Annotated in this window: 95 protein-coding genes and 3 pseudogenes (2 of these 98 cut by a window edge); 68 read left to right on the top strand and 30 right to left on the bottom strand. The window is 39.4% G+C overall.

Annotated elements, in window-relative coordinates; translation table 11 throughout:
• A protein-coding gene (locus FLM47_RS16300) for a DUF885 family protein (protein ID WP_178956964.1) crosses the window boundary here: on the bottom strand, positions 1-1529 show its 5' portion. The gene continues 199 nt to the left of window position 1, outside the view; the window shows 1529 of its 1728 coding nt (coding positions 1-1529); the start codon lies at positions 1527-1529; its stop codon lies beyond the left edge, outside the window.
• Positions 1530-1965: 436 nt separating this feature from the next.
• On the opposite strand from FLM47_RS16300, the pseudogene FLM47_RS16295 reads away from it, so the two are divergent.
• The 3 genes and pseudogenes from FLM47_RS16295 (at position 1966) to FLM47_RS16285 (ending at position 4080) form a co-directional block, all read left to right on the top strand.
• Positions 1966-2477 (top strand): annotated as a pseudogene (locus FLM47_RS16295) (zf-TFIIB domain-containing protein).
• 99 nt (positions 2478-2576) lie between these two features.
• The gene (locus FLM47_RS16290) at positions 2577-3335 is read left to right on the top strand and encodes a hypothetical protein (protein WP_178956963.1); all 759 of its coding nucleotides are present in this window, start codon (positions 2577-2579) and stop codon (positions 3333-3335) included.
• Complete coding sequence (locus tag FLM47_RS16285; RefSeq protein WP_178956962.1) at positions 3322-4080, top strand: hypothetical protein; 759 nt, start codon at positions 3322-3324, stop codon at positions 4078-4080. The genes FLM47_RS16290 and FLM47_RS16285 overlap by 14 nt, the downstream gene beginning before the upstream one ends.
• A gap of 326 nt (positions 4081-4406) precedes the next feature.
• Here FLM47_RS16285 and der read toward each other — a convergent pair whose 3' ends face one another.
• The 9 genes and pseudogenes from der to ndk form a co-directional block, all read right to left on the bottom strand.
• A complete protein-coding gene (gene der / locus FLM47_RS16280; protein WP_010389444.1) occupies positions 4407-5876 on the bottom strand; it encodes a ribosome biogenesis GTPase Der in 1470 nt (489 codons plus the stop codon).
• A 93-nt stretch (positions 5877-5969) separates the two neighbouring features.
• Positions 5970-7148, bottom strand: a complete 1179-nt coding sequence (gene bamB, locus FLM47_RS16275; RefSeq protein WP_178956961.1) for an outer membrane protein assembly factor BamB — start codon at positions 7146-7148, stop codon at positions 5970-5972.
• A gap of 10 nt (positions 7149-7158) precedes the next feature.
• Positions 7159-7779: a tetratricopeptide repeat protein gene (locus FLM47_RS16270; RefSeq protein ID WP_138605797.1), complete on the bottom strand. Its 621-nt coding sequence runs from the start codon at positions 7777-7779 to the stop codon at positions 7159-7161.
• 44 nt (positions 7780-7823) lie between these two features.
• The gene (gene hisS / locus FLM47_RS16265; RefSeq protein WP_178956960.1) at positions 7824-9104 is read right to left on the bottom strand and encodes a histidine--tRNA ligase; all 1281 of its coding nucleotides are present in this window, start codon (positions 9102-9104) and stop codon (positions 7824-7826) included.
• A 187-nt stretch (positions 9105-9291) separates the two neighbouring features.
• Positions 9292-10410 carry a flavodoxin-dependent (E)-4-hydroxy-3-methylbut-2-enyl-diphosphate synthase gene (ispG, locus tag FLM47_RS16260; protein ID WP_008111348.1) on the bottom strand — a complete coding sequence of 373 codons (1119 nt, stop codon included), beginning with the start codon at positions 10408-10410 and terminating at the stop codon, positions 9292-9294.
• A gap of 5 nt (positions 10411-10415) precedes the next feature.
• Entirely contained in the window at positions 10416-11297 is an 882-nt protein-coding gene (locus FLM47_RS16255) for a RodZ domain-containing protein (RefSeq protein ID WP_178956959.1), read from the bottom strand.
• A gap of 372 nt (positions 11298-11669) precedes the next feature.
• Positions 11670-12569: pseudogene (pilW, locus tag FLM47_RS16250) on the bottom strand (type IV pilus biogenesis/stability protein PilW); the annotation flags it as partial.
• A 113-nt stretch (positions 12570-12682) separates the two neighbouring features.
• Positions 12683-13813 carry a bifunctional tRNA (adenosine(37)-C2)-methyltransferase TrmG/ribosomal RNA large subunit methyltransferase RlmN gene (locus FLM47_RS16245; RefSeq protein WP_010389431.1) on the bottom strand — a complete coding sequence of 377 codons (1131 nt, stop codon included), beginning with the start codon at positions 13811-13813 and terminating at the stop codon, positions 12683-12685.
• A gap of 183 nt (positions 13814-13996) precedes the next feature.
• Positions 13997-14428 (bottom strand): nucleoside-diphosphate kinase, encoded by a 432-nt coding sequence (gene ndk / locus FLM47_RS16240; protein WP_008111339.1) that lies wholly within the window; start codon positions 14426-14428, stop codon positions 13997-13999.
• 271 nt (positions 14429-14699) lie between these two features.
• Between ndk and FLM47_RS16235 the strand changes: the two genes are divergently transcribed.
• The 7 genes from FLM47_RS16235 to FLM47_RS16205 all read left to right on the top strand — a co-directional run bounded on the left by FLM47_RS16235 (position 14700) and on the right by FLM47_RS16205 (position 23891).
• Entirely contained in the window at positions 14700-16025 is a 1326-nt protein-coding gene (locus FLM47_RS16235; RefSeq protein ID WP_178956957.1) for a PAS domain-containing methyl-accepting chemotaxis protein, read from the top strand.
• Between the two features lie 154 nt (positions 16026-16179).
• Entirely contained in the window at positions 16180-17568 is a 1389-nt protein-coding gene (yegQ, locus tag FLM47_RS16230) for a tRNA 5-hydroxyuridine modification protein YegQ (RefSeq protein WP_178956956.1), read from the top strand.
• Between the two features lie 14 nt (positions 17569-17582).
• Entirely contained in the window at positions 17583-17828 is a 246-nt protein-coding gene (locus FLM47_RS16225) for a YfhL family 4Fe-4S dicluster ferredoxin (RefSeq protein ID WP_178956955.1), read from the top strand.
• 281 nt (positions 17829-18109) lie between these two features.
• A complete protein-coding gene (locus FLM47_RS16220; protein ID WP_178956954.1) occupies positions 18110-18829 on the top strand; it encodes a Sir2 family NAD-dependent protein deacetylase in 720 nt (239 codons plus the stop codon).
• Positions 18830-18983: 154 nt separating this feature from the next.
• Positions 18984-19799: a TlpA disulfide reductase family protein gene (locus tag FLM47_RS16215; protein WP_178956953.1), complete on the top strand. Its 816-nt coding sequence runs from the start codon at positions 18984-18986 to the stop codon at positions 19797-19799.
• A 254-nt stretch (positions 19800-20053) separates the two neighbouring features.
• The gene (locus tag FLM47_RS16210) at positions 20054-22981 is read left to right on the top strand and encodes a TonB-dependent receptor (RefSeq protein WP_178956952.1); all 2928 of its coding nucleotides are present in this window, start codon (positions 20054-20056) and stop codon (positions 22979-22981) included.
• Positions 22982-23093: 112 nt separating this feature from the next.
• Positions 23094-23891, top strand: coding sequence for a response regulator (locus tag FLM47_RS16205; RefSeq protein WP_138605817.1), 798 nt, complete (start codon positions 23094-23096; stop codon positions 23889-23891).
• Between the two features lie 37 nt (positions 23892-23928).
• On the opposite strand, the gene FLM47_RS16200 is transcribed toward FLM47_RS16205, so the two are convergent.
• From FLM47_RS16200 to FLM47_RS16185, 4 genes are all read right to left on the bottom strand, one after another.
• Positions 23929-26016, bottom strand: coding sequence for a bifunctional diguanylate cyclase/phosphodiesterase (locus FLM47_RS16200; RefSeq protein WP_178956951.1), 2088 nt, complete (start codon positions 26014-26016; stop codon positions 23929-23931).
• A 183-nt stretch (positions 26017-26199) separates the two neighbouring features.
• The gene (locus tag FLM47_RS16195) at positions 26200-26880 is read right to left on the bottom strand and encodes an SDR family oxidoreductase (RefSeq protein ID WP_138605821.1); all 681 of its coding nucleotides are present in this window, start codon (positions 26878-26880) and stop codon (positions 26200-26202) included.
• A 261-nt stretch (positions 26881-27141) separates the two neighbouring features.
• Complete coding sequence (astB, locus tag FLM47_RS16190; protein ID WP_178956950.1) at positions 27142-28488, bottom strand: N-succinylarginine dihydrolase; 1347 nt, start codon at positions 28486-28488, stop codon at positions 27142-27144.
• A 349-nt stretch (positions 28489-28837) separates the two neighbouring features.
• Positions 28838-29326, bottom strand: coding sequence for a MarR family winged helix-turn-helix transcriptional regulator (locus FLM47_RS16185; protein ID WP_008468659.1), 489 nt, complete (start codon positions 29324-29326; stop codon positions 28838-28840).
• Positions 29327-29456: 130 nt separating this feature from the next.
• Between FLM47_RS16185 and FLM47_RS16180 the strand changes: the two genes are divergently transcribed.
• Positions 29457-29885, top strand: coding sequence for an organic hydroperoxide resistance protein (locus tag FLM47_RS16180; protein ID WP_138605824.1), 429 nt, complete (start codon positions 29457-29459; stop codon positions 29883-29885).
• 835 nt (positions 29886-30720) lie between these two features.
• A complete protein-coding gene (locus tag FLM47_RS16175) occupies positions 30721-32838 on the top strand; it encodes a methyl-accepting chemotaxis protein (RefSeq protein WP_138605826.1) in 2118 nt (705 codons plus the stop codon).
• Between the two features lie 65 nt (positions 32839-32903).
• Here the strand turns inward: FLM47_RS16175 and FLM47_RS16170 are convergent, their stop codons facing one another.
• Positions 32904-33491: a TetR/AcrR family transcriptional regulator gene (locus FLM47_RS16170; RefSeq protein ID WP_178956949.1), complete on the bottom strand. Its 588-nt coding sequence runs from the start codon at positions 33489-33491 to the stop codon at positions 32904-32906.
• A 112-nt stretch (positions 33492-33603) separates the two neighbouring features.
• On the opposite strand from FLM47_RS16170, the gene FLM47_RS16165 reads away from it, so the two are divergent.
• Entirely contained in the window at positions 33604-34146 is a 543-nt protein-coding gene (locus FLM47_RS16165; protein ID WP_138764933.1) for a carboxymuconolactone decarboxylase family protein, read from the top strand.
• Between the two features lie 59 nt (positions 34147-34205).
• On the opposite strand, the gene FLM47_RS16160 is transcribed toward FLM47_RS16165, so the two are convergent.
• Complete coding sequence (locus FLM47_RS16160; RefSeq protein WP_178956948.1) at positions 34206-34736, bottom strand: hypothetical protein; 531 nt, start codon at positions 34734-34736, stop codon at positions 34206-34208.
• A gap of 48 nt (positions 34737-34784) precedes the next feature.
• On the opposite strand from FLM47_RS16160, the gene FLM47_RS16155 reads away from it, so the two are divergent.
• Positions 34785-35144 (top strand): DUF1294 domain-containing protein, encoded by a 360-nt coding sequence (locus FLM47_RS16155; RefSeq protein ID WP_138764932.1) that lies wholly within the window; start codon positions 34785-34787, stop codon positions 35142-35144.
• Between the two features lie 47 nt (positions 35145-35191).
• Here the strand turns inward: FLM47_RS16155 and FLM47_RS16150 are convergent, their stop codons facing one another.
• Both FLM47_RS16150 and FLM47_RS16145 read right to left on the bottom strand, forming a co-directional pair.
• On the bottom strand, positions 35192-35536 hold the full coding sequence (locus FLM47_RS16150) for a PEGA domain-containing protein (RefSeq protein WP_178956947.1): 345 nt from the start codon (positions 35534-35536) through the stop codon (positions 35192-35194).
• Positions 35537-35714: 178 nt separating this feature from the next.
• Positions 35715-37688, bottom strand: coding sequence for a serine/threonine-protein kinase (locus FLM47_RS16145; RefSeq protein ID WP_138605837.1), 1974 nt, complete (start codon positions 37686-37688; stop codon positions 35715-35717).
• Between the two features lie 393 nt (positions 37689-38081).
• Between FLM47_RS16145 and tagH the strand changes: the two genes are divergently transcribed.
• From tagH to FLM47_RS15955, 38 genes and pseudogenes are all read left to right on the top strand, one after another.
• A complete protein-coding gene (gene tagH / locus FLM47_RS16140) occupies positions 38082-39350 on the top strand; it encodes a type VI secretion system-associated FHA domain protein TagH (protein WP_178956946.1) in 1269 nt (422 codons plus the stop codon).
• Between the two features lie 15 nt (positions 39351-39365).
• Entirely contained in the window at positions 39366-39830 is a 465-nt protein-coding gene (gene tssJ, locus FLM47_RS16135) for a type VI secretion system lipoprotein TssJ (protein WP_138605841.1), read from the top strand.
• 15 nt (positions 39831-39845) lie between these two features.
• Entirely contained in the window at positions 39846-41174 is a 1329-nt protein-coding gene (gene tssK, locus FLM47_RS16130; RefSeq protein ID WP_138605843.1) for a type VI secretion system baseplate subunit TssK, read from the top strand.
• A gap of 22 nt (positions 41175-41196) precedes the next feature.
• On the top strand, positions 41197-42477 hold the full coding sequence (gene tssL, locus FLM47_RS16125; RefSeq protein WP_178956945.1) for a type VI secretion system protein TssL, long form: 1281 nt from the start codon (positions 41197-41199) through the stop codon (positions 42475-42477).
• A 10-nt stretch (positions 42478-42487) separates the two neighbouring features.
• On the top strand, positions 42488-45997 hold the full coding sequence (gene tssM, locus FLM47_RS16120; protein WP_138605847.1) for a type VI secretion system membrane subunit TssM: 3510 nt from the start codon (positions 42488-42490) through the stop codon (positions 45995-45997).
• Entirely contained in the window at positions 45979-46707 is a 729-nt protein-coding gene (gene tagF, locus FLM47_RS16115) for a type VI secretion system-associated protein TagF (RefSeq protein ID WP_138605849.1), read from the top strand. Before tssM ends, tagF begins: the two co-directional genes overlap by 19 nt.
• Positions 46700-47497 (top strand): PP2C family serine/threonine-protein phosphatase, encoded by a 798-nt coding sequence (locus FLM47_RS16110; RefSeq protein ID WP_138605851.1) that lies wholly within the window; start codon positions 46700-46702, stop codon positions 47495-47497. Before tagF ends, FLM47_RS16110 begins: the two co-directional genes overlap by 8 nt.
• Positions 47498-47699: 202 nt before the next feature.
• Entirely contained in the window at positions 47700-48815 is a 1116-nt protein-coding gene (tssA, locus tag FLM47_RS16105; protein WP_138605853.1) for a type VI secretion system protein TssA, read from the top strand.
• A 15-nt stretch (positions 48816-48830) separates the two neighbouring features.
• Complete coding sequence (gene tssB / locus FLM47_RS16100; RefSeq protein WP_010389380.1) at positions 48831-49334, top strand: type VI secretion system contractile sheath small subunit; 504 nt, start codon at positions 48831-48833, stop codon at positions 49332-49334.
• Entirely contained in the window at positions 49331-50821 is a 1491-nt protein-coding gene (tssC, locus tag FLM47_RS16095) for a type VI secretion system contractile sheath large subunit (RefSeq protein ID WP_010389377.1), read from the top strand. The genes tssB and tssC (FLM47_RS16095) overlap by 4 nt, the downstream gene beginning before the upstream one ends.
• Before the next feature lie 37 nt (positions 50822-50858).
• A complete protein-coding gene (gene tssC, locus FLM47_RS16090) occupies positions 50859-52385 on the top strand; it encodes a type VI secretion system contractile sheath large subunit (RefSeq protein WP_131692235.1) in 1527 nt (508 codons plus the stop codon).
• A 2-nt stretch (positions 52386-52387) separates the two neighbouring features.
• A complete protein-coding gene (locus FLM47_RS16085) occupies positions 52388-53167 on the top strand; it encodes a type VI secretion system accessory protein TagJ (protein ID WP_054201391.1) in 780 nt (259 codons plus the stop codon).
• Between the two features lie 15 nt (positions 53168-53182).
• Positions 53183-53668: a type VI secretion system baseplate subunit TssE gene (gene tssE / locus FLM47_RS16080; RefSeq protein WP_010389371.1), complete on the top strand. Its 486-nt coding sequence runs from the start codon at positions 53183-53185 to the stop codon at positions 53666-53668.
• The gene (gene tssF / locus FLM47_RS16075) at positions 53665-55491 is read left to right on the top strand and encodes a type VI secretion system baseplate subunit TssF (protein ID WP_054201390.1); all 1827 of its coding nucleotides are present in this window, start codon (positions 53665-53667) and stop codon (positions 55489-55491) included. The genes tssE and tssF overlap by 4 nt, the downstream gene beginning before the upstream one ends.
• Positions 55488-56477, top strand: coding sequence for a type VI secretion system baseplate subunit TssG (gene tssG / locus FLM47_RS16070; protein ID WP_178956944.1), 990 nt, complete (start codon positions 55488-55490; stop codon positions 56475-56477). The genes tssF and tssG overlap by 4 nt, the downstream gene beginning before the upstream one ends.
• A gap of 22 nt (positions 56478-56499) precedes the next feature.
• On the top strand, positions 56500-59118 hold the full coding sequence (gene tssH, locus FLM47_RS16065) for a type VI secretion system ATPase TssH (protein ID WP_178956943.1): 2619 nt from the start codon (positions 56500-56502) through the stop codon (positions 59116-59118).
• Between the two features lie 220 nt (positions 59119-59338).
• Complete coding sequence (locus FLM47_RS16060; protein ID WP_138605861.1) at positions 59339-59818, top strand: type VI secretion system tube protein Hcp; 480 nt, start codon at positions 59339-59341, stop codon at positions 59816-59818.
• Between the two features lie 74 nt (positions 59819-59892).
• Positions 59893-61746, top strand: a complete 1854-nt coding sequence (tssI, locus tag FLM47_RS16055; RefSeq protein ID WP_075170036.1) for a type VI secretion system tip protein TssI/VgrG — start codon at positions 59893-59895, stop codon at positions 61744-61746.
• Positions 61746-62105 carry a hypothetical protein gene (locus FLM47_RS16050; protein WP_054201386.1) on the top strand — a complete coding sequence of 120 codons (360 nt, stop codon included), beginning with the start codon at positions 61746-61748 and terminating at the stop codon, positions 62103-62105. Before tssI ends, FLM47_RS16050 begins: the two co-directional genes overlap by 1 nt.
• A 38-nt stretch (positions 62106-62143) precedes the next feature.
• Positions 62144-62434 (top strand): PAAR domain-containing protein, encoded by a 291-nt coding sequence (locus FLM47_RS16045; protein WP_010389361.1) that lies wholly within the window; start codon positions 62144-62146, stop codon positions 62432-62434.
• A gap of 2 nt (positions 62435-62436) precedes the next feature.
• Positions 62437-63462, top strand: a complete 1026-nt coding sequence (locus tag FLM47_RS16040; RefSeq protein ID WP_178956942.1) for a hypothetical protein — start codon at positions 62437-62439, stop codon at positions 63460-63462.
• Positions 63459-64304 carry a hypothetical protein gene (locus FLM47_RS18795; RefSeq protein WP_218648509.1) on the top strand — a complete coding sequence of 282 codons (846 nt, stop codon included), beginning with the start codon at positions 63459-63461 and terminating at the stop codon, positions 64302-64304. The genes FLM47_RS16040 and FLM47_RS18795 overlap by 4 nt, the downstream gene beginning before the upstream one ends.
• Positions 64304-68803, top strand: coding sequence for an RHS repeat-associated core domain-containing protein (locus tag FLM47_RS16025; protein ID WP_256729752.1), 4500 nt, complete (start codon positions 64304-64306; stop codon positions 68801-68803). The genes FLM47_RS18795 and FLM47_RS16025 overlap by 1 nt, the downstream gene beginning before the upstream one ends.
• A complete protein-coding gene (locus FLM47_RS16020; RefSeq protein WP_178956939.1) occupies positions 68796-69320 on the top strand; it encodes an SMI1/KNR4 family protein in 525 nt (174 codons plus the stop codon). Before FLM47_RS16025 ends, FLM47_RS16020 begins: the two co-directional genes overlap by 8 nt.
• Positions 69321-69359: 39 nt before the next feature.
• Positions 69360-69851 carry a DUF6795 domain-containing protein gene (locus tag FLM47_RS16015; RefSeq protein WP_178956938.1) on the top strand — a complete coding sequence of 164 codons (492 nt, stop codon included), beginning with the start codon at positions 69360-69362 and terminating at the stop codon, positions 69849-69851.
• Between the two features lie 17 nt (positions 69852-69868).
• Positions 69869-71041, top strand: coding sequence for a lipase family protein (locus FLM47_RS16010; RefSeq protein ID WP_024602677.1), 1173 nt, complete (start codon positions 69869-69871; stop codon positions 71039-71041).
• A 173-nt stretch (positions 71042-71214) separates the two neighbouring features.
• The gene (locus tag FLM47_RS16005) at positions 71215-71973 is read left to right on the top strand and encodes a ChaN family lipoprotein (RefSeq protein ID WP_024602678.1); all 759 of its coding nucleotides are present in this window, start codon (positions 71215-71217) and stop codon (positions 71971-71973) included.
• Between the two features lie 4 nt (positions 71974-71977).
• Positions 71978-72571, top strand: coding sequence for a hypothetical protein (locus tag FLM47_RS16000; RefSeq protein WP_024602679.1), 594 nt, complete (start codon positions 71978-71980; stop codon positions 72569-72571).
• A gap of 88 nt (positions 72572-72659) precedes the next feature.
• Positions 72660-72779 (top strand): annotated as a pseudogene (locus tag FLM47_RS18975) (Mobile element protein); the annotation flags it as partial.
• A 90-nt stretch (positions 72780-72869) separates the two neighbouring features.
• Positions 72870-73181, top strand: a complete 312-nt coding sequence (locus FLM47_RS15995) for a hypothetical protein (protein ID WP_075170028.1) — start codon at positions 72870-72872, stop codon at positions 73179-73181.
• Positions 73174-73653: a hypothetical protein gene (locus tag FLM47_RS15990; protein ID WP_054201379.1), complete on the top strand. Its 480-nt coding sequence runs from the start codon at positions 73174-73176 to the stop codon at positions 73651-73653. The genes FLM47_RS15995 and FLM47_RS15990 overlap by 8 nt, the downstream gene beginning before the upstream one ends.
• A gap of 264 nt (positions 73654-73917) precedes the next feature.
• The gene (locus FLM47_RS15985) at positions 73918-74682 is read left to right on the top strand and encodes a ChaN family lipoprotein (protein WP_138621733.1); all 765 of its coding nucleotides are present in this window, start codon (positions 73918-73920) and stop codon (positions 74680-74682) included.
• Between the two features lie 2 nt (positions 74683-74684).
• Positions 74685-75269, top strand: a complete 585-nt coding sequence (locus FLM47_RS15980; RefSeq protein ID WP_081374100.1) for a hypothetical protein — start codon at positions 74685-74687, stop codon at positions 75267-75269.
• Between the two features lie 102 nt (positions 75270-75371).
• Positions 75372-75638 (top strand): hypothetical protein, encoded by a 267-nt coding sequence (locus FLM47_RS15975; protein WP_178956937.1) that lies wholly within the window; start codon positions 75372-75374, stop codon positions 75636-75638.
• Positions 75639-75698: 60 nt separating this feature from the next.
• The gene (locus tag FLM47_RS15970; protein WP_036955101.1) at positions 75699-76484 is read left to right on the top strand and encodes a hypothetical protein; all 786 of its coding nucleotides are present in this window, start codon (positions 75699-75701) and stop codon (positions 76482-76484) included.
• Between the two features lie 174 nt (positions 76485-76658).
• Entirely contained in the window at positions 76659-77168 is a 510-nt protein-coding gene (locus FLM47_RS15965) for a DUF6795 domain-containing protein (protein ID WP_178957428.1), read from the top strand.
• A gap of 37 nt (positions 77169-77205) precedes the next feature.
• A complete protein-coding gene (locus tag FLM47_RS15960; protein WP_306295544.1) occupies positions 77206-77703 on the top strand; it encodes a DUF6795 domain-containing protein in 498 nt (165 codons plus the stop codon).
• Between the two features lie 27 nt (positions 77704-77730).
• Positions 77731-78897 carry a lipase family protein gene (locus tag FLM47_RS15955; RefSeq protein ID WP_178956936.1) on the top strand — a complete coding sequence of 389 codons (1167 nt, stop codon included), beginning with the start codon at positions 77731-77733 and terminating at the stop codon, positions 78895-78897.
• A 13-nt stretch (positions 78898-78910) separates the two neighbouring features.
• On the opposite strand, the gene soxR is transcribed toward FLM47_RS15955, so the two are convergent.
• A complete protein-coding gene (gene soxR / locus FLM47_RS15950) occupies positions 78911-79369 on the bottom strand; it encodes a redox-sensitive transcriptional activator SoxR (RefSeq protein WP_178957426.1) in 459 nt (152 codons plus the stop codon).
• 98 nt (positions 79370-79467) lie between these two features.
• On the opposite strand from soxR, the gene FLM47_RS15945 reads away from it, so the two are divergent.
• Genes FLM47_RS15945 through FLM47_RS15935 form a run of 3 tightly spaced genes read left to right on the top strand, consistent with a single transcriptional unit; the run spans position 79468 to position 81121 of the window.
• Positions 79468-79932: a flavodoxin family protein gene (locus FLM47_RS15945; RefSeq protein ID WP_010389334.1), complete on the top strand. Its 465-nt coding sequence runs from the start codon at positions 79468-79470 to the stop codon at positions 79930-79932.
• Positions 79933-79979: 47 nt separating this feature from the next.
• Entirely contained in the window at positions 79980-80504 is a 525-nt protein-coding gene (locus FLM47_RS15940) for a DsrE family protein (RefSeq protein ID WP_178956935.1), read from the top strand.
• Entirely contained in the window at positions 80504-81121 is a 618-nt protein-coding gene (locus FLM47_RS15935) for a GDSL-type esterase/lipase family protein (RefSeq protein ID WP_178956934.1), read from the top strand. Before FLM47_RS15940 ends, FLM47_RS15935 begins: the two co-directional genes overlap by 1 nt.
• A 35-nt stretch (positions 81122-81156) precedes the next feature.
• On the opposite strand, the gene FLM47_RS15930 is transcribed toward FLM47_RS15935, so the two are convergent.
• Complete coding sequence (locus FLM47_RS15930) at positions 81157-83406, bottom strand: TonB-dependent receptor (protein ID WP_178956933.1); 2250 nt, start codon at positions 83404-83406, stop codon at positions 81157-81159.
• 280 nt (positions 83407-83686) lie between these two features.
• On the opposite strand from FLM47_RS15930, the gene FLM47_RS15925 reads away from it, so the two are divergent.
• The 4 genes from FLM47_RS15925 (at position 83687) to FLM47_RS15910 (ending at position 88421) form a co-directional block, all read left to right on the top strand.
• Positions 83687-84694, top strand: a complete 1008-nt coding sequence (locus FLM47_RS15925; protein ID WP_138594317.1) for a LacI family DNA-binding transcriptional regulator — start codon at positions 83687-83689, stop codon at positions 84692-84694.
• Positions 84695-84863: 169 nt separating this feature from the next.
• Complete coding sequence (locus tag FLM47_RS15920) at positions 84864-86102, top strand: sugar MFS transporter (protein WP_178956932.1); 1239 nt, start codon at positions 84864-84866, stop codon at positions 86100-86102.
• A 15-nt stretch (positions 86103-86117) separates the two neighbouring features.
• Positions 86118-87620 (top strand): alpha,alpha-trehalase TreF, encoded by a 1503-nt coding sequence (gene treF / locus FLM47_RS15915; RefSeq protein ID WP_178956931.1) that lies wholly within the window; start codon positions 86118-86120, stop codon positions 87618-87620.
• 111 nt (positions 87621-87731) lie between these two features.
• A complete protein-coding gene (locus FLM47_RS15910; protein ID WP_178956930.1) occupies positions 87732-88421 on the top strand; it encodes a LuxR C-terminal-related transcriptional regulator in 690 nt (229 codons plus the stop codon).
• A 32-nt stretch (positions 88422-88453) separates the two neighbouring features.
• On the opposite strand, the gene FLM47_RS15905 is transcribed toward FLM47_RS15910, so the two are convergent.
• The 4 genes from FLM47_RS15905 to FLM47_RS15890 are packed head-to-tail and all read right to left on the bottom strand — an operon-like array spanning position 88454 to position 91584.
• Positions 88454-89227: a CsgG/HfaB family protein gene (locus tag FLM47_RS15905; RefSeq protein WP_138764900.1), complete on the bottom strand. Its 774-nt coding sequence runs from the start codon at positions 89225-89227 to the stop codon at positions 88454-88456.
• Entirely contained in the window at positions 89227-89649 is a 423-nt protein-coding gene (locus FLM47_RS15900; RefSeq protein WP_138605903.1) for a curli assembly protein CsgF, read from the bottom strand. The genes FLM47_RS15905 and FLM47_RS15900 overlap by 1 nt, the downstream gene beginning before the upstream one ends.
• Positions 89643-90035 carry a curli production assembly/transport protein CsgE gene (locus tag FLM47_RS15895; RefSeq protein WP_178956929.1) on the bottom strand — a complete coding sequence of 131 codons (393 nt, stop codon included), beginning with the start codon at positions 90033-90035 and terminating at the stop codon, positions 89643-89645. Before FLM47_RS15895 ends, FLM47_RS15900 begins: the two co-directional genes overlap by 7 nt.
• A gap of 40 nt (positions 90036-90075) precedes the next feature.
• Positions 90076-91584, bottom strand: coding sequence for a curlin (locus FLM47_RS15890; protein WP_178956928.1), 1509 nt, complete (start codon positions 91582-91584; stop codon positions 90076-90078).
• A gap of 569 nt (positions 91585-92153) precedes the next feature.
• Here FLM47_RS15890 and FLM47_RS15885 point away from each other — a divergent pair.
• The 4 genes from FLM47_RS15885 to FLM47_RS15870 all read left to right on the top strand — a co-directional run bounded on the left by FLM47_RS15885 (position 92154) and on the right by FLM47_RS15870 (position 102463).
• A complete protein-coding gene (locus tag FLM47_RS15885) occupies positions 92154-94658 on the top strand; it encodes a S8 family serine peptidase (protein WP_178956927.1) in 2505 nt (834 codons plus the stop codon).
• Between the two features lie 264 nt (positions 94659-94922).
• Positions 94923-98096, top strand: a complete 3174-nt coding sequence (locus tag FLM47_RS15880; RefSeq protein ID WP_178956926.1) for a glycosyl hydrolase family 18 protein — start codon at positions 94923-94925, stop codon at positions 98094-98096.
• A 66-nt stretch (positions 98097-98162) separates the two neighbouring features.
• Positions 98163-99767, top strand: coding sequence for a lytic polysaccharide monooxygenase (locus tag FLM47_RS15875; RefSeq protein ID WP_178956925.1), 1605 nt, complete (start codon positions 98163-98165; stop codon positions 99765-99767).
• A gap of 65 nt (positions 99768-99832) precedes the next feature.
• On the top strand, positions 99833-102463 hold the full coding sequence (locus FLM47_RS15870; protein WP_178956924.1) for a glycosyl hydrolase family 18 protein: 2631 nt from the start codon (positions 99833-99835) through the stop codon (positions 102461-102463).
• A gap of 91 nt (positions 102464-102554) precedes the next feature.
• Here FLM47_RS15870 and FLM47_RS15865 read toward each other — a convergent pair whose 3' ends face one another.
• Complete coding sequence (locus tag FLM47_RS15865) at positions 102555-103037, bottom strand: putative 4-hydroxy-4-methyl-2-oxoglutarate aldolase (protein WP_178956923.1); 483 nt, start codon at positions 103035-103037, stop codon at positions 102555-102557.
• Positions 103038-103386: 349 nt separating this feature from the next.
• On the opposite strand from FLM47_RS15865, the gene FLM47_RS15860 reads away from it, so the two are divergent.
• A complete protein-coding gene (locus FLM47_RS15860) occupies positions 103387-104850 on the top strand; it encodes a carbon starvation protein A (protein WP_178956922.1) in 1464 nt (487 codons plus the stop codon).
• 62 nt (positions 104851-104912) lie between these two features.
• Here FLM47_RS15860 and FLM47_RS15855 read toward each other — a convergent pair whose 3' ends face one another.
• A complete protein-coding gene (locus FLM47_RS15855; protein WP_054201362.1) occupies positions 104913-105431 on the bottom strand; it encodes a TetR/AcrR family transcriptional regulator in 519 nt (172 codons plus the stop codon).
• Positions 105432-105871: 440 nt separating this feature from the next.
• On the opposite strand from FLM47_RS15855, the gene FLM47_RS15850 reads away from it, so the two are divergent.
• The 3 genes from FLM47_RS15850 (at position 105872) to FLM47_RS15840 (ending at position 107711) form a co-directional block, all read left to right on the top strand.
• Entirely contained in the window at positions 105872-106498 is a 627-nt protein-coding gene (locus FLM47_RS15850; protein ID WP_178956921.1) for a glutathione S-transferase family protein, read from the top strand.
• 16 nt (positions 106499-106514) lie between these two features.
• Positions 106515-107210 (top strand): cupin domain-containing protein, encoded by a 696-nt coding sequence (locus FLM47_RS15845; RefSeq protein ID WP_178956920.1) that lies wholly within the window; start codon positions 106515-106517, stop codon positions 107208-107210.
• A gap of 105 nt (positions 107211-107315) precedes the next feature.
• The gene (locus FLM47_RS15840) at positions 107316-107711 is read left to right on the top strand and encodes an STAS/SEC14 domain-containing protein (RefSeq protein ID WP_178956919.1); all 396 of its coding nucleotides are present in this window, start codon (positions 107316-107318) and stop codon (positions 107709-107711) included.
• A 41-nt stretch (positions 107712-107752) separates the two neighbouring features.
• Here FLM47_RS15840 and FLM47_RS15835 read toward each other — a convergent pair whose 3' ends face one another.
• From FLM47_RS15835 to FLM47_RS15825, 3 genes are all read right to left on the bottom strand, one after another.
• The gene (locus FLM47_RS15835) at positions 107753-108703 is read right to left on the bottom strand and encodes a carbohydrate kinase (protein WP_178956918.1); all 951 of its coding nucleotides are present in this window, start codon (positions 108701-108703) and stop codon (positions 107753-107755) included.
• Positions 108704-108819: 116 nt separating this feature from the next.
• The gene (locus FLM47_RS15830; RefSeq protein WP_178956917.1) at positions 108820-111213 is read right to left on the bottom strand and encodes a TonB-dependent receptor; all 2394 of its coding nucleotides are present in this window, start codon (positions 111211-111213) and stop codon (positions 108820-108822) included.
• Between the two features lie 166 nt (positions 111214-111379).
• Positions 111380-112609 carry a sugar MFS transporter gene (locus FLM47_RS15825; protein ID WP_138569896.1) on the bottom strand — a complete coding sequence of 410 codons (1230 nt, stop codon included), beginning with the start codon at positions 112607-112609 and terminating at the stop codon, positions 111380-111382.
• 172 nt (positions 112610-112781) lie between these two features.
• Between FLM47_RS15825 and gtfA the strand changes: the two genes are divergently transcribed.
• A complete protein-coding gene (gene gtfA, locus FLM47_RS15820) occupies positions 112782-114254 on the top strand; it encodes a sucrose phosphorylase (protein ID WP_178956916.1) in 1473 nt (490 codons plus the stop codon).
• A gap of 74 nt (positions 114255-114328) precedes the next feature.
• Here the strand turns inward: gtfA and FLM47_RS15815 are convergent, their stop codons facing one another.
• Positions 114329-115343, bottom strand: partial view of a LacI family DNA-binding transcriptional regulator gene (locus FLM47_RS15815; protein ID WP_178956915.1) — the 3' portion only. The gene runs 17 nt beyond the window's last position; the window shows 1015 of its 1032 coding nt (coding positions 18-1032); the start codon falls outside the window, past its right edge — the gene reads right to left on this strand; the stop codon is at positions 114329-114331.

Below are 115343 nucleotides of genomic sequence, written 5' to 3'. Positions count from 1 at the left end.
GAAATATAGCGGTCTATTTGATCTTCCACGGCGCTTTGTGGCAAGGCGGTATGATCAGCCAAATAATCAATCGCCTTTTGGCGGCTCCAGCCAAAGGCATGAATGCCGGTATCAACCACTAAGCGCACTGCGCGCCACATTTCGTAGCCTAAACGACCAAAGTCACTGTATGGACTTTGGTAAAAGCCCGCTTCTTTACCTAAACGCTCTGTATAAAGTGCCCAGCCCTCGCCAAATGCTGAGTGACTCAGTGTGCGTCTAAATTCAGGAACGTCTAACTCCATTGCAATGGCGTTTTGTAAATGATGCCCAGGAATAGCTTCGTGCAGGCTAAGTGCTTCTAAATTATATAAAGGCTGCAATTTAGGTGTTGAGGCTAAAAAGTAAGTGCCAGGTGAGCGGTTATCTGGCGGTGGCATATAAAACGCACCACGACTCGCTGAGCCTTTTATAGTAAAGGTGTTACGCGGTAAATGGCCAAAGTAAGTGGGGAGTTTGCCATACATTTTTTGCGTTATAAAAGCGGTTTTTTCTAATAAATCTTGGGCGTCTTTTGCGTAAAATTGCTCATCGGTTGCTAAAAATTTTAAAAAGTCGCTGTAGCTGCCTTCAAAACCAACGTTATCAATAATGGCTTGCATTTGTGCTTTAATGCGCGCCACTTCTTTTAGACCAAGTTCATGAATTTGTTTAGGTGTAGCGTTAGTGGTGGTGTAGTAATTAACCGTGTACTTGTAATAATCAAGGCCACCTTTAATACTTGCAATACCCGGCTGCGATCTACAGTGCGGCATATATTCGTTTTCAAAAAAGTCGTAAAAGTGCTCGTAAGCAGGCACAACTTTTGAGGCAATTATTGTTTTAGCTTTATTTTGGTAAGTTTCTTTTTGCGCTGCGTTAAATGTATTAGGGATGCGGGTAAATGGCTCATATAAGGCGCTATTCTCAGGTTGTTTAACTATATGAGCGTTAATGCTTTGGCCATAATTTTTAAACGTTTCGCAGTAATGTGTAAAACCGGTTTGAATGCCTTGTTTCATTAAATTAATGTTTTGCTGATTAAAACGAGGGTAGTCACTAAGGCTAACTAAAAATGCATCGTAATCCTCGGCAGTTAAAAAGGCCATGTTAGCTGGCGCTTCTGCAAAGTAAGTATGCCAGCCACTTAAAAAATTAACCGGAAAATACTTATCTTGATAAAGGTAGCTTTGCTGCTCTGTTTCTCGCTCATATTTAAATAAGCGGTAGTTCATTAGCTGCTCGCTATTGAGTGTTTTTGGGTCAATGCTGGCTAAGCTTTTTAATACGCTGTTGTTATAAGCTTGGCGCTTAGCAATGGCTTGCTCACTCCAATTTGGCAATGTGCCGTTTGGTTTCCAACCGTCTGGATCGGTTCTAAAAAATATTTTTTCTGCTTTGGCGTTTTGCCAATGGTTATCAATAATGGTTGTTAAGTCGCTGTTACTGTCGGCTAAGCTTGGCAGCGAGGTGGCTGCTAAGGCAATAGCTAAGATTGTTTTTTTTAGCATGTTGAATTTCACTTTTTAAAATTTTAATTATTACTTATGCGCGCTGATCTTATGATAATAACAAGTTCACTCAATTAATGCGTTGGTTTTTAACAACAGCCTAGCTTATTGTTTTACTGGTGTTTAAAATGAAAAAAGCAAAACATACTTTAGTAGCCATGTTTAATATCGCAATTTCGCTAATCGAACAGGTGAATAGCCAACACCCATATATTTATTGAGCATTTCATGCTTAGCCTTGCAGGTTCAAAACCTGATTATGATGAAGAAAAATGGATTGGGATTATTCGCCACACGTGACAAAAAATGTCAGATAATACACATGAGTTTGTATTGGCAGGTCATACTACATTGCTACCACCATTAATTGGCCTGATACACAAAGCATTAGAATAACTATTTAACTTTACGTATTAAAATAAAAAGGATTTTGAAAATGTTGTGCCCTCGCACGAATACACCATTGGAGTCTATATTAGTTGACGGTATCACTGTTTATACATCGTCGTTAGGAGGCGTTTTTTTCGATAACAGCCAAATTTTTAAATTTAGCTCGCCAGAGTTAAAACATGGTCAGGTTTTACTTAAGTATTTAAGTATTTAAGTAATTATGCCGAAGGTGAGAGTGAAGTCGCAATGCGAGTGAATTGCCCTAAATGCCCAAGCATAGTGATGATGCGCAGGTATTTTTCACCGCTAAAAGCAGTTGAAATAGATGAATGCCCAAGCTGTGCGGGAATATGGCTTGATAGTGGCGAATTAAGCAAAATACATGAAAACCATTTAACACCCAAAGAACGAAAACTGCTAGCCCACGAAATGGCCACCAATCATGGGTTTATAACTATTAAAACGCCAAAATCGAAATATTATCCTAAAGCGCCTAAAAACCTTCAAGGCACCACAGTTGAACGGCTGGTGCAATTGGCAGTACTCAACTTTGAGTAATAAATTAGTCTCGTTCGCTACGTTAATTTTTAATTCGCAAGTGTTGCCAATTAAAGTATGACTTGCAAGAACAAATTTTAAAACCAAGGAAGGCTGAATATGAAGGATTATAAGCGTAAAACCGCACTGCAATTTTACTGTGTGCTACTGGCGTGTGTTTTGACAACAAGTTGCACTACGGTATTCGATAAAGCGCATGGTTATCGTGGGCCCATTGTTGTGACGATTGAAACAGAAGATGGCTCAGTGCCAGAGTATCCTTTTTTGATAGAGTCCGTGTATACAGAGTCATGTGGTCATAGTAGTTGTGGCATAGACTCAGGTTATAGATACTTTAAAACTGCCTATGCTAATAAGCCAATTACCTTCCCACGGGATCGTGTGGATTTATTACAACCCAATGCCTATGCAACAATTCTTTTTAAGGTTACCCATCCTAATTATCATTACAATGTATTTACGCGAGGCTTTGCGCCCACCGATGCTGATGATCCCATACATATCACGTTTACCGTTAAGCCGTTTGCTGAACAAATGAATAAAGTAGCTGGGTGGGCCGAGCAAGGCAAAGTGATGATGCAGAACGCGGCACCAGATAGTAATGAGCATTTCAATGGAAAAATGCAGCTTTGGCAAGAGCGCTTTAATTTAGGAAAGACGATTAAAAGGCACATTACGGTGATCAAAACTATGTACTTACCCCATTTTTCAAAACGTATGCAACAACGGGTGATTGAAAAGTATCAACCGATTTTTCGAGCCTGGTACTACGGCGTACCTGAAACGGATTGTTGGGATATGGTTGACTGTAGAAAGCAAATTTTAAAACCAAGGAAGGCTGAGTATGAAGGACTATAAGCGTAAAACTGCACTGCAATTTTACTGTGTGCTACTGGCGTGTGTTTTGACAACAAGTTGCACTACGGTATTCGATAAAGCGCATGGTTATCGTGGGCCCATTGTTGTGACGATTGAAACAGAGGATGGCTCAGTGCCAGAATTCCCTTTTTTGATAAAGTCGGCCTATTCAGAGTCGTGTGGTCATAGTAGTTGTGGTATTGACTTTGGTTATAAATATTTTAAAACGGCCTATGCTAATGAGCCAATTACCTTCCCACGGGAGCGTTTGGATTTATTACAGCCCAACGCCTATGCATCGATTGAGTTTACTGTTACTCATCCTAATTATCACCACCGCGGATTTCCGCGAGGCTTTGCGCCCACCGATGCTGATGACCCTATTCATGTCACGTTTACCGTTAAGCCGTTTACTGAACAAATGGAAAAAGTAGCTGGCTGGGCGACTGGCCCTAAGCAAGACATGCAAAACTTTACACCTGATAGCAGGGAATATAAAAAAGCAGACATTCGGTATCGCCAAGCGCGTTTTAATTTAGGAGATATGATTAAAAGGCACATTACGGTGATCAAAACTTTTTACTTACCTCATTTCTCACAAAGTATGCAGCAACGGGTGATTGAAAAGTATCAACCGATTTTTAGAGCCTGGTATTACGGCGTACCTGAAACGGATTGTTGGAGTATGGTTAAATGTAGAAAGCAAATTTTAAAACCAAGGGAAGCTGAATATGAAGGATTATAAGCGTACTTGTCTGTAATAATACTTAATTAATTTACTGGATAAAATCAGATGCTAACCGCATTAAGAGTTTTTATCTGCGACGGTATGGATGCAGGAGCAAATGCCGAGAAAAATTAAATAACCTGAACTGTGGATAATAAACCTATCTCAACCAAAGTTCAGCTTAAATAAGAAAATCGTGCCATGTTATCGAGATGGTTTTATTACCTCAAAATAGCTCACGTAATTAAGCGAATTAGCGTAATTAACATGACTTAATTTTGAATCATAAAAAAATGGCGTACTATAAAGTACGCCATTTTATGAAACTGACTCAATTAAAGCTGTTATGATTTATTGCGGTTTTCTTTACTAAACGCGCGAATTTTACGTTTTTGCGACAGGGTTACTTTATTAGTACGCCCTGCAAATGGGTTATCGCCTTCTCTAAATTCAATTTTGATTGGCGTACCCATAATTTTAAGTGCTTTACGGTAGTAGTTCATTAAGTAGCGTTTGTAGCTATCAGGTAGGTCATGTACTTGGTTACCATGAATAACAATACGTGGCGGGTTGTAGCCCCCAGCATGCGCATACTTAAGCTTAACACGACGTCCACGAACAAGTGGCGGCTGGTGGTCGGCCTGTGCCATGTCCATAATACGACGTAGCATAGCAGTACTAATTCGCTTAGTTGCCGACTCATATGCTTCGTCAACTGATTCAAATAAATGGCCAACACCGGTACCATGCAGAGCAGAGATAAAGTGTAGGCGGGCAAAATCAATAAAGCCTAAACGACGATCAAGCTCAGTCTTAATACGGTCTTTAACGTAGTTATCTAGGCCATCCCACTTGTTCACGGCAATAACCAATGAGCGTCCTGAGTTAAGGGCAAAACCTAACAGGCTTAAGTCTTGATCAGAGATACCATCGCGGGCATCAACCACTAGTAACACGACGTTACAATCTTCGATTGCTTGTAATGTTTTAATGACTGAGAATTTCTCAACCACGTCACTTACTTTTTTACGTTTACGCACACCGGCGGTATCGATAAGAATATATTCTTTGTCGTTACGGGTCATCGGAATGTAAATTGAGTCACGGGTTGTACCTGGCATATCGTATACAATAACCCGGTCTTCACCTAGTATGCGGTTAGTAAGGGTTGACTTACCAACATTTGGACGACCAATAATTGCCAGCTTTACCGGCTTATCGGCAAACGCTTGGTGATCGGTGTCATCTTCTTCACCTTCTTGATATAAGTCGATAAGTTCTTCATCGTCATCGGCTACATCTTCATCAAGAGCAGCAAGTTCAGCAATAACAGGCTGAAGAGTTTGCTCAAGCAGTAAAGTAATACCACGGCCATGTGCGGCAGCGATATGATGAACTTCACCAAGTGAAAGTTGATAAAACTCAGCACAGTTTGAGTCGGCATCAATGCCGTCTGTTTTATTGGCAACAACAAAACATTTCTTCTCTTGCTTACGTAAGTGATTAGCAATAGCTTGATCAGCCACTGTCATACCTACGCGAGCATCAACTAAAAATAAAACAATATCCGCTTCTTCAATGGCTAGTAATGACTGATCAGCCATTTCGGTTTCGATACCTTCTTCTGAGCCATCAATACCGCCCGTATCTACCACGATAAATTCAAAGCCATCGTAATTTGCTTGGCCATATTTTCTATCACGCGTTAAGCCAGGAAAGTCGGCAACGAGTGCATCACGAGTACGTGTTAAACGGTTAAATAATGTGGATTTGCCCACATTGGGTCGCCCTACAAGAGCGATCACGGGAAGCATAAACTACCTCTTTAAAAAACAACAAAAGGCTTCGCAGTGCGAAGCCTTACAAAAAATAATTAACTATTAGTGCCTTACACTAATAGTAGACAGTTAGTTCGGTATTTTTACCGCGCTAACTTCACCATCGCGGGTGTATAAAATCAATTTATCGTCAGCGACAACAGGCTCAACAAAAAAACCTGATCTGTCAAAGTCTTCACGAGATACTAGCTCGCCAGTGTCTTTATTTAACCAATGCAAATTGCCTTCTTGGTCACCTAACGCTAAATAATTACCGGCAACCGCTGGGCCTGTTAAGTACCAGCCACGTAGAGCGGGTTGGCTCCAACGTTCAATGCCCGAATCTTTATCAAGTGCATAAACAACGCCGTTACTATCAACAACGTAAATTGTTTGCAAATCCATGCTAATTTCACGGTAGCTGCTGTATTCACGTTTCCATACAACATTACCTGAACGAATATCTACTGCTGATAAGTTACCATTGTAAGCAATAGCATAAGCAAATGGACCGCTAATGATTGGCTGCGTGTCTACATCAACTAAACGTTCAAACTCTGATGCGCCTTTTGGCACTGCAATTTCTGCACTCCATGCCGAGTAGCCACTCTCAGAAATTAAAACACTTAACTTACCAGTTTCTAAGCCTAGTAACACACCACCGTTAGCCACAGTAGGTGAGCTTTGACCGCGTAAAGTTAGCGGTGGCACTTCTTGCTCAAAGCTCCAGCGTTCTTCACCAGTATCTGGGTGAAGCGCAAGTAACTTACCTGAGGCTAAATTGACAAAGATTAAGCCATCGCCTGCAGCGGGTTTAGAGAGTGATTCGCCAGGTACTTTTTTACGCCAAACTTCTTTACCAGTCTCACGGTCAAGTGCAATTACATAACCATGTTCAGAGCCTAAATAGATTTTACCATAAGCTTGTAATATTCCGCCTGATAATTTTGCACTATCGTTATCGCTCCAAGGCCAAAACGATAAATCTTGGCGAACGTCGGTTTCCCATTGGGTATCGCCATTGGCAAGTGATAAGGCTTCTACTTGGCCTTCACGGCTAGCAACATACACTGTCTCTTTATAAACAGCAGGTGATAGGCGTGAAAAGTAATGCTCTACACCGTTACCAATAGATTCTTGCCATACCACATCAGTTTCAAACTGATTGGCTATTTCTGGAAGCACCAGTTCTTCTTCGTCATCACTTGAAGAACACCCCATTAGGGTTGCCATACATAGGGCAAGCGTTGCTGTTGTTATTTTTCTCATGCCTAAAACCTTATGCCGCTGGGCTAGTTACTGCTAGGTCATCTAACTTAATTTGTAAAAGAGGATTACTCGTTAATCCGCCGGCATCAACAGCAGCTTGGTAGGCTACGCGTGCTTGTTCTTTATTGCCTTGCTGAGTGTAAATGTCACCTTTTAATTCAGCCACATTTGCGTTAAATGCTTCAGGAAGAGGAGCATTTAACGTACTTAATGCATCATCGTATTGCTGCTGAGCAATTTGCACACGCGCTAAACGTGTTGTTGCAATGGCTTTAAGCTCTGCGTTATCAACGTTAGTTACGATCCAGCTTAACTTTTCATTTGCTACATCTAAGTTTTGGGCATCTACTGCTTCTTTTGCAGCAACAAATGCCGCTAGAGTTGCGTACTGAGTGTCTTTGTTTTCAGTGATAAATGCATCAGCAGATGCTAATACGCTGTCGCTTTCAACAAGCTTAGTGTATGCATCAGATGCTTGCTCTGCAGTCGTTATTTGATTTTGGTTGTATGCTTTCCAGCCATATAAACCACCTAAACCAACAATAACGCCTAACGCTAGTGAAAGGCCGTTTTCACGAAAAAAGCGTTTAATTGCTTCTGCTTGTTGTTCTTCTGTTGAATAAATTTCCATGCTTACCTCTGTTAAAGCGCTTCACTACTTACGCTTTATATAATTTAGCTATTAATTAGTTCTGCAAGTAACGTTTTAGCTTGTTCTAGTTCTAGTGTGACTTGTTCCTTACGCTCACGTAAGTATTTAATAGTCACAACGCCTTGCTCTAATTCATCTTCACCGATAATAATTGCGACGAGCGCATCGCTTTTATCAGCACGTTTGAGTTGTTTTTTAAAGTTACCAGCGCCAGCGTGCACCATAACCCGTAATCCAGGTACATCACGACGTAAGGTAGATGCAATTATAGGCGCTTGAATACTGGCTTTGTCGCCCATAGCTGCTAAATATACATCAGCACTACGGCGTATGTCACCTACACATTCAAGTGCTTGAAGTAGTAAAACCAAGCGCTCTAAACCCATCGCGAAACCTACCGCAGGGGTTGATTTACCGCCTAATTGCTCTACTAAGCCATCATAACGACCACCAGCACATACAGTACCTTGTGCACCTAAGCTGTCGGTTACCCATTCAAATACAGTGCGGTTGTAATAATCTAAGCCACGTACCAGCTTTTCATTAACCGTGTATTTGACGCCTGCGGCATCTAATCGTTCACATAAATTTTCAAAATGTTCTTTTGATTCAGCATCTAAATGTTCAGATAGCTTTGGTGCATCGACTAAGATTGCCTGAATATCTGGATTTTTAGTATCCAAAACGCGCAGTGGGTTAGAGTACATACGACGCTTAGAATCTTCATCTAGTACATCGGTATGTTGTTCTAAAAAGGCGATTAAGGCATCGCGGTACTCTGCACGTGCTTCGTTTGAACCTAATGAATTAAGTTCTAAACGCACATGGTCAGTAATGCCAAATGCTTCCCAAAGTTGCGCCGTGAGTAAAATAACTTCGGCGTCAATATCGGCGCTGGCAATACCAAAAGTCTCTAAACCAAACTGATGAAATTGACGGTAGCGACCTTTTTGTGGGCGTTCATGGCGAAACATAGGGCCCATGTACCAAAGGCGTTGTTCTTGATTGTATAACAGGCCATTTTCGTTACCTGCACGGACACACACTGCAGTCCCTTCTGGGCGCAGAGTTAAATTGTCGCCGTTACGATCGGCAAAGGTGTACATTTCTTTTTCTACTATATCGGTTACTTCACCAATAGAGCGTTTAAATAGGTCGGTTGATTCTACAATTGGAAAACGAATTTCTTGATAACCAAACGATGATACGGTCTCGCGTAAAATGTGTTCTACTTTCTGCCAAACTTGCGTATCGCCTGGCAGGCAATCGTTCATACCGCGAACTGCCTGAATTTGTTTTGCCACTGATAAATCCTAAATCTGTTTATGTGCAGCTCTGGGCTGCAACCACGTAAAACTAAAAAATCGACCCTGCATTATAACCCTAACTATAAGGTAATTGCGAGCGCAGCGGGGCGTACGTAATTTATACTACGTTGTGAATGCTGCGACTAAAAAAGGTCATTTGAATACATAGTGTTGTAACAACACATCACTCTACGATTTTTATGTCAATTGGAGTTTGCTGTTGCTTCTGTTCAATGAAATCGCGTACATAGCCTTCAAGTTGATCAACAATATTATTGTTATCAATACGGGCTTTTTGGCGTTCGCCATTAATGTATAAACCTGAGCGACGGTTTGCGCCGGCAAGGCCAATATCACTCACTAATGCTTCGCCTGGTCCGTTAACCACACAGCCAATGACTGACACTGAAACTGGCTCAATAATATCTTCTAAGCGCTCTTCAAGTTGATTCATGGTGCTTACTACATCAAACTCTTGGCGCGAACAGCTAGGGCAAGCAATAAAATTAATGCCGCGAGAGCGAATACGCAATGATTTTAATATATCAAAGCCTACTTTTATTTCTTGAACTGGGTCTGCCGCTAGTGATACACGCAGCGTGTCACCAATACCTTCAGCTAATAACATGCCTAAACCGACGGCCGATTTAACTGAGCCAGAGCGCATGCCGCCTGCTTCAGTAATGCCTAAATGCAGTGGCTGGTCGATTTCTTTTGCAAGTAGACGATACGCGCCAACCGCTAAAAATACGTCTGATGCTTTCACTGAAATTTTAAATTGGTCAAAGTCTAAGCGACGTAATATATCTACATGACGCATAGCAGATTCAAGTAGAGCTTCAGGTGTTGGCTCGCCGTATTTTTCTTGTAGGTCGCGCTCAAGTGAGCCGCCATTTACGCCAATACGAATTGGAATGTTATGCTCACGGGCCGAATCAACAACGGCTCTAATACGTTCTTCACTGCCAATGTTTCCTGGGTTAATACGTAAACAATCAACACCATACTTTGCTACTTTTAATGCAATGCGGTAGTCAAAGTGAATATCAGCAACCAGCGGTATCGATACCTGCTCTTTAATGCTTTTAAATGCTTCAGCTGCATCCATGGTAGGAACAGATACACGTACTATGTCAGCACCGGCATCTTGAATCGCTTGAATTTGAGCTACAGTGGCATCAATGTCCATTGTGTCTGTGTTGGTCATTGACTGCACAGCAATTGGTGCACCATCACCAATTGGAACATTACCCACATTAATGCGGGTGGATTTTCTGCGTTTGATAGGAGATTCTGAAAACATAGCGACTACTCTGCTAAGGGTAATTTAAATTTAGCTAAACGGTTTTTAGGAAAAGCCGAAATATCAACTGGCTCACCATTTAGGGTAATACGAACAACATCGTGCTTGCCTAGTACCACTGAAAAAGGCGCTACACCAGTTAAGGTCATTTCGTAGCCTGCTTTTTTTACACCAAATGCAATTTTCTCATCGTTGGCATCGTGGATTTCAACCCAGCTTTCGTCATTAAACATCATAATAATGGTGCTTAAATCACTGCTTGTTGGTTCACTTTGGCTTTGTGCATCGTTAAGGGGCGCAGCCTGAATTGTTTGTTGTTCATTGATTACGGCTGGGTTTGCTTGTGGTGCAGGCTCAATATCATTCGATTGTGCTTCATCGACAGCTTCATTGGCCTCATCAGCGAGTCGTTTTGTATTTTCTTGTTGCACAGTGATGAATGAGTTACTCGCTTTTATAGTATTAGTTTGTTCATCAATAGGCGTTGCATTTTGCCACCACCATACGGCTGATGAGCCAATAACAATGGCTAAAATTAAGTAACTTACCGTCATTAGTCGACTGTCATGCGCTTCTTTTTCTGTACGCCTTGAAAAGCTTTGCATATCTACAGGCTTATCTGAAGCACTAAAGGCAGGCAGCATCGCTAAAATAGCGCTGCTATCTATGTTTAGTGTGCGGCAATAATTTTTTATGTAGCCTTTAACAAATGTTTTTGCGCCTAGTAAATGATATTCATCGTTTTCAATATGCTGAACTTGTAATTCAGTTAACTTTAATAACGAGGCAATATTAGCAAGGCTAATGTTTGCATTTTCTCTATGTGTTTTTAGTATTTGACCTACAGAGGGTTCATCGCTCTGCGGTTGTGTATTATCTTCATTCATAATGTGTATCAGTTTGGATCCACTAGTAAAAGTTTAAATTTTGGCTTAACAACCAGAGTAAGACTTCGTTTTTATTTTTTAGTATTCGTTAATTCTTGTTGCTAAGGCGCACTATAAAAAGGCACTACATTTAATATTTTAAAAACTATACCGTGTTTTGATAAAGTTTATGTGTTTTTAAGTCCTTTAATACACCTTATTTGTAGCAGTTTAGCATTGTATCACACTGAAATGCTAAATTGCTTTCCCCTAAAACAAGCATTTGCACATCACCCTTTGTGCTTTATTTTAGTTTACAGTTAAAAGGAGTGTAATTATCTAGCGTATTTTTTTTATTTGCTCATCTGACGCTTTGTTATTTAAAGCCGGTACTGGGCTTTTTTTACGAATAATTTTTATTTTCGGCTCAGCAATAATTTGGTTGTTATTACTACTTTCTTGTAATTCATCTAGCTGGGCTTGGCGATATTTTTCACGTAGTACTTCAAATTCTGTTCGTCTTAACTGATTATCGCGAATGGCGTTAGCTTGCATACTACTTGGGTAGGTTTGTAGTAAGGTTGTCGCAATTTTTTCTGCTTCTTCAATTTTCCCCATTCGTTGTTTAACCAAATAGCCAAGCAACAAAGCGCGAGAAGAAACTTGCGCGGTATCGTCATAACGTTTTATTAAGTTACTGGCTTTGTACAAGTCGCTTTTTGCATAATATAGAGCCGCTAAACTTATTAATGTAGATGCGCGTTGTGAGCTATGGTTTAGTGCTTGTTGAAAATAGCTCTCGGCGTTTGTGAAATCGTTAAATTCAATAGCGCACAGGGCCAAATTTTCATAGCTTTGCGCTACACGAATATAACTGGGTATTTCAATCGCTTTTAAAAACTGATCGGTGGCGCGATCATACTCATTAATACTGCACAAAAACGTGCCGTAGTTGTTTAAGGTGTTAGGGTCGTTTGGCTTGATAGCCAGTGCTTTTTGATAGGCTTTGTCGGCTAATCCGTTCTCGCCAACTTGTTGGTAATAGTATGCTAAAGAGTAGTGTACTTCGGGTAAGTTTGGAGCGTACTCGTTGGCACGTTCTAGGTTATATTTAGCTTGAGAGTTATTGCCTGTATTTAAATACTGTAATGCCAATGCTATGCGCGTGCGAGCTGCACCATCGTTATTAATTTTATTCTCGAGGACTGGTTTATCGCTGCCGTTGTAACTATTTTCGGTAACACAACCGCTTATAAACAGTGTTGATAGTGCTAACGTAAGTAAAGATCGCATTACTTTGTCTCTTTATTTATATCCATAACCTCTATCTTACCTCAAAGCCTTTGTGTTGCATCATTTATTTAAAAATAAACGATATATCACAAAGGCTCTTGATTACTCAAAAATTAGGCTTGATGAATATTCACTGCAATTGCATTGTCATCACGCATTTTCTTTTTCGCCATACGCTTCGTACGGTCTACAACATCGCCAGCTAACTGGCCGCAGGCAGCGTCAATGTCATCTCCTCGGGTACGACGAACAATACAGGTAATACCCGCAGCTTGTAATACTTTAGAGAAACGATCAATTCGACTGTTGCTTGAACGAGTATATTCATTACCTGGGAATGGATTAAATGGAATAAGGTTAACCTTAGAGGGTGTTCCTTTTAACGTTTTAACCAGTTCATGAGCTTGATCAGTACTATCGTTAACGCCGTTAAGCATTACATATTCAATAGTCACATCTTTGTTGGCTTTTGAACCGTCAATGTAACGACGACACGCAGCTAAAAACTCTTCAATTGGGTATTTTTTATTGATCGGTACTAAAATGTCACGCAGGGCGTTATCTGGCGCATGCAGTGAAATTGCCAGTGCTACGTCTATTTTTTCTTTCAATAAATCAAGGGCAGGTACCACACCTGAGGTGCTTAATGTAACGCGGCGTTTAGATAAACCAAAGCCCCAGTCGTCCATCATTAATTCCATTGCAGGTACCACGTTTTTAACGTTAAGTAACGGCTCGCCCATACCCATCATCACTACGTTAGTGACAGGACGTTTTTCGCTGTTGCCATCTAGGCCAATATCTTTGGCTACTCGCCATACTTGGCCGATAATTTCAGACACTTTTAAGTTACGGTTAAAGCCTTGTTGAGCCGTTGAGCAAAAAGTACATTCTAGTGCACAGCCCACTTGAGAAGATACACACAAGGTGGCGCGATCTTTTTCTGGGATCCAAACTGCTTCAACTTCTTGACCGCCTTCTAACACGAGTGCGTATTTGATGGTACCGTCGCTGGCTTGTTGGCGAACTGATATTTCTGGTGCAACAATTTCGCATTCATTTTTAAGCTTTTCTTTTAGCTTTTTGTTTACGTTACTCATTTCGTCGAAATTATCTACGCCAAAATGATAAATCCATTTCATCACCTGATCGCCACGGAATGGCTTTTCACCGAATGATACAAATAGCTCTCGCATTGCATCTCGGTTTAAATCTAATAAGTTAATCTTTTTTTGCTCGGTCATGTAACAACCTCAATCGGTGGCGGTGATGGTAAAAATTTACAAGGACGAATTGTACACAATTCATCCACTATAATCATTAAGTAAAACATCATAAATAAACGGCTAATACTTTACGTAATGACTAAAAAAGGGCTCGAAAGCCCTTTTCATACTTTGCATCACAGGGTTAGCTGTGAACTCGAATTAACGAGTACGTGGGCAAAGTTCTTCGTCAGCGAAGAAGTACGCGATTTCGCGAGCAGCAGATTCAACAGCGTCAGAACCGTGAACCGCATTTTCGTCGATGCTATCAGCGTAGTCTGCACGTAAAGTGCCAGCTAGTGCTTCAGCAGGGTTAGTAGCACCCATGATTTCACGGTTTTTAAGAACAGCGTTTTCGCCTTCAAGAACGGTAACCATTACTGGGCCAGAAGTCATGAAAGATACTAAAGCGCCAAAGAAAGGACGTTCGCTGTGTTCAGCGTAGAAACCTTCAGCTTTCTCTTGTGAAAGGTGAACCATTTTAGCTGCAACGATTTTAAGACCCGCAGTTTCGAAACGGTTGTAGATTGCGCCGATGTGGTTTTTAGCAACTGCATCAGGTTTTACGATTGAAAAAGTACGCTCTAAAGCCATCTTTGTGCTCCAATAATTTAAATAAAAGGTTGAATATTAACGGGCGCGAATTATACGCGTTTTAGTTAAAAAAACCTAATTTATTCTACTTTTCCAACTTTTTAAATTTGCTAGCTTGTATTTATGAACTAAAAACAATGTTTTTACATTTATTATATGTTCATAAACTTGAACTATACTTTTTTATCTAAATGGTGTGACTTTTGTTAAATATACACTTTTATATGGATCCAAATGCAGGTCGAGTACATGCAAAAATTAAGGTAAATATATGTTTTTTAACCAATCTTTAAAAAATCAAATTGCTGATTTACAAAGTAAGCTTTCTGTAGGAGAGCAGGTTAAGCAAAGTTTAGATAGTGAGATGTTGGTATTGGAGCTTGATAAGCAAGGTGCAATATTAAGACAAAATAAAAACTTTGAACGGGAATTTAATTACTCAAATAGCCAAATACTCAATAAAAAGATTTTAGATTTTATTCCAGAAAACGCTAGAAATAACGCTGATTTTCATGCCTTTAAAAAAGCGTTAAGTAAAGCCGAACATTTTGCTGGCGCTATTCAAGTATCCCACCAAAACGGACAACGAGATTGGTTACGCTGTATTTTACACCCGATAAAAAATGAGCAAGGTCAGCTTGAGTATTTAACCCTGCATTGCACTGTGCTTACACAAATAATTGAAAGCTCGAGAGAAAACGAAGATTTAATCAAAGCATTGCATCGTTCAACAGCGGTTATTGAGTTCGATACTCAGGGTATGGTTCTGCGTGTTAATGACAACTTCTTAAAAAGTATGGGTTATTCAAAGCAAGAAGTTTCAGGTAAGCACCATGGAATGTTTTGTACCGAACAAGAGGCCAGCAGTAAAGAGTACCAAGCCTTTTGGCAGCGCCTGCGAAATGGCGAGTTCATTGCCGGCAGATTTAAACGTATTGATAAGCATGGTAATGAAGTGTGGTTAGAAGCGTCGTATAATCCGATTTTTAATGAAGCAAATGAGCTTTATAAAGTAGTTAAATTTGCTACTGTGATCACAGACCAAGTAGAAAAAGAACTGGCCACAGAACAAGCGGCGAATATTGCGCATGGCACTTCAATTGAAACTGATAATAACGCGGATAAGGGCGCAGAAGTGGTACAAAAAACCGCACAGGTTATGAACGAGCTGTCGGTGCAAATGGAGCAAACAGCCCAAGAAATTTCAGCGTTAGATAAACAATCGCAACTGATAGCGAGCATAGTGCAAAGCATTAGCAGTATTGCTGACCAAACCAACTTACTAGCACTTAATGCAGCTATTGAGGCTGCAAGAGCTGGTGAGCAGGGTCGCGGTTTCGCTGTAGTCGCTGATGAAGTCCGTTTGCTTGCCTCAAGAACCAGTAAAGCTACCGAAGAAATTGTGGATGTTGTACAGCAAAATCAAAACTTAACTCAAGCCACTGTTGCTGTTATAGAGCAAGGTAGAAATAAAGCGCAACAAGGACTCGAACTCTCCAAAGAATCTGGTGTTGTAATGAGTGACATTAAAAAAGGCGCACAACAAGTTGTTGATGCCGTTAGCCAATTTTCTAATCAATTAAGTAGTAAAAAATAACTTAAATTTGCTTCTCTTCATTTTTAACACAGAAGAGAAATTTTGATGATCTCGATCAAAGTTTCTCTTTTGACCACTCATTATACTTGCGCGCTTTATTTCCCTTAACTATTCATGCAACCGGCTTGAACTCGGTTCGATGTATGGAGCGCACATGTCAGCAGTTACTTCTTCAACCCCGTTTATTCCTGAACTACTTTGCCCAGCAGGTAGCTTAAAAAACATGCGTTATGCCTTTGCCTATGGGGCAGACGCTGTTTATGCCGGCCAACCTCGTTACAGTTTAAGGGTTCGCAATAATGAATTTGATTTAGATACTTTACAAATAGGTATTAACGAAGCTCATGCGCTAAATAAAAAGTTTTATGTAGTGTCTAATATTGCCCCACACAATGCGAAAGTGAAATCGTATTTACGTGATATAGAGCCAGTAATTGCTATGAAGCCGGATGCATTGATCATGTCCGATCCTGGCTTAATTATGTTAGTGCGTGAAAAATGGCCTGATATGCCCATTCACCTTTCAGTACAAGCTAATGCAGTAAACTATGCCAGTGTATTGTTTTGGGCAAAACAGGGTATTGAGCGGGTAATTTTATCTCGCGAGTTATCGCTTGAAGAAATAAGTGAAATTCGCTCTTTATGCCCAGAAACAGAGCTAGAAGTATTTGTTCATGGTGCTCTGTGTATGGCCTATTCAGGGCGCTGTTTACTCTCAGGCTATATTAATAAACGCGATCCTAACCAAGGTACATGCACTAATGCGTGTCGTTGGGAATACGATGTTAAACCTGGCACTGAGAACGAAACCGGTGAAATGGTACATAAAATCGATCCTAAAACGGTTATACCTACGTTAGGTGAAGGCGCGCCAAGCAACGATGTTTTTATGCTAGAAGAGCAAGGTCGCCCCGGTGAATATATGCCCGCATTTGAAGACGAGCATGGTACTTATATCATGAACTCAAAAGACTTACGCGCCGTGCAATACGTAGAGCAGCTAACAAAAATGGGGGTGCATAGCTTAAAAATAGAAGGGCGTACTAAGTCATTTTATTATGTTGCGCGTACCGCTCAGGTGTATCGTAAAGCGATTGACGATGCCGTCGCAGGTAAACCATTCGATGCTGATTTATTCAAAACTCTTGAGAACCTAGCGCACCGTGGTTACACCGAAGGATTTTTAAAGCGCCACGCCCACCAAGATTATCAAAATTACGAATACGGCCATTCAGTTTCTACCAAGCAGCAATTTGTAGGTGAGGTACTAGGGCGAAATGCTAATGGTTTGGTTGAAATAGATGTAAAAAATAAGTTTTGTGTTGGCCATTCATTAGAGCTAATGACGCCGAAAGGCAATATTAGTTTTACCCTAGAAAGTATGGAAAATAAAAAAGGCGAAAGCATCACCGATGCCAAAGGTTCAGGCCACATTGTAAAAATTCCACTGCCTGACACTATCGATTTAGAGCACGCGATACTGATGCGAAATTTGGATGAAAACCAAGATACCCGCAATCCTTTCAAACAAGCTGTTTCATAATAGAGAGTTTAATCATGGCTTTACTCATAAACAGCAAGTGCATTAACTGTGACATGTGCGATCCAGAGTGCCCAAATGAAGCCATTTATATGGGCGCTAAAATTTACCAAATAGACCCTGAAAAATGCACCGAATGTGTGGGTCATTACGACAAGCCAACGTGCGTCAGTGTATGCCCCATTGACTGCATAAAGCCCGACCCTAATCATCGGGAAAGTATAGACGAACTGGCTGAAAAGTATGTGAGATTAATGGGTTAGTTGCTTTAAAAAGATTATCTATCTGTTTTTATTAGAAAGCCAAGTGTATTGCGACTAATTAGTTGTTGCTAATTGTTACCATAGTTTCCAGTATGTCAATAATTAAAGAAAGATTTGGAGTGCACTTGAGCGGAACTAAAAATATAAAGAACTTTTTTGGTATCCTAAATTATTTTCAGCTAATCATCGGAGCCTAAATAATTTAATAGCAAAAGAGTAAAAGTCTCAAATTTACAATGTTATAAAGTATTATAAGTTTATTGAATGTAAGAGATTGCTTTATGAATACGTTATACATTACTGGGGCTGGTGTGAGTGCTGCTAGTGGTATTCCTACTTTTCGTGGTGAAGATGGCTTTTGGACCATTGGTAGTAAAAATTATACGCCTATGGAAATGGCCACTCGTGCCATGTATGAAAATAACCCGAGTGAGTTTTTAGCTTGGTATTATCATCGTTTTGCAACTTATCGTCATCATGGTCCTAATGAAGTACATCATTGGCTTAGTGATAAAAACTTAATTACCCAAAATATTGATGGGCTTGATGGTAAGGCGGGTAATAAAAATTTTATTGCGATTCATGGACGGCTTGATCAAATGACGCTGTTTCATCATCAGGGCGATGACGTTACACCACAAACAACTCCTTGGGATAATGTTGATGAGAGCAACTTACATCGCTCTTTACTGGAGCTATTCAATATTGAAAATAACCAGCCTAAGCTTAATCATTCTCTAAAGCCCTTTGTGCTGTTATTTGATGAATATTACACCGTGCTATACCGTATTACTGAGGCGCAGCAGCGAATGATGAATGCCGATAAAATGGTATTTATGGGTACCTCTTTTAGTGTAAACATTACCCAAATGGCACTAGAGATTGCACGTAATTATGCTATTCCAATTGAAATTGTTGACCCTGAACCTACTCATGTACTGCACTCAAATGTAAGTTATAAAAAAATGACTGCATTGGAGTACATACAGCAACAAGGTTAACTAGGTAACTAGGTTATATATTGCTGCTGGTATACATAATTTATTATGCGTTATTAATAATCAGTACAGCTTACATTATGTTATTGTTGGCATTTAATTCACGCTGGTACTCGTTATTTTAGGTACTTAAATACATTATAAGAAGTCGGTAGCAATGTTAAGTATTTCTCTTGGGCCTTTGGTTATTTCCATTTCTCAGTTAATTATTTTTTTAGGTTTAGGCATTTTTTGGGGGCTTACCTATTTATTGACGCGCCAACATCCATTACAAAAAGCAATTTTAGATACGGTTTTTAAAGCAATTGTGGTGGGCTTTTTAGTCTCGCGTTTAGCGTTTGTGTTTACTATGTGGGATGCTTATCAAGGTAATTGGTGGCAGCTTTTTAATATTAGCGACGGTGGCTTTATTGGTTATTATGGCTGGCTAAGCGGTATAGTTATTTTAGCGTTTTATGCGCGTGGTAAAAAAGCGGTAATGAAAAACTACGCTATTGCTGGGTTTGTAGGTTTTTGTTCAATGATTATTCCTAACTTTGCATTGTCTATTTATCAAACGGGTGTGCAATTACCGCAATCGGTTGTGCATAATATGCAAGGGCAGCAAGTTAATTTACAAAACTTTAAAGGTAAGCCTGTGGTTATTAATTTTTGGGCGTCGTGGTGTCCGCCGTGTCGAAAAGAAATGCCAGTGCTACAAGCTGCTCAAAAAAATAACTCAAATATTACGGTGGCGTTTGTCAATCAAGGTGAAGACTTACACACGGTAAAAGCGTTCCTTAATGAACAGCAACTCGACCTTAATCATGTGTTTTTTGACCAAAGCAGTAATGTGAGTCGCGAATCCGGTGCTGCAGGCTTACCAACCACCTTGTTTTATAATAGCCAAGGAGAGTTAGTTACCAGCCATATAGGTGAGCTTTCTCATGCGAGTTTAGGCTATTATATTCAGGCGATTAGCGCTAAAAAATAACGGCGTATTGCTGTTTAATCGCGTCATTCCTTTTTATGCCCTTTTATAAGCAGCTAAATAGCCATTTTGCGGCTTAACTACCTACTTTTATTAGAGTAGGTTACTTATTGAGACAGCATTCATTTATTCGTCAGTTTGCATTAACAAGCTATTAAGCTTGGTTATGTAAAATACAGCTACTTTTTTCGTACCATCTTTCCTTGGTACGCTCACCTTTAAGTATTAACTGTATTTTAAATGGAACTGTTAAAACTATGACCGCTCATCGGATAACTCAAACCTCTGCTCACTCACTTCCACGTTTTGTTAAATCAACGCTGTGTATCTCTATTTTATCTGTGTTTAATCACGCATATGCGGATGAAGCTGAAGATAAAGCATTAAAAAGTAAAGATATGGAAGTAATAGAGGTGCGTGGTATTCGTTCCAGTATGGCGGCTAATTTAGATATAAAACGTTTGTCTAGCTCTGTGGTTGATGCGATTACAGCTGAAGACATTGGTAAGTTTCCTGATAAGAACGTCGCCGACTCATTACAACGTGTACCCGGAGTGGTTATTGACCGTGACGGAGGCGAGGGCTCATCAGTTAGTATTAGGGGGTTATCATCTGAACTCACCTTTTCTCAGTTAAATGGTAATTTTATTGCGTCATCACCAGGAGAGCCATCTCGTTCGTTTGATTATGCATTACTCCCCTCAGCCATGATTGAAAGTGTGGAAGTGTATAAATCGCCAGAGGCACGTTTAGATGAAGGTGGAGTGGGCGGCACGGTATTAATGCATAGTCGTAAACCGCTAAGTATGGATGCAAACTCAGGGGTGATTAATATTGAAAGCACTTATGCCGATGTAACTGAAGAATCAGAGCCCCAAGTAACCGCACTTTATTCTTGGAAGAACGATGCTGATACTTTTGGTGTGTTGTTTGGTTATACCTCACAAACACGCACTAACCGCTCTCTTTCGGGTGGCACCGATGCAAATGTGTGGCGCTTTGCCGGCGATAACCCGGTTGATGTTAATGGCGCACCGATTGAAAATAATAATCAGTGGGGTTCAGTAAGCGATTCTCAAGGCAATAATTATGACAATGTCTGGTTTCCTCAAGTGGTTCGAGGTTCAATTGTAAACGAATTACGTGAGCGAGAAGGGATACAATTTAGCACGCAGTGGCGCCCAACTAGCCGAGTAGAAATTGGTTTTAACTATTTTGGATTTTCACTTGATAAAAATAGAACTGAATCGGTGATTGATATACCTGAGTGGTCTTTAAATCCTGACTTTTTAACCGATGTAAGTTTGGATGAGTCGGGCACGATAGTTAATGGAATGCAATTTGATGCAGCTGCAAGTGGCATAGAAAATGATATGCAATTGCCGTGGATGCGAGGCAGCTATGTGCGTGAAGAGTCAACCTCTGACACTTTTGATCTCAACTTAACCTACGAAGGTGATTACTTCAAAGCCCGTTTTGTGGCGGGTAATACACGTTCTGAAGGTGGCCCGAAAGAGAGTTGGGAAGCAGCTTATAAAAGTTCTAACGCGGGTGAAAATGAAAACCGCATAGAAAATGCCGCTAAAACAGCGGGTTGGAAAATTAATGAGAACGATATTAGTTTAAATATAGATCCAAATACGTTAGCTAACTTACTCAATGGTGTGGGTGGTGGGCGCGATCCGGGTTCGTCAAATTCAAGTTTTGTGCGTAGTGAACTTGAAGAAGATTACTACCAAGCTGATTTTGATATTTATACCGATTGGGGCATTTTAAGAACAATTAAAACAGGGGTTAAGTATCGAGAAGCTTCGCTTCACCGCGAAACCGGTAATACCTTCTTTTTAGATCCTAATTTTGATATTGCCGCAGCAGAAGCCAGTGAGGGTGGGATCACACGCTTTGATAGTTACCAGTGGAATAACGGTATGCCACTAGCACAAGATGTGTTTATCAACGAAGGTAATATTGCGGGTGGTTTTAATATAAATCAAATGCCCGGCATTGATTGGGATAAATACCGCGATATTGTGACCAGTAATTATGTGCCGTATACGCGTAAAGAGGATAATTTCATTTATGATATTGAAGAGCAAATAGCGGCATTTTATCTACAAGGTGATTTTGAATTTGATAGCGTGCGCGGTAATTTAGGGGTACGTGTTGTTCGCACGAAAACCATGACATCATCAACCGATCTGTACACATATTTGCTGGATCATACTGACGATGAAAGCGGGGAGGCGGTAACCGGAGACGATAGATTTGTTGAAGATTATCAACTCATTACTCAAGAGAATACCGATACCCAAATTTTACCTAGCTTTAATATTGCATGGGATGCCAGCGAAGATATTGTTGTGCGCGGCGCTATTGCAAAAGTAATGTCTCGCCCTGATTATGCCGATTTAGGTGCGCAACAACGCATTACGTTTGTCTCAGATGAGTGGGCCGACGACAGAGCTGAATTTAATGAAATTCCGGGTTTTAGTGGCAGTGGCGGTAATAAAAACTTAAAACCGTTCGAGTCGGTGCAAGCTGATTTATCTATTGAATATTATTACAGCGAAGGCTCTGCTGTTGGTTTAGCACTGTTTCATAAAACGGTTGATAATTTTGTTGTTCCCTTAGTTATTGATGTACAGCAAGATTTTGCTGGTAAAGAGGGCATAGTTGATTCGGGAAATATTACTGTATTGCCATATAGCACCGTAGGCAATGGCACTGATGCTGTATCTAAAGGGGCTGAAGTATTTATACAGCATGCCTTTGATAGTGGTTTTGGTTTTTACGCAAACTACACTTTTAACAAAACCAATAAGGCAGATGTAGAAGTAGATGGTAAAGAGTTTGGTAAATCGCCGTTAATTGGCAGTGCTAAGTACCAGTACAATACCTCGATATATTATGAGGGAGATGCTTTTAATATTCGTGCTTCTTATAACAAACGCGGAGAAACCGTGTTGGGTTTAAATAGTGGTTTAAACGTGTATCAAGACCCATACGAGCAAGTTGATGTAAATGCATCAATTACTTTATTAGAGGACTTGAGCCTGACAGCCGCTGTGATTAATTTAACTAAATCTGAGTCGGTAAAGCGCCTAGGTAACGATACAGAGTCTCGGTTATTAAACTCAAGCTATTCGGGAAGACGTTATTATGCGGGCATAAACTACCGTTTTTAAGAGTAGATTAGGGTAAACATGCCCTGTTGTTGCGGTTTTAGCTTTTTCTTGTAAGTTATTACTTTATAATGAGCATTATAAAAATTATTTAATTAATATTAACAGGATTGAAATGAGTGATTTAACGGCAATAGCTAACTTATCTATTTTATTAGTTGAGCCTTCTGAAGTGCAGCAAAAGCTAATAAAAAAATCACTGGCTCAGTGTGGGGTGACACAAATTGAAACGGCCACCACTCAAGAAAATGCGCTGGCTGCTTTATCAAGCTACTCCCCTGATTTAGTGATCAGTAGTATGTATTTTAGTGACGGTACTGCAGACTCTTTATTACAGGCTATACGCAGTAACAGCAACACTGAGCAACAGGCGTTTATGCTAGTGTCGAGCGAGCGTAATAAGCGCCATTTAGAGCAACTTAGGCAATCGGGCGTATTAGCTATTCTACCTAAACCGTTTAATGCCGACGAAATTACCCGTGCGCTTAAAGCGACTCTGGATATTATTAGCGAGCAAGAGGTGGAGCTAGAGCACTTTGATGTCACTTTACTTCGCGTATTGGTGGTTGATGACAGTCGTTTTGCGCGAAAACATATAATACGTGTATTAGCGGGAATGGGTATTCCTGAACCTGTAGAGGCAGAAGACGGTAAACAAGCGATTGAAATGCTTAATAATCAATCTTTTGATTTAATTGTTACAGATTACAATATGCCAGAAATGGATGGTAAAGAATTAACTGAAACCGTTCGAAAGTCGAATACGTACTCACATATTCCAGTTCTGATGGTGAGCTCAGAGGCCAACGATACTCATTTGGCTAATATTGCTCAAGCCGGTGTGGATGCCATTTGTGATAAACCATTTGAACCTGCAACTGTACGCGATCTACTTTTTAAAATTATGAGCTAACTCGCAGCTGTAAAAGCACTTTTTAACTAAAGTGCTTTTAAGTCGCTTTGCAGTAACGCGATGAAAAATTGAGCAGTTTGGCGCCCGGCAAGGGCTTACTTAAATAAAATCCCTGAGCAATATCGCAGTTTAGCTCGTTAAGTAAATCTAGCTGTTCTTTGGTTTCTACCCCCTCCGCAACAACCTTTATTTCTAGGCTGTGTGACATAGCTATGGCTGCTTTTACCAAATTACAGTCTGCTTTATTATCTGTTATCCCAGTGATAAAGCTTCGGTCAATTTTTAGCACATCAAAGGGGTACTCTCTTAAGTAACTTAATGATGAATACCCTGTGCCAAAGTCGTCCATTGACAGTTTTATGCCCAGTTCATCAATTTGTAATAAGGCGTCACGAATTGAGGTTTGACTATTCATCAGTACTCCTTCAGTAATTTCCAGCTCTAAGCATGCATTGCTAATACTGTTTTTATGCAGAGTACGCTTAATTATATTTACTAATTCTGGGTCTCTGAATTGCCGCGGTGATAAATTAATCGCCATGGTATAGTTTTGCTTATTAATTGATTGCCATTCATTTAAAAAGCGAAGGGCTTGTTGCAGTACAAATACACCAATAGGCGCAATCAAGCCTGTTTGCTCTGCAATGGGAATAAACTCATCAGGGGTAATTTCCCCTAACACAATATTATGCCAACGTAGCAAAGCTTCAGCGCCAACGATGGTGTTTGTTTTTACGTCTATTTGCGGTTGGTAATAAAGCTCAAATTCGTTTCGCTCCAGTGCTCCATGCATTTGCTCTTCTATTTCAAAGCGCCGGCGCATTGCAACATTCATTTGCGGGGTGAAAAAAGAGGAGGTATTGCGGCCCATCGCTTTTGCTTGATACATAGCGGTGTCGGCATTACGTAACAATACCGAAGAACATGTGCCATCTTTAGGGGAAATAGCAATACCAATACTTAATGTTAATATTAAGTCTCTGCCTACCAATTTAAAGGGCTTTCTAAATGCTTGAAGCAATCGCTCAGCAATCGCTAAAGCGTCGTTTTCATCGTTTAAACTAGATATTAAAACAATAAATTCATCTCCGCCTAATCGACCAACAGTGTCATTTTGCTTTAGTGTTTGCTGTAATCTATGTGCGGCTTCGATTAATAATTTATCTCCGATTTCGTGACCCAAAGAGTCATTTACCTTTTTAAAATCATCAAGGTCCAAGAAAAATACCGCGGCTTTTTCATGATTTTTTTGTACTTCTATTAATATTTGTGACAAACGATCTAAAGATAAAAAGCGATTAGGCAAATCGGTTAAGCTATCAAAATGAGCCTGATGGCGGATCAATTCTGCTGAGCGGTGTGGTTCGCTAATATCACGGATAATCACCATGATTTGATTTTTTCTGGGCAGTAAGCGCAACCTTGCCTCATAATAAATTACGCCTTCAGGCATGCTTAATTCGTATTCAAATCTAACAATATTGTCTTGTGCTATTGTTTTTTCAATATGAATCTGAAACTTTTTCGCTACCTTTTTGGGCAGTACATCAATCATTTTTTTACCAATAAACTGCTGGGGTGGAATATAAAGATCGTTGTTATTGCCTGCGTGATAGTCTGTAATAGTGCCATCTTGTTCTAGTACAAAAAATAAGTCGGGAATGGCTTCAAAGATAGTCTTCAACATATTGGCATTAAATGTGGCTTCTGCTTGTGCCTTGTGGACTTCTGAAAGGTCAATATCGATACAATACATTTGTTTGGTATTATATTGATTAGTAAACATAACATGGCTTGAAAATACAGCCACATCATTACCCTTTTTATGTTTAAGGGTTAGTTCTGAGGCGGGAATTTCAATATCATGCTTAATCCAATTACTATGCGCTTCAATAACGGGCTCTCGCATTGGTGCGGGTATAATTAAATCTTCGAGTTTTTTGCCAATGGCTTCTTGGTGTGAATACCCATAAAGCAATTCACTGCCTTTATTCCAATAAATTACACGTCGTTGCTCATCATAACCTTGTACTGATACAGAATCGACTGCATCGAATAGTTGGTGCAACGGATCATTAGTAACATATTGATGGGCAGACATATTATTAGCTTTATGAGGAGCCATTAAATGGGTTCCGATTATTGAATTACTTTACTTATATAATAGACATAAAGTTGAGATTTAGCATGGTAAGGGAGGTTTCAATACGTGACTTTTCATCGATTTAGTTGACAGCGATTCTAAAAAAGCAAAATTAAGCACTTTTAGAGAAAAGGCCAATAAGTATTGGCCTTTTGGATTAACTTGTTAGTTGGTGGGCATTAAATAGATTTCGCGTACGCTATTACGCTGATTAGCTTCAATAGCAAATAATACCGCATCGGCCACATCTTGTGGGTCGAGCTTATCGGGTTTTGCTTCATCAAAAAAAGGCGTATTTACCATGCCTGGGGCAATAGTGGTACAGCGACCATGCCATGGTTTCATTTCCTCTGCGAGGTTTTGACCAAAGCCATGAGCAAACCATTTAGTGGCACCATATATAGAGCCATCAATGGGTCTTCTTCCAGCTGCAGAGCTTGTTAAAATAAAATGCCCCTGGTTTTCACGTAAATGAGGCAAAGTGAGTTTTGCGGTCCACAACAACGCTTTAATGTTAAGGTCAACCATGGCTGACCACTCTTGAGGATCGCCGTTTTCTGTGCCAGCTGATGAAACACCCATGCCTGCGTTAGCAAATGCCGCGTCTAATCGGCCAAATTTTTCAACGCCTTTACTCACCACATTTTCAAGTTCATTAAATTCAGTGGCATCGGCTGAAACGCTAAATGCGTTTTCATGGCCTAACTCGTCAACTAGTTTATTAAGTTTATCTTCACTGCGCGCAGTTAATATCACTTTGTGGCCATTATTAACTAATGTTTTAGCGGTCGCCTCGCCAATGCCGCTTGATGCGCCGGTAATTAAAATGACTTTATGTGTTGTCATGGTTTGTCTCCTTATATGGAATACTGCCAAGCTTGAGTACAAAGACCCATTCTAATAAGTGTTTTAGGACTAATTAAATGATAATGATACTGATACTGTTTTAGCGTGCTGCCAAGAGTAATTGATACCCTGACAAAGAGAGTTATATGTATGTAAATAGTCAGGATAATTATAAGGTTAAAAACTTAACCTCAATTGAATTTAGAGAGATTAGCGTTAAGAGCTTGAACGTATTATCAAGCCCTTAAAGTAGCAAAGCAATTAAGCTTCTAGTTGAAATGGGTATACTGATCCTAAACTAAGCAACTGGGTTAACTCATCAAGCGCTTGATAACTTTCGGTTAGTAAAGCTGGATCGGCAAAGTCGTTAGCGCCGAGTTTATCGCGGTAATGGCGAGTAGCCCAGTCACATAATTGGGTATATTTTTCGTCATTTAAAATAACATCAGGGTTTACTGCTGCTAATTCATGACTATTAAGCGCCACGCGTAAACGTAAACAAGCGGGCCCACCACCATTTTGCATACTTTGGCGCAAATCAAAAAACTGCACTTGATTTATGGGATTATCGGCAACAATTAGCTCTTCAATATACGCTTTTACAGCAGGGTTGCGCTGGCATTCTTGTGGGGCAACGAGCAGCATTGCATCGTCATTCATGCTAACCAGTTGGCTATTAAATAAATAACTACTAACAGCATCTTGAATACTCACTTTACTGGTTGGCACTTCAATAATATACAGCTGTTTGTTACCTACGTAGGCTTCGCGGATATCGTCTAGTGCTTGCGTTTGATTTAAAAACGCCTGCTGGTGGCAAAGTAAAACATTGGCGTTACCTACAGCAATTACATCATTATGGAACACCCCTTGGTCAATCACATCAGGGTTTTGTTGCAATAATATTTGACTGGTATCTTTTATATTATGCAATCGACAAATAGCCTCAGACGCCTCCAATGTTTGCCTTGCTGGGAATTTAGCTGGCTTAACAAGTTGACTGTTAAAGGCACTTGCACCAAATACAAATAACTCTAAACCTGTTTCACCGTGACTGTCGCATAAACGAGTATGGTTTGCTGCACCTTCATCACCAAAAAAACCTTGCTCAGGTAAGTGTGTATGATGTGCAAAGTATTGTTCGTTACTAAACATTGCTTTAAGCAAACGTGTCGTCGTATTTGGCTCTAATGAACGATGAAATTTATTATTAAGATTTGCCGCAGTAAAGTGTACTTTGCCATCGTTAGTATCAGGGGAGGGAGATACTGTAGCAGCATTAGCTGTCCACATGGCAGAGGCTGAGTAACAGGCGCGTAACAAAATAGGGTCGGCTTTAAAAGCTCTATTAATGACTTGCGCATCGTTGCCAGTAAATCCTAAACGGCGTAATACATTTAAATCAGGGCGAGCATGAGGAGCAAACACCCCTTGGGTTAAGCCTTTATCGTGCATGGCTTTCATTTTAGCCAGGCCCTGCAATACAGCTTCTTGCGGATTTGAAAAACTCGCCGCGTTATTTAACGAAGCAACATTACCATACGACAAACCTGCGTAGTTGTGAGTAGGGCCGACTAAGCCGTCAAAATTAACTTCTAAAGCATGCATATACGTTCCACTAGCCAATTAAATAGTCTTTTACAATACAACGCTATGGGGTAGCTTGCAAAGTCTGTTTAAAAATAGTTCAACGAGAGTACATTCGTTCTTTTTCACTGGTGGTATGCGTATTTGTAGGCTCATTTACTTGCCACACTGTGATATCTAAGCGCCATAAAAAATAAAGAGTGTTGTATAAATTAGACATAAGTTTTTCCTTGGTGTTGCTAACGTCATTAAGGGGTTAGGAAGAAGTATGCCAACTGTTAATTGAATGTTTTATGAATAATAATCAATAAGTTAATTTTTTATAACTAAACTATAAAAAAGCTTAAGCACCACATTGGATAAATTTACGCTAGGTTTGCACTAACTTGGGACTGTCTTTAGCATCGACACTTTCATCTTCAGTCTGGGTGCTTAAGTCGCTAACGATTAAATCGAGTAACTGCATTAATTGCTGTGCTTGGTTAGTGTCGATACTGTCAAATTTACAGAAAATTGTTTTTGGAATATCAGCAGCTTTAAGTTTTAAAGATTGGCCGGTGTGAGTCAATTGCACCAAACGCTTACGCTTATCGTGTTCGTCCTTTATAACGTTAAGCAATGACTTGCTGGTCATCTTTTTTAATATTTGAGTAAGCGCGCCACCATCAATTGCGGTTTTATCTATTAACTCAGCGATGGTTACTTCATCTTGTTCCCACAGCGCCATCATAACAACATACTGAGGATAGGTAAGGTTAAGCTCTGCTAGAGGCTCCCGATAGGCACGGGCTATGCTGTTAGACGCCATATATAAACGATGGCATAACTGATTTTTTAATTTTAACTGTTCAAACGACATCGCATTACCCTTCATTTCAAGATAGCTTATTTTAATTTGCATGCAAAGTAATTGCAATCAGAATTTAATTGCCTTATTATTTTGCGTGCAAAGTAATTAATTTGAAAATTTTAAATTTTAGGAGTTCACTATGAATGTATTACAAAATGTAGCTTATACAGCAAAAGCAACGGCAACAGGCGGACGTGAAGGCGTTGCTAAATCAGATGACGGTCGTTTAGATGTTAACTTATCAACGCCTAAAGGGTTAGGTGGTGACGATGGGCAGGGCACTAATCCAGAGCAATTATTTGCAGCAGGTTATGCAGCGTGTTTTATTGGCGCACTTAAATTTGTAGCCGGTAGCGAAAAAGTTGCTTTACCAAGCGATACTTACATTAACTCAGAGGTATCTATTGGTGCCATTGATGGCGGTTTTGGCATTGCGGTAAAACTGGCCGTGTCATTAGGTGGTATGGATAAAACAGCCGCCCAAGAGCTGGTAAATAAAGCGCATCAAGTATGTCCATATTCAAATGCAACACGCGGCAATATTGAGGTAGAACTTTCAGTTATTTAATCTATCCCTTTATATGGTTTATAAAAACACGTCATGAGTGATCATCGCGTGTTTTTTTATTTGCTACTATACCTCTAAAACTCAACATGAATTAAAAAAATAGATAATTCCACTTTACAACAGTGGGTGCTGTACTCGATTTACTTAAAATTGAATTTAGTAAAATAACGACGTTACCAGCGGTGCTAAAACACATCCACACTTATTGTAATTTGGCTCAAGGCATAGAAGTTTAATAACTGTAGTGAAAGTGTTGCAGGAAAAGGCTGCTATTGAATGCGACTCAATGCTTAACATTCTGCTAATACCCAAATGACTGAAAATTTAACCCTGAAAGGTCAACAGACCCTAGTCATGAAATTTACCATTGCTATCATGAGTGGATAAGCGGTGTTATGGCTCGCTCAGGAATAGCTTGTTGACCCATACACAAAAACCCCTAAAGTAACAAGAAAGTCGGCCGATAGATTAGTTGTTATCGGAGAGTTTGCTGATTTTTTGCCACATTGGCAATCAATACCTCTTTAGATAGCTATCTTAATTGATAAATCTGTAAAAGTGATACGGTAACATTTTATATTATATAGCTGATGCAACTGGCCGACTGGTTGGAACAGTATTCTCATGATTAGTGTATAAACTATATGGATTAAAGCCTTGCCTGTGGATAGGTGTTTGCTTGTTGTTGTGCTAATAACCCAGCGGCGAAATGAGCAAAGTTAAATGGTAGTTGGTTATGAGGTTACGTTATTCAGGCTAATTTAAAACATTTAATAAAATGTTATTTAAATTGGTCTAAACTAAAAAATAAATAAGTAAAGCAAGGTAGTTATAAATGCGGGAAATAGCGTTAGCAAAAAAGTTATTGTGGATAAGCGTCGGAAGTATACTTTTAACGGTGGTACTATTTTCAGGCATACTGTGGTCTAAACTCTCATCGAGTAATGCGAATACTTCTGCTGAGGCCGAAACTTTAATTGTAAATGAGGTGGATGGTCGATTAACAGCAAATGCAGCCGCCTATGGTGAGAAAATCGCTGCCTTTATTAATGAAGCTTACCGAATACCCTTTTCGCTTGGTAGCATTTTAGAAGATGCCGACAAAGCCTCAATAGAACGTGACTCAGTTGTTTCTTTAAATCGCTCGTTATTAGAAAGTAACGATGTTATTTCTTCTATATATTCTCAGTTTGAACAAAACGGCTTTGATGGTAAAGATAGCGAATTTACTCAAGGCTATGATCACTCTGTTGCCGGTGCTGGAACATTAGAAATTTATTTCACTAAAAACAGTAATGGCTTGGTTGAACAACAGGTCGTTGAAGACGCGGCAGAAAAATACGCGGATAAAATAAATGAATTTGGTTTACGTGAGGCAGAGTGGTACTTGTGTGCTAAAGACAAGTTAAAACCATGCATTATGGAACCCTACTTATATGAGATAACACCGGGTTACTCAGAAATGATGACTTCACTTGTTGTACCCGTTATTAAATCAGGCAAGTTTGTTGGTGTAACTGGGGCTGATATTACCTTACCTGTATTTCAAAAGTTAACAGAAGAGCTTTCAAATGCGCTTTACAATGGCAAAGCAAAAGTAACGTTACTTAGCCATTTGGGCTTAATTGTTGGTACCAGTCATTATAAAGAAAAATTAGGCCGTCCACTGAAAGAAGCTGTTAGCGCTAAAAGTTATGAAAGTTACAAAGCACTAAAAGGCACTAAAGGAATTAACAAGCAAGCCGCAGAAATAATGGTGTCTTACCCAATTGAAATTAAGCTTGCTGATGTGAAATGGATGCTGCTAATTGAAGTACCCGCGGAACTTGCTTTTGAGGGGCCAATTCAATTAACTGCAGGCATGTCTGAGGCAGCAAAAGAGCTGGGTGTGATTATTTTGATCACAGGTACTGTGATTGCGGTATTGGCATTTATAGTAATGAAGCTCGTTGTAGGTAGTGTTGTAGCGCCACTGCAGCAAATTCAGGAACGCGTTGACAACTTAGCAAGCTCTGAAGGCGATTTAACTCAAACTCTGCATGTAGATACTCACGCTGAATTGATTGCACTAGCTGGAGGGTTTAATAAGTTTTTATCAAAACTTCGTGAATTGATCAGTGAGCTAAAAGCGGTCTCAGATCAAACCAAACACCAAGGTGAGGTTACTTCGAACATTGCGGTAGAAACCAAGCACAATGTGCAAGCACAGTTTAAAGAAATTGAAAGTGTGGTTACTGCAATGAACGAAATGAGCGCGACAGCACTTGAAGTGGCAAAAGCTTCAGAGCAATCGGCGCAACAAGCAGATGAAATTAATACCCTAGTGGTAAGTAGCGAATCGAGCTTATCATCAGCTATGACGCAAGTTAAAACCATGTCAGAGGAAATTAAAGAAGCTAATCAGGCGGTAGAGAAAGTAGCATCGCGTAGTAATGATATTACCCAAATACTTGATGTGATCCGAACTATCTCTGAACAAACTAACTTACTAGCGCTAAACGCAGCTATTGAGGCTGCGCGAGCAGGGGAGCACGGACGTGGTTTTGCCGTTGTTGCTGATGAGGTTAGAGCTTTAGCATCTAAAACGCGTTCATCAACCGATGACATTAGTAGTTTAATCGACAGCTTACTTTCAGAAGTGGGTAATGCATCAACTGTTATTGAAAAAGGTGTAGTACGCGCTGAAACTGCAGTAGATGAAACCTCAACGGCTTTTGATGCACTGCACAGTGTGGTTGTGAAAGTAGATGAAATAACCAATCAAATTACCCATATTGCAACGGCTGCAGAAGAACAAAGCCTAGTCACCGAAGAAATAAATCGCAACTTGACAATAATTTCTGATGCCGCCTCACAGCTTTCAGATTTATCTGCTCAGGCAGGCGACAGCAGTGAAGAGCTGAATAAACTGGTTGCGCAGCAAGACTCTGAACTTAATAAATTAAAAACCTAGACGTCGAACTTTGTTTTTAAATTAAAAAGGCAGCTAATTTAGATTAGCTGCCTTTTTATTTTCGGCTAAAGACTTTTCATGAGTGAAAACATGTTTTCGATCATTGGTTTGGCTAAATGCTCTACGTTTGGTCGATTAAAATAATTACGTAAGCCAGTAAATTGTATTTGGAAAAAACGAGCATAATCTATAGCGGCAATATTTCCGCTTAGCCCTTTATCAGCTATAGCGAGTGTAAATAGTTCAGTAAGGTAATGTTCAAAGTCTATCATTAGCTCTACACTGATTTGGTAAAGATAACTGTCTTTCTCAATGAACTCATTATTAGCTTTTACTAACATGCAGATAGCACTTGGAGTATTACTTTTTGAGGAGATAACAACATACTCTACAAAATCTTGAAGTGCGTCAAGAATACTGCTGCATGATACTAAACGCTCATTTATTAAGCTTTGCATTTGCTTGGCATAGTTTTTTATCGCTTCACAATATAAACCTTCCTTAGAGCCAAATGCCGCATAAATGCTGCCAGGACGCATGTTAATTGCATCTTGTAAATCGCGAGTGGATGTAGCATGAAAGCCCTTCTCCCAGAATAATTGACTAGCGGCACGAACAACTTGCTCGCGTTCAAATTTAACTTTATTGGCCATAATAGTTTCTATTAAATTGAGCGACTGTTCAATTTTAACTTGAGCAGTCGCTCAAAATCAAATAGTATGTGTTTCGAAGTTAGTTAATTACATTAATTTATTGGAGCAGAACATGGCAGAATTTACGTTATATACTCAAGACAACGCACCTGAAGAATCAAAATCGCTTATGGCTGATTCAGTAGCAGCATTTGGTATGGTGCCAAACCTTCATGCAGTAATGGCAGAAGCACCTACGCTTCTTAAAGGCTACCAAGTACTGCACGACTTATTTCAAAAAACATCGTTTAACGCAGAAGAGCTAACAGTGGTATGGCAGTCAATTAATGTTGAGCACGAATGCCATTACTGTGTACCAGCACACAGCGCAATTGCCGCTTCAATGAAAGTTGATCAAGGTATTGTTGATGCATTGGTTAATGAAACGCCACTTGCAGATGCAAAACTTGAAGTACTTCGTGAAACAACGCTTGCAATGACACGCAATCGCGGCGTAATTAGCAATGAGCAAATTGAGAAATTTTTTGCAGTAGGTTACGGTAAACAGCAACTGCTAGAAATAATTGTTGGTTTATCGCAAAAAGTAATGAGCAATTACACTAATCACCTAGCTGATACACCCGTTGACGAACCATTTAAAAAATTCGCAAAATAATAGCGGTTTTATAAATAACAAAGGCAGCCTAGGCTGCCTTTTGAGTTTTAGGACCAAAGTTACTTAAATTTAACGGTTTTTGTACTGCGAGTATAAATACGCTGTTCCGGTTTAGTCCATTCTCCTTTTTTTAAATAAGAGGTAGAAACAACAAACTGTTGATCTTTAAATTCACTGGTTGATTTAACTTTAGTGATCCCTTCTTTGCTACCAGTAACATCTTCGTAAGCCACAAATTGCGTTGAGCTCAGCACTTTCATGACGCCTTTAGTATAAAAACCAGCTGTTGTGAAGTAATAGAAAACCAGTGACTGTTTTTTACGATCATAGAAAATCATTGACTCCCCTCCATACTCACCCTCATTAATCGAGTGTGAAGTACGAATGGCTTTACCATTAAGTGCGCGCTGCCAATTACTGACATCTTGAATGCTTGGCTGACCTGTTTCGGTATTGAAATCCGCTTGCCATGTGCCTAAGTAAGGCGTAAATATCGCAAGTTCTGGCGCTAGTAAGTCTGCTTCATTATTTGCTTGAATACTAAATATAGATAGTGATAACAGCAGCATCGCGGCCTTTAAATATGTCATAATTTAACCTAAGTGTTTTTTAATTATTTTCATTATAGGCGATTATTTTTGATAAAAAGTACCTTAATTATATTTTCGAGTATGTTTATAGCTGCAATATGGCTTGCTTATTTAAATCATAAAATTGAGATGTTTATACCGATCTATATTTCATTACTCAGTGGTATTACTTTTTTATATTATGCCTGGGATAAACGAAAAGCAGTGCAGTCGAATCGTAAACAAGTAAGTCGTATACCTGAGCGACATTTACATCTCTGTGCTCTATTAGGAGGGTGGCCAGGCGCACTTATCGCGCAGCAAGCTTTACGGCATAAGTCAAAAAAGCGCGTATTTATAGTGGTATTGTGGTTGTGTATAGCGGTGAATTTAAGCTTGGGCGGTTATATCTGGTATGTTTATTATTAATGCTAAAATGCCTTTATTTAAAAAGGCATTTTACTGCATTAAACAGTCTATTGCGCAGATTGACTTGATTGTTTTTCATCGAGCTCTATGGTTAAGATAGTTTTTTTATCAACCGTTATCCAGTTTCTATAAGTAATATAACCTGCCTTACTTACTTCAATATCATATTTACCTGCATCTAGTTCAATAGCATCTTGATACACAGGCACTATATTCATTATACGAACTCTAGAGTCGGCTGGGTTAGTGATAACCGTAAGTGATATTGGTGCATTTTCTTCGCTCATTTGAGGAGTTGGCTCAATAACAACATCTTCAGTTTTGTTTGTTTTAGATGTTGCTGAACAGCCAGTGAGTATGAGTGCTGCAGCTAGCAAGCTTAAATTTTTCATAGGTACTCCATAAATTATAAAAAGTCTAAATATGTAAAATCTTGGCGGAGTGTATGATGATATGAATGCACTCGTCGTCCTTGACTTTGTTGTCTGTATTTTGATTTTAGTCTAATAGCTATGCAATCGTTATTCAATCACTGCTGTGTTATTTTTGAACAATAAATAAACGCATTTTTTAGAGCATTTTGTCTAACGACTGAGTAATCGCTTCACTTTTTTCAACTAAACGTTCAGCGGCTTTATACATTCTTTTTTTCATTAAATCGTTTGCTGTACTGATGTAACGTCTCGACAATTCTTTTCTCAACGAAATTAAAAGTGAGAAGTCATCCGGTAATGCTGTTGATTCAGATTTAATAAATTCTTCGAATTCCATTAAAGCTTTATGATCTTCTATTGTTTCTAACTGAGCAGAGAATCGTTGAAACTTAGGACCATAAAACACCACGGCATCGGCACGAGGAAAGTCTGCCTGTTCGCCTAAATTAATCTTTTGCTGATACGCAGTTAATGCATTAATAGCAGATTCTCGCTGCATTAAATTTGCTAGTAACTCATCCGCTTTTTTGTTGTTTGTAAAAACGATTTTACCCACGTTTAAGAGAACTTTTTGGGTGATCACATCGTCACTTTCTATCGCGGTATTTAACGCAACTGTAAAATTATCAAAGTGAAGATCTGTAGGCTGATAACGGTAAGTTTTATCAACTTCTTTTAAGTCAAAAATCAAGTGGGCAATACTATTTGGCTGCTCCTCGTTATAACGCGACTGTTCGAGTAATAAATCGATTCTGGCTGTAATATCAAAAATAATTGATTGGCGTTCCCTAAGCACACTTTCTAATTGCATTGATAGTTTTTCTGAGTCAGGGTAATAATTTAATGCATCAGAGTAAACGGCTATAATTTTATCGAAATCTTTAAATTTACGACCAGCGATATTATTAAACTGATTAGCTTCATCGTTAAAGCTCTCTAATATGCTTTGCTGGTTTGATCTTAGTAACCCTTGTTTAAGCACTTCATATTGTGGCGGGATTTGTTCAAGTTTGTTTAAAATTGTTGGCCCCTGCCAAGACATCCACGCTTCTACTTGTTGATTAATTGCTTTGGCATTATCGAGTTGTGCCTGTAATTGTTTAGTATTATCTGAGTTTGAGTAATAGTTTTGCGTAATCAAAGCAATAATGGCTATACTCGCTGCTGTAGCAAAAATAGCAGGGTTTAAGTTTGTTGTAAGACTTTTTAAAATGGGCTCTAATGATTCAAGCCTTTGATTCGCATTTAAAACTAATGCTTTATTTAAATTGTTCCACAAAAGAATAGGGCAGTTACTTGGTTTTTTCACTGTTGTGTTTTTAGGAACTTTATCTGCAGCAATACGGTTAAATGGGTGTTTACTGCTGAGAAGTTCATAAGCAATGCATGCAAAAGAAAATACATCGTCTTTTACTGATGCTTCACTACCCTTTAATTGTTCAGGACTTGCATATGTTGGGGTGTAGCCGCCAATTGTTGCCAGTTCACTGTCATTTTTTACAGCGTATTGATCGTCTAAGCTTTTGTGTTTGGCAATACCAAAGTCAAGTACTTTAAGGTTACCGTTAGAATCAAAAATAATATTTGAAGGCTTGAGGTCATTATGAATGACGCCACGCGAGTGGGCATATACAAGAGCGTCAGTTAATTGCTTTAAAATAATTTTTGCTTTTTTAAACGCTAAGCCAGAGGGTTTGTTTCGTTTAATAATTTGTTCTAGTGTTTCCCCTTCAATTAACTCCATAGTGACATAATATAGATCGCCGTCAGAGTCTGCTGAGTACACTTTGACAATACTTGGGTGGGAAAGCTGTTGCGTTTTTGCTGTTTCATCTTTTAGTAGTGAGATAGCTTCTTCAGAGCTTGAGAATTCTTCTTGAAGTACTTTAATTGCTACCGATGCTTCTGAGCGATTACCGTTTTCTAAAAAAGTATCGCGCGCCCGATAGATATAACACATCCCGCCTTGGCCAATCAGCTCTTCAATTAAATAGCGGCCAGATATTTTTTTGCCAAGTAGATTTTGCTTGCGAATGTTTGACGTTTTTTTTGCGTTTGAGTCTAGGGAAGCAATCTGAGTTTTATCGTTGTGATCATTAGTACTGCTCATAAAAAATCCTTTTATTGTGTTAAGTTAAATAATTACAAAGGTAAATATTCTCTGCTTATCTATCAATTTTCCCTCTGATATGAGCATGTATTTTACAAAAATATACAATTATAGCAATGCCTGAATGACATATTATTGTTGGTAAATTTCCCTTACTGTAAATTGAAAAAGTCGGTTTAAAGCTAGAAGGAGTCTCTAAGAAGGCTATTTTCGGTCTAGTTATAAAGCATTACGGTAAAATATTTCATCGCTGTATAATTTGTTTATCAAACGTCTTGTTTTAGAGACAAAATCAATAGCGCAATATTTTCTTGTGTTAATTTCAATGTTGACAATAGTTTCGCTTCTACTTTATCCTGTTCACAATAATGATATAAGGGACTGACTTATCAAATGGAACTGATACTAAACATCACTAGTTATCACAGACTTTCACCTGAAATAGAAGCCACTAAAACTGTAACAGATTCATTAACTTTTGGTCGCTCTGAAGCGTGCGATTGGCACTTACCTGATCCCGAAAAAATAATCTCAAGTAAACACGGCATAATAGAAAAAGAAGGTGACTCTTTTTACGTATACGATAATTCAACCAATGGATTATTTATTAATTTTGCTGTAGCGCCGCTCGGTCAAGGCAACAAACAACGTTTGTCAGACAGTGACGTGTTAACCATTGGCGATTTTCAAGTCAGTGTGGTGCTAACATCAGCTCAACAAGTCGATGTGAGTAATTCTGCTCCAAGTCATTTTCAATCAGTAGATGCTTTCGCTGCGCAAAATTCTCAACCGGCTGAGCAGTCTATACCTTCATTCGATGACTCGATTATGAATGAGTCGATGCCTGAGATATCAGTGACTGCGCAGCAACAAACTGATAATCATATTCCGGAAGACTGGGATGAATTAACGCGCCTTATGAATACCGATGATTTTGACATTGGCAATAATGTTAGCAATTCATCAGCACCTGTTGATACCCCTGCGCCTATTCAAGAACCCCCCCGTTCAAGTAGCCACGCTAATGAGCATAAGCCTGAGATACAGTCTGCACCAGTAAAAAACGTGGTTCAAAGTGACAAGGCGTTATCAGATGCGTTTTTAAAAGGGTTGGGGATTAAAGATGAACTTAAAAATTCGTTAGATAATGAAAAGCTGTGGTTTGAAATGGGCCAAGGGCTTAATTTATTGCTCACTGAGCTTATGGAATCTTTACGTCAACGCGCTATTGTAAAAAACAAATTAAGATTGAATCATACGATGTTTCAGGCTGAGCAAAACAATCCATTAAAATTTTCTGCCAACATTGATGACGTTATTCAGAACTTGTTCATAAAAAATAGTGCAAGCTTTCTGTCTTCGAATGAATCTATTAAAGAAAGCTTTATAGACACACGTAAGCATGAGCATGCATTACTCGCTGGTGCAGATGGCGTGTTAAAAGGGATGTTGTCGCAGGTTTCTCCCATGCAAATTAATCAACAGGCAAACGATAATTCTAACGTGTTAAAAATTATCCCTGGTCAAATAGAGTCTAAATGCTGGAAATTATATCAAAGTTTATATGATGATATTTCTCAGGAAGTGAACACTAAAGGCGCCATGGCAATGTCAGATGATTTCTTAAAGGCATACAACGATCGAATCAAAGAAACGCACTAGAAAGGAAAGTAAATAATGTACAAAGTTAAGCTCTACTTATTGAGTTTTAGTTTACTATTTTTGGTAATGGGATGTTCTACGATGAATAAAATCGTACCCCCTTCTACCGATCTGATCATTAATGTATCTAAAAATGTTAATCCAGATACATCAGAACGTCCTTCTCCAGTGGTAATGAAAATTTTTGAGCTCAGCTCAAGAACTATTTTTGACACGCAGGACTTTTTTAGCTTGTACGACACACCAGAAAAGATCCTCGGACCTGACTTATTAAAAAAAGATGAATTAGAACTTCAGCCTGATTCTGTGCAGCAATATAAAATGAGCCTTAATCGTAATACTCGTTACGTTGGGGTTGTTGTTGCTTATAGAAATATAGACCAAGCAAGGTGGAGAGCGGTTATAGAAGTTGACCCTACCGGCTATGACGATATCAATGTTAATGTAGAAGCAATTGCGACATACATGAGAGAGCAATAAAAAAGGATTTTTAAAATGGGTGATAACACTCGTGTTGCTTGGACTGAAGGGATGTTTTTAAGACCTCAGCACTTTCAACAAGCAGACAAATATATTTCCAATGTTATCAAGCAAGTTTGCAGTGGCAACCTTGCTGATCCATGGGGGATAATTGATATAAGTATTGATAATGAATTACTTAACAGCGGGCAGTTTGCCGTGGACGCATTATCAGCAATCACTCCAGACTTATTACCAATAGATATGCCTCAATCAACGTCGCTACCTGAACCGTTGGTGGTTAATAAAGATGTTTTTGATGAAGTTGTTTATCTTGCCATCCCTGCGCTAAAAAATAGCGGGATTAATATATCTTCAGCCGACGATAATACAGTGACTCGTTATAAACTCAATGACCTGTCAGTGAGTGATGATTTATTAGGAGCGCAATCTCAAGAAATTATTCAAGTTGCGAAAGTGTATAGCAAATTGATGCTGTCGTCTGATGATCACTCAGGCTATATTGTATTACCTTTAGCTAGAATTATAGATGTGAGTAGTGAAGGCCAAATAAAGTTAGATGCAAAGTATATTCCTCCATCTTTAAAAGTAGGGCAATGTAAACCCTTATCAGGGCTAGTCAGAGAAATAGGCTCAATGATAAAGCAACGCGCTGAAAGCATCGCCGCAAGGCTCAGCCAGGGCTATGCAGGAAGTTCTTCAGTTGCAGATTTTATCATGCTACAAACATTAAATAAGTATGATGCGATATTTAATAACTTACTTAGTGTCAATAGTTTACACCCTAATGTATTTTACAGTCGTTTAATTGAGCTTGCGGGCGAGTTATCAACCTTCAGCACTGCTAATAAGAGAGTGCCTAAATTACCCAATTATGACCATACTAATTTAGGGCAGGTATTTAATGAAGTGGTTAACTTTTTATATCAGTCGTTGAGTCACGTTATTGAGCAAACAGCAACTGAAATTAAACTTGAGCAAAGTAAATTTGGTATTTCTTTTGGTGCGTTAAAAGATAAGTCTATTCTTAATTCAGCCCAATTTGTATTAGCAATTAAAGCAAGTGTGCCTCATGAAGAATTAAGAAAAATTCTACCTTCACAAATTAAAATTGGCAGTGTAGAAACTATTCGAGATCTGGTAAATAACCAAATTCCAGGTATTACGATTAGTAATTTACCAACAGCACCAAGACAAATTCCTTATCATGCTGGTTTTCATTATTTTGAATTAAATAGGCATGGTGAACATTGGGATAAATTGCGTTCCAGTGGGGGAATTGCCATTCACCTCTCAGGAAACTACCCTGAGCTACAATTAAGCCTTTGGGCGATAAGAACTTAACTTTTTAAAAGGAAGAGTTTCAATGGACGAAACCATTATCAAACCTCGCCCAGGTCGATTAGGGCGAAATACGCCAAGTAGCAACCCTGCACAAAATGATGCTGATAAAACAGTGATGTCGGTCGAGCCGCCTTCTGCAAAATTATTAGGTAGTAACAAAGTATCGATATTTAAAAACCCTTTGTTAGAAGCGGCAACCGATTGTTTTTCGCTTGTAATTTCAATCAATCAATCGCTTGAAATGAGTAACCTTGCAGCGCTTAAACATCGTTGTGTTGAGGCTATCAAACGATTTGAAGTAGAAGTTCGCAATCAGCACTTATCAAAAGAGGTGATCAATAATTCGCGTTATTGTTTGTGCGCCATTCTTGATGAGTCTGTATTGAACTCAAAATGGAGTTCAATGGAGTGGGCGGATGAAAGCCTACTTTCTACCTTTCATAAAGAAACCTTTGGCGGTGAATATTTTTACACGCTACTTGATTCAGGCTTAGCTCAACCAGAGAGAAATCAACAATTTTTAGAGTTGCAATATCACTGCTTGAATTTAGGATTTAAAGGTAAATATCGCCTAGGTGCCGGTGGTGATACAAAAATCGAAGAATATCGTTCACAACTTTATCATTTATTAAACCAACTTAATGGGCCAATTAACAATAAGCTGTCTCCAAACTGGAAGCAAAGAGTAGCAGCGGGTGTTGAACTGAGAAATCAAGTTCCACTTTGGGTCATATTTTCGGTATTGGGGCTCATATTATTGATGATCTATTTATCAATAAATATGAAGCTGAATAACGATGTTGTAGAGATTAATGAAAAGCTAGCAGGTATTCACCCTTTAGCAGTTAACCAAACTGTTGATAAAAAAGATCAGCAATTACGCGTACTTGAACAGTTGTTGCAAACAGAGATTAAAATGGGGATTGTCGCCGTTGCTAAAACCTCCGATGGGATCCGCATTACAATTAATAGTGAAAACTTGTTTAAGCAAGGAGACGCACAACTTCTCCCTTCATTCCAGCCTATTTTAGAAAAGTTAGCGTTAAGCCTAGAAGGAACTAAAGGGCGAGTCCTCATAACAGGTCATACAGATGACTTACCAATTAGTACTGATAAGTACCCTTCTAATTGGCATCTATCTTTAGCTAGAGCAACACAAGTTGCTAATTTAATGGCTAAAAGTACCAATTTGAGCGGTCGTCTATGGCCAGAAGGAAAGGGCGCAGCAGAGCCTATCGCCAGCAATTCAGATTCAGCTTCTCGGTCGTTAAACCGCAGAATTGAAATCGATCTATTATTTTAATGAGGCTGTAATGAGTTTCTCACAAAAATTTAAAAAAATAACCTACGCACTAACGTCTCGAACCGCTATTTTAATTATCGGTTTTTTAGCCTTATCATTATTAATTTGGTTTGGTGGTCCCCTAATTGCGATTGCAGATTATGTACCGCTTGCCGGTGTTGCAGCAAGACTACTAACTATTTTATTGATACTACTTGTTTTTTCTGTGACTAAAATTTATCGCCTTATGCAGCAAAGCAAACGTGATGAAAAAATGGCAGATGAGTTAATAGATAACAACGATGCAAATAGTAGTGAAGTTAACGAAGAAATAACCACCTTAAAAACCAGAATGAATGAAGCCATAGATTTACTCAAAGACGTAAAACTATTTAAAGGTAAAAATATATACCAATTACCTTGGTATATCATGATTGGTCCACCTGGCGCAGGTAAAACAACGGTTATTCATAATTCAGGCCTAGATTACCCATTAAAGGATAAGCTTGGGGTTGATTTAGTGCATGGTGTTGGTGGTACGCGCAATTGTGATTGGTGGTTTACCAATAAAGCGGTATTAATCGACACCGCCGGTCGTTACACAACGCAAAGTAGCCACGCTAAACACGACTCTAGAGCATGGGAAGGCTTTCTCGGGTTACTAAGAAAACATCGCCCATTACGCCCTATAAATGGGGTAATGATCAGTATGGGTATTTCTGAACTTATGAGTCAGACCAAAACTGAGCGAAACCTTCATGCACGAGCTATAAAACAACGCCTTCAAGAACTACAAAACCAGCTTGGTATGACATTTCCTGTCTATGTTATTTTTTCTAAAGTAGATTTAATTGAAGGATTCAGGGAGTTCTTTGGCGAACTTACTGAGGAAGAATGTGAACAAGTTTGGGGGATCACCTTTGAGCTTGATTTAGATAAAGATACTCAAGTCGATGCATTTAACAAAGAATTCCATGCTTTAATCTCTAAACTTACAGAGATGTTGAACCGTCGACTGATCAACGAGCGTAATGAAGCTATTCGAGCTAAAATCTTTGAATTCCCCAGACAGCTACGTGTACTACAAGGGGTAGCTGATGACTTCTTAAAAGAGATTTTTACTCCTAACGCTTATGAAGAGTTACCTATGTTCAGAGGAGTGTATTTAACCAGCGCCACTCAAGAGGGAACCCCTTCAAGCTTTTTAAATGATGCTAGCGCAGGTAAAACCGATTATATAAACCAATCTAAAAGTTTTTTTATTAAAAACGTTTTAGAGAGCGTTATTTTTCCTGAGCAAAACTTAGCAAGCACTAACAAACACCATGACAAACAAAATAAGTGGCTTCGAGTTGCTAGTGTGTCACTTGCATGTGTTGCTTTGTTCGGCTTTTCAATTTCTTGGTATTTTAGCTTTGCATGGAATAGCAACTTAATTGATGCCACAGATGAAGCAATTGCCACGTACCAAGAATTAGACGCATCATCTTTTGATAGAAATAATCTACTGGTACTAAATGACCGATTAAATGCATTGAGAAACTTGCCAGCAACCAATGCTCAGTTAATTGATCCTGAAGATGCATCTTCAGTTGGCTTTAATAAGCTTACTGAAATTAAAGAATCTTCTACTAATGCTTATAAACGTTCCTTACAAACCTATTTAGAGCCCTTTATTGCGAACACGTTAATAAAGGAAATGGAGGCTCATCCAGAACATCTGAGTTATTTATATGAAACGCTCAGATGCTACTTAATGTTATTTAAACCTGAATATTTTGAGAGTGAAGATATTTACGTTTGGTTTAGTGCATATTTAGATAGAAATTTGCCTGGTGATTTGAACATGCAGACGCGTAATGAGCTGATGAATCATATTGCTGCGTTGTTAAAAGAGGGCGTAACACAAACTGAAATAGATAATCAGGCGGTTCGAGTAGCTCGTGCAGAACTTACGAAACTACCGATTGCAGAAAGAGCATACCAACGACTTCAAGCTGATTTTCTTGATAGCAGTATTCCGCCTTTTAGATTAACCGATATTATTAGCTTTGAAAGTGCGCAAAAGTTTACATTTCGTAACAATGGTGATCTAACGCGCAGTATTCCAGGGTTATACACTTTTAACGGTTTCCATGGAATTTTTAATATTGAAAAAGGAAAAATGCTTGGCAACTTAATGGCCAGTAGCTGGGTGTATGGCCAAGAAGCCTCAGGCACGTATGATATTTCTAAAGCAGAGATAGAAAAGAAGCTAGAGCAACGTTATTTTCAAGATTATATTTATTATTGGCAGTCGTTTTTAGATGACTTGAGTCTTAATCAGTACAGCTCACCTGCTGAGGGTGTGAACATTACTGATGTATTAGCAGGCTCAGAAGCGCCAATAAAAAATATCATCAATGCAGTTAAAAAGAATGTTCAATTAACTAAGCTACCTATCTCTGAAAACCAAAAGGTCGCAGGAGATATTGCCGCTAATGCAGCTAAGGTTGCGATGCAAACTAAAGCAAATCGAATCAAACGCTTTTTACCTGACGAGGCGCCTAAGTTTGAGGTAGAGCTACCGGGCTATCAAGTCGAAGAGGCGTTTGAAGACATTATCGATATAGACATTCAGCAGCTTGATAATATTCAGAAAAACTTAAGAGAGTTGAATATTTATCTAACTAAACTTGATCGAGGCGACCAGCTTAAATACTCAATTAAAGATCAAATAAGTGGTAAGAGTAAACCGAGTTTTATTCGCCAATTAGAGTACCAAAGTAGTGATTTGCCATATCCGTTCAATAGTTGGTTACTTGATATAAGTAGAGATACTAGCAACATCACCAAAAATAGTGCCAACAGACATTTAAATGAAATTTGGAAAAGCAAAGTGTTGCGCGAGTATAACGCGGCAATTGTGGGGCGTTACCCATTTGCTCCGCAGGCTGAAAAAGAGGTCAGCATTAAAGACTTTACTCGCTTCTTTGGCCCTAATGGCACCATAGATAACTTTTTTAATAGCTATGTAGCTCCGAGTGTGGATATGAGCTCTAGCCCGTGGAAATTTGAAAAAGATATTGGTATTAGCAATAACACCTTAAAAATGTTTGAGCATGCTTTCAAAATTCAAACCGCATTTTTTGAACGTGGTAGTGATACCCCTCGAATTGAGTTTGGCTTACGTACTTTTAATTTAGATAAAACGGTATCTAGTTTAATGATTGAAATTGATGGCCAGTCAATGATTTACCGTCATGGTCCACTCAAAGTTACAAACTTTGTATGGCCTGGCGCTAGTGGTCAAAGTAAAACTCGCGTTGTGTTTACACCGCCAAACGGTGGGCGTTCAATTAATACAACTTATCAAGGTGAGTGGTCACTTTATCGAATGCTAGATGAGCTCAGCGAAAAGCGTAGCAAAACACGTCAAGATCTAGAGTTACATTTCTCCTTGATGGGTAACAATGCAAAAGTAGAATTACTGCCTAGCTCAATCAGGCATCCGTTTTGGAACAGCAGTGTAGAGAAGTTTTCATGTCCGACCCGATTGTAGATATTGGTTATCTTGGCAAGGTGCCTTGTTTAGGCGACTTTGTTCAAGATAATGTAACTAAAGAGTTTTCAGAGCATTGGGAGCAATGGCTGCAAGCTGCCATTGCTGTGAGTAAAGAGCAACTTGGTGATGTTTGGCAAGAAAGCTACCTTACTGGCCCTGTTTGGCACTTTGCATTAAGCCCAAACATTGTTGGTGATACTGGCATTATGGGTACGTTATTGCCCAGTATGGATGCAGTAGGAAGGCACTATCCACTCACTGTTACTCGTGCAACTCATATTGCTCCGGTTGATGTGCTTCATTCTGGTGTTTTTTCATTAGAATACGAAGATGCTGTTCTTAAAGTACTTGATGGCTCTGTGGATCTGTTTTCCTGGCGAAAAGAACTGGCTAGTACACTAAGTGACGTTGCTGCAAATAAAAAGCAAGTAAGTTATGCCAATTCAAAAGATAAAAACAAACAAGCAATCGCTCTAGAGTTCTCAGGCACTGAGTTAAGCGACCATATTTTACAAGATGCCATGCATGCGATTTTACATAAAAAGTATGGTGATTACAGTGTTTGGTGGACTCATGGTTCTTGCAATATTAAGCCTATGGTACTGATCACGTCAGCTTTGCCGCCGGTTAATCAAGTAGCCGCTATGCTAGATGGACGTTGGAAGCATTGGGAATGGAATTACACACAGGTAAAAAATAGTGATTAGTAATTTAAGTACAAGTTATGCCATTACTCATAGAGGTGCAGTGAGGCAGCTTAATGAAGATGCGCACGTGGAAATTAACAGCCATAACTTATGGGTCGTAGCTGACGGTATGGGCGGGCATGAAGCGGGTGAAGTTGCTAGTCAATTAGTGGTTGATGTGATTAGAACTACTGTTGAAAAGCTCAGGCTAGAGGACTTGACCGTAAGTCATATTGTTAGCGCTATAGAAGATGCAAATAAGCAACTAAATCAATATAGCGCGCAATACTTAAGCAATAAAACAGCAGGCAGTACGGTAACAGCTTTGTTTGTTAAGAATGAGCGCTATTACATATTATGGGCTGGTGACAGCAGAGCTTATTTATTACGCAATGGTAAACTAACTCAAGTTTCTCGAGATCATAGTCAAGTTAATGACTTAATCGACGAGGGAATGATTTCTGTTGAAGAAGCTAAAAACCACCCATTATCTAACGTTATTACTCGTGCTGTGGGCGTAATGGATGAAGTGAAGGTAGATGTAATTGAGGGTGAGATAAACAAGGGCGATATCTTTTTATTATGTTCAGATGGTCTTACAGGTGAATTATCAGATGAGGATATATGTTTGTCATTAGAGCCAAGTAGCATAATTGATTCAGGAATGGCTTTAATGCACTCCTCGTTAGTTAGAGGTGCTAAAGATAACGTAACTTGTATATTAGTAAAATATGATGATGTAGATGCCAATCAATCGATACAATCTTGTAATTTACAAGATGAGGCAACGATTCCATTGTTCACTAAGTAGCTGATTAAGCCTGTTTTAGTATATTTAAGAAAAAAAGTTGTAAATATATCAGGAACAAAAAACTGTTATTTCAATTATTTACAAAATAACATTAGCCAGCTTATCGGCACAATGGTGCTGAAGCTTGTAATTTAATTTAAAGAATGTAATATTATCTCCGCTCTAAGCTTTAGAGAATATGGATAATATTTAGGACAATGGAATGTTTTTATTTGAAGAGTATATTTCCCCTATTTCAGATACTGAGTTTGCAGGTATTGATCCGCGATCAGATGTCTCTCCAACGTCTACTTACTACGCCTTAAAAGATTTAAGAAACCAACTTCGTGCGGCTGAAAGAAATGCGCTAGTCGATGAAGAAGGAATTGCTTCGCTTTCTCGAGATTGGATTCCGCTACTTGAGCAATGTAGTGAGGCAATTAAAACCGAAAGTAAAGATATAGAATACCTAGCTTGGCTAATTGAAGGCTTGTGCCGCGTTCATGGCTTTAAAGGCATTGCGTTTGGTTTTAGTGTTGCTAAGCACCTTTTGGAACATCATTTTGAGTCACTTTATCCAACACTTGATGACGGTGATGAAATTTCAGACAAAGTGTCTGCATTAGTTGGCTTAAATGGCAGTGCTGGTGAAGGTACGTTAATTATTCCAATTAAAAGTATATACATGACAGACAGTGTCAGTATGGATCCTTTTTCTTTTTGGGAATATCAGCAAGGTTATGACATTTCACGTTTAAGTGATGAAAAACGCGAAAAGAAGATAACCCAAGGTGCCGTTGATTTTGAACAGCTTGAAAAAAGTGCAGCCGAAACCAGTACCGAGTTTTTTGTATCTTTAAAAAATGATATTGAAGATGCGATAGAAAAATTTGCCGCTTTGAGTGAGGTTATGGATAAGGTGACGGGTGAGCCACAACCTACATCTAATATTAAACAAGCATTAGAAGTGAGCTTAGCTGCGGTAAATCATGTTGCAGCAGATAAACTTGAAGCAGCACAAATTGCATTAGATAAGGCAAATGCTGAGCCTGAAGAGGAAGTGGTTGAGGATGAGATAGAAGCAGACTCAGCGCAACCTAAAAAGCGTGTCAGTGATGAGATTGATTCGAGAGAAAACGCAATAAAAAAACTTCAAGAAATTGCGACATTTTTCAGAAAGACTGAACCTCATTCACCAATGTCTTACACGATAGAACAAGTTATTCGATGGAGCGAATTATCGCTACCTGAGTTATTAAATGAGTTAATTACAGATAGTGATGCTAGGACTGGATACTTTAAGTTGTCTGGCATTAAGATCAGCGAAACTGAAACATAGTAAAAGGAGTTCTCAATGAGTATCCATGATAAGTTAAAACGAGTTCGTAAACCAAGAGTACATATCACTTATGATGTGGAAACTGAGGGCGCGGCAGTAAAAAAAGAATTACCCTTTGTAGTAGGTGTAATGGGTGATTTTTCTGGTGATAACACAGAAGCACTTAAACCACTAAAAGATAGACGTTTTATTCAAATTGATCGTGATAACTTTAATGATGTTTTAAAACGTATGAGTCCTTCTCTGCGTTTAAAAGTAGACAATACATTAACGGATGATGGTTCTCAGTTTGAAGTTAACTTGAACTTTAAGTCGATTGACGATTTCGAGCCTGCTGCGGTTGTAAATCAAGTAGAGCCTTTACGCAAATTGATGGAAACGCGCAACAAGCTGCGTGACTTGATGACCAAGATTGACCGCTCAGAAGAGCTTGAAAATGTACTCGAAGAAGTATTAAGTAATACAGCAAGCTTAGACTCGATGGCTAAAGAACTTAACTTAGAGGAGACTGATAAATGAGCACTGAACAATTAGCAACAGAATCAGAATCGGTATCAGAAGTAAGTTCTTCACTATTAGAGCAAGCAATTGGCGCGACTAAACAAACAGAGTCGAGCCGTGCTGAAGAATTACTAAAAACATTAACAGAAGAAGCGTTAAAAGGCACAGTTCAATGGAATAAAAACATGACTGTGACGTTTAATGAAGCTATTCAGTTAATCGATCAAAAAATTTCAAAACAGCTAAGTGTGGTAATGCACTCGGATGAGTTTCAAAAGCTTGAAGGCTCATGGCGCGGTCTGCATCACTTAGTGATGAACTCTGAAACAAGTTCTACATTAAAAATTCGTGTTTTAAACATGAAGAAAAAAGAGCTTCATAAAGATTTAAGTAAAGCCGTTGAGTTTGATCAAAGCCAAACCTTCAAGAAAATTTACGAGTCTGAATTTGGTACCCCAGGTGGTGAACCATATGGCACTATCGTAGGTGACTTTGAATTTACTAATCACCCTGAAGATGTTGAAACATTGAGCTTAATGTCTAATGTGGCTGCAGCTGGATTCTGTCCATTTATTGCTGCCTCTTCACCGTCTTTATTCGGTTTTGATAATTGGGAAGAGCTTACTAAGCCACGCGATTTAGAAAAAGTATTTGAATCATTAGAATACACTAAATGGCGCTCATTTAGAGACAGCGATGATTCACGCTTTGTATCACTTACTATGCCGCGTTTCCTTTCGCGTTTACCTTATGGTGCTGCTTCTAAACCTGTTGAAGAGTTCAACTACGAAGAGTTTGAAGTTGAGCCAAAAGACGGTCGTTCAGTGAGCACTGATAATGGTGATTACTGTTGGAGTAATGCAGCATACGCTATGGCAACTAACATGACCGCTGCGTTTTCTCAATACGGTTTCTGTACTGCTATTCGTGGTGCAGAGGGTGGCGGTAAAGTGGAAGGCTTACCGACTCACATATTCACTAGTGATGATGGTGATCCAGATCTTAAGTGTCCAACAGAAATTGGCATTACAGATCGTCGTGAGGCAGAGTTAAGTCAGTTAGGCTTCTTACCTCTATGTCACTATAAAAATACTGATTATGCTGTTTTCTTTGGCGGTCAAAGCTGTCAAAAACCAAAAATTTACTCAACGCCTGATGCCACGGCTAACGCTGCTATTTCAGCTCGTTTACCATACTTAATGGCAACTTCTCGCTTTGCGCATTACTTAAAAGTAATGGCACGTGACAAGATTGGTAGCTTTATGGAAGCTGAAGACGTTGAATCATGGTTAAACCGTTGGATCCTGTCATATGTAAATGCGACAGAGGGCGGTGGTCAAGACATCAGAGCACGTTACCCTCTTGCAGATGCAAAAGTATCTGTAAAAGAGATCCCAGGTCAACCTGGTGCCTACAACGCTGTTGCTTGGTTGAAACCTTGGTTACAAATGGAAGAACTAACGTCTTCTTTACGTCTTGTAGCTAAAATCCCAGAGATCGGTTAATAATACCGCTCTCTCGCATTAAGGATGATGCAATAGAATGAATCACGAAGAGTTTTCATTTATAAATCAAGACTTCACTTTTCAACAAAAGTCACAGTCTCGAATTAGTGATAATGACGCTTTGCTCGATAGGTTTTTAAATGAAAAAAACCTAGATAAAGCGTTATTGTTATGGCTTGAAGGCTCTTCTGATTCTCCCCTTTCTTGGAATAAGGAGTCTTTGAGTCCTTATTTACAACGTGTAATTATTGAACTCGATCAACTTATTTCATCGCAACTCAACCACATAATTCATGCAGATAGCTTTCAACGCTTAGAAGCTAGCTGGCGTAATCTATGGTGGTTATTGTTACAAACAGAGCAACAAGACAAAGAAAAAAAAGTAAAAGTTAAATTGCTCAATTGTGATTGGTCAACGCTCTCAAAAGACGTGAACAAAGCGATTGATTTTGATCAAAGTATGTTTTTTCAGTTACTTTATCAAAACGAGTTTGACAGTGCCGGAGGCGAGCCTTTTGGTATTGTAATTGGTGATTACGAAATCAGTAATGGTTGCTCAGCAGGCACTATTTACAATGATATTGATACTATAAAAGAGGTATCAAGAACGGCAGCGGCTGCATTTTCTCCTTTTATATGTTCGGCTTCGGCTAATTTATTTGGTGCTGATAGCTTTTCTGATTTAGGTTATTACTCTGATTTATTTAACCAGTTTGAACAACCTGAATATATAAAATGGCAAAGTTTTAGAAAAATGGAAGAAGCGCGCTTTATGGGTTTTACGTTGCCTCATGTGTTAGTTAGGCCGCCTTATGTTAATGATGGCAAACGCCATCAAGATTTTTACTTCAAAGAACAAATAAAAAATCCAGAAACAGATATGTTATGGGGCAGTGCAGCGTATCAGTTTGTATCAACAATAATTAGAGCTTACTGCGACAGCGGTTGGTTTGGTCACATTCGTGGTATAGAGCCAGGCAAAGTTTCTAAGGGATTAGTAACAGGGCTTGCTCGTGATAGCTTTGCAAACGATACCTATCAAAAAGAGGCAAAGCCGCCACTTGATTTATTAGTAACCAGTAAGTTTGAAAAGCAATTTTCTGAGCTCGGTTTTATCCCAGCTTCTTCGGTTACAAATACGGAGCATATTGTTTTTTACAGTAATGCATCGGTTCAAAAAACAAAAAATTACGACTCAAGTGCTGCCAATATCAATGCGCGCCTATCGTCTATGTTGCAATACATTTTGTGTGTATCGCGCTTTGCGCACTATTTAAAATTATTAGCCCGCGATCGTGTCGGGTCTTACAGCACAGCACAGGCCTGTGAAAGAGACTTACAAGCGTGGATAAATAACTACACAACTGCGTCAGACTCCGCGTCTGAGCATATCAGAAGCAAATATCCACTGAGTAATGCAAAAATAAAAGTAAGTGAAAATAAAGCAAACCCGGGGCATTACTTTTCGGTTTTGCAGTTACAGCCCCACTTTCAGTTAGACCAAATGGTCTCGAGTATTAAGTTAATAACAGAGCTCAGTCCTCATCATAAAATAAAGGAATAATCATGAAAAAAATACACAGTTTAATTCGCGAGGGAAAACTTGCTGATGCTTTATTATGTTGCGCTACCGAGTTGCAAGATGAGCCTTTAAATTTTGACATTAGAAGTATTTATTCTGAATTACTTTGCATTAATGGCGAGCTTGAAAAAGCAGACAAACAACTCGACTTTATGGTGCAAAAGAACCCAGAGTTTGCTGTAGGTGCAGTTAACCTTAGACATTTAATTCGTGCCCAGCAATCGCGCGTGGATTTTTATCAAGGTAAGGGTATTCCTAAACTTTTTCATGAAGCCAATGAGCTAGATACCTTGTTTTTAAAAATGCATGTTGCTTTGCTTGAAGGTGAAACATCTGAAGCAGCCAGTCTTGCTCAACAAATGGAAGCGCTTCGTTTGGAGAGTGTTGAAGACGAGCAATCAGCAATTCGAGATTTAGATGATAGCTTAAGTCCTTATTTAGAAGTGCTAGGTACAAATGGCGAGTTTTACCTTGCAAACTTTAATGAAATTGAAACATTAAAAGTAGAACCTGTAACGTCATTATTAGAGGGTATTTGGTTACGCGTTGAAATTACTATTAAAGACGGCCCATCGGGTACCGCTCACTTGCCACTAGTTTACGCAAACTCAAATACAGATCTAGAAAAGCTAGGCCAAGTATCTGATTGGGAAGAACTTCAAGACGAATTTATTATAGGTAAAGGAATGAAAATGTTGTTTGTCAACGATGAAGCCATCACTGTTCCAAACCTGAAAATAAATGTCTTAGAAACAGCTGAGTAAGCATAGTCAATAATTATGATAGAGCATAAGCAGCAGCTTCAAGCATCCATTTTAGATAGGCTCATTGACGATGAGCCAGACTTTCAGGATGCCCCATCTCGTACTGAGGGGATCAGCATTAGTGAGCTGAGAAAAAATGTGCGCAGAGACATAGAAGCGCTGCTAAATGCGCGAATTCAATGGCACACGTGGCCAGCACAATATGCAGAGTTAGCAACATCCTGCTTATCGTATGGTTTACCTGACTTTTCGAGTATGTCGGTGAGCTCTCACGAAGGGCGGGCACTGCTATGTGAAACCGTTAGAAATACAATTTTGAAATTTGAGCCTCGGTTCATTGAAGTTGAGGTATTTACTGACGATGAAGTACCCGTAAATAGAGTATTAAACTTGCGAATAAACGCTTTACTATATGCAGATCCAGAGCCAGAGTTTATTAGCTTTGACTCTGAAGTTGAGCCTGTGAACTTAGGGATGAAGATTATAGAGGCTTCTTTATGAACGATGAATTATTAAAATATTACAATCGTGAATTGGCGTTTGTTCGTCATATGGGTAAAGACTTCTCTGAAAAATACCCTAAAGTTGCAGGGCGATTAAAGCTAAGCGATGATCATATTGAAGACCCTCATGTATCTAGATTAATTGAATCGTTCGCATTTTTAACGGCTAATATTAGGCAAAAGTTAGATGATAGCTTTCCTGAGCTTACTGATGCTTTATTAGGGCAAATGTTACCTGACTATCAAGCGCCTATTCCTTCAATGTCGGTGGTTAAATTAGAGGCTGAAAACCTCTCAACCACGGGAGTAGTCATTCCAAGAGCGAGTGAAGTTGAAACAAATGTTGAGTCAATGAAGCAATGTAAGTTTCAAACCTGTTATGAAACTTACTTATGGCCTGTTGAAATTACCAGTGCTCAATTTGATAACAGTCCTTTTGTGGCACCAAAACCACGTTGGCATGAGAAAGCAAAGTCAATTTTCAAACTTGAGCTAACCGGTGAATACCCGGGTGTATCACTGGCTGAAACTGGGCTGGAAAAATTACGATTATTTATAAATGGCCAATGGCATCATACGCTTAAAGTGTATGAATTATTGTTTAAGCACGCTATTGGCATTGCTTTTGATAATGGTGATGAGGGAATAAAGTACCTTTCTAAAACTCAACTTAAAGCGGTTGGCTTTGATGCAAATGAAGCGGTTGTACCGTATTCGCAGCGATCAAGTGCCGGCTATCGCTTACTCGTCGAAAATTTTACCTTTCCTGAAAAGTTTCGTTTTTTTGAACTTGAAAATATTCACTCATCGTTGCCTAAAAATTCTAATAAATGCACAGTGTATATTTATCTTGATGCTGAATCTTCAGAGCTTGAAAAGCAAGTAGACAAAGACATGTTCTTGATGGGGTGTACGCCCATAATTAATATGTTTGAACAAGAATTAGAACCTATTCGCCCTGAGCTGAGCGAATACGAATACCAGTTAACGCCGCGTTATATGGACTCTGAGATTTCAGAAGTAATTGGTATTTCAGAAGTAATTGCCTTTGACCATAAGGGAAATAAACAAATAGTTTGTCCGTTTTATGGACAAACCCATCCACGATACCAAGGCCATGATGATTTGTTTTGGCATATCCGCAGAGAAACTGCCTCATGGGCAGGGGGTTATGTTGAGTCAGGCACCGAATCGTTTCTATCATTGGTAGATGCACGATTTGAAAATAGCGCTATGGATTATGCTGAAGGGAACACGGTCCTAACCGTACGTGCTAATTGCAGTAATCGAAACCTCCCTGCAAGCATGCCTTTTGGAGACGATGAGCTAGGCTTATTGATGCCAGAGCGCGGCGATGTAATTAAAAAAATTAGATGTTTAATTCCATTTACTCATGCAGTTAGACCGATATTAGCCGATGCAACTCGTTGGCAATTAGTTAATCATTTAACGCTCGACGCGTTTAGTGGAGATGATGCATGTAATAAGCTTAAAGAAGTGCTACGCCTTTATGACTTTAGAGCATCTCCGCAAACAAAAGGCCTTATTGATAATATTTACCGTGTGGTTGTAGAACCCGCAACGGCTCGTGTTGTGCAAAAAGGGCGAGTAAGCTTTGCAACGGGAAGTGAAATTGAAATTACCTTCGCCAATGATGACTTTTCAGGTAGTGGCATGTTTTTCTTTGCCTCTATCCTCGATCATTTCTTTGCGCAATTTGCAGCAATTAATAGCTTTACTCGCGTTAGTTTAAGGCTAAAAGAACAAGAGCAAGTGTATTACCAGTGGCCTGCGCGAGTTGGGGAAAGCCCGTTAATATGATCCAACATATTATTTCTCAAGCGTCACAAGTTGACTTTTATAAAGCAGTTTTCATTATTGAAAACCAGCTGAAAAAGCATGGCTTGGAGTATCGCTATGTAGGGTATGACAGTAGTCCAAAGCAAGAGTTAATTAAGTTTACCGCAACTCAAAAATTTGGTTACCCAGGTAACGCTATCACAAAATTAGAACAAGCAAGCTTTGAAGATGGCTTACATAAAGTCAACATGCAGATCTCTTTTATGGGATTAACGGGTTGTTCGGGGGCTTTGCCTCAATTTTATAGCGAACTGGTGATGCAGCGTCTTCGCTATAAAGATACAACCATGCGCGACTTTTACGACATGTTTAATCACCGTTTGGTGTCTTTATATTATCGAGCGTGGAAAAAATATAAACCGTCTTTAAATCATATAAATAAAGATAAAAACAAAGACCCATACACACAAATATTAGGGCTTTTAAGCGGCGGTTATGATGAACATCAGTTGCACTTTTCAGGCCTTTATAGCCGAAAAATTCGCAATGCTTTTGATTTAAAAAGTGTACTGAGCTCATATCTTGGCTGTGATGTTGTCATTAAACAAATGATAGGTAAGTGGCACGATTTGAAGCCACAAGAGCAAACATGTTTAGCAAGTGAACGCCTTTATGAGGGACAACATGCCCGCTTAGGTGTTGATACGGTAATTGGTAAAAAGATATGGGATATTTCTTCTAATATCGAGATCCATATCAGTACCCGCGATTTTGATAAAGCAAAATCCTTGTTACCTAAAGGCAAGTTATTTGAATTAGCTAAAAAAATTGTCAAAGACTATGCCGGCAATGCTATTTCATTTCGACTTGTTATTGAGTCAGATTTTCAACAACTTGATGCGGTGCAGCTGTCAAAAAGTGAATGCCAACTAGGCGCAAATAGCTTTTTAATGGCGAGTAAAGACACCCCTAAATTTAACCCTACTAAGTTATCGTTTAAAGGATAATTAAAATTAAAAGGAACAGTGTATGTCAACGATGACATTAAACAAATTAGTTGAGAAACTAAGCCCAGATTGTAGAAAGAGCTTAGAAGCAGCGGTCGCAATTTGTAATAGCCGCAGCCATTTTACGGTTGAATTAGAGCATTGGCTGTTAGCTATGATTGAGCAGCAACTAGACGATGTTAGACTCATATTCGGTGCTTTCGATATTGATATTGATCAGGTAAAGCAAGATTTAAATCAATCATTAGAGTCATTTAAAACGGGCAGTGATTCGTCGCCTAGTCTGTCGGTACATGTTACTACTTTACTTAGACAATCATGGTTAAGCACCAGTATAGAATTTACTGATGAGCAAATTCGAAGTGCTTACGTTATTTATACGCTTACAAAAGACGATACCTTGTCTAGTTTAGTAACGCGTTGTAGCAAGCTTTTCAATAATATAGAACCTGGACAACTACTACATGCATGGCCTGAAATTGTTGCCCAATCGCAAGAACGTAATACCACCACTGCAAGTGCTACAACACCTGCAAATGGTTCATCTAAAACACCAAGCTTAGATCAATTTACCGTCGATTTAACCGCTCAAGCAAAAGCGGGAAAAATAGACCCAATTTTAGGTCGTGATTTCGAAATACGTCAGATGGTAGATATTTTAACTAGACGTCGTCAAAACAATCCAATATTAACGGGTGAAGCGGGTGTAGGTAAAACCGCTGTGGTTGAAGGACTTGCCCTAAGAATCGCTCAAAAAGATGTACCTGCAGTATTACAAAACGTTAAGTTGCACAGTCTAGATTTGGCTTTGCTGCAAGCGGGGGCGGGCATGAAAGGTGAATTTGAAAATCGTTTAAAGTCGCTAATTAATGAAGTGAAAAACGCTGTTGATCCTGTGATTCTTTTCATAGATGAAGCTCACACTATGATTGGTAGTGGCGGACAAGCAGGTCAAAATGATGCTGCTAACTTACTTAAGCCTGCTCTAGCAAGAGGGGAGTTACGCACTATTGCAGCAACAACGTGGGCTGAATATAAAAAGTTTTTTGAAAAAGATGCTGCACTAACACGTCGCTTCCAAGTGGTTAAAGTTGAAGAGCCAACACCAGAAAAAGCGGTTGCTATGCTACGTGGTTTAGTTCCTGTGATGGAAAAACATCATAAAGTGTTTATTTCAGAGCAAGCACTTGAAAGTGCAGTGCATCTATCGCACAGATACATTACTGCCAGACAACTACCCGATAAAGCCGTTGCATTGTTAGATACGGCATGTGCTCGTGTTGCTATGAGTCAAGCATCGACACCTAATGCGATTGAGCAGTTAATTAACAGGCTTAGTGAAATTGAAGCGCAAGTTTTAATGTTAAATCGTGAGCAAAAAACCGGTTTAGATCACAGCGAACAATTATCAGCACTTAAATCTGAACTAGTTGAGATTGAACAGCAACTGGAACCATTAAATGAGCAGTTCAATGTTGAGAAGGATATAGTTGCCGAGTTAAACCAAGCGCTAGAATCGATTAACACCAACGATGCAGACTCTTCTGCTGAAGTACTTGAGCAGTTAAAAGAAAGCAAGCTTAAGCTAGCCTCGTACGAACATAATATGGTGCATTGGCAAGTTGATGAAGAATTGATTGCACAGGTTATTTCTGATTGGACTGGTATTCCTGTTGGTAAAATGCATGAAGATGAAATTCATGGCATTTTAAATTTAGCTGAGCAAATGAAACAACGCGTAGTTGGCCAAGATCATGCGCTTGAACTTATGGCTAAAGTGGTACAAACCTCCCGTGCTCAGCTAGCAGACGAAAGTCGCCCTAATGGTATATTTATGCTGGCAGGCCCAAGCGGTGTTGGTAAAACAGAGACCGCACTTTCACTTGCACAAGAAGTATATGGCAGTGAAGATAACGTAACAGTTATTAACATGTCTGAGTTTAAAGAAGAGCATAAAGTGTCATTACTACTTGGCTCACCTCCGGGTTATGTTGGTTATGGCGAAGGTGGTATTTTAACCGAAGCAGTAAGAAGAAAACCATACAGTGTGGTGCTACTTGATGAAATGGAAAAAGCCCATCCAGGCGTGCAAGATATTTTCTATCAAGTATTCGATAAAGGCACCATAAAAGATGGTGAAGGCCGAGACATCGACTTTAAAAACACCATCATTATTATGACCTCAAATGTGGGTACTGATACCACAATGAGCTTATTTGAAGATGAAGAAAGTAAGCCGAGTATTAAAGGTTTATTAAAAGCATTACAAGATGATTTATTAGGCGCATTTAAACCCGCATTTTTAGGGCGCATTAATGTTATTCCTTACATTCCGTTAAGTGATGAAATTCTGACCCAAATTGCAGCGCTGCAAATTAGCAAAATAACTAAGCGTGTTAAAAAGCATTATGATGCGCAATTAACTTATAACGATGACGTGATTGAGCACATTATTGCTAATTGTCAAAATGCTGGTTCGGGTGCAAGAAATATTCACACCATATTACAGAATAAAGTACTACCACTATTGTCTGAAATTTTGCTTTCGAGCATGGTTGATGGTGAAAAAGTGACATCTATTTCATTGTTAATTAAGGATAATGAGTTTGATGTTGAGCTAAATAAAGTTAATTTAAAATAACCTGTTTTTATGGTTGTTTCTTTAGTTTTAGAGCATTATAATTCGTGTGTCTTATATAGAAACATGGAATTTTTGAGACATTGTCTTCATCTAGGGAAAGGAATTCTGAAGACCTTTTCATTGCTGTTTTAGAGATAATGATTTCAAGGAATTTTGGGTAACCAAAGTAAACGAATCCACATAATGGATAATATTGTTTAATAAAAAGGAGCATTATCAAATGCAAGCAAATACATATTTAAAATACGGTTCAATCAAAGGCGAAACTACTGCCGAGTCTTTCAAAGATTTAATTACAGTTTTATCTTTAGATTGGAACGTTAGCCGTGAGATTAGTGCAGCGACTGGTACAGCAATGGACCGTGAATCTAGCTCTACTCGTCTAGGCGATGTGACTATTACTAAACTTCAAGATAAAGCATCTCCGGATCTTTTCAAAGAAGCAACTATTGGTAAAGGTCTACCTGCTATTTTCCATATCACTAAACAAGGTGATAAAGTTGAAGAAATCATGAAAATCGAACTTACAGATGCCATGATCTCTAGCTACTCAGTATCAGTTCAAAACGACCGTCCAATTGAAACAATCACTATCAGCTACACTGAAATGATGATGACTGTTACACCTACTGACGATCAAAACAACATCACTGCACCACTAGTATATGGTTACAGCGGTGTTAAAGGTCAACAAATGTAATATTTGTTACCCGATTGTAGCTCTGGGCTTATGCTCAGAGCTTTTTTTGATCTTCAGGATGGGAAAAGCAAGGAATGCAAAAAGCAACACAAGATAAAAACGTAATTCAAATTAGTACCCCTGTTGGTAAAGACGCCCTTTATTTAACACGCTTCGTTGCACAAGAAGCCATGTCAGATTTATTTGTTATGTCGGCCAATATGTACACCATAGGCCAACAAATCGCACATGAAGATCTGGTTGGCAAACCGGTATCGATAAAGGTAAAAAATGCCGAAGGTGGGGGAGAGCGTTATTATCACGGTATTGTGAGTCAGCTTGTTTCTAACGGCAGTCGTACTGCGGACGTTGATGAACAAAAAAATTACATTGATTATCAAGCTACCATTGTGCCTTTTGCCGCTTCTATGCGTAATCGCAAGAATAGCCGCATTTTCCAAAAGAAAACAATAAAAGATATATTTGCTGATTTGTTTGGCCAACACAATGTGGCTTTTTCAGACAAAACCAGTAAAACCTACCCCAAATACGAATACTGTGTGCAATATCAAGAGTCAGATTTTGACTTTATCCAACGCTTATTACAAAGCGAAGGTATTTTTTACTTCTTTGAGCATACAAAAAGCAACCATACATTAGTTTTGGCAGATGATATCACTGCCTATGAAACGTGTGGTGAGGCAAAAGTTGTTCATTCAACTGGCCATTTAAGCGAATCTCATGTTTCGCGTTGGCAAGGCGGATTAAGCTTAGCGCCAGGCAGCTTTAAGCGTTTAGGCTACGATTTTAAACAGCCGTCGCGTTACCCTGATGCAGAGCAAGCAAATGCCGAGTTACCTACGCAATCGGTATCAGAAATTTTTGAATATACAGCAGAAGCAGAGTGTCATCCTCGCGCGGCTAATTTGGCATCTGTACAATTAGAGTCGCTACAAAGAGATATGAAGCTCTCAAGCGGGCGTAGTGACTGCCGCTCATTTTCTGTTGGTAAACTGTTTAGTTTCAAAAAACATGAAGACCCACGCCTTGAAGGTAAAACCTTTGCTATTACCTCGATGATGACTTCGATTGTAGTACCAAACCAATCAGGCGCTTTACAATCATCAAGTGATGAAGTGTATTCTAACCACTTTGAATGTGTGCCAAAAGACATTCCATACAGAGCGCAAGTGAGCAAAAAGAAACCGGTTATTAATGGCGTACAAACAGCCATAGTAACGGGTGATAGCGCCGATGAAATTATGATTGACCAATATGGCCGCGTAAAGGTGCAATTTGATTGGGATCGTGAAGGTAAAAAAGATTCTAAAAGTTCATGTTGGATCCGAGTTGCACAAAACTGGGCCGGCAAAAAGTGGGGCGCATTTTTCTTCCCTCGCGTAGGACAAGAAGTTTTGGTTGATTTTATTAATGGCGACCCAGATCAACCTATTATAAGCGGTGCTGTTTATAACGCAGACTTAATGCCTCCGTACGCATTACCCGGCGAAAAAACGCAAAGTGGTATTAAAACTCGCTCAACTAAAGAAGGTGGAGCAGATAATTTCAATGAGCTGCGCTTTGAGGATAAAAAAGGCAGCGAGCTTGTGTATATGCAAGCCGAAAAAGATAAACAGCTTTACGTTAAAAACGATCAAAACGAAAAAATAGATAATGATCGTAATGTTGAAATTCTTAATAACGACAATCTTAACGTTACAAAAAACCGTATTGCGGAAATGGGTGAAAACGACACCTTAAAAGTAGGTAAAACACTTAATATTGAAGCGGGTGACGAAATAGTGATAAAAACAGGCTCTGCGCAAATTAAAATGAGCAGTAGTGGCAATATCACTATTGAAGGTACAAACATTGATATTAAAGGCAGTAATGTAAAAGTAGATGGCAGTGCCATTACCTTATCTGCTGGTGTAATTAAGTTAAATTAATGATGGAAATAGTCAATAACTTTCAATCAGGATTCAGAAACGGCATTGCAAATAACGGGCACGTTGTTTACTGCCGCTATGGTTTACCGCATTTAGTGTGTTTACCAATAAATAGGCCAGATGATCCATTATTAAGCCCTGCTTTAAGTCATTTAAAAGCTATGAATGGCTATTATGCACAGCAGTTTTTTATTCATTTAAGTGATTCACTTAATAGTGAAAATGTAATTTCAAATTTATATCAATATGCAACTCAAAGCACAGTGGCACTTGCTGATCACAGTAAAGATGAGCTAATTGAAGAAATTTCGCTATTAGTGACGACTAACAAGCTACTAGTTATTCCACTGTATGAATAGTATTTCATAAACCAGCAAAGATACGACAAGGAGTCAAAATGGGTAAACCCGCTGCTACAATTGGTCATATGCATGTATGCCCTAAAGTGACCGCTAAAGTGCCACATGTGGGTGGACCTATAGTTGCCGGCTCTGGCAATGTGTTAATAGGCGGCATGCCCGCGGCGCGCAAAGGCGACATGATAGTGTGTATTGGCCCGCCAGATAGCGTAAAAACAGGCTCGGGGAGCGTTAAAATTAATGGTAAACCCGCCGCCAGAATGGGCGATGATAGTGGCCACGGCGGAAAAATCGTTGTTGGCAACCCAACTGTTTTAATTGGTGGCTAACTTTGCTAGCGACCTATTTAAGTGATCATCAAGCACAATTACTACAAATTAGTAACGCTCAATTGTGCCCGTTTACGTGTGTAGGTCATGTTCGTTATTTAAGAAAAACCCTATTAGAAAGCTGCTGGGTAAACGCAAAAAACAATAATCAAAAAAATAATTTTGAATTGCCCACCACTGAGCAACTAGTCGAAATAATAACTAACACTAAAAACGATGAATTAGTTGCCCAAGCATGTATTGAAGTTATGGCTAACTTGCCACAAAATAAAAATATTATATTTATAAATGAATTGCTTAATCAGCCTACGCTGAGTGCTTTTTTTAAAATCATTATAAATAAAGTGGTTATTCAACAGCATAGCTTTAACTTAATTCGGCTATTAAATTTAAACACCCTGTTTTTTGCTTACAGTGCTGATGATGAAATTCCCCCGCAAACCCTGGTCACTATAAATCAAATTACCAGTCTTGCGCAGCACCACGATATAAAGATATTAACGGCTATTTTTGATGCATTAAGTGAGCAAGCCCATCTATCACCCTTAATGTCGTTATTTTTGTTGTCATTAAATTTTGAGCAAGTAAACAGCTTAAGCAATCATGCCAGTAATACCTTATCGGTTGATCAAACATTGCATATTTTATTACAAAGCGGTTTTGTAAAACTGATTGTTTTAGCTAATTCTTTGCTACCACAGGTAGAGCAACCCGCGTTAATTATTGCGCTAATAAGGCGCATGTTAGGTGATAAACTCGATCAGCTAGTTGAGTACGATATTCAACGACTTGCTTGGCAAGGCGATGAAAGCGCGTTAATAAATTTTCAGCAGCAGTTAAAACATAACTGGCCTAAATATGAAACCGCCATGTCGAGTTTACGATTGATTGCAGGACACCCTCTTGATGAAGTGCCTAATGCCATTTATTTATCAGCCATGGATAGCTATAGCCAAGGGGTGTTTAACTTATATCGCTATTATCAACACCTCGCTGCCAATAAAGCTCAGGACGAGGTGGCATCATGAGTGCATTTTCAATAGAGATGGTATGCTTTTCTGCCCCAAATATTAGCAGCGTAGATGCATTATTATTTGACGATAACAGTGCTGTTTTTAATGAACTGCAATGGCAGTCTTGGGATGCCTGTGTTTACGATTGCATAATTAAATCTAAAGAATTAATAGCAGAAGTCACAGACAGCACATTGCCGATGATTTGGTTACTACCAGCGTTATCATTTCAAGATGAGCTAAAACAGTTATTAACTCAGAGCTTACAACAGCTATACCCCGATCATAGTAATGAGCTTATTTTTCATGGTGCAACAGCCGCGCACTCTGCTATAGCTTTGGCCGGTGAAAAAAAATGGCAAAAATTCAATGTAATTGCTTTAGATGCAACCTTTAAAGCAAATAAACAGCAGCAGTTTGCTTATCAAGGTGTAGGTGGTGCGTTGGCTGTAGTTGAAATGGTGCCTTGTGGGTGGTCGCAGGTAAGCCATGAAATTGCAGCATCTATTGATTTTAGCAAACATAATCAGCTGGCAGGTATGCTTACGCGATTAGCTGAACAAACAGAGAATAAGATAGATCTAATTTTTGCACCAGGAAATGGGGTAGATGATGATAGTTGGCTAAACAATTTACAGCTACTTACTAGCTTAATTGATGAGCACACTTATTACGAACTACCCAATTATAAATTAGGGAAAATAGGCGCACTAGAAGGGTTGGTTAATTTGTACCAATTAACCACAAGCCCTGCAATTGTTGAGCATTTTAGTCATGCATTAATGCTTTCACAGGAGCAAGCTAAGCATCAAGGTGCAGCATCATACTTATGGATAAGTGAGGAAGTACACAGCTAATGCAAAGTAATACCGTTGTTTTACAGGGAATAAGTTACCCAATTTGCCTCGTCGTAGGTAAAGGTTCTGCGCCGTCGGGCTTTGTTGCTGTAGCAGCTAACACGCCGGAAAGTGCCAAAAATCAAATTGCGCAAGTAGGTAGTGCGCTTACTAGCGACGCAGCTAAACGTTTAGACGTTATTAACTTGCTTAACCTTGCAGGAGTAAGCTGTTCGCGCGGTGCGTCAGCCCGTGAAACCGCGAGTGTATTAACCCAAGCTTTGGTTGCAGATAAAATTAGTTGTTATCACCAAAAAGCTAAGTCGGCTATTCAAGTAAGCGATAACACCAATAGCGGCGCAGCAGGTAAAAAGCCAAATAGTAAGAGCAGTTCAACAGCCTCAGGTAAAAGTGCCTCTCAAGCGCCGGCTAAAAACAGTGGTGGTGCAAGTAATAATACCCCAAGTGAAGAACCAATCACCAAACAAGAGTGTCGCTCTGATCCAGTTTCTATGCTCTCAGGTGAAGAAATCTTGCCGCTTATTGATTTCACCTTAGCAGGCAGCAAACAATTAATTTGGCGACGCCTATACCGTTCATCGCATGCGGATGTATGTAGTGTAATGGGTAATGGTTGGCGACATGACTTTATGGTGCAGTTAACTGAGCACTATTTACCGCCACCTAAAGTAGGCCCAAAACAAAAGGGCACCTACTGGTTAGAATACCAAGATGAGCATGGCGCTAAACACCGCTTTGAAAAAGTAAAACCGGGGCAATCGAGCTATCAGTTAAGCAGTAATTTGGCGTTGCATTACCAAACTAATGGTAAGCAAGTATTGGTAACCCCAGATGATCAACACCTTACGTTTAAAGCCGGCGAGAACTCATGGTTGCTCGAAAAAGTTATTAATGAAAAAGGCCAAAGTATTGGTTTTTATTACGATGCGAAAGAGCGCTTGCATCGCGTTGAGGTAAATAAAGCGCGTGGCTGTATTTTAAAATATAACCCGCAAGGGTTGCTGGCAAACATTTCGGCTTACCGTACAGGTGATAATAACAAGCCAGTATTACTTACGCCGTTACTTGCGCAATATGATTATGATGAAAACAAAAACCTCGTTCGCGCGACCAATCAGCAGGGTGAAACAGAGCATTATGGCTATAACGCCGCTAACTTATTAACTAAGCGTACCCGTGCTAGTGGTTTTAGCCATCATTTTGAATGGGACAGTTACTCATCAAGTGCTAAATGTATAAAACAATGGGGCGATAACAACACCTATACGTATCAGTTTGAATATAATTTAGACGCTGGTGAAACAACCTGTATAGACTCGCGTGGGCATAAAGAACACTTTGTACATAACGCGCAAGGTAAGTTAGTTAAGCATACCGACCCTAATGGTAATGTGTGGCAATACGGCTATAACGCACAAGGTCAAAAAATAACGGAAATAAAGCCAGATAGCAGTGAAATAAAATACAGCTATACCCCTTATGGTCAGTTAGAATCAATAACCCAGCCAGATGGCAGTGTCACTAAATTTGCTTACAACCAATTGGGTCAGCGTGTATTAACCACCTTGCCTGATGGCCAAACCATTACCCGTAAATACAGCGTGGCGGGTTTGCTGCAAAGTGAAACCTTTGGCGACGGTCGTACCGTACTTTACAGCTATGACAAATTTGGCCAGCTAACCCAACACATAAATAAAGATGGTCAAGTCACTAAATTTGTATGGAACGAGCAAGGCGAGCTTTTAGCCAAGCACCATAACGATGAGCTTATTCGTTATAGCTACGACAGTTTAGGCCGTGTAAATGCCACCATTAATAACGCAGGTTTGTTGACTCAATATAAATACAATGAGCACGGCCAGCTTGCGCAAACTATTGCCTTTGACGAAAAAGACCCTGAAAACAAACAGCATCAACACTTTAGTTACGATGATGCAGGGCGGTTAATTAGCTCGCAAAACAGTAAGGGTGATACCACCGAGCAACATTTTGAAGGGCTAAGCCAGCCACATTGTGTTATTCAGCCCGATGGCAGTGCACTGCATTTAACTTACGATAAAGAGCGCAACCTAACCGCTATTGAGCGCAGCGACGGCCATGTATACCGCATAAGCTATGACGCTAACGAAAACCCAACGCAAGTAACTGGGTTTGACGGTACGCTACAGCAATATAAATACGATGCTTGCAACCGCTTAACCTCGGTTACACAAAGTGATAAACGCCATGTAAAAATAGAGCGTGATAAATTAGGCCGCGTGATTGCGCAGCATGCAAGTTTAGCAACCGATACTCACATCGTTAATAATGCCAATTACTACAACTATAACCTGCAAGGTAAAATTACCCGTGCGCATAATGCACAATCAACCTTAAAGCAGCAGTTTGATAAAGGCGGGCGGTTACTGCATGCTGAGCAAGTACATAATCAGCAACAAGCGCATACCTTAAAATACAGTTACGACGACTACGGCAGAAGGCAATCCCTTACTTTGCCAGATTCAAGTACGCTTAAATATAGCTACAATAAATTTGGTCAATTGAGTGGCATTCACTTACAGCAAGCCAATAGCACGGCTGTTGAACTTGCAGCGCTTAGCTTCGATAGCCAAGGCAATATTCAAACGCAAAAGTTTGGTAATGACATAACCCTTATCCAACAATTTGACGTATTTAACCGCTTAACTCAGCAGCAGTTAACCCATCCTGCGCAAGCACTATTTGATACCTGTAAGTACAATTACGACAGCATCAATCAGTTGATTGCGCGTAAAGAGGAAGGTGTTAGCAGCCACAATATTAATTTTGAGTACAACAGCCTTGGCCAGTTAATTCAGCAAAATCTAGCCTGTAGTGAAAACACAAAAACCACCCAATACCAGTGGGATAGCTTTGGTAACCCAGTTAGCCAGTCAACGGTTCAAAATAACGATTTAACAGAGCAACAAACGACTCAGCACAATGATAATAGCGATGCTAATGACGCCAGCAATACGGTTGAAAGTAATCAGTCAGAAAGCACACGTAATGTAATTAATAGTGAGTATAGTGACTCAAAGTCAGCAACGGTTGCTAGTGAGCTAAGCGAAGACGATGGGGTTATTACAGGCATCACTGATGCAGACCGTTTAACCCACTTTGGCGATAGCGACTTTCATTATGATGAGTTTGGTAACCAAATACGCGAAACCGGTAAAGGCATAAAAACCCGCCGTGAATATAACGCATTTAATCAGCTAAGTTGTTTTAATAACAACGGTACGCTTACTCAATACGACTACGACCCACTCGGGCGTCGTATCGCCAAGCACACCGAGCAGGGCAAAATTGACTACATTTGGGATAACGACCAGCTAATTGGCGAATACCAACAGGGTGAATATACCTGGTATATCAACCTACCAAATCAATTTCACCCAATAGCATTGATTAAAAAAGGCGAGGTGTACTACTACCACCTAGACCAACTGAATACTCCACGTTTTGTAACCAACAACAAAGCAGAAGTCGTGTGGGAAAACCAAGCCGATGTGTATGGTTACGTAGAGTCAGAGGTAAGCACTACAAATAGCTTTACTCAGCCAATTCGTTTTCAAGGGCAATATTTAGACGAAGAGAGCGGCTTACATTACAATCGCTACCGCTACTACAGCCCGAAACAACAGCGATTTATAAACCAAGATCCCATAGGGTTAGTGGGTGGCATCAATCATTACCAATATGCGCCTAATCCGGTTAATTGGGTGGACCCGTTTGGGTTGTTGTGTAAAGAGGGTGAAGAAAAGCTTGATAGAATGCTTTCTACTTTAGTTTCTTCAGATGGTATTGATAAAGCCACAAAAAATAAAATTCTAGAAATTGCGATTGCAAGTGCAGTTATTAACGATCCACAAAAATCGACTCTTAAATATACACCAGAGGGTGCAAAATATAGAAAAGAGTATGAATATGATATTGCAGGCCTTGATGAAGAGAATGGATTAATTAAACTCAATAAAGTGAGTAAGTCAGGTGAAGTTAGTACAGAGGTTATAAGTACAGCTCAATTTGCTGAACAGCATGTTATTAACAGCGAGCGCGTAAAGCTTAACCCTGATTCAAAACCAACTAAATATCACAAACGAACAGTAGGGGAAGTTGAGATAGCTAGGAAGGCCTTTCCACCAAAGAGGAAAGAATACATATCAAACTACGCTTCAGCAGCTTTGAGTGATGAAAACCATGAGGCTCATAGTCACTTTGACGAAGATGACTTAATTGATATGCAGATGACTGGTAAGGTTCCAGAAGGTTACAATGTGCATCATAAAGAACCTATATTTAGATGTGAAATAGACAAAGACCCTAATGAATCTGATAATTTACAATTATTACCAGATTATTATCATACGGATGAAAATAAAACCTTACATTGGTACGAAGAGGGTGAGTCACCCTATGACATCAATGGAAATGGTCCAAATTTATCAAGTGTTAAAAAAGGTAAGAAAAATGTTTGAAAAACTTGAAACTATAATGTCTCAAGCTGCAAGTAAGCAAAATTTTACTCAAAGAGGAAGTGTGGGTAATGAAGAGATAAAAAAGTTAGAAACTATACAAAGTATTACTCTACCCGATGATTATAAATACTTTCTCTCAAGTTATGGGTACTGCTTTTGGTTCGGTGAAGTTATTTGTGGTTTAGTTGGAGAAAATAAAAGGTATGAAAAGTTATGCAGTGCTGTAAGAAAAACTACTTACTACCATGATCTCTATAACAATAACCCAAAATACCAGTCTGTAACGAGCGATGGAATCGTTATAGGTACTTATGATGGTGGCGGCTATTATTTTTTATTTTCCCATGAGTCTGAGCGTGCTGGTGAAGTAGGTCTATTTTTAACTGAAACGTATGGCCAAGAAGTGTCTAAGTTTAAGAGCTTTACAGATTACCTATCTTTTCTTGTAACTGGCGCCCCTGATCCAGAACCTGTTGATGTGGATTACGATAGAATAATGGACATAATCGAAGATTAATTTGGGCTTCAATTATAAAAGTAGGGGGTTAAAACCACTATGTTTGGTTTAATAAAAAAATACAGTGTGCACATGTGCTCTGAAGTTAAAGGGATTATTACTTTAAACGGTAATCCCGTTGAAGGTGTTTTAATAAATCGCACCCTGGAATTTGCACATAAAGTTGAAAAAGAAGATCAGGTAATAACAGCTCCTGATGGTTCATTTTATTTACCTGAAGTCGTTATTGAATCAAAAATACCCGGAGATATGTTCTCGCATGAGGTTACTTATCAAACTATTACGGCTGTATATGCTGATAAAAAATACAAACTTTGGGGTTCAAAGCTAAGCGGAATAAGTGAGCCTAGTGAATACAAACAAAAGCTGAGCAGTTTAAATGCTGATTTAGATTCTACAGAAGTAAACTTTGTTTTTCCTAATCATGAAAATCCAAATTTGGAGTTTGATGGTTCAAGTATTTGTAGATGGGAACATGATTTTGAAATTTATGAGATAGAAGATAGCGAAGATTACTTTAAAGATTTTTAAATAGAAAAGGAATTTACATGAATATTTTATCGCCAAGTGTAGCGGCACAATTAGCTGAATTTGCATATGACAGTATTGCAGCAGTATCAAATAGCTCATCAACCATAGAGCCGAGTAGAATAATAAGTAAGCACTTTGTGTTTGATTCAAAAAAATCTGCTTTTACAGGAATTTCAGGTACTGTGGCTGAACACGTGCTAAATCATGCAACGGGTTTTGGCTTTTTTGGAATTGGTTCTAAAGAAGGCGCTCATAAAGGTGAAGTTGTACTAACTTTTCGTGGTACAGCAGGTATTGCTGATACTTTGACGGATTTACATTGTGGTTTAACTGTTGGGCCAAATTATAAAGCAGTTCATGCTGGGTTTAACCGTACTTTTGAGTCTATCAAGCCTCAGTTAAAAGCTATATTGAGTAAGGTAGGTGGTCGCCCCGTTCATTGTGTTGGCCATAGCCTTGGTGGGGCATTAGCAACGCTAGCAGCAAATTGGATTAAAGCGCAATATAAAGTGCCTGTAAAATTATACACTTTTGGTTCTCCAAGAGTTGGTCATAATCCTTTTGCTATTCAAAGTGAAACCAGCCTAAATGGAATTTATAGGGCAGTACACCGAAGTGACCCTGTACCTATGGTTCCTGTTTGGCCATTTGTTCATGCAGGGAATGAGTACAGAATAAGCACATGCGTATCACTTACGGGGGCTGCACATAAAATGGCGGGAAATGCGCCTGGGTATATCAATACTGCATCACGTTATCCTGATTATAAGAGCATGGAAAAGGGCTCTTTATCTAACTTAACGATGACACGTCTAAAATACAACAATCGCCACCATGCTTCTTTTAATGCTCATTGGGCTGAAAAAATAACGAGCGCTTTACTAACGTTACTAAGAGAAAGTGGAAAAATCACCAGTATTCTTGCTCAAGGTGTGGTTGCTGGAACGCTAACTATTTATGATGCTTTAGCTCGTAGCCTCGTTGAAATATCTAAAATGTCATCTAAATATGCTGAAGATTGTCAGGGGTTATTAGGGCATATACTTAACTTTGTTGGGAAGCCTGGTGTGATAGCTGTTGATTATACATACGCGCAAGCTAAGCGAATTTTGTATTGGATGTTAGAAAAACTAAATCAGGTAGTGATAGCAGCTGTAAAAGTATCTCCTTACATGGGTATTGGATACTAAAATTGTTTTAAAGGCTCAGATAACTTCTGAGCCACTTAAATAATAAATAAGATTAGCTATAAAGAATTGAAAGGAACCTATTTCAATTGGTTGAAATTTAAAAACCTCTAATTATTGTTTCTACTCACATCTAAAGTAGCTGTAATCACATAAATAAAAAACAAGGATAGGTAATGAATAAAATAAACACGGATGTAAATTACAGAACAATGGCCGGTAATGCGCGTTTAGTTATTATTGCCGAGTCGAGCCATAACCCAGTATCTTACAAATATGAGGCTATAAAGGCCTTAAAACAGCTTAAGGCGGCTGGCTTCACTCATTTTGCAATGGAAATGCTACCTACAAGAATAAAGGACAAAATAGATTTTTATCAGCGGACTGGTAAGGGATTTGACGTAATCAAACAGCATTTCAAATCAAAATGGAATTGGACTAATGCTTCAAGCACAGGATATGGGGAGTTAGTAAAAGCGGCTAATTCTCTAGGGATGAAAATTGTTCCTTTAGATATGCCTATTGAAATGATGGATGAGATTGACGGGCGTTGTAATTGGGAGCAAGCAGACACCGGTTCATGTACTGACTCTCATATCGAACGAAACCATATGTGGGCAGATATTTTAAATAAAAATTTAAAGTTAGAAGAAGGCTCCCGAATTGTTGCATTTATGCATAGGTACCATGCGTTTCATGCTGGCAATAAGCATATTGGAATTGACTCTATTATGTTAAATTCAAAAGTTAGTCGTATTAGTATCATAGAGTACATCGGTGGATCTACCTGTATTGACAATGGTGTTTGTAAGGGGGAGGGTGATGTCGATAAACCATTAAGGGAAACTTATTTTTATAGGAAAGGAACGTATATACCTTCGTCTTTACCTTCTTACACAGTTCATATTCCTGAAAAAGCCATTTTAAGGAAATGATAATATGGCTAAAATTTTATTAATATTGATTCTTATAGCGCCTTCCATTAATGCAGCAGGGCCTCGATGGGATAATTCAATAGATATAAACGCTCCTGATTTAACTGTATCAGCTGCCGCAGAGCAGTGCCATAAAAGCTTAATTAACGCGCCTGAGTATCTCGAAGAGTGGTGTGAAAAAGCTTATGAAATGGGATACTGGAAGGCACTGGTTACACTAAGCCTTCATAACGGAGATGGAACTCGATTATTAAAGGAGGCCAAAAAGCGGGTTGCGGCAAAAGAGCCAAAAGCTTATTCAACTTTAGCTTGGTTATATGGCAGTGGTATGTTTGTGGAGCAAGATATTAATTATGCTATTTCCCTTTACAAAGAATTTTTAGCATTAGATGCAGAATTGCCAAATTCGTTAGTTGCGGCTGCGCACTTTAAGTTAGCAAACTTATATGAATCGCAGCAGAATTGGCTTGCAGTAAATGAGCATGCACAATATGTTATTGACCACAGCCCTTTAGCTTATGATAAAGAACGAGCTGTTGATTTGTTAGAGTTAGCTAAAAAAGAAATTTTGATTAAGAATAAATCATTGAATGAATAGACTAGACACCCATTCTAATTTTGCAGTTTAGTAAACAAAGTACTACCACTTTATATAGCGTTTCGTTCGGCGTGCATTTTGTATAGTGATGAGCATTCTACAGGTCAACCCTCAATTTTCGCAGAGGCTGAGTTGAAGATAAGTTGCTTAAGCTCGAAAGGTGTTTTGTATTGATGTATGTGTTTACGCAGTTTTGAGTAACCACACTCAACACGCAGAGATAACTATAAGATTAAAGTTGTAATGAAATATGTAAGTCGATGCGCTTATCTAAGCGAGCTAATATAGAGGGAATGATTTGTTTTTTAGTGATAAGCAAAAAAATAAAGTGGAATTTTATGCACTTGTATATGTAATCTCGTTTTTATTGCCATTTCCTGCTTCGCTATATTCTGTTGCATTATCTCAATTAGGTGGTGTAGCACTTTGGCTGATTGGCTCAATAACATATATGATTGTTTACCTGCGAGTCGTGTCAGAATTACCAAAAGAGGATAGGTATTTTGTTACATGGGGTCAAGCAAGCTATTTTCCTCAACTGCTTTTTAAAGTAGCCCCTGTATTAATATTTATACTTTTATGCTTGTGTTGGGAAGTTTTTAGTGTTTAAAAACGAAGAGGTGTTTTTATTATTTCCCCCATGGAAGCTTTTACGTAGGTTCTTATTAGTAACGGTTATCTTACTTATAGGAACTGTTTATTCAGGCATGACATTGTTAACACAGTACTTTGATACAAGTCCTGAGTGGCTGTTGGGCATTTTGTTTTCCGTTGGAATTATGTTTTGCCTTTTAAACTTTAAAGTTAGTCAAGGCTCTTTTCTATGTGCAAAGTTATTGAAATACTATGCTCTATTTTTAGCTTTGATTTGCTTACCATCATTTATAATTTTAGAGGGAAATGGTTATCATATAGCTACAGTTACTAATATAGCCTTTATGCTGCTGTCTTTTTATTTGATTAAAGGAAATAAATACCAAGGCTTAATTAAATATCAATATAACTTTTTTAAGGATATAAAAGACGCTCGGGCCGCTGTTGAAAAAGAGATAGCTAAAGGAAATAAGAGAAAGAAAAAGTAAGTCTGCATAGCTTTGCTTATTGAATTAAAATACAAAGGAACATAGATAAAAGTAGGGCGATGAGTATGTTAGCCGCGCAATGAAATTATGGCGTGGAGTTAGGAATGTTATTCAAAAAGTGAAGTGTGTAACTTCACTGCAAAAGCGCTTTTATTTGCAATAAGCTATGAATATGCAGTTGCTCCTTACAGCTCTGAGAATAATGACGCTATTGAGTTTTATAAATGGTGTTTTGAAAATTTAAATAAAGAACAAGGATAGGTAATGAATAAAATAAACATGGATGTAAATTACAGAACAATGGCCGGTAATGCGCGTTTAGTTATGCTAGGCGAATCAAGCCACAATCCCGCAATCTACAAATATGAAGCTATAAAAGCACTTAGGCAACTTAAAACAGCTGGTTTTACCCATTTTGCAATTGAAATGTTACCTCGTTCTATGCAAGAAAAAATAGAGTTTTATCAACGAACAGGTAAAGGGTTTAATGTAATTCAGCAATATTTTAATGATAATTGGGCTTGGGGTTATTTAGTTCCTAAAGCATATGGCGAACTGGTTAAAGCCGCTCGGGAAGTAGGCTTAAAAATAATTGCACTTGATTTGACTTTGGATGAGATGGAGTCTATTGATAAATCGTGTGATTATGATAATTCATTAGCAGGTAATTGTTTTAATAGTCACACCATTAGAAATATGGTTTGGGCTCAAAATATAAGTAATATTTTAAATCAAACTAATCAAAATCGCGTTGTTGCTTTTATGCATCGTTGGCATGCTGTTAGATCAACTAAATATCAAGAAGGTCTTGATACACTTGTGAAAATGGAAGGCACGCTAAAACTTAGATTTATTGACTTTATTGGTGGTACTGCTTGTTACTCACAAAGAAGTTGTGAGGGTTATTCTGATGAAAAGGGTAATCTTAAAAAGCAATATTTTTCACGAGAAGGTTTTCCATTTCAAACTGCAGTAAAATCTTATCAAGTACACCTGCCTGAAAATACCTCGATAGTAAAAGGTATATAGTAGTGAAAAAGTTAATTTATACTTTTTTTGTACTTATATTATGTTTCGACTCATTTGCTGGAACTTTATTTCCAAAGCATGATATTAATGATCCTAAGTTATCCAAAAACACCGTGATACTTCAATGCCAAAAAAGCCTGATGTATGCGCCTAGACAGCTTGAAAAATGGTGCGAAAAAGCATACGAAATGGGATATTGGCAGGCGCTAGAAGTTATAGGTTTACATACAAGTGATGGAAGCCGTTATATCACGGAGGCTCAATTACATGCTGAAAATGGTGATCCTGATGGAATCTTAGCATTGGCTTTTGCATATGAGTCTGGGCGTTTTGTTACTAAAAACTTACATAAATCGATTGCTTTATATAATCAATACTTAAATGAAAACCAAGGTATTGAAGAAGAGAAAATGAGAGTAATCAGAACCCATGAAGCTCTATATTTGATATATACAAAGTTAGGTGATTTTGAAAACGCAGCTAAACAGAAACGCTTTTTAGATGAAAGTAATTATAAAGAAAATAAAGAAGCTATATTAAAAAAACAAATGCGAGAAGCGGGAATATCTATTGACTCAGAACAATAAAATGCAATTTTAGTAAAATTGATACTTTGATATTCGCATGACAGATTTAATTGAAATAAAAAGGAGCTATAAACGCCAAACTTAAGGCGCTATAGAATTATTATGGAACAACAACACCAACAAACACTAACCAACCTCGTATACGATATTTACGAGGATCCAACTAAAATTGAAGAGCATCAAGAGCTTATTCAACCACTATTGAGCGATTTAGTTGCAAGTGCCCCTGTGGGTTTTGAAGGCATGGCGACGATGATCAATACTCATATTTCAAACGGGTTTAAGTTTAAAAACCCTAAAATACAAAAGTTTGAGCTTGAGTCAGGCTTATTAAAGCTTAAAACCTACCTGCAAAAAATAAACCTTTAATTAGTTTCGTAATTGCCAATACTCTCGGCGCAGTGTATTGGCTGTAATCAAGGATGATAAATGACTCTTATAAACACCTGCATTTTAATGCTGTTTTTACAGCCATTATTTGTTTATTTAGCACTATTTAAACAGTCAAAATACAGTGTTAAGCCCAAAAGCTCGTTAGATAATGAAGATTCAATGTTTTTATTTATTGCCCCTGGCTTATCGGTTTTTTATCTTGATCAGTTTTGGGTCGCGCTGCTTTATTTAGGTAGTGTGTGCTTATTGGGTGTATTGCTAGCTAAAATTGTAGAAAGCAAAGCAAACAAGCGATTGACCAGAGACGATTCAATAGGGTTTATGGTCGCCAGTTTTATCTTTTTTGGAATGATAAAGTTAATTATTGTTGCGGCTGCGTATTTTTTTACCGATGACGCTTCAAGCGCGATAACAGAAGATTTAAGCCCAGCTAAAGAGCCCTCATTGACGATTAGCCAAATGTTTAGTGTGGATTATTTGTATAGCCAGTTTAAACCTACGGTTTATTTTTTAGCATTAATGGTCGTGACCTTAGTGCTCAAAATTATTGAGTACAAGTTTTCTTTAAAGGAGGCGCTTTCAGGCATACTTATTATGCTAAGCGCTATATTAGTCGGTATTTCCCCACTATTTGGCGAAGCTTATATATTAGGCTTAATTGCTAACTTTTTTATCTTTTTTATAGTGTGTTCTACATGTATCGAAATAGACAAAATAGGGGATGCATCGGGTGGCGCTATTGCTATTTTATATGGCTATATATTAATGATGGGACTTGGGTTTAGCATTATATGTAAGCTGGTTTATGAATTGTTTTTTTAGGGAAGGATTGATTGTTTTTTGCTCTAAATGCTTGCAGAACACTTTGTACCCAATTAGAATAAATTTTAGTTGAAATGGCAATTTCATTAACGCTGATAGTTAAGAGTTTAAAACGTCATTAAATAGCAATACGACACGTGTATTTTGAGTTTAATAGTTTGGAGCTTGTATATTTTGTTATCGCGTTTTAAAGCTTACTTTTTGGTAGTTGTATCTATTACTATTATTTTTACTACAACACAGGCTTGTGCAGATATATTTGGTTTTTTTAATAAGCAAGATTTTGTTTTATCGGCTCCGATAAAAGGGCAATTATTAGATGAAGGGCAGCCTATTGCAAATACTAAGGTTGTACGTGCGCTTACTTATGGTGATGAATATAAAGATGAAGCAATAACCGATGATAATGGTTTTTTTACCTTCACAGAAAAATCTATAAAAACGAGTAAGCCTGCAAACATGTTTGATAATGAATCACTGGTTCAACATGTTTATTTAGAAAATGGTACGCCTGAGGGCGTTGTTCTTTGGTACATAACCGTGTCTATGCACGATGGGAGTGATACCCTAAAAAGCTTACTCGCTGACTTAGAGTGTGATATTGCCAAAGACCCACAAACATACGACATACCTATAGAAGAAGCGCCAGAGCACTTCTTTACGGTATATGGTGCATGCATTTGATTTATTGGAGATTATATTTTTGATGGAGCGGTTTAAGTTGCCATTACTCATTGTAGTTGTGGCTATTCTAATTTTATTTACTACAACACAGGTTTTTGCAAATATGTTTGGTTTTTTTAGTAAGGAAGATTTTGTGTTATCAGCTCCAGTTGAAGGGCGTTTGCTTTTTGATGAGCAACCTGTTGCTGGTAAAAAGGTATTTCGTAGACTAAATTATGGCGATGAATATATTGATGAAGTAACAACAAGTAGTGATGGTCGTTTTTCTTTCCCTAAAAAAGTTATCAAAACATCAAAGCCATCAAACATGTTCGACAACGAATCTGTTATACAACACATATACACATTAGATGAGAATGCAAAGGAAGTTACTATTTGGGCTGTTAGGCTATTTCCTTATGAGCATAAAGATACGCTAACCAAATACTTAAGTAATTTGGTTTGTGATATCGCAAATGAGCCAGAAACGTTTGATATAGCTGCTAAAGATAATAAGCAGCATACATTTGCAGTTTTTACCACCTGCAAGCTCTAACGTTTAAAACCAATAAAAGGATTTAAAATGAATACGTTAACACCTACTCAGGCAGTCCAATTAGCATCACTTGCTTATGATGCTAAAGAATTAAAAAATACAAAACTATTAAATGGGCTATTGCATGCATCCTTACGAGATCAGTTTGATTTTTCTATCAATAATAAATCCATACAAGGTGTGTCAGGCGGGTTTTTCTCTCATTTATTTGGTTTAAGTACTGGGTTTGGCCTTGTTGCACACGGTAAAAATTCATTTCAAGGTGATTCAGTAATCACTATTCGTGGCACGGCTTCTCTTAGAGATGGCCTAACAGATGCACATTTTGGGTTAAGCGGTGGCTCTAACGGCAGTATGGTACATGCTGGGTTTAATAAAACCTTTTATAGTATGAAACCTGCACTACAAGAGTTTGTAGCGGCTAACATTCGAGACAAAATAACCGGCTGTGTGCATATTGTTGGCCACAGTTTAGGCGGGGCATTGGCTACGCTTTCAGCCGATTGGATAAAAGCAGAGTATTCGTTGCCGGTTAAATTATATACGTTCGGCTCACCAAGAGTGGGGCTTGATAACTTTTCACGCGCTGCCACCTCACGTATTGATAAAATATACCGCTGTACACACGGTGCTGATCCGGTTACAAAAGTGCCTTTGTGGCCATTTTCACATACGCCCTACAATGGCCAAGAAATTCGTCTTGATAATGGTCAGGGCCTTAAAGGCGCAGCCCACAAGTTAAGCGGTACGCCAGGCTATGTTAATACCGCAAACAGTAATGACTGGGGCAATTTAACTGTAAAAGCAAACCACTTTTTAAGCACACCGGTACGCTTAAAGTTTGAAGACAGAAACCAAGCTTCATTTAGTTCACACTGGGCAGATAAGCTTGGCGCTGCGTTAGTTACCTTATTAAAAGATTCGGGCTACTACAGTGCTGTTGCAGCACAAGCAGCCATAGGTACAGGCTTAACTTTTTACGATATGCTCGCGCGAACGCTTGATAAAATAGCCAAAGCGTCAGCCTCATTTGCAACGCAAACCTTAGGTTTACTCGGCCACATGCTAGTGTTTGCTGGCAAAGTTATTAGCAAAGCTGTAGAGCTGACTTACAGTTTTATAAAATCGGTATTTGACTCAACTCTAGGGGCATTATATCGCGCTGCCCGAGAAGGCTTAAATGGTCTAGATTAAGGTTTTATAAGCCTTAATCTCGCTCTAACAAAATGGCACCACTTTGGGTTTCACCTAAGTGGTCGTCTTTGTTATAAATAGGGCACTTACTCATTGATAAACACCCACAGCCAATACAGCCATCAACCCGTTCACGTAAACGTCGCATATAAGCAATACGCTCATCAAGTTTCTTTTGCCATTGTTTTGAGAGTGCAGACCAGTCTTTTTGTGTTGGTGTACGCTGCTCTGGTAACGTTGCCAGAGTTTGTTTAATTTCTTCGAGCGTGATCCCCATCGCTTGTGCTGCTTTTATAACTGCTACTCGCCTTAGTACATCTGGTTTAAAGCGTCGTTGATTGCCACTGTTTCGCCAACTGCGTATTAGCCCTTTATTTTCGTAAAAGTGCAGTGTAGATACCTTAACGCCACTGCGTTTAGCGACAAACCCAACCGTTAAGTTGGCTTCAGTAAGCTTTTTTTGTACCGCCATCACTTTAATTCCTTTTAAAAATTAAATTATTTCTTATTGACCTGAACTTAACTTGAGGTTTTAAGCTTTGCTCCATCATAAGAAAAGGAGCTAACCCAATGCAAGAAAAATCAGCACACAATATCGCAATCATATATTCAAGTGGACGTAAAAATGGCAATACTACCGCGCAAGTTAATGCCTATAGTAAGCAACAAAGCGGCATTGTTTTTTGCTTAGATGATTATGTTATTTCACCTTATCGCTACGATAAGCAGTATCACAATGATGATTTTTATAATTTGTTTGAAGTGTTACTTCGTTACGAACATTGGGTGTTCGCATCGCCTGTGTACTGGTATAACACCACGCCAAAAATGAAAGCATTTATAGATAGGATCACAGATTACATGGATGATGAGGCGTTAAAACCGAAGCTTAGAACTTTACGTCAAAAACAGTTTTCACTGTTGTCTAATGCTGCATCTCCCTCTGCGCCAGACGCATTTATCGATATGTTTAAACATACCTTTAATTATTTAGGAATGACTTTCAAAGCACATTCACATGTTCAGGCTAGTTAATCACGTTAAATAGCGTTAGGCTAAACAAAAAGTAAAAAGGATGATGTATGAAAACGTTACTTATTGGCTCAAGCTTACTTTTGGCTAGCTTTAGTACTCTTGCTGCAGAGCCTTCGCCTGTTATTAAAGACTATGGTTATTTTTATAATGTGCCCGAGCATGTGTCTGATTTAAACCAAGCACAGTTCAAGATAGCTTTTGATGTAGGTAAAGGCGCTGAAAAGGGCGTGCAAAATAATCATATTAATTCGTTAGCGCGATTTATTAATATGCATGTGGCTCACGGCGTAAAACCAGAAAATATTCAGCTTGCGCTGGTGGTACACGGTGGAGCCAGCGTTGATGTACTGAAAAACAGTGATTATAAAGCTCGGTTTGACAAAGATAACAAAACCGAATCTTTAATTAAACAGCTGCTTGCTAATAACACGCAGGTATATGTATGCGGGCAGTCGGCAATGCATATGAAGGTAGCAGCAGATCAGCTTATACCTGGGGTGAAAATGGCGCTTTCAGCGATGACAGCCCACGCCCAGTTACAACAACAAGGCTATACATTGAATCCGTTTTAATGAATATTCTGTGTTTTGGTGATTCCAATACCTTTGGTATTTCTCCTGTTGATGGCAAACGGCTGAGCGAAATTGAACGCTGGCCTACTTTATTAAAGCAGCAGTTGGGCACCGGCTTTGAAGTGATTGAAGCCGGGGAGCCTAATCGTACTTTAGTCAATAACCCCCCGTTTATGGGAGATAAATCGGGCATTAAATATTTAAAACCGTATCTGGAAGCGCACACTGTTGATGTTGTTATTATTCAACTCGGTACTAATGACTTAAAAGCACGTTTTGCACTGTCTGCTATCGATATTGGCAAAGCGCTTGAGGAGTTAATTTTAGCCATTAAAGCCTTTTATCATTGTAAAACAATACCAAAGATTATCATTATAAGCCCGCCCACGGTTCATGAAGTGGGAAGTTATAAAAGCATTTACGCAGGTGCAGGTAAAAAAGTTGAACAATTATCTATTGAATTTAAAGCCGTCGCCTATCGTCACACGTGTGTATTTTTAGATTGTTATCCGCTGATAAAGCCATGTAATAAAGAGGGCATACACTTACCCGTTAGTGCGCATAGAGAGCTTGCTAATAGTTTGATATCTATAATAAAAAAAGCCGCCGTGTATTAAACACAGCGGCTTTAATTTATTGCTTAGGGAGTGTATTAAAATTCGTAACTAACACTTAAGCGTGTTGTACGCGGCATAATGTAACGGCCATTGGGGGCGTCGGCATTGCGTGGGTCGCCTTCAGTGATACCTTGCTCGTCGGTTAGGTTATCTACAGCTAATTGCAGTTTAATGCCTTCGACTGGTTCAACAATTAAACCTAAGTCTACTTTTTCGTAGCCATCAAGTGTCACGGTGTTTTCGTTATTACCAAAGCGGTCATCCACTGCTGACAAAGTACCATATAAAGTGGCATACATGCCGTCTACTTCAAAGTCATAGCTTGGTGTTACACGTACTTGCCATTTAGGTTGGCGCTGTGCGTCGTTACCTTTATTTTCAGGGCTTTCAGTGATTTCGGTCTGTTGTAATGTGGTATTTAAATTAACAGAAAAGCCAGATTCATGATTAAAGTTATAATCAAGTTCAACACCATACGCTTCGTTGGTTAAAATGTCAGCCGGTACACCCGGGCGACTTACAAAGGTATCGCCTTTTACTTCATTGACAAAAAAGGTGGCGTAGAAGTCGGTAGAGTCTGAAATAAGCTTGTAACCTAGTTCGCCCTGCGTTACTTCTTTAATTAGTTTTTCACCCCCTTGGTATGCGCCAAAGTTATCTCTAAAGTCATCAAAATATGGCATTTTATAACCACGGTTAACACGTGCAAACACGCCCATGTCGTCATTAATTGAATAGTTTAAACCGGTTGTCCATGAGGTTTTACTTTCATCGTAATCAACGGTTTTAGTGATAATACCGTCAAGGTCTTCATCAACACTGTACTGCACATCATGGTTTTCTTTACGTACACCTAAATCAAGCGTAAATGCATCTGCAAATTTGTATTGGCCTGTAAAGTAAAAAGCATTGGTGCGTGCATCACCTGTTGAGCTAATATCGTAATTAAAACCACACCCGTCAGTGCTTTGGTTACATTCAATGCCATTTAATGACTCACCACCGGCTTCCAGCACGTGATACGCCGTATTACCTAAGCTCCACCAATCGCTCGCAGATGTGCTTGCGGTGTAATAACCAAAAGTGGCCGATAAATCGCCAAATTGCTTTGAAAAGGCTAAGTCGTTAGTAAACGAGCTTATTTCTTTTAATACTACCCAGCGACCCAGTTGCTGAATCGCGGTGTCACTAGCATATTCGGTGTTAGTCACTGCACCGAATGCCGTTTGACCATTGTCAGCCACTTCACCAATTGTCGTTGCTGAACCATTAGGTACTAGGCCAAATGTATTGGCATCGCCTTTAGTAATATTAAAACGATCTATAAATTGCCAGCCATTATCAAATTCTAGTTTAATGCTACCGCCGGATACATGGCCATCCCATCCTCGGCCATCACCTAGGTCAATATCGTGTGCTTGCGCATCTGGGCCGGTAAAAATCGTCGCTTGACGGTTAAGTGTGCCTAATTGAGTATACTGGGCGTCAATACCGTCAACGTTTAATGGGGTGGGTAAGTACCAAGCACCGTGATCGTCTGTTTGACGGGTATAAAAGTTAAGCTCGCCATTGTCTAACTCTTTAGTAATGTTAATTGTAAATTGGCTTCCTTTTTCTGAGGTAAACCCTGCATCACGAATACCCGGTGAGCTTTTAACATAGCCGCCTACCATAAAATATAGATCGTCGGTGATTTCACCACTTAGCACAGCATCAACCCGTTGTAAGTCGTAATCTGAGGTGGTGTATTTAAATAAGCCTTGAGTATCTTCACTGCCACGCTTTAACCTAAAGTTGGTTGTTAAACCAGGCTGACCATTGGATAGCACAGGGTTAGGACCACCACGCAGTGCTTCCATCGTTTCAATCGTTTCATCGATTCTAAATAACGATGAGTTTTCTAAAAATGAAAGAGTAGGCGCAGGGTAAACTGGCGAGCCTTCAATACTGAGTGTTAAAAATGGCGCATCACCACCTCCTGGAAAACCACGTACAAATACGTTGGCACCAGACTCACCACCAGAGCTTTCTACCCACACACCGGGAACAGCTTTAAATAAGTCAGCAGTACTTTTAGGTGATAATTTTATAATTTGTGATGAATCAATATTTGTTACTGCGTAGCTGGCATCAATTTTTCTGATCCCAACACCTGCGGGGGTACCAGAAACGACAATTCGCTCAACTTTTTTTTCTTTTGCTTGTTCTGCTGCAACAGCAGCGTGTGTGCTTAGGGCTAAAGTAATTGCACAGGCTAGCATGCTTTTTGCTTTATTGAATTTCATGTGTGAGATCCCGTTTTTAGTGTGTTAAACAGTGTGTATTACAGCGAGATTGATTAAATTTTAATGTAAACAAGCTGTATAAATTGAAACTCTAGAGATAAATGCAAACGTTTGCAATATTTATTTGTAAATTATTTATTAATATGGGCTGTTGTTTTATTGAGCGTAATTACACAAGAGCGTAACTTTTAAGTTAATGGGCAAGCCAGTAAAAAATAATAATGCTATATTGTCAGTAAGTTAGATATAGCATCAGCCGAAGTGGAGCGTTTAGGGTTTTATGAATAATAAAAAAATTAAATTAGCTGATTTAGCAAAGCTTGCAGGGGTGTCTACCTCAACGGTTTCGCGCGCGCTGAATAATAACCCGCTTATAAAACAAGAAACCCGCGACAAGCTTCAGCAGCTTGCAAAAAAACATAATTTTAGCCTTAACACGGCAGCTAGCCGTTTACGTACGCAAAAAACCAATGTTGTTGCCGTCATTATTAATCTTGATGAGCAAACCGAGCAGTCAATTAGCGATCCATTTTTACTCAAGGTAGTGAGCGAAATTAACCTTGCGCTTAATCAGCAGGGTTTAGAGTTGTTGTTATCTAACTCTATTATGGCGCAAGATGACTGGGCTAATTACTTTATTAATGGCCGCCGAGCAGACGGTATTATTGTTGTGGGGCAAGGAAAAAGCCAAACTAATATAGAAGCGGCTGCCGATGCGGGTATTCCTTTAGTTGTATGGGGGGATCCAAAAACACAAAGCAATTATCCTATTGTCGGCAGCGATAACTACTTAGGAGGAATGCAAGCGACCGCTCATTTAATAGAACACGGTGCTAAAAGTATTTTATTTTTAGGCGATCCTGAGCATGGTGAAATTAGTGAAAGGCATCGTGGTTACGCTGCTGCACTTTCTACTCATAAACTTGAGCAGCATGTTATATCCATTGATATTACCAGTCGCTCAGCGTATCAAGCAATTAATCAGTTATTACGTGAAAAAGGTTTATATTTTGACGCGATAATGGCCTGTAGTGACATGGTTGCACTGGGGGCGATGAAAGCGCTGAAAGAGCGCTATGTAAGTATTCCCAACGATGTGGCACTGGTTGGATTTGATGACATTGCCATGGCTGATATTAGCCATCCCTCTCTTTCTACGATTAAACAAAACACCCAATTTGCTGCGACTTTGTTAGTTAAAAAGTTAATACAGCAGTTTTCAGGTGAAAAAGCCGAATCACAAGTTATTGATATAGAATTAATTACTCGCCAGTCAAGCAAACGTTAACTTAGTATGCATGTATATTAATTGTTAAATTTAAAATGCAAACGATTGCAATGATATTTGTTCTACACTAAACTCTGGATTTACTGACTAACACACACGGTAATTTACCAGCTATGGGTAATTTGCTTTATAAAAGTTATGGCGTATGTCGCTCTAAACGAGGCAAGCAATGAGTAAAATAAAAATCACACTGGCAATTGCTGCAAGCTATTTTATTTTCGCAATACTATTAAATAGCGTAGGCACTGTTATTTTGCAGGCTATAAACACACTAGGAGTAAGCAAAACAGAAGCGTCGGTTTTAGAGGGATTTAAAGACTTATCAATTGCAATAATGTCATTTGTTGTTGCTTCATTTATACCGCGTTTGGGCTACAAGCTTGCAATGCTGCTAGCACTGATAGTTGTCGCAATAGCGTGTTTTTTTACAGCTGTAATAAGTGAATTTTACATGTTTAAAGTGTTATTTGCTGCTGTGGGTTGTGGTTTTGCGGTCGTTAAGGTGTCGGTTTATTCAATTATTGGCCAAGTGACAGAGGGTGCAAATAGTCACTCATCATTACTAAACACGATAGAAGGCATTTTTATGGTGGGTGTATTAAGTGGCTATTGGGTATTCACCGCATTTATAGACCCTGTTGATAGCAATGCCTGGTTGAACGTTTATTACCTATTAGCAGCGCTTACGCTTTTGGTGATTATCAGTGTCGTAATAGCACCAATAAAACCTGCTATTAAAGGTCAAAAAAGCAACTCTGGTTGGAATGACTTTATTGCTATGCTCAAACTTACCTATCAACCGTTAGTGCTGATTTTTATTATTAGTGCATTTTTGTATGTGTTAATCGAGCAAGGGGTAGGGACTTGGTTGCCTACATTTAATAATCAAGTTTTGCAATTACCAGTAGCCATTAGTATTCAACTAGCGAGTATTTTTGCCGCAGCTCTTGCTTTAGGGCGCTTAGTGGCGGGCCAAGTATTAAAGCATATTCATTGGTTTGTTGTACTTAGCTGTTGTTTAGTTGCTATGGCTGCGTTGATTATTATTACCTTACCACTAACGGAAAACTTACCTAAAAACGAGGTGAACAGTTTATTTGATGCGCCTCTGGCGGCGTTTGTTTTGCCATTAATTGGCTTTTTTATGGCGCCCATTTATCCGGTACTCAACTCAGTCATGCTCAGTGCGCTTCAAAAGCATCAACATGCTGCAATGACAGGGTTAATCGTTGTGTTTTCAGCACTTGGTGGCACCACAGGGTCGGTGATAACCGGGTATGTATTTGAGCACTTTAGTGGCCAGCATGCTTTTTATCTTTCACTTGTGCCCATTAGTTTAATTTTTATTAGCGTGATTATTTTTAAAAAACGCACCCATGCCATTTCACAACACGCAGTCAATAGTTAATAGATTAGGACAGTTATGAGTTTTTTTAATAGCCAATTATTTAAAGATGTACAAACACAGCACATATTTAGCGACTGTAAAACGTTTGCTGATGCAACCGCGCGTGTTGATTGGCAAAGTGCCTGTATACAGTATGAGCAAATAGCACCCCTTGATAAAACTCAATTAAGAGACTTTGTTGATGCGCATTTTATAACAACGCCTTTATTAACAATGAAAGCAGCTGCAAATACCACCAGTGTAAAAGGCTACATAAACTCACTGTGGAGCGGCCTTCGACGTGAAGCCGATACACCCAAAGCTAATTCTTTACTCGCTTTAAAGCACAGCTATATTGTACCTGGTGGACGTTTTCAAGAAATTTATTATTGGGATAGTTATTTTACTGCGCTGGGTTTAATTGATGCAGATAAAAGTGATGTAGTAGAAGACATGCTGCAGAATTTTATAGATTTAATTAATGATTACGGCTGTATTCCCAATGGTAACCGCAGTTATTATTTATCGCGTTCACAACCGCCTATTTTAGCGCTGATGGTTGATCTTTTATGGCAGCACACTCACAGTAAAACACATAATTTAGCTTGGCTTAGATTGTGTGTTGAAGCTTTAAGAAAAGAGCACGCATTTTGGATGCAAGGAGCAGATACACTCGATGATGCGCAAACAAGTGTAAAACGCGTGGTAACAATGCCATGTGGTGGGGTATTAAATCGCTATTGGGATGATGAGGCGGCTCCTCGCGCAGAGTCATTAAGAGAAGACTTAGCGCTTGCATCAGGGTTTAGTGATGATAAAAAACCTGAGTTTTATCGTAATATTCGTGCCGCATGCGAGTCTGGCTGGGATTTTAGCTCGCGCTGGTTAGCCGAGTCAAACTTACTAAACTCAATTCAAACGACAGATATTGTACCTATAGATCTAAATTGCCTACTGTACAATTTAGAAAATCAGCTTAGTGAATATTTTAAATTGCTTGGCAATGAGCAACAATCACAAACGTACAGTAGCTATGCTGTAAAAAGAAAGTCGCTTATTAATCAATATCTTTGGAGTAATGAGAAGCGTTTTTTTGTTGATTATAATCATAAGTTATCTAAGCCGTCTGCTATTTTAAGTGCAGCGGCAAGTACCGCGCTTTTTGTTAATTTGGCCTCGCAACAGCAAGCTGAACTGGTTGCAAACGTATTGAGCGAGCAGTTTTTAAAAGCAGGCGGCATTGTAACCACTGTTGTTGATACCCCACAGCAATGGGACAGCCCGAATGGCTGGGCTCCATTACAATGGTTTGCGGTAAAAGGCTTGCGTAATTATGGTATAGAGCAATTAGCTACACGCATAATGAAAAACTGGCTAACAATGGTAGAACAAGATTTTATTGAAAATAAATGCTTGCTCGAAAAATATAACGTATGCACACCGCAAAAAAAAGCCAGCGGGGGGGAATATCAAGTACAACAAGGATTTGGTTGGACTAACGGTGTAACATTGCGCTTTTATATGCTCACTGAAAGTTAATTTGCCTTAACTGCTTTATAGGGATTCACCCTGATAATCTTATACCAAAAGAGCATTGTGTTTTGTAGTTGATTTAGGTAATGTAATGAAATTGTTTCAGGGATGGTAATTATGTTAAGTAAAAAATTTGCCTTTATTAAAACAACACCTAAATCGTCTTCTCACTCATTTTGCTATACAACGATTATAAGCACTTTAAAAGCGCTTTTTAATGAAATAAAAATGGATGACTCACTCCCTAAAGTCGAGTTACGTCAAACCTTTGAACTTTATCTCGTTGATGGTGCGGATAAGGATTGGCACTCATTAATCCCTGCCGAATTAATCTGTTTAGCTAAGCAAAATAAGGTGATTTTATTTAACGTTGAGCCAAATGCTGTGTGTGAGAAAAATTTATTATTAAATCACTTCAATGGTGTTTTTTATAGTTCAGATGCTGCAGAGGATATTTTTAAGGCGCTTGTAAGAATAACCGATGGCGAGCTATGGTTTACTCGTAAAGTGATTTCTGATGCATTCAAAGATATATTAAATGCAGCTTCATCTAACAATTTACTGCATGACGACATAGTGCTTAGTAAATCGGATTGCGAAAACTTAACCAAACGTGAAAAATCGGTGATTCAATTAATAGCGCAGGGTGCGAGTAACGATAAAATAGCGAACAAACTCAATATTAGTGATCACACAGTGAAAACTCATCTTTATAGTGCGTTTAAAAAGACTCAATCGCGTAATCGTATAGAGCTTGCAAATTGGGCACAGCGCTACATTTCGGTATTACTTCCATTAGATAATTAAATAAAAAGGCTATTTGCATAGCCTTTTATTTTTTAAGCTTGTTTTTTAGCCCAAAGTCCTCGATCTATGCCTTTAGTAATTAAATCAGTAAGCGCTTTTTCTATGGCTTGTGTCACACAAATACTCATAGGTTCGTTATCACTAAATCCAGCTTCGGCTTCGGCTAAACGTTTGTAACTAACATATCTAAAGAAGCCTGCTCGCATTTCTTGGCTCAATACTTTTTTGCTGGTGGCTACTGATAATAGTACTTGGCCAGTTCTTACATCGACTGCACGCAAATAAATTGAAATTGCATCTTCACGATATAGCTCTGAGGCACCAATCCCAAAGTATTCCATTCCTAATCCGCCAGTTTTTACATTGGTATCGTAGCTAATTATGCCACCTTCTAAAATAATTTTTGCGGTGGTTAATGGCGGAAGCTCGCTCTGATTAGGGTTAGTCGCTTGTGCCGCTCTAATAATTTTTCGCTCAGTCAAAATGTTTTGTAAACCCTCACGTTCAACCGGCGTAAACCAGTCAGACTCATGTAATGCTTGCACTAAAATAGAGTTTGCACCTTGAGTGACGGCCGTTGAAAACGAGCTAACATTAGTTTGTGGTTTATATTGACCGGTTTGATCGCGAAATGAATAAACCGAAACTGGAATGCTACCTGCAGGTTTAGGTAAGCTTTTTAAGTCAGAAAAAACATCTGTTGGCTCTAACGTTACCGCACTTTGTTTTGATGGGGGAATTAAATTACCCATAGTAGAGCAACCACTAAGAGAAAGAGCGATTGTTATTATAATTACTTTATACATTATCCAAACCTCGGTACTTCGATAACCACAACCGAGTCATCAATTATATTTGTTATTCTAACCGTGATAGTGTCGGTTGTACTGGTGATTACTTCTATTTGATAATCACCACTCATAAATATTGAATCTTGGTTAAAAACACTGTCTTCAATATTTTCGCCAAAAGCCATGTCGGTGATTTCTCTCACCATCCTATTTAAGTATGTTCGCTCTAATGAATCCTGAAATTGCTCTGCATACCCTTTTTCGATCACAGGCGCTTTATGCTTATTTTGTGCTTGTGCCTTACTAAGCAGCATATTGGCATTGAGAGGGTTGCCGCCAAAGCTCGGGTTAATAGGGGTGTAAATAATTTCAGTTGCGGAGACTGAAAAGCTTAAAGTCGTTATTATTGTTAATACTATTTTTTTCATTGTTACCATCCGTTCAATGCCATGTCAGGACTCGCTGTTTGCATATTCGATCGCGCCATTGCGTCCATTACAGAATGTACTGCTTGCTCTACCCGCTCGTCCAAAGGCTCTAGCTTTCGTCCCAAGTGGGTTGCATAAATTATCTTATTATTCATTATTAATACTAATTTGGTGCCAGCACGGGGTATAACCGTTTCTTTTATTTCTACATTGAAGCCTGCTGTTGAGGGGAATTCGCGCCAATAGTTTGAAAATTCACTATAAAATTGATACCCAAAGCGGCTAATACTTTTGTTTAGAAGTAATCCATCGATTTCTAAATCATCACTGGCATTACTACAAGGAATAAAAAGAGTTAAAAGTATAAAAAAATAGTTATATTTATTATTTTTCATAGTTAAATAAGGGAGAGGGTTACTCTCCCTTTCTCATCAATTACATTTGTGTAATTGTTGCAGTGTTACCATCACCGATTTGCGTGACAGAGAATGTACTGTTAAAGCCAATTACGTTACCTTCAACAGTATTGTAATTACCTGTTTGAGTAACAGAGAATGAAACGTTTTCACCACCTAGTAAAAGCGCTGAATCTCCCGTTCCACCTACCCAGTTTCCCTCACCTTGTTGTGCAATATCAATAGAGTGATTACTGCCCTCTACCATTAAGTCAATAACGTTGATATCACCATTTTGAGCGATATCAATTTGGTTTGCATTACTATCAAGAACACCCGCTAGTGTAACAATGGCTTCGTTTTGGTTACCGACTTGATTAACATCAATATCGTTATCGTTTGATGTAAGTGAGACATCAGGGTATGAAGACTGCACTAAAATTGCGTTTTCATCACCACCTGATTGGCTAAGGTCAACATCATTGCCATTACCATTAAAATTAGCTAAATGAACCGAGCTGGAATTACTAACTTGAGTTACTGTAAATTCATTATTTGATCCAATTACACCCATGTATACTTCATTAGTGTTACCAACTTGCATTGCTGTAAGCTCATTGTTATCGCCCATTAGCTCAGTTGTTGCAAGGTTCTCATCACCAACTTGATTAACTGTTACTTCGTTGAATGAACCGTCAAAAAGACCAGATTCAATAGCATTATCTGAACCTTCTTGGTCTAGTTTTATTTCATTATCATTGCCAGTAACGGCTGCAAAAGTAATCGTATTGTTATCACCGCTGCTTTGTTCAATAGCTATTTCGTTTGCATCACCAGCTATATCAGTGAATGTAACAATGTTGCGTGAGCCATCTTGGCTAACATCAATTTCATTTTCGTTGCCACGTAATGACTCTATTTTAAATTCATTCCACGTGTCTGTTTGTTCAATTTCAATGATGTTTTCATCACCAGATAAGCTAAGTATTTCAAACTCTTGCCACATACCTGACTGAGATGAAATAATTTCGTTGCCGTTACCTCTCATGTCCATGTTGTAAAACCAATGGCCGCCATCACCTTGTTCTACGTCAATATTATTGTCGCTACCGGTGATAATATTGATTGCTTCATTATTCTGGAATAATCCTTGGCCTAATTGAGAAACATAAACGCCGTTATGATCACCCGTAATACGAGTAATAAAACCATTAGCGATACCATCTTGCGCATAAGTCTGTTGGTTGTTATCACCCGTTGTTTCAACTTCGGCGTAATTACCATTTTGTAATTGAGCTATTTTAACATCGTTATTGTTACCGACTTCAGTAGCTAGTGCAGTATTGCCATCCCCATCTTGAGATACTAATGCTGTATTATCAGAAAATGATTGTTTAACTGTTACGGCATTTTCAATGCTACTTACAGATACTTTAGATGCAAGCTCAGAAGTTGAACCCGCTTTTGATTCTGTAGTTGCGTTTGCTGTAAAGCTTGCGCCCATTGCAATTGCAATAGCACAGCTTAAAAGTGATTTATTCAATTTCATTATTATTCTCCTTGAAATGCAAAATTAAACACCTTGGTTGTTTATTAAGTTTTAATAAGGTGTTTGTCGTTACAGCATGCCGTGCTGTTAAATGTGTGATTAACTTTTATTCTTAAACGTAAGGTGCGGTTTTAATCATGAATGTAGAATCTAGCTTTCAGTGCTTGAACAGTATGTTTACTGTTATCTACTTCATAACTGCTCAGTCACTGTATTCTTCAATGAACCTATTTTGAATCATCTTTTTTAATGGTATTTAAAGCTGTTTAGTTTCAATGGCTTGAAATTAAATTTTGGATTTATATTTATTTCTCACTAAAATCCAATAAAAAATAATGAGTTAATGGTATGTTAAAATTAATGAGTTTAGCTCATTAAAATGGATGTTTTTTATGTTTTTATCACTGTATTTCTAGTTAAAAGTAATGATTTTGTACCTTATTTTTTTTTTTTACTTGAGTTAGTCGCTGTTTAACCGTTTTCTTAGCACTTGCCACGTGATTGCTTAAATTCTTATACGTAAATTTTCCACTTAGTACAGCTAAGTTAACTTAATTACGGATAAAACGATGAAAACAAAATTATCTATTATTACACTTGCACTTTTACCTTGTTTAGCTGCGGCGAAATTGCCTGATGTAAACAGTACGACTCAAAAAGTTACTGCGAGTAGTGACTCAATTATTGTTAAATATAAAAAGAATGCTTCGCCGGAAATGCGTAAGCAAGCTCGTTCGTTAGTAAAAGCCAAAATATCTGATCTAAATAACGATGAAATTGATGATAACTTCACTTCGTTATTTTCAGGCCGCCTCGCTAAATTTAAAATATCAGGAATGAGCGCTAAAGAAGCAATTGAGCGCTTAAAATCACATCAAGCTATTGAGTATGTTGAGCCTGATTACCGAGTGAGCATAGCAAACGCAACTAATGATCCTCGCTTTGAAGATTTATGGGGCTTAAATAACGAAGGCCAAACTGGTGGTACGGTTGATGCAGATATTGATGCACCTGAGGCTTGGTCAATTTCAACTGGTAGCCGTGATATTGTTGTAGGTGTTATTGATACTGGTGTAGATTATAGCCATCCTGATTTAGCTGCGAATGCGTGGGTAAATAGCGGTGAGATTGCTGGAGATGGTATCGATAATGACGGCAACGGTTATATTGATGACGTACACGGTATTAACGCGATTACCGATGCTGGCGACCCAATGGATGACGAAGGCCACGGTACACATGTATCAGGTACAATTGGTGCCAGTGGTAACAATGGTGTTGGTATTGTTGGTGTAAACCATGATGTATCTATTGCAGGTTGTAAGTTTTTAGCTGCAGATGGTACAGGTTCTACATCTGGCGCTATTAAATGTATTGACTACATGGTAGGCCTTAAAAACTCAGGTGTTAACCTTCGTGTATTAAACAATAGCTGGGGCGGTGGTGGTTATAGCCAAGCACTTGCTGATGCGATTACTGCCAGTGAAGAAGCTGATATTTTATTTGTAGCTGCTGCTGGTAATGATGCGGTAGACAACGATGTAAATCCTCATTACCCATCTAATTATGAAAATGACAATGTATTATCTATTGCAAGTACTGATAGTCGCGACAATATGTCTGGCTTTTCACAATGGGGTTTAACCAGTGTTGATATGGGCGCGCCAGGTAGTGCTATTTTATCAACCATTCCAGGTGGCGGTTATGCAAGCTATTCTGGCACATCAATGGCAACACCACATGTAGCTGGTGCTGCTGCACTTGTATTGTCAGTAAATCCAGATCTAACATCACTAGAGCTTAAAGAGTTACTTATGTCTAGTGGTGATGCTAATGCGGCATTAAATGGTAAAACGGTTGCAGGTACACGTCTAAATGTTAACCAAGCAGTCATTGATGCTGATCCAACTCCTGGGTTTAAATTATCAGTATCACCTGTTTCTCAACAAGCAACAGTTGGTGATACGGTTACCTATACCTTTACAATTGGTTCAGTTGCACAATGGGATGGTGACGTTTCACTTGCTTTGGCTGCTGATCTTACTGACGCATCGCTAAGCGCAACTACAGCTCGTCCAGGTGATGAGGTTGTATTAACGGTAGCAACTAATAGCGATACTCAGTGGGGTAATTATGACTTTACTGTAACTGCTTCAACAGACGAGCAAGTTAAAGATCAAACAGTAAGCTTAATGCTGCAACCTGCTGGTTTGAACGACTTTACTTACAGTAGTAATGAACGCGTTGAGATTCCGGATAACTCACCTGAAGGTGCAAGCTCTGTTATTACTGTGGCCGATGATTTAACTATCTTTGGTACCACGGCTGATGTAGACATTACGCATACTTGGTCTGGTGACTTAGTGCTTACACTTATTTCAGCACAAGGTACAGAGGTTACTTTACAAAGCAATGAAGGTGGCAGTGACGACGACATTGTGAAGTCATTTACATCAACGGTATTTAATTCTGAGGTAGCGACTGGAGATTGGACACTTAATGTTGAAGATACAGCAGGCGCAGATACGGGTAATATCAATGGTTGGTCACTTACATTTAGTGCTATTGGTGAAGTAAGTCCACAACCACCAGAAGCCGGCTTTAATGTTTCAGCACAAGGTTTAACTGCTACATTTACAGATACAAGCCGTGATGTTAATGATGACATTTCACAGTGGAGCTGGAACTTTGGTGACGGTGCAACTTCAACTGATGCAAACCCTGTTCATGCCTACGCTGAATCAGGTAGTTATGAAGTTGAACTAACTGTAACAGATAGTGAAAACAACTCAGATACATTCACACAAACAGTTGTTGTAAGTGATGTTGAAATTGAGTTGACTCTAAAACGCGCTAATAAGTCACGTCTTGATACTATGCGTGTAGAGCTAAACTGGGAAGAAGTGGGTGCTGAGTCACTTAGCTTATACCGAAATGGCGAACTAGTAGATACCGTATCAGATAATGGCCGTTACCGTGACTACGTTCGTAACGCAAGATTATCAACGTATAACTATAAGTTATGTGTTTCTGAGAACGTATGTTCGAATATTGTTACGGTTTCATTTAATTAAGCAAAATATACATTCCTAATGTAAACCAAGCCCAGTTTCACTGGGCTTTTTAATGCCCAATTAATAAATGTTATTAATTGAACTTGGTATTTTAATAGTTTTTATAGTAGTTATAAATCACTAGCCTCATATTATTAATTAATCAATTTGTATCTATTTTGTTTATTAATTACACTTTATTTACTTGATATTTACTTTGTTCATGCTAGTTTCATAAATGGAAACTGACAATAGCATTTCTTAACACACTAAGCGGAGGAGCTAATGAGCTCACGGAAAATAATAAATAATGCCCTTAAATTAAGTGTCTTATCACTAAGTGCATTTAGTTTAAATGTATATGCATCAATAGACTGCAGTACATTGACGACATGGGAGTTAGGGCAAACTCATACAGCAGGAAGCCAAGTAAAGGCACAAAATAATGCGTATGAAGCCAAGTGGTGGACACAAGCAAACCCTTTGGAGAATACCGGTCAATATCAAGAATGGTTACTTTTAGGTGCGTGTGACAGCGCTGTCAATGATAATCAGTCGCCTATAATTACTGAGATCACACCTGGGAATGGTTCTTTATTTAACGATAAAGACAACGTTGTCATTTTGGCGCAAGCAACTGATTCAGATGGCTCGGTTGCAGGTGTAGAGTTTTTTGTCGACGGCATTTCCATAGCGGTTGATAACACTGCGCCGTTCAGTGTTAACTGGCAAGCTATCACGGGCGAACATCAAATTAGCGCGGTAGCAACAGACGATGAAGGAGCGAACTCTGCAGAAGTTGTTAATACGCTGAACGTTAGTGATTCAGTAGTTGTTGACCCTGTTAATCAAGTACCTGTTGCCGCTATTTCATTTAGCACGCTTCCGGATCAACTGGTTGTTGGTTCGCAGGTGGTGTTTGCACTTTCTGGAACTGATAGTGATGGCCAAGTAACGGCTCTGAGCTTTGCAGCAAACGGGGTGGATGTTCATCAATCAAGCTCACCAGCGAGCAGTTTTGCATGGCAAGCAACGGCACTTGGTCAGGCAACTTTCACCCTAACGGTGACCGATAACGACGGTGCAACAGCGCAAGTAACAAAAGTATTAACGGTTGTTGATGAAAATACAGGCCCAGTTACGGGCACTGACTGTCGTCCCCAAGGTTTATATCAAACTCCCGGTGTAAACACGCCTTACTGTACGATTTATGACGCAAATGGTCGCGAGATCATGGGCCCAGATCATCCACGCCGTGTAATTGGATACTTTACTAGCTGGCGTAATGGCGCTAATGGTCAACCCAGCTATTTAGTAAACGATATTCCTTGGGATAAAATTACCCATATCAACTATGCCTTTGCCCATGTTGATGCCAACAATAAAGTATCAATTGGCGACCCAGCATCAGTAAATAACCCAGCAACAAACATGCAGTGGCCAGGTGTTGTTGGTGCCGAAATGGACCCTGAGTTTAACTACAAAGGCCATTTTAATCTGTTAAACAAATACAAAAAACAACATCCAGATGTAAAAACATTAATATCAGTAGGCGGTTGGGCTGAAACCGGCGGTTACTTTGATGAAACAGGCCGTGTTGAAAGCGGTGGTTTTTATACTATGACCACTAATGCCGATGGTTCAATCAATCATGCTGGCATTAATGCATTCGCACAAAGTGCTGTTGAATTTATTGAAAAGTATGGTTTTGATGGTGTTGATATTGACTATGAATACCCATCATCAATGAATGATTCAGGTCATCCAGATGACTTTCCTATTTCTAACGCACGTCGTGCAGGGTTGAATGCTTCATATCAAGTGCTAATGAAAAAGGTACGAGAAGAGCTAGACCGTGCAGGTGAAGCCGCTGGTAAGCATTATTTACTCACTATTGCATCGCCTTCGTCGGGCTATTTACTTCGTGGAATGGAAACCTTCCAAGCGGTTCAATACCTCGATTATGTAAATATCATGTCTTATGACTTACATGGCGCATGGAACTCGCACGTAGGTCACAACGCTGCGTTGTTTGACACGGGTCTTGATTCAGAGCTTACGCAGTGGAATGTATATGGTACCAAAGAGTTTGAAGGCATTGGGTATTTAAATACTGATTGGGCCGTACGTTACTTCCGCGGAGCGATGTCAGCAGGTCGTATTAATATTGGTTTGCCTTATTACACCCGTGGCTTTAAAAATGTATCAGGTGGAACAAACGGTTTATGGGGCCAAGCGGCACTACCAAACCAAGCTGATTGCGCTAAAGGTACTGGCGTAGGTGAGAAAAACAAATGCGGTAATGGTGCACTAGGTATCGATAACCTTTGGCATGATAAGAACGATGCAGGCCAAGAAATGCCAGCAGGTTCAAACCCTTTATGGCATGTTAAAAACCTTGAAAACGGCATTGTTGGCTCGTATTTAGGCGTGTATGGCTTAACACCTGATACCGACGCCGATGACCGCTTAACAGGTACTTACACTCGTCACTATGACAGCGTTGCTGTAGCCCCTTGGTTATGGAACGCAGATAAAAAAGTATTCCTTTCAATGGAAGATGAAGAGTCAATGGCAACAAAAGTTGATTACGTTATCAACAATGGCCTTGGCGGTATTATGTTCTGGGAGCTGGCGGGTGACTTTGACTACGATACAGCGAAAGGCGAGTACTTCATGGGGTCAACGCTTACTTCACTTGCATACGATAAGTTTAATCAAAGCGGTGTTGCATATGATGTACATGGCGGAAATCCAAACTTTACAGTGCCTGCTGAAGCAGTAGATGTAACATTTACAGCAAAAGACTTCCCAATTGGTGATGATAATTACCCAATCAGCCCAACGTTTGCATTTACTAATAACTCAAGTCTTGATTTTAGTGGTGCAAAAATCTCATTTGATGTGCCGGTATCAACTTCAGCTATTTTTAAATCTAACTGGAATGCACAAGAAAAACTGGGCATGGCAGTAGAAGTAAATGGCTCGAACGCAGCGGGTAATAATATTGGCGGTTTTGAGAACGAGTTCCACCGTTTCTCAATCACACTGAACAATGAATGGGGCGGTCAACCAAAAGACTTTAGCGCTGGTGCAACTGTGAATGCACAAGTGATGTACTACATGCCAATCACTGGGCCTAGCAACTTTACCATTGAAAAAGATGGAAAAACTTATGCATTCAAAGCTGAATACCCAATGCTACCAGATGCAACACCGGGTGATGGCACGGGCAATCCAGATAACGGTGGCGGTGACCCTGTAGGTACGTGTGAAGGAGTTGATATAGCCACGATTCCTGTTTATCCAAACTTCCCTCAAACAGACTGGGCGGGCAACCCAAGTCATGCTGCTGGCGGCGATCTAATGGTGCATAACAACGCAGTTTATAAAGCCAAGTGGTGGACAACCTCTGAGCCGGGTGCAACAGCAGATTGGACCTTAAGTTGTAGCCTGTAATTTACAAAACAATGAGGGGTAGGCCTGAGCTTGCCCCATGTATTGAGTCTAATAAAGGATAAAATAATGGCATCAATTAAATTTAACACGATTACGCTATCTGCAATTACTAGTGGTTTACTACTCAGTGCACTAGCACCGCAAGTGCAAGCACATGGTTATATGGATAGCCCTAAAGCGCGCCAAGCAATTTGTCAAGTTGATGGCGGATACTGGTGGCCTGAAGACGGCACAAATATTCCTAACCTTGCGTGTCGAGCCGCATATTTAGAATCGGGCACGGTGCAGTTTGTACAAGCGATTGAATTTTCGGTTAATACTCCTGACTATTTAAATCAAACCGCAGTTGAGGCCAGTGTACCAAACGGCACTTTATGTGCTGGTGGCGATACAGCCAAACGGGGTATGGATTTACCATCACCACATTGGCAGCGCAGTGATGTAGTACCCAATGCCAATGGTGATATTCAAATACGTTATCTTGCATCAACCCCGCACAACCCAAGCTTTTGGCAGTTTTACATTACCAAGCCAAGCTTCAATAGCGCAACTGACGTACTAACTTGGCAAGACTTACAGCTAGTGCAAGAGCACGACAACATTGAGGTCGTTAAAGACCCCGATGGTAAACGCTACTATGAAATGAATGTTGCAATTCCGCAAGACCGCAGCGGCGAGGCCATTTTATATAGCCGTTGGCAACGTAATGATGTGGTTGGTGAAGGCTTTTATAACTGTAGCGACATCAACATAGTAAATGACGCAGGCCCAACTGATCCAAATTCGTTGACTAGCGTCGGTTACTTTGTTCGCCAAGGGCAAAATGCTATTGCAGGCGACATCGTATGGGCGCGATTATTTGACGAAACAGGCCAAGAGGTGATCAACCAACAGCTTAAAATCAATGCCGACAATCAAGCAAATTGGCAACAAGCATTGGCTGAGCAGCTTAACCTCGATTACGCGCATTTAGTGCAAATTGGTGTGCAAAACCAAGCGGGCGACATTACGTTTGATGCAACCGACGTACTCATAAATCAAGTGTATAGCAGCGATGCAAATTATACCTATGCCTTGAGTGTGCAAGGTGCGCCAACAAACACCGCACCCATTGTACACACCCCAGATAACCTAGTAGTTGATGAAAACACCACAACAGCAATTCATCTGCATGCCTTTGATGATGAGCAAAGTGAGCTAACTTACAGCTGGACAGTACCTACACCGCTAAGCTTTACAGGCTCTGGTGCCAACATCAACTTAACCACTGCAGAGGTATCAGCAAACACCGATTACACCATTGCAGTATCTGTATCGGATGGTCAATTAAGTACCCAAACCAGTTTTAGTGTCACGGTTAACGATGTACCTGTGGTCGATCCGGTTGACCCAGCAGTACCTGAATGGGAAAGCACTCAGACCTATCAAGCCAGCGATAAAGCCCGTTTTGCTAACGTTATTTACACCGCTAAATGGTGGAACAAAGGCCAACAACCAGATACCTCAGCGGCATGGGAATCAGCCTCGAAAGCTGACACAGCAGCCACTTGGAATACTAGCAAAGCCTACCAAGCCGGCGCAGAAGTAACGTATCAAGGACAGCGCTATCGCGCTAAATGGTGGACTCAGGGCGATACGCCAGGGCAAGCCAATGTATGGACCAAACTTTAATAAAGCCTAAGTTTTGCAGTTCAAACTTATTAAATAATTACATAAATAATGGATAAGAGAGACCTATGAATATCAAACAACTAAGCGCAGCCATCGGTGTTGCTTTATTTGCAAGCACAGCATCTGCTGCACCGTCTACACCAAGCATTAATTGGGAACCACAGCAATATTCGTTTGTTGAGGTAGATCTTGAGGGAAACGGCTCTTATAAGCAGCTAGTTACCCGTGTTGAACAAGTTAATATCAACATTCAGTGGAGTGCATGGAGTGGTGATGGTGGCGATAGCTACAAAGTATATTTTGATGACATGCTAGTTAATGAGGGCACGCTTGCTGCTGGTTCTAAAAGTGGCACTATTTCATTCCCTTATGATAAAGCAGGCCGCCATACAATGTATGTTGAGCTATGTGAAGGTGGCACGACCTGTGCGCGTAGTGCAGGCAAACCTATTGTAATTGCTGATACTGACGGTGGCCACTTAGCGCCATTGCCGATGGATGTAGATCCAAATAACCGTGACATTGGTATCAAACAAGGTTTAGTTACAGGCGCTTACTTTGTTGAGTGGGGAATTTATGGCCGTGATTATGATGTAACGAATATGCCAGCACAAAATCTGAGTCATATTTTGTATGGCTTTATTCCAATTTGTGGTGAAAACGCATCGTTATCGGGTGGTCCTAAACGTGCACTTGAAACCGCTTGTGCCGGCTCTGCAGATTACGAAGTGGTTATTCACGACCCATGGGCAGCAGTACAAAAAGCACTGCCAGGGGTTGATGCAAAAGACCCTATCCGTGGTACTTACTCTCAGCTAATGGCGCTTAAACAGCGTTACCCAGATATTAAAATTTTACCATCTGTAGGTGGTTGGACGTTATCAGACCCATTCGGTGGCTTTACCAATAAAGCTAACCGCGACACCTTTGTTGCCTCAATGGAAGAGTTTTTAAGAACATGGAAATTCTATGACGGTGTCGATATTGATTGGGAATTCCCAGGTGGTGACGGTCCCAATCCTGACATTGGCGATCCAATCAACGATGGCCCAGCCTATGTTGCATTAATGCAAGAACTACGCGCTATGCTTGATAAGCTTGAAGCAGAAACGGGTCGTACATACGAGTTAACCTCAGCTATAGGTGCAGGTTACGATAAAATTGAAGATGTAGATTACCAAGCGGCTAGTCAGTATATGGATTACATTTTTGCCATGACCTATGACTTTTATGGCGCATGGAGTAATGTAACCGGTCACCAAACTGCACTTTACTGTGGTGAACACATGAGTGTTGGCCAATGTAACGGTACCGGGCTTGATGAAAATGGCGAACCTCGTAAAGGCCCTGCTTATACCACCGATAATGCAGTGCAGCTGTTACTTGCGCAAAATGTACCATCGAAAAAAATCGTCGTGGGCACAGCTATGTATGGTCGTGGTTGGGAAGGTGTTTACCCGCAAAATGCAGCGATTGATGGTAACCCAATGACCGCCCCTGGTAATGGCCCATTAAAAGGCTCTACGGCACAAGGCGTATGGGAAGATGGGGTTATTGATTACAAGGGCGTTAAAGCCAATATGATTGGTGCTGCGGGCACAGGTATTAATGGTTTTGAAGTGGGTTATGATGAGCAAGCACAGGCCGCTTATGTATGGAATCGTTCAACCGGTAAACTAATTACTTATGATAGCCGTAAGTCAGTACTGGCTAAAGGAGCGTATGTTAATCAGTATAATTTAGGTGGTTTATTTGCTTGGGAAATAGATGCGGATAATGGTGATATTCTTAATGCTATGCATGATGGTTTAGGAGGAGTAGTTGCTCCGCCAACAAATAAAAAGCCAGTTGTTTCAGTATCTGCATCTGTATCTGTTAATTCAGGCGAGAGTATTACAGTAACAGCTTCTGCAACTGATGCAGATAACGATCCACTTAGCTTTAGCTGGAATGTTGATAGCGCACTGGTGGTATCTGGACAAAATAGTGCATCATTAGTCATTACAGCGCCAACAGTGACTGCAGATACGCAGTATGTGGCAACCGTTGCGGTATCAGATGGTAAAGCAACCGTTAATCGTGATGTTGTTGTTAATGTTATTGCGCCAACATCAGGGGGTGAAAACACAGCACCGAGTGTTGATGCTATCGCTAATATCAGCGTTGAAGAGGGCGCATCAGCAAGTGTAGCTGTAGTGGCTGATGATGCTCAAAACGACACCCTTACGTATTCGTGGACAGTACCTGCTGGTTTAACGTTAGTGGGTAGCGGTTCAAATATAAGTCTTGAGGCAGGCGCTGTAGATACCGATACAGATTTCACCGTGTCTGTTGCAGTTAGTGATGGTGCATTAACCACAACGCAAAGCTTTAGCGTAACAGTTACAAACGTTGATACTACAAATCCACCTACAGGAAGCTGGGATGCGAGTGTTGCATACGTTGGTGGTGATGTCGTTACTTATAACGGCGTTGAATATAAAGCAAAGTGGTGGACTCAAGGCGAGCGTCCTGATTTAGGTGGTGCATGGGAAGCAACAACACAACCTACAGATGGTACGGGTGTCGCAGTTTGGCAGCCAACGGCTATCTATAACAGTGGTGATGAAGTTTCTTATCAAGGTAATAAGTACCAAGCTAAATGGTGGACTCAAGGGAACGAACCTGGTTCAACCGATGTATGGTTAGCACTTTAATTTTAACCTGAGAATTTGGGTTTTAAAAAACCATATAAATTAAAAAAGCAGCTTTCGAGCTGCTTTTTTTGTTAACGACTATTACGAGGGGTTAAAACAACGCTTTAGAGCTAATTATTAAGCCGTTTACATCAGCATATGCCCAATCACCAGTATTAATTGTGGTGTTTAACATATTAACCGGGTGATCTTTAGCGCCTAAGCCGCGCTTAGTGGTGCAGCGCGGGGTTGCGCCTAGCGCCATTACAGGTAAATCAAGTGTGGCAAGAATTTCAATATCGCGACAGCAACCATTAATAACTATGCCGTGCCAGCCATTTTTTAGTGCGCGCTCTGCAATCATATCGCCAATAAAGGCAAAACGTTTACTGGCAAAACCATCAACAACCAATACTTTTCCCTCACCGTTTTCATGCAGTATGTTACCAGCAAACGAGTTGTCGTTAGGGCAGGTGACGGTCACTACTTGACCATAAAAGTAAGTTTTATTACCAAAGTGTTGCAAGCCACTGTCAGCAACTTGCACATGGTCGCGATGTTCATCGTATAAATCGGGCGTAGTAAACTGTGTCATTGAGGGCATCCTTGTTTTTTGGCAAAGCCATGTACGGCAAAGGCAAGTAAATTTAAAGTAGTAATAATGTTTATCGTAGGCTAATTAATCACTCAGGTGTAGCTATTGTTGCAAATTGGCTTATAGATTTTAGTCGCAATATAAGTACTTTTAGTGCTTTCCATCTGTTTCCATGAGTAACGAATGCTGTTAATTAGTTTTATTTTTTCGAATAAAATTGATTTTGTGAGCGCATTAGCCAAACGTCTCATTGTTGGCTACTTTTTCATATGCTACGTTCAATTGTTATTTAAAAAGTGGGGCGCAAAATAGCGTTCTATAAACACATACAAAAAGAGAAGCGTGCTTTATGATCATCTTTTTTATTTGCCTGACTATTTTAATATTAGGCTATAAGTTTTATAGCCCGTTTGTTGCAAAACAAGCGGGTTTAGATTCAACCGTAGACACTCCGCAAAAGCATTTTAGCGAAGGTGTTGACTATGTTGCTATTCACCCTGTTCGTGCATTTTTAATTCAGTTTTTGAATATTGCAGGAGTAGGCCCCATATTTGGTCCTATACTTGGCGCCTTGTATGGTCCAGTAGCGCTGGTTTGGATTGTACTTGGTAACGTTTTAGGTGGAGCTGTACACGACTTTTTCTCTGGCGTAATGAGTATTAAAGAAGACGGTAAAAGTTTACCTGAAATTGCAGGCCATTATTACAACGTAGTATTTAAAGGCTTTATGCTTATATTTACTGCTATGTTGTTATTTTTTGTTGGTGTAGTGTTTATTATGAGCCCAGCAGGATTATTGAGTAACTTAGATGCATTTGAAGGCACCATTTTTGCTAGTAATACATTTTGGGTTCTCGCTATTTTAGCTTACTACTTTTTAGCCACGTTATTACCAATCGATAAAATCATCACTAAGTTTTACCCTATTTTTGGCTTGTTAATGATTGTAATGACAGTTGCTATCGCAGTCTCACTGTTAATCAACGCACCCCATTTACCAGTAGCTGGCGACTTTTTAGCGTATTTTGAAGCCGATCATGCTCACGACTTTTTAGCCCCAAATCCTGATGGACTGCCTACTTGGCCGTTGCTATTTATCACCATTACTTGTGGTGCTATTAGTGGTTTTCACTCAACGCAAGCACCTATTATTGCTCGTTGTTTAACTAACGAAAAATATGTACGCCCGGTTTATTATGGAGCGATGATGTGCGAAGGTATTGTAGGTTGTGTTTGGGCGCTTGCTGGTATTGCTGCCTTCCCAGAAGGGTACGCTGGTTTAAAATCGATGCTTGATTTAGGCGGTCCAGGCTTAGTGGTTAACCATATTGCAAACAGCTACTTAGGTGTATTTGGTGGTATAATGGCTATTATTGCTGTTGCTGTTTTCCCTATCACCTCAGGTGATACGGCGTTCCGTTCACTGCGCTTAACGGTGGTTGATGCGTTTAGTATTCCGCAAAGTTTACGTAATCGTTTGTTGTTAGCACTGCCAATTTTAACCATTGCTTACTTTATGACTAAGCTCGACTTCTCTGTTATTTGGCGTTATTTTGCGTTTTCAAATATGCTGCTTTCTACCAGTGTGTTGTGGCTTGCGACCAAGTACCTATTTGACCGTGGTACATTCCATTGGATCACTAGTATACCCGCCGTGATCGCAACCGCAGTGACCTTATCTTACATTATGACTGCGGCAATTGGGTTAAACTTATCAAGTGACTTAGGTAAGCCTATTGGTGTAGTGGTAGCGGTAATAGGCTTTATTGCATTAGCTTTTGTGCACTCAAAACATAAAGTGCATCCAGCTTAAAACTACATAGTTATTAATGTAAAAAGCGAGCTTTATTGAAGCTCGCTTTTTTATATAAGCATTTAAAAAGTAGCTTGTTCGAAGTAGCTAATATCATCTAGGGTTTTACTAATAATCATTGCCCCTTCTAATAAGCTCACTGTTTGTATTGCCGCCCGAGCAGGATTAAGCTCTCCATTTATTTGATGTGCTTGAGTTAACCAGGCTAAGTTTTTATTAAAAAACCGCTGAACTTCAACGCGAACTTTATCGGGTAGGCTGTCGCTTTCTGCACCGAGTAAGCCACATAAACACATCTTTTTGTCTATCACGAGCGCATTTCTAAATAACTGAGTGTAAATATCGATGGGATTTTTACCGTTTGCTTTATGTGCATTCGGATCGCCAAGTACTGCAATAAAGGCATCGGTGTATTGATGCGCGAGTTCAGCGCCTAAATCAGCTTTGGTTGGAAAGTGATAATGTACACTGGCACTTTTTATACCTATTTCAGTAGCAAGTTCTCTAAAGCTAAAGTTGCTATAACCACCCAGTCGCACTTTATTTTCTGCGGCTTGTAGCAGGGCTGCTTTTTTACTCATTTTGATATTTCCTTGCTGTTATCTGAAAAAATTATCAACCAGTAGGTAGTTATTTTCAAGCTCTTTTATTTTTAGTTTGCAAACACTAAGCGCTTGCTATAAATTACCTATCAGTAGGTAGGTTTGGTTTGCTAATATTAACTTAGGGTCTGTCGACCTTTCAAGGTTAAATTTGCAGCAGTCTGTTTGGCATTTAGGCAAGGCAGTGCCTATGTGGTGTGGTTGTTCCCCATAAATAGGCGATAACGCAGCATCAATACCAAACAGGCGCTGCCCGAAGGGTTCTGCCTAAGGGCGATTTACTCTTTGTTGCTCGGTTTTTACTTAGCCCACTAGGTTACAAATCTCGCGCCGCGATTAAACCGCCCCTAGTTTGAACAAATTATAATCCGCAAAGGTCAACAGACCCTAGGTTGTTGTTAAAAATATAAGAGATAATTATGAAAATTTATGACGTAGAAAATTTCCCTAACCCGTTACGGGTTCGTATTGCACTTGCTGAAAAAAATGCGACTGATAAAGTAGAGTTTGTTGCTGTTGATTTATTAAATGGGGAGCACCGCAGTGAGGCTTTCTTGGCAAAGAATCCGTTGGCAGGTGTACCTGTACTAGAGCTTGATGATGGTACTTTTATTGCCGAGTGCACTGCAATTACACAATACATTGATACCGCTTTTGCAGGCCCTTCATTAACTGGTGTTGAGGCAAAAGAACGCGCAGTAATTAATATGATGCAAAAACGTGCTGAGTCGATGGTACTTGATGCAATTGCCACTTACTTTCATCATGCTACTGATGGATTAGGACCTAAACTTGAAACCTATCAAAATGTTGCATGGGGTGAAAAGCAAGCTGAAAAAGCACAGCAAGGCTTGGTTTATTTTAATAGCGTATTAGCAAACTCAACTTATGTGGCAGGTGAACAATTTAGTTTTGCAGATATTACCTTATACGCAGGACTTGTGTTTGCAGGCTTTGCACAAATTGCTATTCCTACTGAACTCACGCACTTAATTGCATGGCAACAAAAGGTCGCTCAGCGTCAAAGTATTGCTGCTATAAATTAATAATTTGGAGCCAACTATGAAAATTGCTGCCGACTTTAGTCAACGTGTCGTAGTACATAGCGAGTCACTTGAATGGATAGCTTCGCCCATGCTGGGTGTTGATAGACGTCCACTTGACAGAGTGGGTGAGGAAATTGCTCGAGCCACTAGTATTGTACGCTATGCGCCAAACAGCCACTTTAGCCCACATACTCATACTGGGGGCGAGGAGTTTTTAGTGCTCGATGGGGTATTTCAAGATGAGCATGGCGATTTCCCAAAAGGTACCTATATTCGTAATCCTCCGCAATCAAAACATACCCCAGGCTCAAAAGATGGTTGCATTATATTTGTAAAACTGTGGCAGTTTCAGCCAGAAGATCGCCAGCATGTTCGTATTCTCACACAGCATATGCAAGGGCAGAAAACCCCCGATTTTAATGACCTAAATGCCATTTTGTTATATCAAGATACGTATGAAACAGTGAGTATTGTACAGTTTAATGCTAATCAATCTTTAACGCTCACGGTAAGTGGTGGTGCTGAGTTGTTGGTTTTGGATGGCACTTTACAAGAGCATAACGACACACTTGAAAAACACAGTTGGCTTAGAGTGCCTGTTAATAGTGAAATTAACGCCACAGCGGGTAACAATGGCGCAAGAGTATGGATAAAAACCGGCTATTTAAACGATGTAAAAAACCAAGTTAATCGGTTAAAGAAACATAATTAGCTCAAAGGATAAATCGGCATTAACTGGCTGTTTTTTGACCTGCTTCATATGATAATTTTTAACTGTTGCCTATAATCAAAGCTCTTTTCATTCAAGGGTTGAGTTATGGTTAATTTAACACATGGTTTATCGATTGGTATTGAGCGCTCAGGCTGTGAGTTTTTCTTAACACTTAAGGCAATTGGTACCTTAACTCACAAAGATTATGAAGTGATCACCCCAATGATCGATTCAGCGCTAGGCGAAGTTAAGCATCCTATTGTTAACGTATTGATAGATGGCACTGAGTTAGATGGTTGGGAGCTTCGTGCTGCTTGGGACGATTTAAAGCTTGGCTTGAAACACAACAAAGAATTTAAAAAAATAGCGATTTACGGTAACAAAGAGTGGCAATCAACCATAGCTAAGTTAGGCAGTTGGTTTATGTCGGGTGAAATACAATACTTTGAAAATGCTACTGCCGCTTTAGAATGGCTAAAAACCAATAATTTAGACGCTTAGCAAAAAAGGCCAACAGTGGCCTTTTTTGTAAGTATCTTGGTTTATTGCGAAAGTGTTTGCTGCGTGGGAAGCGCAGGAAAAGCGCCTTTAGATAAGCAAGCTTTTGAGCCACAGCGAAGACCAAAGTGAAGCGCTTTTTTTACTATTGACTCATCATTTAGCTTATCAGTAAGTGGCACTGCATTATCGCTATGGTTTAAGTAGTATAGTACGCCAGCAATAAAAGCATCACCAGCGCTGGTGGTATCTACAGCGGTAATTGTTGGGGCTGCTTCACTGAGAGTAAAAGCGCTATGGTAAACAGTCGCTGGTGCCGGACCATCGGTTAAAAACACCAGCTTGACGCCTAAATCAAGCAGTGATTGTAAGTAGGCATCAGCTGATTGTTGGCGTTGTGTTGCTAAAAAATTTAACTCATCACGTGAGAGCTTAACAATATCGCAATACGCGTAGCATGCATGCACGTTTTGCTCAATGTCATTGCTATTTTGCCATAAACTGTAGCGTAAATTTACATCAAAGCTAACGATTTTTTGGTTGTTTTTAGCTTGCTTTAAAGCACACACAGTGGTTTTTGCTATAGCTGTATTGGTTAAGGTGTTTGAACAAAAGTGTAGGGTACTCAATTCATCCCAATTAATAAGCTTTAAGTGCTCACTCGTTAACAGTAAATCGGCTGTTTGATGACGATAAAAGTTAAAGCTGCGTTCGCCGTTTTCATCTAAGCTGACAATAACCATAGCTGTTTGCGCGCCTTCTATGGTAAATAAATACTCAGTATCTACGTTATATTGCTCAAGCGCATTAGTTAATTGTTTAGCAAAATAGTCATCTCCCATACCGCCACAAAACGCAGCTTTGCCGCCGAGCTTTGCGTAACCTACTGCCACATTAGCTGGAGCACCTCCTGGAATGGGCAAATAAGCACTGTTTTGAGAGTCTTGAGGCAGCATATCAATAAGCAGTTCACCAAGGCTAAGTAATTTGGTCATAGTGTAAATCCTAAAAAACCTAGCATGGCTAGGTCAAAATTCAAGGGAGAATTATTAAAACTAGTGTAACAATCGCTGAACAAACATAGCTTCAGCAATTGTTACACTAAAGTTGGTTAGTTAAACGCGTATTTAAACGTCAATGACGTTGTACGGCCATTAATAGCACGTGCGCGTATAATGTTGTTATCAGGTATTGAGCCTTCTTCTGCTTCAGTAATACCTACCGTATCGAATAGGTTATTTACGTTTAACGCAATATTAAGGTTTTCTGATAAATCGTAGCTTACAAAGCCATTTACTTGAGTGTAACCATCAAACTTAAGATCGTTATTATCTTGAGCATAGGCATCGGTAGTACCAATAAAGCTTAGGCCTGCAGAGCCTTTTTCATAAGTGTAACGTGCCATTAATGAGTAAATTAAATCAGCTTGGCGACGAGGCGTATTACCAACCACTTCTGGGGTAAGTGCATCTTTTGCAATCTCAGCGTCTGTCCACGTTAAATTACCACGAAAATCCCATGCATCAATAAAGTAGGTTGATTCAACCTCAATTCCTTTTGCTTCATATTCGCGGTCAAAAAAGGTTTGTGATGTCGCTTCAAAGTTTTGCTCTTCAGTTTGTGCATAAAATGCCGTGGCAAAAACTGACAGTGAATCAAAGCGCTTTTTAATACCAAACTCATACTGGTTTACTTCATCAACGGCATCTTCATCGGCTACTGAGCCATCGGCGCGAACTTTACCAAATAAAAGTCGGTCAGCATTGGCGCGACCGCCTTTGCTCAATCGTGCAAACGTTGCAAGGCTTGAGTCAATTTGGTAATTGGCACCAATTGAATATGATGCGTAATCCCAGTCGTAATTAACAGGGCTGGCATTTGCAAGGTCAATACCTGCAACATTTTGTTCAGGAACAGAAATCACACCGTCGCGATTCATATCAACGGTTGAGGTAACCGCGCCTGCATAGTTACCACGCGCTTCACCGCTGTCATAACGGGCACTAGCATCAATACTTACGTCACCCACCTTAGTTGAAAATGCAATATAGGGTGCACGAGTGTCGTATTCTGTGTCGTAATCGCGTTGGCAACAGTTACCCCAAAAAGGCGTGCCATAAGCGTATAAGCCATTTTCAGAGAATTCAGTCCCATCGGCGGCTGTTACATTTAACAGCGCTGCGTTATCACCTTTGAGCTCCATTAGGTAGGAATTCCATAACCACGACATGGCAATATTTTGGGTTGACGCATAATAGCCAAAAGTAACGCTAGTATCATCGCTTAGCGATTTAGTCAGTTTGAAGTCGTTAACAATTGAGTCAAAGTCGTTCATAGTTACATCAAACGTATGAATACGCATTGCTAAATCATCGTTAAATGCAGCACCTGTGGTCGCATTACTAAGCGTTGCACCCACACCACCAATACTTTGCGCTATAGCTGATGCATCGCCAACTTCAGCGGGGATCAACGAATTAAAATTACCGCTTACAGATGATTTACGAAAACGGTTTTCAATACGCCAATCGTTGTCTAAATCAAATACAGCCTCAAAACCAATTGAGTCAACTTGCGGATTCATACCATCGCGAATATCGCCGTTACTTATTTGATTTTCGCCGTTTAAGCGCACTGTTTTAGTAAATAATGCTGAATGCGGGGTATCTGATTGTGCGTCAAACCCAGGAATTGAGTCTCCATTTGCATACATTGGCATAGGTAAGTAGCCAACACTTTTATCATCTAAATGTTTGTAATAAAGACGCACGTATCCATTTTCAAAATCTTTGGTCAGGTTGGCTTTAATTTGCCCACCTTTATTTGATGTGTAACCTGTTTCACGTGGGCCTTCACCTTGACGTACAAAACCACCAACATGAAAGCGTACAGTGTCATTTAAATATGTGCCATATTCAAAGTCAGTTCGAATAGTATCGTAATCTAGGCCAAGTGTAGTTGATACGCTGCCCGATTCGTTTTCGCCATTTTTTGAAATGAAATTAATTATGCCACCCGGTGCATTACTTGCTGCGGTAGAGGCTGAGCCACCGCGAATAGATTCAATGGTTTGCACTGTGTTATCTAAGCGCATAAAAATGTCAGCGTTACCAAATGCAATATCGCCATATTGTAAAACAGGTAAGCCATCTTCTTGAAGCTGTAAAAATTTAGCACCACCAGAGGCAACCGGTAAACCACGTACTGCAATGTTGGCATTACCTTCACCGCCGGTTGATTCTGAGCGCACCCCAGGAATGATTCTAAATGCCTCTGCGGTAGAGCGAGGCGTAGACACCTCAACTTGCTCAAGTGAAACACTGCTCACAGAAGAACTTGACGCCATTATTGTTGTACGGCGGGGAACACCGGTAACAACAATTGTTTCTAGCCCTTTGTTAGCTTGCGCTTGTGTATTTTGCTCTTGTTTTTGTGCATTAACGCCTTGGCTAACGGCGAGCGCTAAAGCACTGATCAAATATAAAGGTGTGTTGTGTGTTGTCATGTGAACGCCTCGTTTTAAACCCAAAGGGAAGTTGTTATTTTTACTTAATCGATTAAGTAAAAATAACAAAGTTTTTACAATAAGCAAATTATTTTGTTAATTATTTGCTGTTTTTTTATTCAAACATTGATTTTTAAAATGTTTTTATAGCATTAAAGTTGTTTATTTACTCAGCGACTAGGTTGTTTTGCTCTAATGCAGTTGCTGATGGGTCACGAATATAATTAAACAGCATAGCTAAAAATAATATAACTGCAAAACCCGTGGCTAAATAAAATCCGTAGCGCACGTGTCCAAAGTAATCACTGATCATACCCATAAATAAAGGTGCTAAAGCGGCTGACAGTGCGGTAAAAAATAATATAACACCGGCTACTGCGCCGTGTTGATGAACAGGAAAACACGATATTCCCTTAGAATTTAAAGTAGGGTAAACCATCGACATAAATAAACCTGAAAGAGGTAATAAAGCCACAGCCCAATCAACGCCGCCATATAGAGTGCCAACGTAACACAGCGCAATGCCAAAGCTTAAGTAAGCCATAACTCCTTGCCAACTAAACCTATTCAGTAACCATACCGCAATAAAACGCCCTGCAGCACGTAACACAAAAAAGATTGTGAGTGCGTAAGTGGCCAGCAGCGGCCATGAGCCAGTGTAATCTTTTAGTAGAGTAGGCATCCACACGTATATGGCAACTTCGGTGGCAACATATAAAGCAATTGCAAGTGAAAAACCCAGTGCATAAGGGTTTTTAACCATTTTCATAGTCGTTTTTAGTGAGGCTGGCTTATCTGTATTTTTTACCACAGCAGGGTAATCGGCACGCCAAGCAAGCAATGCCAAAATCAAACACATAATGCCAGCAATGATGTAAAGGTAAGTCCAACTTACATTTTGAACCAGCAGCACGCCAACTAAAGCAGGGCCAACAATGGCACCAATGCCAAAAAAGCCTTCTACTTTATTCATGGTTTTGGTGTGCTCTTCGTTGCTATTAGAAATATCACCTAAAAGCGCCAATGCACCGGTTTTAAATAAACCAATGGCGAGGCCAATACAGCACAGTAAAAAAACAAAAAATATAAAGCTGCTACTAATCGCAAACAAAAAACAACTTGCAGAGAATATTAATAATCCAAGCATAATCGTTTTTTTACGGCCAAGACTATCGGCTAAAAAGCCTAGAAATAATCCACTTATTGCAATCATGGCCATAGGCGCATAATGAAACGCACTGGCTTGGGTCATACTTAAACCAAAATCGCTTATGAGTTCGGGAATGATCATGCCAACGGCGTCAGAGGTCATGGCAAACATAAAAAACATCATGTATGTGAGCCAACGAATTTGTTGCAACGGATCGCTGCTTACGTGTGTGTGTGATTTTGTCATTTGCTTTTCCTCGTTAAATGCTTGGTAACACACATTAAGTTGTCAGTAACTTATTGTAGTATTAATCGAGCCACGATATTTGTATGTAAAATATTTAAAAATTACTTGTAAATTCTTACTTGCTAGTTAAAGATATATCTTAATCGATTAAGTTTCAACTTGGTAATCACACATGATGAAGAATAAAGTTCAATTGATCACATATGCTGATCGAATCACCGGTAAAGATATAAACGCATTAACAGCACTTCTAAAGGGTCCACTTAAAGACGTTTTTGCAGGGGTACACTTATTACCATTTTATAACCCAATAGATGGTAGCGATGCAGGTTTTGACCCAATTGATCACAGTGAAGTTGATGCCCGAATAGGAACTTGGTCAGATATTCAAGCACTTGGAAAAGACCATGATTTAATGGCCGACTTAATAGTAAACCATGTATCGGCGCAATCGTTTCAATTTCAGGATGTGCTGGCCAAAGGCAAAGCCTCTGAATTTTGGGATTTATTTTTAACTAAAGAAGACGTATTCCCTAATGGCATGAGCAACCAAGAACAACAAGCCATTTACCGTCCACGGCCTGGAAGCTGTTTTACACCAATGAAATGCGGTGATGGTCAAACGTATGATTTTTGGACCACCTTTACCGACAACCAAATTGATATAAATGTAAAAGTAGAAGCGGGCATTGCCTATTTAAATAACGTACTTACTAAATTTTCTGCTAACAACGTAAACATTATTCGTTTAGATGCAGCGGGTTACGCCATTAAGCAAGCAGGTACTAACTGTTTTATGCTCGATGAAACATTTGCCTATTTAGATAAACTCTCAAAGCAGGCAAATGATTTAGGCATGGAAACCATTGCTGAAATTCATAGCCATTATCAAACTCAAGTTGACGTGGCTAAGCGCGTAAACATGGTATACGACTTTGCTTTACCCCCGCTTATTTTACACAGCTTATTTAATAATGATGTAGACGCACTGCTTAAGTGGTTACAAATTTCACCGCGCAACTGTTTAACGGTGCTAGACACCCATGATGGTATTGGCATTATTGACGCGGGTCCAATGGGCGATAAACCAGGGCTGTTAAACGCATCTCAAATAGATAATTTAGTAGAAACCATGCATGCCAACAGCAATAACCAGAGCCGTAAAGCAACAGGTGCAGCTGCAAGTAATGTCGACCTATATCAAGTTAACTGTACGTATTACGATGCACTGGGCGCAAATGATTTTGATTACTTATTATCTCGCGCCATTCAATTTTTTGCACCGGGTGTACCACAAGTATATTACGGTGGTTTATTTGCTTGTAAAAATGATATGGAGCTTCTGGCGAAAACGAACGTTGGTCGTGATATTAATCGCCCTTATCTAGATGCCGCTAAAATAGATGAAGCGCTAAATAAGCCGGTAGTAAAAGGATTAATAGCATTAATTAAAATACGTAATGAGCATCCTGCATTTGCTGGTGAATTTACTGCTCAAGGTGGCGCAAGTGTATGTTGTTTAATGTGGAAGCTTGAGCAACAATCAATTTCTTTGAGTATTGATTTTGCTAGTCGTACTGCACTTATTACGCAGGTTAATGGTTCTCAAGAAAACACTTTAAACTTACAAAGTTTATTAGTTTAAATAGCTTTATTTGTTGAAAACCAAAAAGCCAAGCAACTTAAGCTTGGCTTTTTTATCTGCGCTACTAACAGCGCTCAGCTACTTGCACCAATATTTAGTGCGTAACCTACTTCGTGTTGTTTTTCTTCTTTAGAAATAAATAAGTTAGCAGCTATTACACCTTTTTCTTGGCTATTTTGATGAATAGTCGTAAGGCGAGGCACAAAACGGGCTGCTTCTTCTATGCCATCAAATCCAACAATACGTAGCTCACTCCCTATTTTTATCCCTTGTTTTATTGCTTCTCGCATGGTGGCGAGGGCAATTAAATCACTCATACATATGATCACATCAGGGCGTGGTGAGGCGTTTAATACTTCTTTTGCAGCTATGCTGGCAAAACGCTCGCTACTTTCAGGAATATTCCAAATGCGGTCGTCGGCTACCGTTACATTCGCTTTATTTAACGCACGCTGATAACCTCGTAAGCGTTGGTGAGAAATAGATTGACCCGTTTCAAACTCATGATGTTCGTAAACTCGGCACAATACATTTTCATCGAGTAATCTCAAGCCTAATATTGCCACGTTATCAGTTGCACTGTGCAAAACATGTTTGGCTATTTCGTAACTGGCTTGTTCGTTATTTATATTAATTGATGCGTTGCGGGCAATATCAAAATCCACAGTAACCACATGTTTTTGTACTGTTTTTAGTTGCTCTACCAGTGCTTTGTTTCGCGGGCGCCCATAACAAATAAACCCATCAACAAAATCAACAACGTTATTAAGGTTTTCGTTATTGCCTGAAAACAATAAAACATTAATGCCGTTTTTTTCAAGCACTGAGGTTACACCACGCATAAAGCTACTGGCGACAGGGTCTGACACCATATATTCCACGCTATCTGGTAGCACTAAAGCAACAATATTAAACGTGCCACTTCGCAGAGATTGCGCCGCTTTATTAGGGCCATAATAACCGAGCTCTTTGCAAGCTTTAAGTATGGCTTCGCGTCGTTTAGCCGAGAGTTGATCAGGGCGATTAAACGCATTTGAAACCGTAGCATTAGACACACCTAACTCTTTGGCAATACTTTTTAATGTCCAA

This window comes from Pseudoalteromonas sp. Scap06, assembly GCF_013394165.1.
GTDB lineage: Bacteria > Pseudomonadota > Gammaproteobacteria > Enterobacterales > Alteromonadaceae > Pseudoalteromonas.
The sequence above is the reverse complement of the archived record's forward strand: the minus strand, read 5'-3'. Positions and strand labels throughout refer to the sequence as shown.

Bases quoted from the DNA above. Each gene is read 5' to 3' on its own strand.
- FLM47_RS16085 (WP_054201391.1), top strand. From the start codon at position 52,388: ATGAAAAAAATACACAGTTTAATTCGCGAGGGAAAACTTGCTGATGCT.
- FLM47_RS15925 (WP_138594317.1), top strand. From the start codon at position 83,687: ATGAATAATAAAAAAATTAAATTAGCTGATTTAGCAAAGCTTGCAGGG.
- FLM47_RS15985 (WP_138621733.1), top strand. From the start codon at position 73,918: ATGAATAAAATAAACATGGATGTAAATTACAGAACAATGGCCGGTAAT.
- FLM47_RS16220 (WP_178956954.1), top strand. From the start codon at position 18,110: ATGAATACGTTATACATTACTGGGGCTGGTGTGAGTGCTGCTAGTGGT.
- FLM47_RS15875 (WP_178956925.1), top strand. From the start codon at position 98,163: ATGGCATCAATTAAATTTAACACGATTACGCTATCTGCAATTACTAGT.
- tssI (WP_075170036.1), top strand. From the start codon at position 59,893: ATGCAAAAAGCAACACAAGATAAAAACGTAATTCAAATTAGTACCCCT.
- tssB (WP_010389380.1), top strand. From the start codon at position 48,831: ATGAGTATCCATGATAAGTTAAAACGAGTTCGTAAACCAAGAGTACAT.
- FLM47_RS15955 (WP_178956936.1), top strand. From the start codon at position 77,731: ATGAATACGTTAACACCTACTCAGGCAGTCCAATTAGCATCACTTGCT.
- FLM47_RS16050 (WP_054201386.1), top strand. From the start codon at position 61,746: ATGATGGAAATAGTCAATAACTTTCAATCAGGATTCAGAAACGGCATT.
- FLM47_RS15975 (WP_178956937.1), top strand. From the start codon at position 75,372: ATGGAACAACAACACCAACAAACACTAACCAACCTCGTATACGATATT.
- FLM47_RS16215 (WP_178956953.1), top strand. From the start codon at position 18,984: ATGTTAAGTATTTCTCTTGGGCCTTTGGTTATTTCCATTTCTCAGTTA.
- FLM47_RS15870 (WP_178956924.1), top strand. From the start codon at position 99,833: ATGAATATCAAACAACTAAGCGCAGCCATCGGTGTTGCTTTATTTGCA.
- tssL (WP_178956945.1), top strand. From the start codon at position 41,197: ATGGACGAAACCATTATCAAACCTCGCCCAGGTCGATTAGGGCGAAAT.
- FLM47_RS16000 (WP_024602679.1), top strand. From the start codon at position 71,978: ATGGCTAAAATTTTATTAATATTGATTCTTATAGCGCCTTCCATTAAT.
- tagH (WP_178956946.1), top strand. From the start codon at position 38,082: ATGGAACTGATACTAAACATCACTAGTTATCACAGACTTTCACCTGAA.
- tssF (WP_054201390.1), top strand. From the start codon at position 53,665: ATGAACGATGAATTATTAAAATATTACAATCGTGAATTGGCGTTTGTT.
- FLM47_RS16025 (WP_256729752.1), top strand. From the start codon at position 64,304: ATGCAAAGTAATACCGTTGTTTTACAGGGAATAAGTTACCCAATTTGC.
- FLM47_RS15830 (WP_178956917.1), bottom strand. From the start codon at position 111,213: ATGACAACACACAACACACCTTTATATTTGATCAGTGCTTTAGCGCTC.
- FLM47_RS16255 (WP_178956959.1), bottom strand. From the start codon at position 11,297: ATGAATGAAGATAATACACAACCGCAGAGCGATGAACCCTCTGTAGGT.
- FLM47_RS16210 (WP_178956952.1), top strand. From the start codon at position 20,054: ATGACCGCTCATCGGATAACTCAAACCTCTGCTCACTCACTTCCACGT.
- FLM47_RS15920 (WP_178956932.1), top strand. From the start codon at position 84,864: ATGAGTAAAATAAAAATCACACTGGCAATTGCTGCAAGCTATTTTATT.
- FLM47_RS16225 (WP_178956955.1), top strand. From the start codon at position 17,583: ATGGCTTTACTCATAAACAGCAAGTGCATTAACTGTGACATGTGCGAT.
- tssH (WP_178956943.1), top strand. From the start codon at position 56,500: ATGTCAACGATGACATTAAACAAATTAGTTGAGAAACTAAGCCCAGAT.
- FLM47_RS16060 (WP_138605861.1), top strand. From the start codon at position 59,339: ATGCAAGCAAATACATATTTAAAATACGGTTCAATCAAAGGCGAAACT.
- FLM47_RS16235 (WP_178956957.1), top strand. From the start codon at position 14,700: ATGTTTTTTAACCAATCTTTAAAAAATCAAATTGCTGATTTACAAAGT.
- astB (WP_178956950.1), bottom strand. From the start codon at position 28,488: ATGCATGCTTTAGAAGTTAATTTTGACGGCTTAGTCGGCCCTACTCAC.
- FLM47_RS15945 (WP_010389334.1), top strand. From the start codon at position 79,468: ATGCAAGAAAAATCAGCACACAATATCGCAATCATATATTCAAGTGGA.
- FLM47_RS15970 (WP_036955101.1), top strand. From the start codon at position 75,699: ATGACTCTTATAAACACCTGCATTTTAATGCTGTTTTTACAGCCATTA.
- FLM47_RS16175 (WP_138605826.1), top strand. From the start codon at position 30,721: ATGCGGGAAATAGCGTTAGCAAAAAAGTTATTGTGGATAAGCGTCGGA.
- FLM47_RS15850 (WP_178956921.1), top strand. From the start codon at position 105,872: ATGAAAATTTATGACGTAGAAAATTTCCCTAACCCGTTACGGGTTCGT.
- tssC (WP_010389377.1), top strand. From the start codon at position 49,331: ATGAGCACTGAACAATTAGCAACAGAATCAGAATCGGTATCAGAAGTA.
- FLM47_RS16160 (WP_178956948.1), bottom strand. From the start codon at position 34,736: ATGACATATTTAAAGGCCGCGATGCTGCTGTTATCACTATCTATATTT.
- FLM47_RS15860 (WP_178956922.1), top strand. From the start codon at position 103,387: ATGATCATCTTTTTTATTTGCCTGACTATTTTAATATTAGGCTATAAG.
- ispG (WP_008111348.1), bottom strand. From the start codon at position 10,410: ATGTTTTCAGAATCTCCTATCAAACGCAGAAAATCCACCCGCATTAAT.
- FLM47_RS16170 (WP_178956949.1), bottom strand. From the start codon at position 33,491: ATGGCCAATAAAGTTAAATTTGAACGCGAGCAAGTTGTTCGTGCCGCT.
- ndk (WP_008111339.1), bottom strand. From the start codon at position 14,428: ATGGCTTTAGAGCGTACTTTTTCAATCGTAAAACCTGATGCAGTTGCT.
- FLM47_RS16205 (WP_138605817.1), top strand. From the start codon at position 23,094: ATGAGTGATTTAACGGCAATAGCTAACTTATCTATTTTATTAGTTGAG.
- FLM47_RS16045 (WP_010389361.1), top strand. From the start codon at position 62,144: ATGGGTAAACCCGCTGCTACAATTGGTCATATGCATGTATGCCCTAAA.
- tssG (WP_178956944.1), top strand. From the start codon at position 55,488: ATGATCCAACATATTATTTCTCAAGCGTCACAAGTTGACTTTTATAAA.
- FLM47_RS16290 (WP_178956963.1), top strand. From the start codon at position 2,577: ATGAAGGATTATAAGCGTAAAACCGCACTGCAATTTTACTGTGTGCTA.
- soxR (WP_178957426.1), bottom strand. From the start codon at position 79,369: ATGGCGGTACAAAAAAAGCTTACTGAAGCCAACTTAACGGTTGGGTTT.
- tagF (WP_138605849.1), top strand. From the start codon at position 45,979: ATGTCCGACCCGATTGTAGATATTGGTTATCTTGGCAAGGTGCCTTGT.
- FLM47_RS15835 (WP_178956918.1), bottom strand. From the start codon at position 108,703: ATGACCAAATTACTTAGCCTTGGTGAACTGCTTATTGATATGCTGCCT.
- FLM47_RS18795 (WP_218648509.1), top strand. From the start codon at position 63,459: ATGAGTGCATTTTCAATAGAGATGGTATGCTTTTCTGCCCCAAATATT.
- FLM47_RS16270 (WP_138605797.1), bottom strand. From the start codon at position 7,779: ATGGAAATTTATTCAACAGAAGAACAACAAGCAGAAGCAATTAAACGC.
- FLM47_RS16165 (WP_138764933.1), top strand. From the start codon at position 33,604: ATGGCAGAATTTACGTTATATACTCAAGACAACGCACCTGAAGAATCA.
- tssA (WP_138605853.1), top strand. From the start codon at position 47,700: ATGTTTTTATTTGAAGAGTATATTTCCCCTATTTCAGATACTGAGTTT.
- FLM47_RS16245 (WP_010389431.1), bottom strand. From the start codon at position 13,813: ATGACCGAGCAAAAAAAGATTAACTTATTAGATTTAAACCGAGATGCA.
- FLM47_RS15845 (WP_178956920.1), top strand. From the start codon at position 106,515: ATGAAAATTGCTGCCGACTTTAGTCAACGTGTCGTAGTACATAGCGAG.
- FLM47_RS15865 (WP_178956923.1), bottom strand. From the start codon at position 103,037: ATGACACAGTTTACTACGCCCGATTTATACGATGAACATCGCGACCAT.
- FLM47_RS15935 (WP_178956934.1), top strand. From the start codon at position 80,504: ATGAATATTCTGTGTTTTGGTGATTCCAATACCTTTGGTATTTCTCCT.
- gtfA (WP_178956916.1), top strand. From the start codon at position 112,782: ATGATGAAGAATAAAGTTCAATTGATCACATATGCTGATCGAATCACC.
- FLM47_RS16180 (WP_138605824.1), top strand. From the start codon at position 29,457: ATGAATGTATTACAAAATGTAGCTTATACAGCAAAAGCAACGGCAACA.
- FLM47_RS15905 (WP_138764900.1), bottom strand. From the start codon at position 89,227: ATGTATAAAGTAATTATAATAACAATCGCTCTTTCTCTTAGTGGTTGC.
- FLM47_RS15825 (WP_138569896.1), bottom strand. From the start codon at position 112,609: ATGACAAAATCACACACACACGTAAGCAGCGATCCGTTGCAACAAATT.
- FLM47_RS16005 (WP_024602678.1), top strand. From the start codon at position 71,215: ATGAATAAAATAAACACGGATGTAAATTACAGAACAATGGCCGGTAAT.
- tssE (WP_010389371.1), top strand. From the start codon at position 53,183: ATGATAGAGCATAAGCAGCAGCTTCAAGCATCCATTTTAGATAGGCTC.
- FLM47_RS16015 (WP_178956938.1), top strand. From the start codon at position 69,360: ATGTTTGGTTTAATAAAAAAATACAGTGTGCACATGTGCTCTGAAGTT.
- FLM47_RS15900 (WP_138605903.1), bottom strand. From the start codon at position 89,649: ATGGTAACAATGAAAAAAATAGTATTAACAATAATAACGACTTTAAGC.
- FLM47_RS15940 (WP_178956935.1), top strand. From the start codon at position 79,980: ATGAAAACGTTACTTATTGGCTCAAGCTTACTTTTGGCTAGCTTTAGT.
- FLM47_RS15890 (WP_178956928.1), bottom strand. From the start codon at position 91,584: ATGAAATTGAATAAATCACTTTTAAGCTGTGCTATTGCAATTGCAATG.
- FLM47_RS15930 (WP_178956933.1), bottom strand. From the start codon at position 83,406: ATGAAATTCAATAAAGCAAAAAGCATGCTAGCCTGTGCAATTACTTTA.
- FLM47_RS16150 (WP_178956947.1), bottom strand. From the start codon at position 35,536: ATGAAAAATTTAAGCTTGCTAGCTGCAGCACTCATACTCACTGGCTGT.
- bamB (WP_178956961.1), bottom strand. From the start codon at position 7,148: ATGAGAAAAATAACAACAGCAACGCTTGCCCTATGTATGGCAACCCTA.
- tssK (WP_138605843.1), top strand. From the start codon at position 39,846: ATGGGTGATAACACTCGTGTTGCTTGGACTGAAGGGATGTTTTTAAGA.
- FLM47_RS16020 (WP_178956939.1), top strand. From the start codon at position 68,796: ATGTTTGAAAAACTTGAAACTATAATGTCTCAAGCTGCAAGTAAGCAA.
- FLM47_RS16195 (WP_138605821.1), bottom strand. From the start codon at position 26,880: ATGACAACACATAAAGTCATTTTAATTACCGGCGCATCAAGCGGCATT.
- FLM47_RS16010 (WP_024602677.1), top strand. From the start codon at position 69,869: ATGAATATTTTATCGCCAAGTGTAGCGGCACAATTAGCTGAATTTGCA.
- yegQ (WP_178956956.1), top strand. From the start codon at position 16,180: ATGTCAGCAGTTACTTCTTCAACCCCGTTTATTCCTGAACTACTTTGC.
- tssJ (WP_138605841.1), top strand. From the start codon at position 39,366: ATGTACAAAGTTAAGCTCTACTTATTGAGTTTTAGTTTACTATTTTTG.
- FLM47_RS15885 (WP_178956927.1), top strand. From the start codon at position 92,154: ATGAAAACAAAATTATCTATTATTACACTTGCACTTTTACCTTGTTTA.
- tssM (WP_138605847.1), top strand. From the start codon at position 42,488: ATGAGTTTCTCACAAAAATTTAAAAAAATAACCTACGCACTAACGTCT.
- FLM47_RS15880 (WP_178956926.1), top strand. From the start codon at position 94,923: ATGAGCTCACGGAAAATAATAAATAATGCCCTTAAATTAAGTGTCTTA.
- FLM47_RS15855 (WP_054201362.1), bottom strand. From the start codon at position 105,431: ATGAGTAAAAAAGCAGCCCTGCTACAAGCCGCAGAAAATAAAGTGCGA.
- FLM47_RS15895 (WP_178956929.1), bottom strand. From the start codon at position 90,035: ATGAAAAATAATAAATATAACTATTTTTTTATACTTTTAACTCTTTTT.
- FLM47_RS16285 (WP_178956962.1), top strand. From the start codon at position 3,322: ATGAAGGACTATAAGCGTAAAACTGCACTGCAATTTTACTGTGTGCTA.
- FLM47_RS15910 (WP_178956930.1), top strand. From the start codon at position 87,732: ATGTTAAGTAAAAAATTTGCCTTTATTAAAACAACACCTAAATCGTCT.
- FLM47_RS16185 (WP_008468659.1), bottom strand. From the start codon at position 29,326: ATGTCGTTTGAACAGTTAAAATTAAAAAATCAGTTATGCCATCGTTTA.
- FLM47_RS16145 (WP_138605837.1), bottom strand. From the start codon at position 37,688: ATGAGCAGTACTAATGATCACAACGATAAAACTCAGATTGCTTCCCTA.
- FLM47_RS15840 (WP_178956919.1), top strand. From the start codon at position 107,316: ATGGTTAATTTAACACATGGTTTATCGATTGGTATTGAGCGCTCAGGC.
- der (WP_010389444.1), bottom strand. From the start codon at position 5,876: ATGCTTCCCGTGATCGCTCTTGTAGGGCGACCCAATGTGGGCAAATCC.
- treF (WP_178956931.1), top strand. From the start codon at position 86,118: ATGAGTTTTTTTAATAGCCAATTATTTAAAGATGTACAAACACAGCAC.
- tssC (WP_131692235.1), top strand. From the start codon at position 50,859: ATGAATCACGAAGAGTTTTCATTTATAAATCAAGACTTCACTTTTCAA.
- FLM47_RS16200 (WP_178956951.1), bottom strand. From the start codon at position 26,016: ATGGCTCCTCATAAAGCTAATAATATGTCTGCCCATCAATATGTTACT.